The 111,739-nt window shown below is 57.8% G+C and carries 113 protein-coding genes and 7 pseudogenes (2 of these 120 only partly in view); 55 read left to right on the top strand and 65 right to left on the bottom strand.

Translation table 11 applies throughout. The annotated features are described in order from the left end of the window. The 3 genes and pseudogenes from AC1M2H_RS14125 to AC1M2H_RS14115 form a co-directional block, all read left to right on the top strand. Positions 1-12: the 3' end of a PTS sugar transporter subunit IIA gene (locus AC1M2H_RS14125; protein WP_480147782.1), read on the top strand. 459 nt of this gene lie to the left of the window's left edge; only the last 12 of its 471 coding nucleotides appear in the window; the start codon falls outside the window, past its left edge; it ends in the stop codon at positions 10-12. 55 nt (positions 13-67) lie between these two features. Next, positions 68-378 (top strand): annotated as a pseudogene (locus AC1M2H_RS14120) (PTS fructose transporter subunit IIB). A gap of 42 nt (positions 379-420) precedes the next feature. Then, positions 421-558 (top strand): annotated as a pseudogene (locus tag AC1M2H_RS14115) (PTS fructose transporter subunit IIC); the annotation flags it as partial. A 17-nt stretch (positions 559-575) separates the two neighbouring features. On the opposite strand, the gene AC1M2H_RS14110 reads toward AC1M2H_RS14115, so the two are convergent. Continuing rightward, positions 576-1,270, bottom strand: a protein-coding gene (locus tag AC1M2H_RS14110) for an IS1 family transposase (RefSeq protein WP_480147781.1) whose coding sequence is annotated in 2 segments (ribosomal slippage) — positions 576-1,024 and positions 1,024-1,270 — 696 coding nt in all. Because the reading frame shifts where the segments join, the coding sequence is not laid out codon by codon here. Positions 1,271-1,326: 56 nt separating this feature from the next. Between AC1M2H_RS14110 and AC1M2H_RS14105 the strand changes: the two are divergent. Next, a pseudogene (locus AC1M2H_RS14105) lies at positions 1,327-2,298 on the top strand (PTS fructose transporter subunit IIC); the annotation flags it as partial. Between the two features lie 290 nt (positions 2,299-2,588). Here the strand turns inward: AC1M2H_RS14105 and AC1M2H_RS14100 are convergent. From AC1M2H_RS14100 to epsC, 7 genes are all read right to left on the bottom strand, one after another. Next, complete coding sequence (locus AC1M2H_RS14100) at positions 2,589-4,076, bottom strand: SufS family cysteine desulfurase (RefSeq protein WP_480147780.1); 1,488 nt, start codon at positions 4,074-4,076, stop codon at positions 2,589-2,591. Further along, complete coding sequence (locus AC1M2H_RS14095) at positions 4,063-5,007, bottom strand: family 2A encapsulin nanocompartment shell protein (protein WP_480147779.1); 945 nt, start codon at positions 5,005-5,007, stop codon at positions 4,063-4,065. The genes AC1M2H_RS14100 and AC1M2H_RS14095 overlap by 14 nt, the downstream gene beginning before the upstream one ends. 37 nt (positions 5,008-5,044) lie before the next feature. Next, the gene (gene moeB / locus AC1M2H_RS14090; RefSeq protein WP_480151812.1) at positions 5,045-6,220 is read right to left on the bottom strand and encodes a molybdopterin-synthase adenylyltransferase MoeB; all 1,176 of its coding nucleotides are present in this window, start codon (positions 6,218-6,220) and stop codon (positions 5,045-5,047) included. After that, complete coding sequence (locus tag AC1M2H_RS14085; protein WP_095101285.1) at positions 6,217-6,507, bottom strand: MoaD/ThiS family protein; 291 nt, start codon at positions 6,505-6,507, stop codon at positions 6,217-6,219. Before AC1M2H_RS14085 ends, moeB begins: the two co-directional genes overlap by 4 nt. A 59-nt stretch (positions 6,508-6,566) precedes the next feature. Continuing rightward, the gene (locus AC1M2H_RS14080) at positions 6,567-6,995 is read right to left on the bottom strand and encodes a M67 family metallopeptidase (RefSeq protein WP_480151811.1); all 429 of its coding nucleotides are present in this window, start codon (positions 6,993-6,995) and stop codon (positions 6,567-6,569) included. Further along, positions 6,988-7,878, bottom strand: coding sequence for a PLP-dependent cysteine synthase family protein (locus AC1M2H_RS14075; RefSeq protein ID WP_480152322.1), 891 nt, complete (start codon positions 7,876-7,878; stop codon positions 6,988-6,990). The genes AC1M2H_RS14080 and AC1M2H_RS14075 overlap by 8 nt, the downstream gene beginning before the upstream one ends. Positions 7,879-7,961: 83 nt before the next feature. Continuing rightward, a complete protein-coding gene (gene epsC / locus AC1M2H_RS14070; protein WP_480152317.1) occupies positions 7,962-8,726 on the bottom strand; it encodes a serine O-acetyltransferase EpsC in 765 nt (254 codons plus the stop codon). 495 nt (positions 8,727-9,221) lie between these two features. Between epsC and AC1M2H_RS14065 the strand changes: the two genes are divergently transcribed. Genes AC1M2H_RS14065 through AC1M2H_RS14015 form a run of 11 tightly spaced genes read left to right on the top strand, consistent with a single transcriptional unit; the run spans position 9,222 to position 22,234 of the window. Then, positions 9,222-9,374: an ABC transporter permease subunit gene (locus AC1M2H_RS14065; RefSeq protein WP_480151939.1), complete on the top strand. Its 153-nt coding sequence runs from the start codon at positions 9,222-9,224 to the stop codon at positions 9,372-9,374. A 2-nt stretch (positions 9,375-9,376) separates the two neighbouring features. Further along, the gene (locus AC1M2H_RS14060) at positions 9,377-10,213 is read left to right on the top strand and encodes an ABC transporter permease (protein WP_480151808.1); all 837 of its coding nucleotides are present in this window, start codon (positions 9,377-9,379) and stop codon (positions 10,211-10,213) included. 12 nt (positions 10,214-10,225) lie between these two features. Then, positions 10,226-11,866 carry a dipeptide ABC transporter ATP-binding protein gene (locus AC1M2H_RS14055; protein ID WP_480151807.1) on the top strand — a complete coding sequence of 547 codons (1,641 nt, stop codon included), beginning with the start codon at positions 10,226-10,228 and terminating at the stop codon, positions 11,864-11,866. Positions 11,867-11,888: 22 nt separating this feature from the next. Then, on the top strand, positions 11,889-13,295 hold the full coding sequence (locus AC1M2H_RS14050) for an LLM class flavin-dependent oxidoreductase (RefSeq protein ID WP_480151806.1): 1,407 nt from the start codon (positions 11,889-11,891) through the stop codon (positions 13,293-13,295). Next, on the top strand, positions 13,292-14,443 hold the full coding sequence (locus tag AC1M2H_RS14045) for an LLM class flavin-dependent oxidoreductase (protein ID WP_480151805.1): 1,152 nt from the start codon (positions 13,292-13,294) through the stop codon (positions 14,441-14,443). The genes AC1M2H_RS14050 and AC1M2H_RS14045 overlap by 4 nt, the downstream gene beginning before the upstream one ends. A 27-nt stretch (positions 14,444-14,470) precedes the next feature. Next, entirely contained in the window at positions 14,471-15,691 is a 1,221-nt protein-coding gene (locus tag AC1M2H_RS14040) for an acyl-CoA dehydrogenase family protein (RefSeq protein ID WP_480151804.1), read from the top strand. Positions 15,692-15,701: 10 nt separating this feature from the next. After that, positions 15,702-16,910 carry a GNAT family N-acetyltransferase gene (locus AC1M2H_RS14035; RefSeq protein ID WP_480151803.1) on the top strand — a complete coding sequence of 403 codons (1,209 nt, stop codon included), beginning with the start codon at positions 15,702-15,704 and terminating at the stop codon, positions 16,908-16,910. A gap of 20 nt (positions 16,911-16,930) precedes the next feature. Continuing rightward, positions 16,931-18,685 carry an ABC transporter substrate-binding protein gene (locus AC1M2H_RS14030; RefSeq protein WP_480151802.1) on the top strand — a complete coding sequence of 585 codons (1,755 nt, stop codon included), beginning with the start codon at positions 16,931-16,933 and terminating at the stop codon, positions 18,683-18,685. A gap of 9 nt (positions 18,686-18,694) precedes the next feature. Beyond that, positions 18,695-20,335, top strand: a complete 1,641-nt coding sequence (locus AC1M2H_RS14025; protein ID WP_480151801.1) for a dipeptide ABC transporter ATP-binding protein — start codon at positions 18,695-18,697, stop codon at positions 20,333-20,335. After that, complete coding sequence (locus AC1M2H_RS14020; RefSeq protein WP_480151800.1) at positions 20,313-21,242, top strand: ABC transporter permease; 930 nt, start codon at positions 20,313-20,315, stop codon at positions 21,240-21,242. Before AC1M2H_RS14025 ends, AC1M2H_RS14020 begins: the two co-directional genes overlap by 23 nt. Positions 21,243-21,244: 2 nt before the next feature. Further along, the gene (locus tag AC1M2H_RS14015; protein WP_480151799.1) at positions 21,245-22,234 is read left to right on the top strand and encodes an ABC transporter permease; all 990 of its coding nucleotides are present in this window, start codon (positions 21,245-21,247) and stop codon (positions 22,232-22,234) included. Positions 22,235-22,417: 183 nt separating this feature from the next. Here AC1M2H_RS14015 and AC1M2H_RS14010 read toward each other — a convergent pair whose 3' ends face one another. From AC1M2H_RS14010 to AC1M2H_RS13970, 9 genes are all read right to left on the bottom strand, one after another. Beyond that, positions 22,418-23,173: a GntR family transcriptional regulator gene (locus AC1M2H_RS14010; protein WP_480151798.1), complete on the bottom strand. Its 756-nt coding sequence runs from the start codon at positions 23,171-23,173 to the stop codon at positions 22,418-22,420. Between the two features lie 13 nt (positions 23,174-23,186). After that, complete coding sequence (locus tag AC1M2H_RS14005; protein ID WP_480151797.1) at positions 23,187-23,927, bottom strand: sugar isomerase domain-containing protein; 741 nt, start codon at positions 23,925-23,927, stop codon at positions 23,187-23,189. Between the two features lie 16 nt (positions 23,928-23,943). Continuing rightward, positions 23,944-25,254, bottom strand: a complete 1,311-nt coding sequence (locus AC1M2H_RS14000) for a PTS ascorbate transporter subunit IIC (protein ID WP_128878179.1) — start codon at positions 25,252-25,254, stop codon at positions 23,944-23,946. Continuing rightward, positions 25,251-25,538, bottom strand: coding sequence for a PTS sugar transporter subunit IIB (locus AC1M2H_RS13995; protein WP_480151796.1), 288 nt, complete (start codon positions 25,536-25,538; stop codon positions 25,251-25,253). Before AC1M2H_RS13995 ends, AC1M2H_RS14000 begins: the two co-directional genes overlap by 4 nt. Positions 25,539-25,583: 45 nt before the next feature. Beyond that, on the bottom strand, positions 25,584-26,018 hold the full coding sequence (locus AC1M2H_RS13990) for a PTS sugar transporter subunit IIA (protein WP_480151795.1): 435 nt from the start codon (positions 26,016-26,018) through the stop codon (positions 25,584-25,586). Continuing rightward, complete coding sequence (locus AC1M2H_RS13985; protein ID WP_480151794.1) at positions 25,990-26,751, bottom strand: creatininase family protein; 762 nt, start codon at positions 26,749-26,751, stop codon at positions 25,990-25,992. Before AC1M2H_RS13985 ends, AC1M2H_RS13990 begins: the two co-directional genes overlap by 29 nt. 9 nt (positions 26,752-26,760) lie before the next feature. After that, positions 26,761-27,732, bottom strand: a complete 972-nt coding sequence (locus AC1M2H_RS13980) for a phosphotriesterase family protein (protein WP_480151793.1) — start codon at positions 27,730-27,732, stop codon at positions 26,761-26,763. A 425-nt stretch (positions 27,733-28,157) separates the two neighbouring features. Further along, complete coding sequence (locus tag AC1M2H_RS13975) at positions 28,158-29,180, bottom strand: IS110 family RNA-guided transposase (protein ID WP_480151266.1); 1,023 nt, start codon at positions 29,178-29,180, stop codon at positions 28,158-28,160. A gap of 438 nt (positions 29,181-29,618) precedes the next feature. Then, a complete protein-coding gene (locus AC1M2H_RS13970) occupies positions 29,619-30,980 on the bottom strand; it encodes a YncE family protein (RefSeq protein WP_480151792.1) in 1,362 nt (453 codons plus the stop codon). Positions 30,981-31,282: 302 nt separating this feature from the next. Between AC1M2H_RS13970 and AC1M2H_RS13965 the strand changes: the two genes are divergently transcribed. After that, complete coding sequence (locus tag AC1M2H_RS13965) at positions 31,283-32,038, top strand: SDR family oxidoreductase (RefSeq protein ID WP_480151791.1); 756 nt, start codon at positions 31,283-31,285, stop codon at positions 32,036-32,038. A 22-nt stretch (positions 32,039-32,060) separates the two neighbouring features. Here the strand turns inward: AC1M2H_RS13965 and AC1M2H_RS13960 are convergent, their stop codons facing one another. Continuing rightward, entirely contained in the window at positions 32,061-32,981 is a 921-nt protein-coding gene (locus AC1M2H_RS13960; protein ID WP_480151790.1) for an AraC family transcriptional regulator, read from the bottom strand. Positions 32,982-33,103: 122 nt separating this feature from the next. On the opposite strand from AC1M2H_RS13960, the gene AC1M2H_RS13955 reads away from it, so the two are divergent. Then, positions 33,104-33,991 (top strand): SDR family oxidoreductase, encoded by an 888-nt coding sequence (locus tag AC1M2H_RS13955; RefSeq protein ID WP_480151789.1) that lies wholly within the window; start codon positions 33,104-33,106, stop codon positions 33,989-33,991. 57 nt (positions 33,992-34,048) lie between these two features. Here the strand turns inward: AC1M2H_RS13955 and AC1M2H_RS13950 are convergent, their stop codons facing one another. The 3 genes from AC1M2H_RS13950 to AC1M2H_RS13940 are packed head-to-tail and all read right to left on the bottom strand — an operon-like array spanning position 34,049 to position 39,832. Next, complete coding sequence (locus AC1M2H_RS13950; protein WP_480151788.1) at positions 34,049-35,458, bottom strand: efflux transporter outer membrane subunit; 1,410 nt, start codon at positions 35,456-35,458, stop codon at positions 34,049-34,051. Further along, entirely contained in the window at positions 35,455-38,631 is a 3,177-nt protein-coding gene (locus tag AC1M2H_RS13945; protein ID WP_480151787.1) for an efflux RND transporter permease subunit, read from the bottom strand. The genes AC1M2H_RS13950 and AC1M2H_RS13945 overlap by 4 nt, the downstream gene beginning before the upstream one ends. Next, positions 38,624-39,832 carry an efflux RND transporter periplasmic adaptor subunit gene (locus AC1M2H_RS13940; RefSeq protein ID WP_480151786.1) on the bottom strand — a complete coding sequence of 403 codons (1,209 nt, stop codon included), beginning with the start codon at positions 39,830-39,832 and terminating at the stop codon, positions 38,624-38,626. The genes AC1M2H_RS13945 and AC1M2H_RS13940 overlap by 8 nt, the downstream gene beginning before the upstream one ends. Before the next feature lie 285 nt (positions 39,833-40,117). On the opposite strand from AC1M2H_RS13940, the gene AC1M2H_RS13935 reads away from it, so the two are divergent. Further along, the gene (locus tag AC1M2H_RS13935) at positions 40,118-40,816 is read left to right on the top strand and encodes a heavy metal response regulator transcription factor (RefSeq protein WP_480151785.1); all 699 of its coding nucleotides are present in this window, start codon (positions 40,118-40,120) and stop codon (positions 40,814-40,816) included. Continuing rightward, a complete protein-coding gene (locus tag AC1M2H_RS13930; RefSeq protein WP_480151784.1) occupies positions 40,813-42,195 on the top strand; it encodes a heavy metal sensor histidine kinase in 1,383 nt (460 codons plus the stop codon). Before AC1M2H_RS13935 ends, AC1M2H_RS13930 begins: the two co-directional genes overlap by 4 nt. 368 nt (positions 42,196-42,563) lie before the next feature. On the opposite strand, the gene AC1M2H_RS13925 is transcribed toward AC1M2H_RS13930, so the two are convergent. Next, positions 42,564-42,980 (bottom strand): VOC family protein, encoded by a 417-nt coding sequence (locus AC1M2H_RS13925; protein ID WP_480147914.1) that lies wholly within the window; start codon positions 42,978-42,980, stop codon positions 42,564-42,566. A gap of 26 nt (positions 42,981-43,006) precedes the next feature. Next, positions 43,007-44,038 carry an IS630 family transposase gene (locus AC1M2H_RS13920; protein WP_480151833.1) on the bottom strand — a complete coding sequence of 344 codons (1,032 nt, stop codon included), beginning with the start codon at positions 44,036-44,038 and terminating at the stop codon, positions 43,007-43,009. Between the two features lie 91 nt (positions 44,039-44,129). On the opposite strand from AC1M2H_RS13920, the gene AC1M2H_RS13915 reads away from it, so the two are divergent. Beyond that, positions 44,130-45,206 carry an SDR family NAD(P)-dependent oxidoreductase gene (locus tag AC1M2H_RS13915; RefSeq protein ID WP_480151783.1) on the top strand — a complete coding sequence of 359 codons (1,077 nt, stop codon included), beginning with the start codon at positions 44,130-44,132 and terminating at the stop codon, positions 45,204-45,206. A 186-nt stretch (positions 45,207-45,392) separates the two neighbouring features. Here AC1M2H_RS13915 and bhsA read toward each other — a convergent pair whose 3' ends face one another. Both bhsA and AC1M2H_RS13905 read right to left on the bottom strand, forming a co-directional pair. Next, positions 45,393-45,647 (bottom strand): multiple stress resistance protein BhsA, encoded by a 255-nt coding sequence (gene bhsA, locus AC1M2H_RS13910; RefSeq protein ID WP_480151938.1) that lies wholly within the window; start codon positions 45,645-45,647, stop codon positions 45,393-45,395. A gap of 368 nt (positions 45,648-46,015) precedes the next feature. Next, a pseudogene (locus AC1M2H_RS13905) lies at positions 46,016-46,888 on the bottom strand (MFS transporter); the annotation flags it as partial. A 109-nt stretch (positions 46,889-46,997) separates the two neighbouring features. Between AC1M2H_RS13905 and AC1M2H_RS13900 the strand changes: the two are divergent. Together AC1M2H_RS13900 and AC1M2H_RS13895 are read left to right on the top strand one after the other, a co-directional pair. After that, positions 46,998-47,954: an AraC family transcriptional regulator gene (locus tag AC1M2H_RS13900; RefSeq protein WP_480151782.1), complete on the top strand. Its 957-nt coding sequence runs from the start codon at positions 46,998-47,000 to the stop codon at positions 47,952-47,954. 134 nt (positions 47,955-48,088) lie between these two features. Further along, positions 48,089-48,514: a hypothetical protein gene (locus AC1M2H_RS13895; RefSeq protein ID WP_480151781.1), complete on the top strand. Its 426-nt coding sequence runs from the start codon at positions 48,089-48,091 to the stop codon at positions 48,512-48,514. Between the two features lie 7 nt (positions 48,515-48,521). On the opposite strand, the gene AC1M2H_RS13890 is transcribed toward AC1M2H_RS13895, so the two are convergent. After that, positions 48,522-48,797 (bottom strand): VF530 family protein, encoded by a 276-nt coding sequence (locus AC1M2H_RS13890; protein ID WP_480151780.1) that lies wholly within the window; start codon positions 48,795-48,797, stop codon positions 48,522-48,524. 289 nt (positions 48,798-49,086) lie between these two features. Here AC1M2H_RS13890 and AC1M2H_RS13885 point away from each other — a divergent pair, with 289 nt between their 5' ends. The 4 genes from AC1M2H_RS13885 to AC1M2H_RS13870 are packed head-to-tail and all read left to right on the top strand — an operon-like array spanning position 49,087 to position 52,389. Beyond that, the gene (locus AC1M2H_RS13885; protein WP_480151779.1) at positions 49,087-50,115 is read left to right on the top strand and encodes an isopenicillin N synthase family dioxygenase; all 1,029 of its coding nucleotides are present in this window, start codon (positions 49,087-49,089) and stop codon (positions 50,113-50,115) included. Between the two features lie 23 nt (positions 50,116-50,138). Continuing rightward, positions 50,139-50,945: a MetQ/NlpA family ABC transporter substrate-binding protein gene (locus AC1M2H_RS13880; RefSeq protein ID WP_480151778.1), complete on the top strand. Its 807-nt coding sequence runs from the start codon at positions 50,139-50,141 to the stop codon at positions 50,943-50,945. After that, positions 50,942-51,733, top strand: coding sequence for a methionine ABC transporter ATP-binding protein (locus AC1M2H_RS13875; protein ID WP_480151777.1), 792 nt, complete (start codon positions 50,942-50,944; stop codon positions 51,731-51,733). The genes AC1M2H_RS13880 and AC1M2H_RS13875 overlap by 4 nt, the downstream gene beginning before the upstream one ends. Further along, positions 51,730-52,389 carry a methionine ABC transporter permease gene (locus AC1M2H_RS13870; RefSeq protein ID WP_480151937.1) on the top strand — a complete coding sequence of 220 codons (660 nt, stop codon included), beginning with the start codon at positions 51,730-51,732 and terminating at the stop codon, positions 52,387-52,389. Before AC1M2H_RS13875 ends, AC1M2H_RS13870 begins: the two co-directional genes overlap by 4 nt. Positions 52,390-52,434: 45 nt before the next feature. On the opposite strand, the gene AC1M2H_RS13865 is transcribed toward AC1M2H_RS13870, so the two are convergent. Beyond that, positions 52,435-53,499 carry an NAD(P)H-dependent flavin oxidoreductase gene (locus tag AC1M2H_RS13865; RefSeq protein WP_480151776.1) on the bottom strand — a complete coding sequence of 355 codons (1,065 nt, stop codon included), beginning with the start codon at positions 53,497-53,499 and terminating at the stop codon, positions 52,435-52,437. A 92-nt stretch (positions 53,500-53,591) separates the two neighbouring features. On the opposite strand from AC1M2H_RS13865, the gene AC1M2H_RS13860 reads away from it, so the two are divergent. Beyond that, a complete protein-coding gene (locus tag AC1M2H_RS13860; protein WP_480151775.1) occupies positions 53,592-54,434 on the top strand; it encodes a LysR family transcriptional regulator in 843 nt (280 codons plus the stop codon). On the opposite strand, the gene AC1M2H_RS13855 is transcribed toward AC1M2H_RS13860, so the two are convergent. Further along, positions 54,431-55,540, bottom strand: coding sequence for a YbfB/YjiJ family MFS transporter (locus AC1M2H_RS13855; RefSeq protein ID WP_480151936.1), 1,110 nt, complete (start codon positions 55,538-55,540; stop codon positions 54,431-54,433). The genes AC1M2H_RS13860 and AC1M2H_RS13855 overlap by 4 nt on opposite strands. 380 nt (positions 55,541-55,920) lie before the next feature. On the opposite strand from AC1M2H_RS13855, the gene AC1M2H_RS13850 reads away from it, so the two are divergent. The 5 genes from AC1M2H_RS13850 (at position 55,921) to AC1M2H_RS13830 (ending at position 59,374) form a co-directional block, all read left to right on the top strand. Beyond that, entirely contained in the window at positions 55,921-57,111 is a 1,191-nt protein-coding gene (locus AC1M2H_RS13850; RefSeq protein ID WP_480151774.1) for an MFS transporter, read from the top strand. A 228-nt stretch (positions 57,112-57,339) separates the two neighbouring features. Further along, complete coding sequence (locus AC1M2H_RS13845) at positions 57,340-57,630, top strand: hypothetical protein (RefSeq protein ID WP_480151773.1); 291 nt, start codon at positions 57,340-57,342, stop codon at positions 57,628-57,630. A 142-nt stretch (positions 57,631-57,772) separates the two neighbouring features. Continuing rightward, positions 57,773-58,540, top strand: coding sequence for a trans-aconitate 2-methyltransferase (gene tam, locus AC1M2H_RS13840; RefSeq protein WP_480151772.1), 768 nt, complete (start codon positions 57,773-57,775; stop codon positions 58,538-58,540). Positions 58,541-58,688: 148 nt separating this feature from the next. Then, positions 58,689-59,003, top strand: a complete 315-nt coding sequence (locus AC1M2H_RS13835; RefSeq protein ID WP_480151771.1) for a carboxymuconolactone decarboxylase family protein — start codon at positions 58,689-58,691, stop codon at positions 59,001-59,003. After that, positions 58,994-59,374, top strand: coding sequence for a tautomerase family protein (locus tag AC1M2H_RS13830; protein WP_480151770.1), 381 nt, complete (start codon positions 58,994-58,996; stop codon positions 59,372-59,374). The genes AC1M2H_RS13835 and AC1M2H_RS13830 overlap by 10 nt, the downstream gene beginning before the upstream one ends. Positions 59,375-59,591: 217 nt before the next feature. Here AC1M2H_RS13830 and AC1M2H_RS13825 read toward each other — a convergent pair whose 3' ends face one another. Continuing rightward, complete coding sequence (locus tag AC1M2H_RS13825) at positions 59,592-60,032, bottom strand: N-acetyltransferase family protein (RefSeq protein WP_480151935.1); 441 nt, start codon at positions 60,030-60,032, stop codon at positions 59,592-59,594. 129 nt (positions 60,033-60,161) lie between these two features. Here AC1M2H_RS13825 and AC1M2H_RS13820 point away from each other — a divergent pair, with 129 nt between their 5' ends. Then, complete coding sequence (locus tag AC1M2H_RS13820) at positions 60,162-61,172, top strand: LacI family DNA-binding transcriptional regulator (RefSeq protein ID WP_480151769.1); 1,011 nt, start codon at positions 60,162-60,164, stop codon at positions 61,170-61,172. A gap of 253 nt (positions 61,173-61,425) precedes the next feature. On the opposite strand, the gene AC1M2H_RS13815 is transcribed toward AC1M2H_RS13820, so the two are convergent. The 6 genes from AC1M2H_RS13815 to sad form a co-directional block, all read right to left on the bottom strand. Next, a complete protein-coding gene (locus tag AC1M2H_RS13815) occupies positions 61,426-62,877 on the bottom strand; it encodes a tagaturonate reductase (RefSeq protein WP_480151768.1) in 1,452 nt (483 codons plus the stop codon). A gap of 103 nt (positions 62,878-62,980) precedes the next feature. After that, positions 62,981-63,511, bottom strand: coding sequence for a GNAT family N-acetyltransferase (locus tag AC1M2H_RS13810; RefSeq protein ID WP_480151767.1), 531 nt, complete (start codon positions 63,509-63,511; stop codon positions 62,981-62,983). Positions 63,512-63,601: 90 nt separating this feature from the next. Beyond that, a complete protein-coding gene (locus AC1M2H_RS13805) occupies positions 63,602-65,014 on the bottom strand; it encodes a GGDEF domain-containing protein (protein ID WP_480151766.1) in 1,413 nt (470 codons plus the stop codon). 115 nt (positions 65,015-65,129) lie between these two features. Then, the gene (locus AC1M2H_RS13800; protein WP_480151765.1) at positions 65,130-65,495 is read right to left on the bottom strand and encodes a DUF4186 domain-containing protein; all 366 of its coding nucleotides are present in this window, start codon (positions 65,493-65,495) and stop codon (positions 65,130-65,132) included. Continuing rightward, positions 65,495-66,421 (bottom strand): glutaminase B, encoded by a 927-nt coding sequence (gene glsB / locus AC1M2H_RS13795; protein WP_480151764.1) that lies wholly within the window; start codon positions 66,419-66,421, stop codon positions 65,495-65,497. Before glsB ends, AC1M2H_RS13800 begins: the two co-directional genes overlap by 1 nt. Positions 66,422-66,500: 79 nt before the next feature. Then, on the bottom strand, positions 66,501-67,886 hold the full coding sequence (gene sad, locus AC1M2H_RS13790) for a succinate-semialdehyde dehydrogenase (protein WP_480151763.1): 1,386 nt from the start codon (positions 67,884-67,886) through the stop codon (positions 66,501-66,503). Positions 67,887-68,004: 118 nt separating this feature from the next. Here sad and ptrR point away from each other — a divergent pair, with 118 nt between their 5' ends. Further along, positions 68,005-68,883: a putrescine utilization regulator PtrR gene (gene ptrR / locus AC1M2H_RS13785; protein ID WP_480151762.1), complete on the top strand. Its 879-nt coding sequence runs from the start codon at positions 68,005-68,007 to the stop codon at positions 68,881-68,883. On the opposite strand, the gene AC1M2H_RS13780 is transcribed toward ptrR, so the two are convergent. After that, positions 68,837-69,319 carry a GNAT family N-acetyltransferase gene (locus AC1M2H_RS13780; RefSeq protein ID WP_480151761.1) on the bottom strand — a complete coding sequence of 161 codons (483 nt, stop codon included), beginning with the start codon at positions 69,317-69,319 and terminating at the stop codon, positions 68,837-68,839. The two genes, ptrR and AC1M2H_RS13780, sit on opposite strands and share 47 nt — an antisense overlap. Before the next feature lie 145 nt (positions 69,320-69,464). On the opposite strand from AC1M2H_RS13780, the gene AC1M2H_RS13775 reads away from it, so the two are divergent. Next, positions 69,465-70,409, top strand: coding sequence for an L-lactate dehydrogenase (locus tag AC1M2H_RS13775; protein ID WP_480151760.1), 945 nt, complete (start codon positions 69,465-69,467; stop codon positions 70,407-70,409). Between the two features lie 77 nt (positions 70,410-70,486). Here the strand turns inward: AC1M2H_RS13775 and AC1M2H_RS13770 are convergent, their stop codons facing one another. Further along, positions 70,487-71,278 carry a PhzF family phenazine biosynthesis protein gene (locus tag AC1M2H_RS13770; RefSeq protein WP_480151759.1) on the bottom strand — a complete coding sequence of 264 codons (792 nt, stop codon included), beginning with the start codon at positions 71,276-71,278 and terminating at the stop codon, positions 70,487-70,489. A 203-nt stretch (positions 71,279-71,481) separates the two neighbouring features. On the opposite strand from AC1M2H_RS13770, the gene AC1M2H_RS13765 reads away from it, so the two are divergent. Continuing rightward, entirely contained in the window at positions 71,482-72,678 is a 1,197-nt protein-coding gene (locus AC1M2H_RS13765) for a sugar transporter (protein ID WP_480151758.1), read from the top strand. 63 nt (positions 72,679-72,741) lie between these two features. Here the strand turns inward: AC1M2H_RS13765 and AC1M2H_RS13760 are convergent, their stop codons facing one another. Next, positions 72,742-73,410, bottom strand: a complete 669-nt coding sequence (locus AC1M2H_RS13760) for a MarC family NAAT transporter (RefSeq protein ID WP_480151757.1) — start codon at positions 73,408-73,410, stop codon at positions 72,742-72,744. A gap of 215 nt (positions 73,411-73,625) precedes the next feature. On the opposite strand from AC1M2H_RS13760, the gene marR reads away from it, so the two are divergent. Genes marR through marB form a run of 3 tightly spaced genes read left to right on the top strand, consistent with a single transcriptional unit; the run spans position 73,626 to position 74,695 of the window. Beyond that, on the top strand, positions 73,626-74,060 hold the full coding sequence (gene marR / locus AC1M2H_RS13755) for a multiple antibiotic resistance transcriptional regulator MarR (protein ID WP_041145638.1): 435 nt from the start codon (positions 73,626-73,628) through the stop codon (positions 74,058-74,060). A gap of 17 nt (positions 74,061-74,077) precedes the next feature. Beyond that, positions 74,078-74,458, top strand: coding sequence for an MDR efflux pump AcrAB transcriptional activator MarA (gene marA, locus AC1M2H_RS13750; RefSeq protein ID WP_004862191.1), 381 nt, complete (start codon positions 74,078-74,080; stop codon positions 74,456-74,458). Positions 74,459-74,488: 30 nt separating this feature from the next. Further along, positions 74,489-74,695 (top strand): multiple antibiotic resistance protein MarB, encoded by a 207-nt coding sequence (gene marB, locus AC1M2H_RS13745; RefSeq protein ID WP_045858245.1) that lies wholly within the window; start codon positions 74,489-74,491, stop codon positions 74,693-74,695. A gap of 43 nt (positions 74,696-74,738) precedes the next feature. Here marB and eamA read toward each other — a convergent pair whose 3' ends face one another. After that, complete coding sequence (gene eamA / locus AC1M2H_RS13740; protein WP_480151756.1) at positions 74,739-75,638, bottom strand: O-acetylserine/cysteine exporter; 900 nt, start codon at positions 75,636-75,638, stop codon at positions 74,739-74,741. A 194-nt stretch (positions 75,639-75,832) separates the two neighbouring features. Between eamA and ydeE the strand changes: the two genes are divergently transcribed. Both ydeE and AC1M2H_RS13730 read left to right on the top strand, forming a co-directional pair. After that, positions 75,833-77,029, top strand: coding sequence for an efflux MFS transporter YdeE (gene ydeE, locus AC1M2H_RS13735; protein WP_480151755.1), 1,197 nt, complete (start codon positions 75,833-75,835; stop codon positions 77,027-77,029). A gap of 116 nt (positions 77,030-77,145) precedes the next feature. After that, positions 77,146-77,616, top strand: a complete 471-nt coding sequence (locus AC1M2H_RS13730) for a helix-turn-helix domain-containing protein (RefSeq protein WP_480151934.1) — start codon at positions 77,146-77,148, stop codon at positions 77,614-77,616. Positions 77,617-77,655: 39 nt separating this feature from the next. Here AC1M2H_RS13730 and urtE read toward each other — a convergent pair whose 3' ends face one another. The 7 genes from urtE to AC1M2H_RS13695 all read right to left on the bottom strand — a co-directional run bounded on the left by urtE (position 77,656) and on the right by AC1M2H_RS13695 (position 85,035). Next, the gene (gene urtE / locus AC1M2H_RS13725) at positions 77,656-78,354 is read right to left on the bottom strand and encodes an urea ABC transporter ATP-binding subunit UrtE (protein ID WP_480151754.1); all 699 of its coding nucleotides are present in this window, start codon (positions 78,352-78,354) and stop codon (positions 77,656-77,658) included. 9 nt (positions 78,355-78,363) lie between these two features. Further along, entirely contained in the window at positions 78,364-79,161 is a 798-nt protein-coding gene (gene urtD / locus AC1M2H_RS13720; RefSeq protein WP_480151753.1) for an urea ABC transporter ATP-binding protein UrtD, read from the bottom strand. Further along, positions 79,161-80,234 carry an urea ABC transporter permease subunit UrtC gene (gene urtC, locus AC1M2H_RS13715; RefSeq protein ID WP_480151752.1) on the bottom strand — a complete coding sequence of 358 codons (1,074 nt, stop codon included), beginning with the start codon at positions 80,232-80,234 and terminating at the stop codon, positions 79,161-79,163. The genes urtD and urtC overlap by 1 nt, the downstream gene beginning before the upstream one ends. Further along, positions 80,234-81,799, bottom strand: coding sequence for an urea ABC transporter permease subunit UrtB (gene urtB, locus AC1M2H_RS13710; protein ID WP_480151751.1), 1,566 nt, complete (start codon positions 81,797-81,799; stop codon positions 80,234-80,236). Before urtB ends, urtC begins: the two co-directional genes overlap by 1 nt. Before the next feature lie 98 nt (positions 81,800-81,897). After that, positions 81,898-83,169, bottom strand: a complete 1,272-nt coding sequence (gene urtA, locus AC1M2H_RS13705) for an urea ABC transporter substrate-binding protein (RefSeq protein ID WP_480151750.1) — start codon at positions 83,167-83,169, stop codon at positions 81,898-81,900. 174 nt (positions 83,170-83,343) lie between these two features. Next, positions 83,344-84,447, bottom strand: a complete 1,104-nt coding sequence (locus tag AC1M2H_RS13700; RefSeq protein WP_480151749.1) for a cobalamin-independent methionine synthase II family protein — start codon at positions 84,445-84,447, stop codon at positions 83,344-83,346. A gap of 195 nt (positions 84,448-84,642) precedes the next feature. Continuing rightward, entirely contained in the window at positions 84,643-85,035 is a 393-nt protein-coding gene (locus AC1M2H_RS13695) for a rhodanese-like domain-containing protein (RefSeq protein WP_480151748.1), read from the bottom strand. A 68-nt stretch (positions 85,036-85,103) separates the two neighbouring features. On the opposite strand from AC1M2H_RS13695, the gene ftrA reads away from it, so the two are divergent. Both ftrA and mgtS read left to right on the top strand, forming a co-directional pair. After that, positions 85,104-86,117: a transcriptional regulator FtrA gene (ftrA, locus tag AC1M2H_RS13690; protein WP_480151747.1), complete on the top strand. Its 1,014-nt coding sequence runs from the start codon at positions 85,104-85,106 to the stop codon at positions 86,115-86,117. Between the two features lie 164 nt (positions 86,118-86,281). Beyond that, positions 86,282-86,377, top strand: coding sequence for a protein MgtS (gene mgtS / locus AC1M2H_RS13685; protein ID WP_426814665.1), 96 nt, complete (start codon positions 86,282-86,284; stop codon positions 86,375-86,377). 305 nt (positions 86,378-86,682) lie between these two features. Here the strand turns inward: mgtS and AC1M2H_RS13680 are convergent, their stop codons facing one another. Together AC1M2H_RS13680 and AC1M2H_RS13675 are read right to left on the bottom strand one after the other, a co-directional pair. Further along, on the bottom strand, positions 86,683-87,255 hold the full coding sequence (locus AC1M2H_RS13680; protein WP_480151746.1) for a YceI family protein: 573 nt from the start codon (positions 87,253-87,255) through the stop codon (positions 86,683-86,685). After that, positions 87,252-87,824, bottom strand: coding sequence for a cytochrome b (locus tag AC1M2H_RS13675; protein WP_480151745.1), 573 nt, complete (start codon positions 87,822-87,824; stop codon positions 87,252-87,254). The genes AC1M2H_RS13680 and AC1M2H_RS13675 overlap by 4 nt, the downstream gene beginning before the upstream one ends. 637 nt (positions 87,825-88,461) lie before the next feature. Here AC1M2H_RS13675 and AC1M2H_RS13670 point away from each other — a divergent pair. The 3 genes from AC1M2H_RS13670 (at position 88,462) to AC1M2H_RS13660 (ending at position 91,573) form a co-directional block, all read left to right on the top strand. Then, positions 88,462-89,442 carry a GlxA family transcriptional regulator gene (locus AC1M2H_RS13670; RefSeq protein ID WP_480151744.1) on the top strand — a complete coding sequence of 327 codons (981 nt, stop codon included), beginning with the start codon at positions 88,462-88,464 and terminating at the stop codon, positions 89,440-89,442. Positions 89,443-89,520: 78 nt separating this feature from the next. Beyond that, entirely contained in the window at positions 89,521-90,531 is a 1,011-nt protein-coding gene (gene gap, locus AC1M2H_RS13665) for a type I glyceraldehyde-3-phosphate dehydrogenase (protein WP_480151743.1), read from the top strand. Positions 90,532-90,955: 424 nt separating this feature from the next. Continuing rightward, positions 90,956-91,573 carry a TetR/AcrR family transcriptional regulator gene (locus AC1M2H_RS13660; RefSeq protein ID WP_480151742.1) on the top strand — a complete coding sequence of 206 codons (618 nt, stop codon included), beginning with the start codon at positions 90,956-90,958 and terminating at the stop codon, positions 91,571-91,573. Between the two features lie 339 nt (positions 91,574-91,912). On the opposite strand, the gene AC1M2H_RS13655 is transcribed toward AC1M2H_RS13660, so the two are convergent. Further along, positions 91,913-92,194: a hypothetical protein gene (locus AC1M2H_RS13655; RefSeq protein ID WP_480151741.1), complete on the bottom strand. Its 282-nt coding sequence runs from the start codon at positions 92,192-92,194 to the stop codon at positions 91,913-91,915. An 82-nt stretch (positions 92,195-92,276) separates the two neighbouring features. Next, positions 92,277-92,762, bottom strand: coding sequence for a hypothetical protein (locus AC1M2H_RS13650; RefSeq protein WP_480151740.1), 486 nt, complete (start codon positions 92,760-92,762; stop codon positions 92,277-92,279). Positions 92,763-92,881: 119 nt separating this feature from the next. On the opposite strand from AC1M2H_RS13650, the gene AC1M2H_RS13645 reads away from it, so the two are divergent. Beyond that, positions 92,882-93,493: a DUF3313 domain-containing protein gene (locus AC1M2H_RS13645; protein WP_480151739.1), complete on the top strand. Its 612-nt coding sequence runs from the start codon at positions 92,882-92,884 to the stop codon at positions 93,491-93,493. On the opposite strand, the pseudogene AC1M2H_RS13640 reads toward AC1M2H_RS13645, so the two are convergent. Then, positions 93,490-94,697, bottom strand: a pseudogene (locus AC1M2H_RS13640) (IS3 family transposase). The gene AC1M2H_RS13645 and the pseudogene AC1M2H_RS13640 sit on opposite strands and share 4 nt — an antisense overlap. A 91-nt stretch (positions 94,698-94,788) precedes the next feature. Between AC1M2H_RS13640 and AC1M2H_RS13635 the strand changes: the two are divergent. Next, positions 94,789-94,902: pseudogene (locus tag AC1M2H_RS13635) on the top strand (DUF3313 domain-containing protein); the annotation flags it as partial. Between the two features lie 407 nt (positions 94,903-95,309). Next, positions 95,310-95,792 carry a glutathione peroxidase gene (locus AC1M2H_RS13630; RefSeq protein WP_480151738.1) on the top strand — a complete coding sequence of 161 codons (483 nt, stop codon included), beginning with the start codon at positions 95,310-95,312 and terminating at the stop codon, positions 95,790-95,792. A gap of 51 nt (positions 95,793-95,843) precedes the next feature. On the opposite strand, the pseudogene AC1M2H_RS13625 reads toward AC1M2H_RS13630, so the two are convergent. From AC1M2H_RS13625 to AC1M2H_RS13610, 4 genes and pseudogenes are all read right to left on the bottom strand, one after another. Continuing rightward, positions 95,844-95,948 (bottom strand): annotated as a pseudogene (locus tag AC1M2H_RS13625) (NAD-dependent epimerase); the annotation flags it as partial. 36 nt (positions 95,949-95,984) lie between these two features. Continuing rightward, positions 95,985-96,278 (bottom strand): hypothetical protein, encoded by a 294-nt coding sequence (locus tag AC1M2H_RS13620; RefSeq protein ID WP_480151737.1) that lies wholly within the window; start codon positions 96,276-96,278, stop codon positions 95,985-95,987. A 7-nt stretch (positions 96,279-96,285) separates the two neighbouring features. Further along, positions 96,286-96,510: a GNAT family N-acetyltransferase gene (locus AC1M2H_RS13615; protein WP_480151736.1), complete on the bottom strand. Its 225-nt coding sequence runs from the start codon at positions 96,508-96,510 to the stop codon at positions 96,286-96,288. Positions 96,511-96,532: 22 nt separating this feature from the next. Then, a complete protein-coding gene (locus AC1M2H_RS13610) occupies positions 96,533-97,447 on the bottom strand; it encodes a LysR family transcriptional regulator (RefSeq protein WP_480151933.1) in 915 nt (304 codons plus the stop codon). Positions 97,448-97,590: 143 nt separating this feature from the next. Here AC1M2H_RS13610 and AC1M2H_RS13605 point away from each other — a divergent pair, with 143 nt between their 5' ends. Both AC1M2H_RS13605 and AC1M2H_RS13600 read left to right on the top strand, forming a co-directional pair. Next, positions 97,591-98,520, top strand: coding sequence for an aromatic alcohol reductase (locus AC1M2H_RS13605; protein WP_480151735.1), 930 nt, complete (start codon positions 97,591-97,593; stop codon positions 98,518-98,520). A gap of 19 nt (positions 98,521-98,539) precedes the next feature. After that, complete coding sequence (locus AC1M2H_RS13600) at positions 98,540-98,746, top strand: DUF1471 domain-containing protein (protein ID WP_480151734.1); 207 nt, start codon at positions 98,540-98,542, stop codon at positions 98,744-98,746. Between the two features lie 73 nt (positions 98,747-98,819). Here the strand turns inward: AC1M2H_RS13600 and AC1M2H_RS13595 are convergent, their stop codons facing one another. The 3 genes from AC1M2H_RS13595 to AC1M2H_RS13585 form a co-directional block, all read right to left on the bottom strand. Next, positions 98,820-99,041 (bottom strand): NirD/YgiW/YdeI family stress tolerance protein, encoded by a 222-nt coding sequence (locus AC1M2H_RS13595; RefSeq protein WP_480151733.1) that lies wholly within the window; start codon positions 99,039-99,041, stop codon positions 98,820-98,822. A 132-nt stretch (positions 99,042-99,173) separates the two neighbouring features. Next, entirely contained in the window at positions 99,174-99,383 is a 210-nt protein-coding gene (locus tag AC1M2H_RS13590; protein ID WP_426814656.1) for a hypothetical protein, read from the bottom strand. Positions 99,384-99,440: 57 nt separating this feature from the next. Beyond that, the gene (locus tag AC1M2H_RS13585) at positions 99,441-100,040 is read right to left on the bottom strand and encodes a glutathione binding-like protein (protein WP_480152321.1); all 600 of its coding nucleotides are present in this window, start codon (positions 100,038-100,040) and stop codon (positions 99,441-99,443) included. Positions 100,041-100,196: 156 nt separating this feature from the next. On the opposite strand from AC1M2H_RS13585, the gene AC1M2H_RS13580 reads away from it, so the two are divergent. Continuing rightward, on the top strand, positions 100,197-100,529 hold the full coding sequence (locus AC1M2H_RS13580; protein ID WP_480151732.1) for a winged helix-turn-helix transcriptional regulator: 333 nt from the start codon (positions 100,197-100,199) through the stop codon (positions 100,527-100,529). 46 nt (positions 100,530-100,575) lie between these two features. Here the strand turns inward: AC1M2H_RS13580 and map are convergent, their stop codons facing one another. Together map and AC1M2H_RS13570 are read right to left on the bottom strand one after the other, a co-directional pair. After that, complete coding sequence (map, locus tag AC1M2H_RS13575; RefSeq protein WP_480151731.1) at positions 100,576-101,340, bottom strand: type I methionyl aminopeptidase; 765 nt, start codon at positions 101,338-101,340, stop codon at positions 100,576-100,578. Continuing rightward, positions 101,321-101,539, bottom strand: a complete 219-nt coding sequence (locus AC1M2H_RS13570; protein WP_480151730.1) for a ParD-like family protein — start codon at positions 101,537-101,539, stop codon at positions 101,321-101,323. Before AC1M2H_RS13570 ends, map begins: the two co-directional genes overlap by 20 nt. A 186-nt stretch (positions 101,540-101,725) precedes the next feature. Between AC1M2H_RS13570 and AC1M2H_RS13565 the strand changes: the two genes are divergently transcribed. Then, positions 101,726-101,968 carry a hypothetical protein gene (locus tag AC1M2H_RS13565; protein WP_480151729.1) on the top strand — a complete coding sequence of 81 codons (243 nt, stop codon included), beginning with the start codon at positions 101,726-101,728 and terminating at the stop codon, positions 101,966-101,968. A 317-nt stretch (positions 101,969-102,285) separates the two neighbouring features. Here AC1M2H_RS13565 and AC1M2H_RS13560 read toward each other — a convergent pair whose 3' ends face one another. Beyond that, complete coding sequence (locus tag AC1M2H_RS13560; protein WP_480151728.1) at positions 102,286-103,350, bottom strand: LacI family DNA-binding transcriptional regulator; 1,065 nt, start codon at positions 103,348-103,350, stop codon at positions 102,286-102,288. Between the two features lie 220 nt (positions 103,351-103,570). On the opposite strand from AC1M2H_RS13560, the gene AC1M2H_RS13555 reads away from it, so the two are divergent. Beyond that, entirely contained in the window at positions 103,571-106,678 is a 3,108-nt protein-coding gene (locus AC1M2H_RS13555; RefSeq protein WP_480151727.1) for a beta-galactosidase, read from the top strand. Positions 106,679-106,810: 132 nt separating this feature from the next. Next, complete coding sequence (locus tag AC1M2H_RS13550; RefSeq protein ID WP_480151726.1) at positions 106,811-108,076, top strand: oligosaccharide MFS transporter; 1,266 nt, start codon at positions 106,811-106,813, stop codon at positions 108,074-108,076. Between the two features lie 28 nt (positions 108,077-108,104). On the opposite strand, the gene AC1M2H_RS13545 is transcribed toward AC1M2H_RS13550, so the two are convergent. The 4 genes from AC1M2H_RS13545 to dcp all read right to left on the bottom strand — a co-directional run. Then, positions 108,105-109,193 carry an AAA family ATPase gene (locus tag AC1M2H_RS13545; RefSeq protein WP_480151725.1) on the bottom strand — a complete coding sequence of 363 codons (1,089 nt, stop codon included), beginning with the start codon at positions 109,191-109,193 and terminating at the stop codon, positions 108,105-108,107. Positions 109,194-109,277: 84 nt separating this feature from the next. After that, positions 109,278-109,538, bottom strand: a complete 261-nt coding sequence (locus AC1M2H_RS13540; protein WP_045859573.1) for a hypothetical protein — start codon at positions 109,536-109,538, stop codon at positions 109,278-109,280. Positions 109,539-109,893: 355 nt separating this feature from the next. Next, positions 109,894-110,118: a hypothetical protein gene (locus tag AC1M2H_RS13535; RefSeq protein ID WP_480151724.1), complete on the bottom strand. Its 225-nt coding sequence runs from the start codon at positions 110,116-110,118 to the stop codon at positions 109,894-109,896. A gap of 908 nt (positions 110,119-111,026) precedes the next feature. Further along, a protein-coding gene (gene dcp / locus AC1M2H_RS13530; RefSeq protein ID WP_480151723.1) for a peptidyl-dipeptidase Dcp crosses the window boundary here: on the bottom strand, positions 111,027-111,739 show its 3' end. The gene runs 1,342 nt beyond the window's last position; the window shows 713 of its 2,055 coding nt (coding positions 1,343-2,055); its start codon lies beyond the right edge, outside the window; it ends in the stop codon at positions 111,027-111,029.

Genomic DNA, 111,739 nt, shown 5'->3' with positions numbered 1-111,739 from the left:
GTTAACTTTTAATGCGATCATTATTATTGTTATCGCATGACAAATAAATGAATAATGGAGAATAGTTATGAATATTGTTGGGGTTACAGCCTGTACTGTAGGTATTGCACATACATATATTGCACAAAAGAAGATCGAAATAGCAGCAAAAAAAGCCGGGCATAATGTCAAAATTGAAACTCAAGGTACTATTGGTATCGAGAACGCTTTAACCGCTGATGAGATTTCACAAGCAGATATTGTCCTGCTAGCCGCTGATGTTAAAGTTTCTGGAGAGGAAAGATTTGCCGGAAAAAAATAGTTAAAGTACCAACAGAAGTGGCAGTTAAATCACCGAATAAACTTATTGAAAAGCTCAATGAATTAGTAAATTCATAACTTTTACATTAATTGTCCTATATGAAATGAAGGGCGTAATTTATGAATATAAAAGAAATATGGAAAGCAGCAAACCCTAAAGGTCATCTGCTAACAGCTATCTCGTACTTGATCCCAATTGTCTGTGGTGCTGGATTTATTATTGCCATCGGTATGGGCTTTGGTGGTACGGTTCAAGACGTTGGTAATGCCTCCAATCAGTAGAACATGTACTTTTCGATGAAGGCACCGATGACCTTTTCGTGCAATTCGATGGAACGTGAAAAACATATTGTTTTGCGTGCCAGCCGCTTGATACGGGTTCGCAGCGTCAGATTGTTTCGCTCAATGCGCTGTGTGAAAATTTTACCAGTCAGATGTATCTCCTTCGGCACCTCTCTGGCATAACTGCCCCAGTTATCGCTGGTAATCATGCCGATGCTAAAGGGCGTCAACAGGGCCAACAGTTCCCGACATGTCTCATCGGTACGTGGGCCGAAAGTATAAGCCAGTACGCCACCCGTTTTGGTATTGTAAGCATACCAGAGCCAGTGCTGCCGGGCTTTACTGCCAACAAAGCCCCACTGCTCATCAAGCTCGCAGATGAGTGCCACATCGGCATGAGCGACAGGAGAAGCGGTTATCCGGGACGGCGAGAGCTTTTTAATGTCCGTATGACGGTATTGATACCGACCTTAAGAACTCTGGCGGTATCGCGGACGCCGGCACCGTTGTGTGCCAGTTCAACTATCTGTTCTTTTACACCGGGTTTTCTGGCTTCATAGGTATAAGCCAGCTGAAAAACGCGGCGACATGACCGGCAACGAAAGCGCTCGTGCCCGGAACAGCTGTGCCCATGGCGATAAACAGAATCGGAATGGCAACGAGGACAATGAACAGTAACGGTAGCCATAGAAAGCCCTAAATACCAGTAGCATATCATGGTTTTCTATCGATTGAAGGCATTACCAAGACGTTTTAGTTCCGGGCCAGTTTGATCTGTGGCAGGCCTTAGCAACAATGGGGGCTAAGGCACTCGGACTTTTACCCGTTGTGATAGCTATCGGTATTTCCGGCTCGATCGTTGGCAAACCTGGTATTGCTCCAGGTTTCATCGTGGGCCTGGCGGCTAATGCTATTGGTGCGGGTTTCATCGGAGGCATGATCGGTGGCTACATTTCTGGGTATATCGCTTTTGCAATTATAAAAAATATCAGGGTCCCGAGCTGGGCTCGGGGTTTAATGCCAACATTAATTGTTCCATTTTTTGCATCAATTATCAGCGCACTGATTATGGTTTATATAATCGGGACGCCTATCGGTATTTTTACAGATGCTCTAACATTTTTCCTTAGAAGTATGGGAGCTTCATCTAATTTAGTTTTAGGTGCTGTTATTGGAGCATTGTGTATCGTAGATTTCGGAGGGCCGATCAATAAAACTTGCTTCGCGTTCGTCTTAACACTTCAGGCTCAGGGTGTAAATGAGCCAGTTACTGCACTTCAGTTAGTTAACACTGCAACACCTATCGGTTTTGGACTTGCTTTTTTTATTGCTAAACTTTTTCGCAAAAATATCTATAATAACGAGGAAGTCGAAATGTTAAAATCAGCGGTTCCTATGGGGGTGGTAAATATTGTTGAAGGATCTATACCTATAGTTATGAATGATATCGTTCGTGGTATTACTGCTGCAGCAATAGGTGGCGCCTGTGGCGGCGCGATTACCATGGTATATGGTGCTGATGCAACAGTGCCTTTTGGTGGCGTTTTGATGATTCCTACTATGTCTCATCCTATGGCAGGTATCATGGCATTGCTGGTAAATATATTTGTCACTGCAACAATTTATGCCGCCATCAAAAAAGATGTTCCTCGCGATATTATCGTGAATAATAATCATGAAGAAGATATCGATTTGAATGATATTAAAATAAGCTAAGCATATACGTAAGACATCCAAGGTGCAAATAATCAGCGAACTACATTCTGGGAATGTGTAAGGGGGGGGCGGAAAATTACCTACCCCCCTTAGGTTAAATATAATCATTTGATGAGAGCTTAGTGAAAACGATGAAGCGTGGCGACATAAGTATCATGCCGAAACCAGACGGGTTAACGGCAGCAAAAAATCTTGTGGAAGCGTTTGAACACTATATTTATTAGAAAAGCCCGCGCGGAAAACCGGCGAGCTTGTTACGTAGTTAACACCGCTGACCGGGTCGGAACTCGCTACCGCGAAGCAAACCGGGCGACATGCTCTGCGAGAAAATCAATTTCTTGTGGCGTATTATAGAAAGCCAGCGACGGCCGGACGGTACTTTCATAACCAAAATGGCGCAGAATCGGTTGCGCGCAGTGATGTCCGGACCGCACGGCAATACCGACCTGACTCAGATAGCGCCCCACTGCTTCATTTTCATGCCCCTCCAGCACGAAAGATAAGACGCTGGTTTTGTTCGCCGCTGTGCCGACCAGCGTCAGGCCCGGAATAGCCGACAGCTTTTCGATCCCATACTCCAGCAAGGCGTGCTCGTACTGCGCAATATTTTCAATCCCCAGCGAGGTGACATAATCGATAGCCGCCCCCAGCCCGACGGCATCGGCAATATTGCCCGTTCCCGCCTCAAACTTATTCGGCGAGGGTTGATAGCGGGTCAGTTCAAAAGTTACGTCGGCAATCATATTCCCGCCGCCCTGATACGGGCGCGCCTCTTCCAGCACCTCCTGCTTGCCATATACGACGCCGATCCCGGTCGGTCCAAAAATTTTATGCCCGGAGAAGACGAAGAAATCGGCATCCAGCGCCGTGACGTTGGTCGGAATATGTGAAATAGACTGCGCGCCGTCGATGGCGATGCGCACGCCAAAACGATGGGCGATTTGCACCAGCTCCTGAACCGGCGTAACGGTACCCAGCGCGTTGGAAACGTGGGTAGCGGACACAAAACGGGTCTTGTCATTGAACAAACGGACATATTCCTCAACGATCAGCTGCCCGTGCTCATCAACCGACGCGACGCGGATCACCGCTCCCGTCTCCTGCGCAATGAGCTGCCACGGCACAATGTTGGCGTGATGCTCGAGCAACGTGAGGATAATTTCATCCCCCGGCCGTAACAGCGGCTTCACGTAGCTGTGCGCTATCAGGTTGAGCCCTTCCGTGGTGCCACGCACGAAGATGATATTCTCCGGGCCGCGCGCGCCGATAAACTGCGCCACTTTGTCACGCGCGGCTTCATAAGCATCGGTGGAACGTGCGGCAAGGGTATGCGCCGCCCGATGAACGTTCGAGTTTTCGTGCAAATAATAGTGGCTAATGCGATCGATAACCTGCTTCGGGCGCTGGGTCGTCGCGGCATTGTCCAGCCAGACCAGAGGATGACCGGCCACCTGTTCGGCAAGGATCGGAAAATCAGCGCGGATCCGTTCAACCGGGATCTGCCCGACACGCGCTGGCGGCGCTGGCTTTGCGCCAATAGAAGGTCGCGCCGCGAATCCGCGAGGCGCGATATCCCCCCGGCTCTCCTGCCCCAGAGGCACCACCCGCGGCGCGTAGGCGGCCTCGGCGGCCCGCGGGCGTGCGGGCGTGTCGCCCAGCAACCCTTTCAGGTCCCGCGCGTCGGGCAGTCCGTAATCCCGCGCGGAGGGAACGTCACCCGCCTCGCCCGGCCATTCGCTGGGCGCGTGGGGAAGCGTGAATAAATTACTCGTAGTCATAATATTCACCCACTTCAACGTCTTCCAGCACGGCAATGGCGTCATCGGCCAGGATCGCAGCGGAGCAATAAAGTGAGAGTAAATAGGATGCCACGCCGTTATCGTCGATCCCCCGGAAGCGCACCGACAATCCGCGCGACTGTTCGTTTGGCAGCCCTTCCTGATAAAGCCCCAGCACTCCGCGTTTGCTTTCACCGGAGCGAATCAGCAGGATATTGGTTTTCCCGCCCTGGCCTTTTGGGTTTTTCAAACCATCAACAAACAGTTTATCGGAAGGGATCAGCGGAATACCGCGCCACAGGATAAAAGTGCCCCCATGCAAATTCACGGTGACCGGCGGCACGCCGCGTCGCGTGGCTTCACGCTGAAATGCGGCAATCGCACGCGGGTGGGCCAGGAAGAAGGATGGCTCCTTCCAGACTTTTGACAGCAGCTCATCCAGGTCATCCGGAGTCGGACGGCCATTGCGGGTCTGAATACGCTGCGAGTCATCGATATTTTTCAGCAATCCATATTCATCGTTATTGATCAGCTGACTCTCCTGGCGCTCGCGCAGGCTTTCAATCGCCAGCGCAATCTGCTCTGACGCCTGGTCGTACGGCGAGCTGTAGAGATCGGCGATTTTGGTATCCACGTTAATAATGGTCGTAATGGAATCGAGCTGGTATTCACGCGGCGTGGTCTGATACTCGATGTAGCCCTGCGGTATTTCAACGCGCGTCGGGTCCTGGCTGCATAATACGTCCAGCGGCGTATCACCCTCCACGACCTTGTTTACCCGATAAATCCCAGATTCCAGGCCTTTATAGTCGAGAAAACGGCTGACCCAGCGCGGGGTAATCGCCGCAAATTGCGGAGCCGTTTTGGTAACGTTCGCTAACTGATACGCGGCTTCACGCCCCAGAGCATTAATGCCTTTTTGTTCTGCCATGATGATTCCTTAGTGTTTGAAATAGTGGAGCTGAAGGTTAGTACTGCGGCAAACGGGTATCCACATCCCGCGCCCAGGCGTTTAAGCCATCTTTTAAGTTCATCACGCGGCCCTGGTAACCTGCGCGCTGTAGTGCCCGAATCGCGAAAATACTGCGCTGCCCGATCTTACAGAGAAACACCGCATCGACAGTCGGGTCGAATTCACCGATACGCCTGACTATCTGGCCCAGCGGCATCACTTTTGCCTGCGGAAATTTGGCAATCGCCCTTTCGTGTGGTTCACGAATGTCGATCAGCTGCAGGGGTTTACCCTCCTCTATCCAGGCGTGCAGCTCCTGGGCCGTGACACTTTCAACGGGAACCTCCGCCTCATCGGGTTTCAGTCCACAAAACTCCTGGTAGTCGATCAGCTCATGAATCGACGGGTGCTCACCGCATACCGGGCAGCCGGGATCTCTCGCCAGCCGCAGTTCACGCTGCTTCATCTGCCACACATCGAAGAGCAACAGGCGGCCAATCAGGCTCTCGCTGCCGCCGACGATCAGCTTGACCGCTTCCGCCGCCTGAATGGTGCCGATAATCCCCGGCAACACGCCGACAACGCCGCCTTCGGCACAGGAGGGCACCAGCCCGGGCGGCGGAGGCTCGGGATAAAGACAGCGGTAGCACGGCCCCTCTCCGGCATAAAAGACGCTGGCCTGCCCTTCGAACTGAAAAATGGATCCGTAGACCAGCGGCTTACCCAGCAAAACGCAGGCATCGTTGATCAGATATCGGGTTGGATAGTTGTCCGTACCGTCGACGACGAGGTCGTATTCGCGAATAATCTCCAGCGCGTTTTTACTGCTCAGGGTGGTGTTATAGGTCTCCACCTGCAGGTCGGGATTGATCGCTTTAATCTTGTCTTTCGCCGAGGCTACTTTGGGCCGGTTGATATCTTTGGTGCTATGAATGATCTGCCTTTGCAGGTTGGAGATTTCGACAAAATCAAAGTCGACAATCCCCAGCTTACCGATCCCGGCAGCGGCCAGGTACAGAGCCACCGGCGCCCCCAGCCCTCCTGTGCCGATAAGCAACACGCGGGCTGACTTCAGACGCTTTTGCCCTTCAAGCCCGACTTCCGGCAGCAGCAGATGGCGGCTGTAGCGGGCAATTTCCGCATGCGTCAGCTCCGTCAGGCGGTCGTCCGGGATAATGCTCGCTCTGCTCATACCGCCTTCCCGACGCCGCCTGCAATGGCGGGGACCAGCAGCACCTCAGCTCCATCGCTGACCGGGGTCTCCAGCCCTCCGGTGGTTTTAATATTGTTTTCCCCCACGTACAGATTGATGAAACTGCGCAACGCTCCGGTGTCGTCATACAAATGCTGCTGAATGTCAGGGAAACGCTCAGCCAGCGCCGCGACCAGCTGACCTACGGTGTGGCCTTCGAGGGTCACTTTCCCCTGGCCGTCGGTGAAGGCGCGTAGTGCGGTGGGAATCAGTAATGTCGATGCCATAGTGATAATCTCTCCGTGTTTTGCTCTGGTTTCAGGCAGCGCGCTGCCTGTTATTCACGTCATGGAACGGTGTGCACGTCCTCCTGCAGAAAGCGCTGGCGGTCCTGCGTCAGCCGCCAACTGGTGAGCGCGCCCGCCTGTCGCTGCGCGACCGCCACGATGATGTAGGCGTAAAACGGCAGCGCATGTTCGCGGTCAAACTCCGACGGAATAGCCGGATGATCGGGGTGCGAATGGTAATAGCCGACCACGTCCACTCCCTGAGCCAGCGCAGCGCGCTCCGCCCGCAGGGAGTCGTCGGCGGTGATGACAAAACGATGGTATTGCTCCTCCGATTCGTGGGCATTGACGATGGGGAAAATCGCCGTCACGCGGGCATCTCCCTGTGCAGAGAAATGGCCAAAAAGCGCGCCGCAGCATTCGTTGGGATAGACCTTTTCCCCTTCAGCGCCAATCTGCTTTGCAATTTTGTGGGTCAATTCAATCATCGGTTTCATTCCAGAAAGAGTCAGTCAGGTAACGCGAGCCGACATCACACAGCAGCGTGACCACCACAGCTCCTGCCGGCAGCGTGCGGGCCAGCCTGACGGCGGCGGCAACGTTTGCGCCGGATGAAATGCCGACAAAAATGCCATCGCGCCGGGCCAGCCGTCGCGTGATGGCGTAGGCCTCTTCGGTAGTGACAGAAATAATGTCGTCGAACAGGGTTTCGTCGAGAATGCCCGGTTTAATGCTGCTGCCCATATGCTTCGTCCCTTCAATGCCGTGGAAAGGTGAAGCGGGCTGCACGGCGAGCGTTTTGACCTGCGGATTCTCATATTTGAGCCGCCGCGCAGTGCCGACAAAACTGCCGGAGGTACCCATCCCCGCGACAAAATGAGTGATTTGTTGCCCGCTCTGATCCCAGATCTCTTTTCCGGTGGTCGCGAAATGCGTATCCGGATTAACGGGGTTGTTATACTGGTCGGGATAAAAATAGCGTTCCGGATGCGCAGCAACTTGTGCCTGAACTTCAATATATGCGCCGTCGGAACCTTCAAGCGGATCGGTTTCCACAATCGTGGCGCCATAATGGCGAATAATTCGTTTGCGCTCCGGGCTGGTATTCTGTGGCAGATATAGCCGGACGTGATATCCCAGCGCCGCGCCAATCATCGCGTAGGCAATTCCGGTATTGCCGCTGGTTGCATCAATAATCGTTTTACCCGGCGTTAATAAACCCCGCGCAATCCCGTCCAGTACCATGGCTTTCGCCGCGCGGTCTTTCACTGAGCCGCTGGGGTTCATATACTCTGCTTTTGCCAGCAGCGTTATGCCAGGCAACTCTGCGGCAAAAGACGGCAACGTTATTAAGGGTGTAGCGCCGATCATCTCAAGCAAATTCATAATCATTATCACGCCGTTATTTTTGTCTGTTTTGATGCACTGATCATTCCATTCCATTATTGGAATAATTAAATCCCATCACCGTCGCTGAAATGTTTTTGTTGCGCTCGGGCCTGCTGCACATTACTGTCTGGCGGAACATCGCGGGTTAGCCATATATTCCCGCCGATGCTGGAACGCGCGCCGATGGTAATTCGCCCTAATATTGTCGCGCCGGCATAAATAACTACGTCATCTTCTATTATGGGATGGCGAAGATAGTTTTTTTGCAACTGCCCGTCTTCACCGGCAATAAAGCGTTTGGCCCCCAGGGTGACGGCCTGATAAATACGCACCCGTTTACCAATGATGGCCGTTTCGCCAATCACCACGCCGGTCCCGTGATCGATAAAGAATCCATCATCGATCCGCGCGCCGGGATGAATATCTATTCCGGTCTGGCTGTGCGCCTTCTCGGAGATAATTCGCGCCAGCAGAGGCAGATCGAGCTGATGCAGCTCGTGGGCCAGACGATAATGGATCACGGCATGAATTCCCGGATAGCAGAGCAGCACTTCATCCATACTACGCGCGGAGGGATCGCCCTGATAAGCCGCGAGGATATCGCGATCCAGACACTGACGGATGACCGGCAAACGGTTGGCAAACTGCTGAACCCGCCTGACCGCCTCTTGCGACAGCACCTGACTCGCGCCCTCCTCGTCCTGCTCATCCGACTGATAATAGAGTTCCAGAAGCGCTTCTTCGGTGAGCCTGTCAAGCGCGGTGCCTAACAAATGGCCGACGTAATAATCTTCGCCCTCTTGGCGTAATTCGACGTCGCCTAACCGCATCGGATAAAGCACTTTTATCAACGTATCGGCGACTGAATTAACGCTTGCCCGGGAAGGTAAGCTACGTTTATTACGATAATTATTTTTCGCATGCTCATCGCGCCACGCCTGACGAACGTGACGCAGTTCATCGACAATATTATTTAAATACCAGTTATGTTCTCTTTTCGGTATGAGATACAACTCCCTCGCTTCCGGCATAATAATATCCTTCTTAAAATCACATCGATAAACCTGTTTTCTGTGTTAACTCACTTTTATGCATTACCCACATTAAAAACAAATAACCTTATTGACTTTGAATAGTTGAAAATAATAAATACACAAAGATCAACGCCATAAACTCAAAGCGGCCTCACGTAGTCAGTACCCATTGAGGCCGGGGACGCTTTCCCACTGGCGGCAAAACCGCTATGTGGACTGACCTCACATCTTTTCCATTATTTCTTCCCCGTATAAAGCGCCACACGCTCACCATCTTTCGCCTGGCCCGGCATTGGCACTCAGCTATACAACGCCGCGGCTGGCCAGGACTACCCCACTATTCAGACCGGGGTAATGCTGATTGCCGTTTGCTTCCTCGCCGTCAACCTGCTCAGCGACATCCTGCAGGATTGGCTCGACCCGCGCCACCAGGGAGCGCGCTAATTATGACCATGACCTTGTTCCTGCGCCGGCTCTCCCGACACGGGCTGGCACTGTTCGGCCTGTTTATTTTGTTCACCGCACTGCTGGTCTCTCTGTTGGCTCCGTGGCTTTCGCCTTACGATCCGCTTGCTGCGTTTGACGGCCTCCGTCTGGCGCCGCCGGGAACGCCGGGCCATTTACTCGGCCTGGATAATCAGGGGCGCGACGTGCTGAGCCGAATCATCTGGGGCGGGCGTAGCCTGCTTACGGCTTCGGTGCTGCCGATTATCTTCGCCGCGCTGGTTAGCCTCGCACTCGGCATGCTGGCAGGTTTTCGCGCCTCGGCCTTTTCCGAACTGATTATGCGCAGTATGGACATGCTGTTCGCCTTTCCGATGGTGCTGTTGGCCATTGGCCTTTCAGCGGTGCTGGGCAGCGGCTATCCGACGCTCATCATCACCCTGATTTGCAGCGTCATCCCCTACCTAACCCGCGTGGTCTATCGGGATACTCGCGCCGAGGCGGCGAAAGAGTACGTCGAGGCGCTACGCGCCCAGGGAGCGTCGACCATCGACATTCTGTTCCGTGAAATCCTGCCCAACGTGGCAACGCCGCTGATGGTTTACACCACCTCGCTGCTCGGCGGTATGGTGGTATTTCTGGCCGGTCTAAGCTTCCTCGGCCTCGGCGTACAGCCACCGCAGGCGGACTGGGGACGCATGGTTGGCGAAGGCGCACAGATGATGATCCTCGGTGCGCCGCACGTCGCTACTGCCCCGGCCCTGGCGATCGTGCTGCTATCGTTGGCTTTTAACTGGCTGGGGGACGGTTTGCGCGATCTCCTTGACCCTTACCAATAAGGAGCGGCAACCATGAGCCTGCTGCAGATTGCCCACCTTAACGTGCTTTTTCACCGCCAGAACGTGCAAGCGGTGGACGATGTCTCCCTGACCGTTGCTCCCGGCGAAGTGCTGGCGCTTGCGGGCGAATCTGGTTCTGGAAAAAGCGTCACTGCCGCCGCCATTCTCGGCCTGCTGCCTGCGGGCCAGGCGATGGTCAACGGCAGCATCACTTTTGACGGCCAGCCCTTGATGCACCAATCCACCGCGCGGCTTAATCGTCTGCGCGGACACGATATTGCGATGGTGTTTCAGAACTCGCTTTCCACACTCGACCCGTCATGGCGAGTGGGCAAGCAGCTGCAGCACAATCTGCGCCGCCTGCATCCGGCTCTGGGCCGTCGCGCTCTGCATGACGAGGCGCTGACGTGGCTTATCCGGATGAAAATTCGTCAGCCGGAACAGGTGATGGCGCTCTATCCGCACCAGCTTTCCGGCGGCATGCGCCAGCGTATCCTGATTGCCCTCGCCGCCATGTGCCGCCCGCGGCTGCTGATTGCCGATGAGCCTACCACCGCGCTGGATGCCACCGTGCAGCGCGAGGTGCTCCAGTTGCTCAAAGAGCTGTGCCAGCAGCAGCAGATGGCGCTGCTGATCATTACTCATGATTTCGGCGTGGTGGCCGCGTTAAGCGACCGCGTCGCAGTTATGCAGCACGGGCGCATCGTTGAGCAAGGGTCAACGGCTGACCTTATCGCCGCGCCGCAACACCCGTATACCCAATCGCTGCTGGCGGCGGTACCGTGGCCGAACACCACGCCGGCGGCCGAATACCGCGACGAAGACGCGCCGCTGCTGCAAACCCGCGGATTAGGAAAAGATTTCTGGCGTCGGGAGACGCGGGGCTGGTGGCCGAAAAAGGTGGCCGTTACGGCGGTTAATGACGTCAGCCTGACCGTTCAGCGCGGCGAAATTGTTGGCATTATCGGCGAGTCCGGGTCAGGAAAGTCCACCCTGGCGCGGCTGCTGGCGCAGCTGATCCCAGACGATCGTGGCGAAATGCGCTTTGCCGGCGCGCTGGTGAGCAACAAGGATAGGGACAGCATCACCGCTCTGCGTTGTCAGCTTCAGTGCGTCTTTCAGGACAGCCTGGCCTCATTCAACCCGCGTCTGACGCTGGAAGAGCAGCTGGTTCGCCCGCAGTTCCGTCTTGGCACCGTCGCACAGCGCCCGCAGGCGCTGGCGCGCGCCAGGTCCCTGTTTAGCGAAGTTGGGCTGGACGCCGCGCTGCTCCAGCGCTATCCGCACCAGCTCTCCGGCGGTCAGCGCCAGCGCGCCAATATTGCCCGCGCCCTGGCGGTGAATCCCCGCTTCCTGCTGCTCGACGAACCCACCTCCGCGCTGGATCTCACGGTACAGGCGCAGGTAATGACGCTGCTCACGCGTATGCACCGCCAGCACGCCCTGACCTGCCTGTTTATCAGCCACAATCTGGCCCTGGTCGCGCAGTTTTGCCAGCGCATTGTGGTGATGGCCCGCGGCCAGATAGTGGACGATTTCCCACGCCACGCGCTGTACGCCGCGGATCGTCACCCGATCACCCGGCAGCTGCTGGCCGCCAGCTACCTGCTGCCAACGGGCGCGACGGACGCGGCGTTAAAACGTTTTGCCTGACCCATTTTAATAAGGATGTACCATGACAACCGCAAAAAAACAGCTGTTATTCAACGGCTTTATGATGAACGTCGTCGGCCATGTCTCCGCCGGACTGTGGCGGCACCCCGATGACCGAGCCAGCGAATACACGACTCTCGACTACTGGCTGCACATTGCGCGCTTGCTCGATGAGGCCGGTTTTGACGCTATGTTTATCGCCGACGCGCTGGGACAGATAGACGTCTACCAGGGCAAACCCGATGCCGCGCTGCGTACCGCCGCGCAGTCGCCGGTCAACGATCCGCTGCTGCTGGTCTCGGCGATGGCCGCCGCCACCCGACAGTTGGGGTTTGGCATCACCGTTTCAACCACCTACGAGCATCCGTATTTGCTGGCGCGCAAGTTCACCACGCTCGACCACCTGACCAAGGGGCGAGTGGCGTGGAACATCGTGACGTCGGTGCTGGAGTCCGCCGCGCGTAACCTCGGGCTGGAAAAACAGATGGACCACGACGAACGCTACGAGCGTGCGCAGGAGTTCCTTCAGGTGACCTACAAGCTGTGGGAAGGCTCGTGGGAAGACGATGCGGTACGCCGTGACCGCGAGGCGGGCGTCTATACCGACCCTACCAAAGTCCACCCGATCCGCCATCAGGGGCGCTGGTTTACCGTGCCGGATGCGCACCTCTCTGAGCCCAGCCCGCAGCGGACGCCGGTGCTGTTCCAGGCAGGCACCTCGGACCGGGGTCGTCTGTTTGCCGCACAGAATGCCGAAGTCGTGTTCCTCGGCGGCACCACGCCGCAGTCAATCGCGCAGAATATCGACAAAATTCGCACGCTGGCGCATGAACAGGGGCGCGGCGCCGAGGCAATTCGCTTTATCACCGCCATCAGCGTGGTGGTCGATGAGGACGATACCCGGGCACACGCCAAATTCCAGGACTACCTCAACTACACCAGTCAGGAAGCGGCGCTGGCGCTGTTCTCTGCCTGGACGGGAGTGGACTGGTCCGGCTGGTCCCTGGACGAGCCGCTCAAATATATCGAAACCAACGCCAGCCGCTCGGCGCTGGCCGGGCTGACGCGCATTGACGCTGAGCGCCAGTGGACGGTGGGCGATATCAGTAACTACATCGGCATCGGCGGCATTCACCCGACGCTGGTGGGTAGTCCGCAGAGCGTCGCCGACCAGCTGGAAGCCTTTGCCGACGCCTCCGGGATTGATGGCTTCAACCTCGCCTACGCCATCAGCCCCGGCAGTTTCGAAGATTTTGTCCGCTGGGTGGTGCCGGAACTTCAGGCGCGGGGACGCATGCGTCAGGCGGACGGTACGTCGCTCACCCTACGCGAACGCCTGCAGGGTCGCGGGCAGCAGCGGCTGCGCGACGATCACCCCGGCACCCGCTTTCGTCAACTAACAGACGGCTATCCTCAGGAGGCGCAATGAGCATCCATCTGCACTGGTACCTGCCGACCAATGGCGACAGCCGGGGGATCGTCGGAGCAGGCGATGACTCTCAGCACATCAGCGGCATCAGCGGCCAGTTCCGCCCCGCCACTCTCGATTATCTGATCGATATTGCTCGCAGCGCAGAGCGCCTGGGCTTTGAAGGCGTACTGACACCGACCGGCAGCTGGTGTGAAGACGCATGGCTCAGCACCATGGCTATTAGCCAGCACACCGAGCGGCTGAAGTTTATCGTTGCCTTCCGTCCGGGTTTTATTTCGCCAACGCTGGCCGCTCATCAGGCGGCAAGCTTCCAGCGGCTGACCGAGGGACGGTTGATGATCAATATCGTCACCGGCGGCGATCCGGTTGAGCAGCGCCGCTACGGCGACCGGCTGGATCACGACCAGCGCTACGCCCGCAGCGGTGAGTTTATCGCCGCGTTTAAAGGCATTAGTCACGCCAGAAACAGCGGCCAGCCGTTCGATTTTCACGGCGAGCACTATCAGCTTGAGCAGGCCACCCTGCTACCCTCGCCGTGGTCAGTGCCGCCGGTGTTCTTCGGCGGTTCCAGCCAGGCTGCCCAGCAGGTTGCCGCCGCGCAGGCCGACACCTGGATTAGCTGGGGCGAACCTCCCGAACAGGTCGCACAGCTGTTGGCGACGGTGCGCGCGCTGGCCGCCGCCCAAGGGCGTACGCCGAGCTTTGGCATCCGCTTTCACGTCATCAGCCGCGACAGCGAAGAAGAGGCCTGGCGCGAGGCCGCCCGCCTGCTGCTCGGCATAACCCCGGAGCGCATTCAAAGCGCCCAGCTGCTTTTGGGGCGCACCGAATCCGTCGGGCAAAAGCGCATGAGCGCTCTGCTAGACGATATTCAGGCCGAGAAGGTGACGCCGGAAAACGTCCGTCAGCTGGAGATCGCCCCTAACATCTGGAGCGGCTACGCGCTGGTGCGCGGCGGCGTAGGTACCGCCATCGTCGGCAGCCACCAGCAGGTCGCGGAGAAGATCCAGGCCTTCCACGAGCTGGGCATTGAACACTTTATTTTATCCGGTCAGCCGCATCTTGAAGAAGCTTACTGGTTTGCCGAGGGCGCAGGTGCCCTGCTACGCCGCAGCGGACTGCTGCACTCACCACACCAACCATAAAAAAACATCGCCCTTAAGAGAGGAAATATGAGCCATGCTCAGGACATTTATGCAGGACTTAACCACCAGGAGTTCGTCCACTGGAAAGTAGTGGCTCAGGACGTCGCGGACCGTCTCTATGCCACTTTGCTGGAGCGCGATCGCGCCAATAAACATCCGTTTGAAGAGATAGACTGGCTGCGTCAGAGCGGCCTACTCAAGCTGGCGGTGCCGAAGTCGCTGGGCGGTGGAGGGGCTAATTTGGCGCAGGCGTTGGAGATTGGCCGCATTATCTCTGCTGCCGATGGTTCGATCGGTCAGTTGATCACCTACCACTACTCCAACGGTGTCTGGAGCTACATTCTCGGCAACCGCGAGCAGTGGGAGTTTATCGCCCGCGGCGTCGCCAACGAAGGCTGGTTCCAGTCGAGCATTAGCAACCCGCGCGACCCGCGCCTGAAGCTGGAATGGGACGGTAGCGATCTCTACGTCACCGGGCGTCGCACTTTCGCCACTGGTGCTGCCGTTTCGCAGGTAATGACCATCGCTGTATGGATAGAGGATCGGCTGGTGCAGTACCAGGTTACCGCCGATCGACCGGGGATCGTCTTTAACGATGACTGGGACAACCTTGGCCAGCGCCTGACTGCCAGCGGTACGCTGGAGTTCAACCGCGTGCGTCTTCAGGAGAAAGATCGCCTCACCGGGCTGGAGGAGAAGCCGGAGAGCGCGCTGCTGCGCAACGCCCTGCGCAACCAGTTCAGCCAGTTGATTTTTGTCCACTTCTACCTCGGCATTGCCGAAGGCGCGCTGAAGCAGGCCGCCGCCTATTTCCGTGACACTGTACGCCCGTGGCCGGAGTCCGGCGTGGAGAGCGCGCTGGAAGACCCGTATCACCGGCAGAAAGCGGGCGAGCTCTCCTCCGATCTCGCCGCCGGGATCGCGCTGGCGGAAAAAACCGCGCACGCCTTCCAGGATGCCTTCCATGCCGACGACGATCTCACCGAAACCCAGTGGGGCGAACTGGCGCTGCTAACCGACCAGGCCAAGGTTATTGCCAACAACGTGGCGCTAAAAATCAGCAACGAGATCTTTGAGCTGACCGGCGGTCGCTCCACCAGCAATCGGTACGGGCTGGACGTTTTCTGGCGTAACGTGCGTACCCACACGTTGCACGATCCGGTGACCTATCGTACGCGAGAAGTGGGCGACTACGTGCTGAGCGGCAGGCTACCGACGCCGCGCGTCTACTCGCCGCCGAAACGCTAAGGAAGCGAGGATGCCGGAGATTCGGATTATCTATGACCCCGCCGAGCTGCTCGCTGCTGCGACGCTGTTTCGCCAGGCGATGTTCGGCCTCCCCGGGGGCGTCACGCCGGTGGAGGCGTGGGCCGAACGCTACGTGGTGCCGGGGCGCGTTTATACCGCTTCGTTCGACGGCCAATTAGCGGGCACCAGCAACAGTTTCCTCGGCGAACTGACTCTGCCTGGCGGCCAGCGCGTGCCGCATGCCGCCGTCACCCACGTCGGCGTCCTGCCCCACTTCAGCCGTCGCGGCGTGCTGCGGGCGCTATTCAGCCAACAGCTGGCCGATCTTTACCAGCAGGGGGTAGCCGTCGCCACGCTGCGCGCTTCGCAGGGCACCATTTACGGGCGCTTCGGCTACGGTATCGCCACATCTATTCAGGATCTTAGGGTTGATAAACGCGAGCTGTCATCACTGCCCGCCGCCGAAGGTGATATTCGCCTGCTGCCTCACGCCGACGCCTGGGAGGCGCAACAAACCGTCGTTACGCGCTACCCGCAGCGCCACGCCGGCACGCTGACCCGCTGGCCGCAGTGGTGGGCGCTCCAGCAGCATCGTCTGGCGCACAGCAGCCTGAACCATTATGTGGCACTGGCGCTCAAGGATGGCGAACCTCAGGGCTTTGTGCGTTATCACGCCAGGCCCGACGACAACTGGTTGTACAGCACTGAGCGCACGCTGGTGGTTGACGATCTGCACGCCGCTGACCCGCAGATAGCCGCGCAGCTGTTCGGCTATCTGCTGCAGCTTGATATCGCGCGCTATATCGACCTGCCGCATCGCCCGGTGGATGACGCCCTGCCGCTGCTGCTGGCAAATCCCCGCGCGGTGCAACAAGTCAGGCGCATCGACGAAAGCTGGCTGCGAATCCTCAACGTCGAGCGGACGTTTAACGCCCGAGCCCTTGGCGACGGCGAGGCGCTCACGCTGGCGATTGATGACCCTCTGATTGAGGCAAACCGCGGCGTCTGGCGGCTATCGTCTAACGGCATTCAGCGCAGCGCCGGCCAGGCGGATATCTCGCTTGGTATCGATGCGCTTGCCATGCTGCTGCTCGGCGAATACACCGCTCACCAGCTCGTGGCCGCACGCCGTATTCAGCCTCACCATTCGCAGTCCACCGCGCGTTTGACGCGCTTGCTGGCCTGTCATGAACATCCCTGGTCGGGAATTTTCTTCTAACTTTTTCTGGAGATTTTTTGATGCACAGCATTCGTTGGCCCCTGATGGGCCAGGCCGTTTTTGTTGCCCTCCTCGCTGGCGCAATGGTTCCGGCGTTTGCCGAAGAGGCTGCGCCGCAGCCAGGCGGCACGCTGAAGATTGCTTCATTGCAGCCGGATCTTGACGCCTTCGACCCGCTGACCGGCTACTCGGTTGACTCATGGGAGATCCTGCGGGCGGTCACCCGCCAGCTGGTCACCTACCCCGGTTCCACCAGCAGCCTGAAGGATGACACCAAGCTGGTTGGCGATCTGGCAAAATCATGGGACGTCAGCGCCGATGGCAAAACTTACACCTTCCACCTGCGCGACGGTATTCGCTTTGCCGGGCCGACGACACGCCCCATTGTGGCAAAAGACTTCGTCTACGCTATCAAGCGTTTCTGCGATCCCAACAAGCAGGTGGCGGCGGTGAACTACTTTAACCTCGCTTTCTCCGGGTTTGCCGATTACTGCCAGGCGTTCAGTAAAGTCGCTACCGGCGATCTTGCCGCCAGCAAGGCGTTCATTGACGGCCACGAGATTGCAGGCGTCAGCGCGCCAGACGACAAAACGCTGGTTCTGCGCTCCGACAGCAAAAACTACGACTTCCTCAACATTCTGTCGATGAACTTCGTCACCCCGCTGCCGGAAGAGGTCGCTTCGCGCTACTTCCCGGACTCACAGGAGTTTCGCAAGAACTTTCCGTCCAGCGGGCCGTATGAAGTCGCCAGCTACGCCAGCGGCCAGAAGCTGGTATTAACCAAAGTGAAAGACTACAACCACGCGGAAGACCCGGCGCGGAAAGCTTGGGTTGACGCCATCGAAGTGAGTTTTACCGGCAACAACGAAGACAGCGTGATGCAGCGTATTCAGGCGGGCGATGCGGATCTGTCGCTGTACCTTGACGTACCGCCGCAGGCCGCGGTTCGGCAGTATCTGCTGAAAAAGAGCCCGTATCTGCACGCCGCCAACAGCGGTGCGGCGAACTTTATCGCCATTAACGCTCAGCCGCAGGCGAAAAGCGCCGGCGCGACGGCCCTGCGCGACCTGCGCGTGCGCCAGGCGTTAGCCTATGCGGTGAACAAGTCGCACCTGGTGCAGGCGCAGGGTGGAAAAATCGCCGCGCTGCCGCTGGGACAGATTATCACCAGCACCCTGCTCGGCCATGAGCCGTTCGATCCGTACGCCACCACGGACAGTAAAGGCGACCCGGAAAAAGCCAAAGCGCTGCTGAAAGAGGCCGGACTGGCGGATGGGCTGACGTTGGATCTGGTCTATCGTGCCAATAACCAGTTCAGCACCCTGGCGGTGATCCTCAAAGAAGATCTGGCCCGCTCGGGGATTCGCCTGAACCTGATCCCGGTGCCGCCGCCGCAGTTTATGCCGTATTTACAAAGTCCGGAGAACCGCTGGGATCTTGCACTCGGTCAGACCTCCCCTGACTGGCAAGGTCCGGCGACGCGCATGCTGCTCGGAGGCTGGCTGAATTCAGATGCTTCGCCATGCGGGCGCGGCAACGTCTACGCCATCTGCTACAGCAACGACAAGCTGAACCAGTTAGCGAAGCAGGCCTACAGCTCGGACAACCCTGGTCCTGTCTGGCAGGAAGCTGACCGCCTGGTCTCCGCTGACCTGCCGTGGATCCCGCTGTTTGAGAAACGCCGCATTGCGGTGACGTCTGAGCGCGTCACAAACTGGACGTGGTCTTCGCTGGCGACCCAGGCCGATATCACCAATATTGCGCTGAAGCCTTAAGGGGGCGTCATGCCATTACTCAATGTACGCGACTTAACGATTGGCCTTGACCCGCGTAGTACGCTGGTCAAAGGCGTCAGTTTTCACGTCGAGCCCGGAGAAACGCTGGCGGTAGTGGGCGAGTCAGGGTCCGGAAAAAGCCTGAGCCTGCTGGCGGTGCTTGGCCTGTTACCGACACAGATGCGCGTGCAGGGAGAGATTGTCTTTAACGACCAGCCGCTGCACGCCTTTACGGCGAATCAAAAGCGCCAACTGCGCGGCGCGCAGATAGGCTACGTGTCGCAGGATCCTCTAAGCAATCTGCACCCGCTGAAAAGCGTCGGGCGGCAAATCGAGGAGGCGATCCTCGCTCACCGCCGCGTGGGGCGTAAGGCCCTACGCACGCAGGTGCTATCACTACTGGCGGAGGTGGGCATTGCGGATGCCGCCCGCCGCTATCACGAGCGTCCGGCGAAGTTCTCCGGCGGCCAGCGCCAGCGGGTGATGATCGCCATCGCCATTGCGTTGAATCCGTCGCTGATTATCGCTGATGAGCCAACGACCGCGCTGGACGCCACCGTCCAGGCTTCAATTCTGCGCATGCTGAAGCGGCTCCAACGCCAGCATGGCTGCGCGCTGGTGTTTATCAGCCACAACCTGCGGGTGGTGGCTGACATTGCCGACAGGATCGTGGTAATGCAGCACGGTCAGGTTGTCGAACAGGGTGCCTCACGCGCCCTTTTCGACGCGCCGCAGCATGCCTATACCCGCTCGCTGCTGCTGGCGGGCTGGCATCCGCGCGCCCCGTCTCCCTTCCGTTACGACGAGGCGACGCCGCTGCTGGAGGTGAGTCAGGTTTCGCGCAGCTTTGTCAGCCCCTCCCGGCTCTGGCCGGGAAAAGCGGCTGCGCCGGTATTGAATGACATCAGTTTTAGTCTGCATGAGGGGGAGATTCTCGGCCTGGTCGGCGAGTCCGGCTCCGGGAAGAGCACGCTGGGGCGCATCGTCGTCGGACTGGACCACCCGGACGGCGGCACGCTGACGCTGGCGGGCCAGCCGTGGAGGGAGCCAGGTAGCCATCACCCGGAACGCCACGCGGTGCAGATGGTGTTTCAGGATCCCTACAGCAGCCTCAATCCACGGCGACGCGTTGACGACACGCTGGCTCAACCGCTGCAGCTAACCGCCCTGCGCGAACGCGGCCAGCAGCTGTCGCCGCTGGCGCTAAGGGCGGCTATCGACGATCTGCTGGCACAGGTGGAGCTGCCCGCTTTAGTGGCCTCGCGCTACCCGTCGCAGCTGTCCGGCGGTCAGCGCCAGCGGGTGGTTATTGCCCGTGCACTGGCGATGAAACCGAAGCTTATCGTCGCCGACGAGGCGATGTCGGCGCTGGATATCACTACCCAGCACCGCATCATTCAGCTGTTTACCCGACTGCGTAGCCGCTATGGCCTGTCACTTCTGTTTATTTCGCACGACCTCGATGCGGTGGCGGCGCTGTGCGACCGCGTATTGGTACTGCAGGCAGGGCACATTATCGAACAGGGCAGCACCGAGCAGATCTTCCAGCGGCCCCAGCACGCATGGACGCGCCTGTTGCTTGCAGCCATTCCCGGCGCCAGCCATCGTTTTAGCGAGGAGGTAGTCTATGAGTCAGCCGCTGCTCTCTGAGCCGTTCGCCCTCCCACCTTTGACGTTCTGGCAGAGGCTGTGGCGGGAACCGAGCGTCCGTCGCGGACTGGTGATTGTGGCGCTGATGGTACTTGCGGCGCTAGCTGCGCCAATGGTCGCAGCATGGCTAGGCCATAGCGAAACCGGGCAGTTCCGTGATAGCGCGCTGTCGGATATGGGCCTGCCCGTAGGGCCGAGTGCAGCGTTTCCGCTCGGCGCGGATGATAACGGTCGCGACGTGCTGGTGCGCACCCTGTACGGCACCCGCATTTCGCTGCTGATCGCCGTCCCCGCCACCACGCTGGCAATGCTGATTGGCCTGTTCGTCGGGCTGTTTGGCGGCTATCGCGGCGGTCGTATTGACGCGCTGTGTCAACAGCTGATCAATCTGGTACTTTCGTTTCCGTTCGTGGTCACGGCGCTCAGCCTGCTGGCGCTGAATCAAGGCGGCGAGAGCGGTCCTCGCGTCGACCCTGTGTGGGTCGTGATCTTTGTGATTACCTTCTTCTCATGGGGCTACTTTGCGCGCCTAAGCCGAGGGCTGGTGCTGGATCTGCGCCAGCAGGAGTTCGTGGCTGCCGCGGTGCTGATGGGTGAAAGCCAGTGGCGCATTTTGTGGCGCGATATCATTCCCGGCGTGTTGCCGACAATGGGCGTGTACTGGGCCATCCAGCTACCTACCAACATCATCGCTGAAGCCACCCTTTCCTTCCTTGGCGTAGGTATTCCCGCACCCGCCGCAAGCCTTGGCAATATGATTGCCGACGTGCAGCGTTCGGCGATGTATCAGGTACAGCCGTGGTTTCTGGCTGCACCCGCGCTGGCGCTGTTTTTCATCGTACTCGGTTTTAACTGCCTCAGTAGCGGCCTGCGTGACGTACTGGATCCTCATCTGGAGCGACGATAGTCATGACTTTTTCTACTCTGTTTAACACACTGATGCGTAGCGCCCTGACGCTGCTGCTGGTGCTGATCGTCGCCTTTTTACTCACCCGTATCGCCTATCAGGATCCGGCGGTGATGCTGGCGCCTCGAAACGCCACGCCAGAGGCCGTTGAGGCTATAGCCCGGGCTTTACACCTCAACGATCCCTGGTATCAGCAGTTGCGCTATTTCCTGCTGCGTGGCCCGGAGATCCAGGGCGCGCCGGTTGGCATGCTTCACTGGCCGCCAGCGCTGGGCTACTCGTTCCGTTTCCAGACGCCGGTCACCCAGCTGATTTTGGAGAAGGTGCCGGTTACGCTGTCGCTGGCGCTGGGCGCGCTGGTTATCTGGACGGTGGTGTCGCTGCTCACCGGCGTGCTGGCGGCGCGCTATCGCGACCGCTTTGTCGACCGCCTGCTGGCGTTCTTCGCCTACGTCGCGCTGTCGCTACCCACCTTCCTGAGCGGGATGCTGATTATCTTCTTCCTGTTTTATCAGCTGTCGCTGCATAACATAAACTGGTTTCCTGCTGGCGGCTATGTGGCCCTGCGCGATGACCCGTGGCAGTGGGCGCGGCATCTGGCGCTGCCGTGGCTGACGCTGACGCTGGCGGAAACAGCTATTTTTCAACGCGTGTTGCGCAGCAGTATGCTCGACGTGCTGCACAGGGACTATATCCGTACCGCGCGGGCAAAAGGGGTGCGCGAGTGGCGGGTATACTTCGATCATGCATTAAAGCCAGCGCTTAGCCCGGTATTGATGCTCACCGGGCTGGAGCTGGCGGCGATTATGGGCGGCGCAATTGTCACGGAGAAGATGTTCGGCCTCGACGGCGTCGGACGGCTGGCGATTGATGCGGCGCTGGACGGCGATTTCCCGGTAGTGATTGGCACCACCATTTTCGCCGCCTGCGTGTTTATTGTCTCTAACCTGCTGACCGATCTTTTTCACCGCCTGTTTTTACGGAGTCAATGAAGGTGTAAGCACTCCGCTATACTGACCGGTACGATGGCGCAGAAAACCAACGGAAAGAGATCTCAGCGAACTCTGAATGAGGGGCGATATGCTCGATGCAACACACTTATTGAACCGTTCTGCAGGTGATTCATAGTCTGGCTTACAGAACCTATCGCTGCTCAATCTCGCCTGGGGGGCGGATTAACGCCCCTTATCAATCGTACAGTTCCACTGTTGGCTCACGCTGCTCTGGCTGGTCGCTATCTGTAACGACAGACTGGCCTCCAGGGTATGCGTGATGCTGTATTCAAGCACCACGTCATCCAGATCGCGGGCGACACGTTCAATGCGAAACAGAGGGCGGCCGGGTTCAATATTTAATAATCCCGCCGTGCGGGTATCGCAGCAAACCGGCGTATAGCGTTCCGTGGCGTTAGCCGGCGAGTAGCCGAACGTTTCCCGTAGCTGCTTATACAGCGACCGACTACCGTCAACGTGGCTCAAATCATTATAAATACGGCCATTTAGCCAGGTAAGAACGTGGCCAACCGGTCGCTCCCCCTGCACTAATAGCCGTTCCAAACGCATCAGCTGGCTGCCTAAATCCAGCCTCATCTGCTCCGCCACCTGGCGGTCGGCCATCGTCGAAATTAGCGACAGCACTTCCACCTCAACCGTGCCGTCTCCATCAAAGGTTGTCAGTACGTCAGGGAGATCGGTGTAGTACTTTTGCAGCGCATCGCGGTTGATAAACGTCCCTTTCCCCTGCTCCCTATACACCATGCCAATGCTGGCCAGCGAATCAATCGCCTGCTTAATAGTGCCGCGCGCAACCTTGAACTCCCCGGCGAGCAGCAGCTCACCGGGAAGTTTATCGTCATAGGTAAAAGAGAGGATCCGCTGCAGGATAACGTCTTTTATCCTTAAATAGAGAGGGAGTCCATCCGACTCAAACATACTTGTGCTCCACTCAGAGGTAGTGTATCTGGCTCCTGTATGCGCTCAGTATATCCTGATTTATCTCCTGATTACCGTCTATGTTTGCGCTGGCGAGAATGGGCGGCGTGCGCTCATTTTCCAGCATGATTTCGCAAATAAGTAATACCAGACTGTTAGCAATGGCCGCGCCCATAATGGTGGAGAGCGGCGCGGCTTTTTGCGCCAGGCCCGGCAGGCTAACGGCTGCATCGCCATACTCGCAGTGGTTATCGATGGTGATGTCGGCAATATCGACCAGCAGCTTGCCGCTGGAGTGGCGCGACGTCACCCGTGCCGCCGTCGCGAGGCTGGTAATGGCGATAACATTCGCCCCACAGGCTTTCGCCGCCAGCGCGACATCAATCGTAATCGCGTTTCGCCCGGAGACAGAGTGAATCAGCAGCGTATCACCGGCGCGCAGCGGCGACTGCTCAACCAGCACCCGCCCGAGATTTTCCACATTTTCCACCGCGCTGGTGAGGGTTAACGGCCTGACGTTAAGCATCAACGCGGGGGTAAAAAGCGGATTGATAATGGCCAGCCCCCCTGCCCGATAACTCATCTCCTCCGCCAGGATCCCGGCGTGGCTGGCACCAAAAACGAAGATATTGCGCTGCGCCAGAATGCTTTGAGCCATGATTTCCGCCGCCTGGGTTAACGCCTCGGGGCGCTGTTCAAGAAAAGCCAGCTTCTGGCGGATCTGCCCGTAGTACTGTTTCAGTGCCTGACTCATAGACTTCCTCCTGATATCAGAACGTCAGCAAGCGGGTCAAAAGATGAATAAACGGCGCGATGACGAACATGTCGCTGTCGCCGGCCCACAATGCGGTATCGGGGATCGTGTTGTTGATAAAACCCGTGACGCAGAAATACTGCCCCCATGCGACCACGGTCGAGGTGATAAATCCCGCCAGAAGCGCACCTTTATAGCCACCGGTAATGTTGCCGAAAACGCCCGCCGTTCCGGCGTGGAAGAAAATCACAATCATGCTGGGAATAAACACATAGCCGGTGTAGCGGCCAATCAGGGTCAACCACAGCAGCGAACCAACAAACGCGCCGACAAAGCCCAGCACCACCGCGTTTGGCGCAAAGTTAAACAGAATCGGGCAGTCCAGCGCGGGTTTTGCGCCGGGGACCAGCCGCGAACCGATGCCGTTAAACGCCGGTACCATTTCGCCAATAAACATCCGCACGCCGAGGAGCACTACGGCAATGCCGCCGGTAAACATCAGCGATTGTTTCAGGGCGTAGATGTAGAAGCTCAGGTCGCCGGATTGGGCAAGAATTTCAGCGGCTTTTGGCGTGCCTTTTATCTGCAAAATAAAGGTGCCGATAAAGAACAGTAGCGCCATGGTTAACGCCGTCACTACGTTGGAGTCGCGGAGAAAACCGAGCTTTTTCGGGACTTTGATATCCTCGGAGCTGATTTTATTGCGGGCAAATATCTGCCCGAAAATCGCTCCCAACAGAGCGACGGAAGCCGAAGTATGCCCCAGCGCCACGTTGTCGTTGCCGGTAATTTTTCGCACCCACGGCTGGACCAGCGCGGGTTGCAAGGTCCAGTACAGACCCATAATGACCGTTAGCATCAGCGTCAGCTGCACCGCGGAGATGCCGGGTGCGGTATTCACCATCACCCCGGCAAAAATCATCGTTGTCCAGAACATCATGTGTCCAGTCAGATAGATGTATTTAAAACGCGTCAGCCGGGCCAGCAGCAGGTTGATGGCGAATCCCCCGGCAATCGCGATCGTCACGCTGCTTCCGTAACGTTCGCTAAAGCGCGCCTGACCGATAATATTAGTCAGGTTCATTGAGCTAAGGCCGAAGACTTCGGTCCAGATAGGCTGAAATATCAGCAGCGCGGAAACGATAATCCCCGCTCCCGCACCGATAATCAGAAAGCCCAGAATGCCTTTCAGGGTGCCGGAAACAATGTCTGCTAAGGATTTCTTTTGCAGCACCAGGCCCAGCAGGACAATCAGGCCAATTAAAATCGAGGCCTCACCAAATATATTGATGGTTATCCAGCGCAGCACGCCAAGAAATTCGCTCATGACGACTCTCCTGGGGGCAGAATCTTCGCCTGCGCAAGCGCCGTCGCAATTTCTGCGTTATCGATATAGTTGTTCACCACCACCACCGGGCAGGACAGATGTTTTAGATTATCGACCAGTTCCGCATTGGTGATCACCACATCGGCATTGGCCGAAGCGGCGGATGATACATCCATATGTTCAACGGAAGCCTGAATACCATGTTGCCTTAACACCGCTTCAACGTTCATTTTTAAAATCAGGCTGGAGCCCATACCTAAACCACAGACTGTCAGAATTTTCATCGCTATTCACTCCGTGTTAATCAAGCTACAAACGCTGAAAGCAGCCTACGATGCGCTGGCTAACAGCCGATAAAGTTGTTCAGGATCGTCAGAATGCATCAGGGTATGCAGGTTATTTTCATCGCTCAGTACGGTCACGATATGCTGGATAAGATGGATATGCGCATCGCTGCTGGTTGCCGAAAGCCCCAGCACCACCTGCACTGGGTCGTTTTCCGCGTGGCCAAACGCCAGCGGCTGACGCAGCCTGACAGCGCTGATTTGCGCCTTAATTGCCCCCTGTTCGGGGCGGGCATGCGGCAGCGCCAGCCCTGGTGCGATGACAAAATAAGGTCCAAGTTCATGGTAGCTATCGACCATTGCCTGAACGTACTGCGGGCTACAGGCTCCCGCGCGGCATAGCGCGTTCCCCGCTTCGCGGATTGCCTCCTCCGGGCTACGGGCCGGGCAATCAACGTTTATCGATTGACTTTCGATCATCGGCGTCTCCTTGCGTCAAGTGGTGACGGATTGAGGCCAGCGTGGTCTCCAGCGCCTGCTGAACGAAGGCGTTGCCTTTCTCTTCGCTGGCTTTGGTGGGGTCTCCCAGCACGGCATAATCAGAAAACTCGGTCCAGCGTATTGGTTGATAGCGGAAATTCTGCGGAAATACCGGATAGTGCGCACGGGCGTTCGCCATGGTGACGAACTCCGGGGCCAGCGCCAGCATCAGCGAGGTTTCGACCTCATCGGCATGCATATAGCCGGGATAAGCCACTGCCGAGTTTTGCCGTTTTTGCACCTCCTGCTCCATGCCCGCCCAGCTGTAGCTGAGCAGCGTGATGCCTTTCTCCTTAAGCTGGCGGGAAGCCGCTTTAATGGCGTCAAAATTGCCGTAATGCGCGTTGATCACTGCCGTGGTAGTAATGCCGTAGCTGGCCATATTCTCCGCCAACGCCACCAGCATCGAGGTCAGCCGTTCATTGCCGATATCAATGGCGCCCGCGTGCCCACGCAGCGACCACACCTGGCTATAAGAAATAACGGGCAGGCTCAGCGCGCACTCACCCAATTGCTCATCAAGCCGCGCGCAAAAGCGCTCGGCCAGCAGGTTGTCGGTATCCAGCGGCAGATGATCGCCGTGTGGCTCGACCGCACCAAGCGGAAGCAAAGCAATCTGCGCCTTTTGTAGCGCTCGCCTGGCCTCGTGTTCATTTAAATGGTGAAGTTTCATCACGACCCCTTAGCCAAAGGCGAAGTAACGCGCAGGATTTTCGACAAAGAAATCATGTAGTAGCGCTTCGCCGTCAAACCCGGCCTCCTGCGCCTCTTCAATGAACCTTGGTCGCCAGTCGCTAAGGATGAACTTCAGCCCCAGCCCCCCTTTGCCGTAATGCGCGCTCATCGATTTACGTGCAAAATCTCCGCCGATTAAGATTTGTTTTTGGTAACCCCGCTGGCATAACGCCAGAATGGCCTGGGTGCGGATGTGTTCAGGGTGATATTTGATGCGGCTGATACCGTCAAAAGAGAGAAACGCCCCGGTGTTGGCGATCTGACGGTGCAACCATGGATCGGGATTGCGATCCATATGGGCAAAACATAAGCGGGACAAATCAAGCCCCAATTTTTTAAAGATCTGCGCCTGTTCTAATCCCATCGTCCCCATCTCGGTATGGCTGTGCATCGGCGCTCCCGTACGCTGTTGGGCGCGAACGATAACTTCCATGGTTTTTTGTTCCAGGGGAGAAATAGTGTTGTAGCCAGTGCCACACTTCACGACGCCAGCCCGATGCGGAGTGCCTTCTATTCCCTCGCTTACCTCACGGCAAACGTGTTCAACCAGTTCATCAATCTCTGAATTTTCAATCCATTCGGCAAAAGTTTGCGTCAGGCCCGGACGCTGACTGCTCCACAGAAAGCCTTTGTTAAAACCGGCGGTGGCGATTATGTGCAACTGCTGACGCTGAGCCATCTCGGCGACGGTTGACGCATGCCGACCGTAATCTGGGGCGGTGGCGTCGTAGATGGCAGCGCCTCCCGCTTGACGGAAATCGCATAATTCACGCTCCGAGGCCTGCGGGTCGTCCAGTAAAAGATCGTCATCCTGACGCTCTGCCCAATATGGCGGAATACAGTAGATATGATCGTGGCTGTAGGTTACGCCCAGCTGATTAGCAGCAATATCGCCGTTTAAGGTACGAATGATCCCCATGTTTTTTGCTCCCCGTAATGGATAAGAAGGTGCTTTCAACATAGGTGAGCGCCACTTGACCAGTCAAGTGATCAAGTTCGCGTCAATCATATAAAATTATTATCTGTGAGGTTGGTCGAAATTCACACACTAAGGGCTCCGTTTGGGAAACGGAAGATATTGTACTATAAGGGCTTCCCCGGCATGTCAACGCCGGTGTTTACGGTTTCTGTCTGCACTACAGTTAAAAATAAAGGGGAGAGACTGCGGTACTATAAACGGTCATAATGAATCGTTATCGATTCGGACCATGATGAAAGACGCGCGTGAGGTTCTTGTTCGTTAAGCGGATACGTATATCCTGTACAATAGCCAGATAGGCCTCACGGGGTCTAACCCTTTATCATCAACGAATTGCAGAACAGATGGTTATTTTGTTTCGTGCTTTAGCTGGCTGAGTACAGCCTGAAATCATCACCGTAATGCAATGATGCCCAGCACAGCCTTGCGTTTTTGGCGGCGATCGCTACAACGGCACGCCAGTATCCTCTGCGCTCGATCAGTGAACAGACCCAACGACTGAATGAATCAGTCCTTTTCTCCGCCCCGATCAGTACCGAGCGGGCCCCCTGAACCAGAAGTGTTCTCAGATACGAATCGCCAGCTTTCGTTATCCTGCCAAGATTCGACTTTCCGCCGCTGCTGTACTGCGATGGCGTAAGGCCCAGCCAGGCTGCCAGCTGGCGCCCATTCTTAAAATCATGTGCGTTACCGATACTGGCGACCAGCGCACAGGCCGTTGTGGGGCCAACGCCCTTCAATTCCATCAGCCTTTGACTGCGATGATCTGTTTTGGCCATGCGGGACAAAATCCGATCATATTCAGCTATGTTGGCTTCGATGCGAGCAACGTGCTCCAGCAAATCATCAACACATTGCTGAACCTGAAGTGGTAAAGAATCTTTCTGTGCAGAAACCATGTGTCGCAGGGAATCTGTACTTTGTGGCGCGATGACGCCGAATTCAGATATCAATCCTCGCAGGCGATTATACGTTGCTGTTTTCTCTTCGATAAATCCCTGACGGGTGCGGTGTAGGCATTGCATCGCCTGCTGGCTCTCATCCTTCACGGGTACAAACCGCATATGCGGGCGACGAACTGCTTCACAGATAGCCTGTGCATCAGCTGCATCATTTTTGCCTGATTTACCGGCCATGCGGTAAGGAGATACAAATTTAGCAGCCATCAGACGTGGTTCATGACCATATTGCCGGAACAGTCTTGCCCAGTAGTGAGCCCCGGAGCATGCCTCCATCCCGATAACACAGGGAGGTAAACTGGCAATCAGCTCAGGAAGGGCAGCACGCGATACTTTGGGTTTAACCAGAACAGTTTTACCATGCTGGTCAACGCAGTGAACAGCGAACACATTTTTAGCAAGATCAATACCGACAGTCGTGATGGTCATAACGAATCCCTCCGGGGCTGTGTTTACCCCATGATTGCACAAGAGTTAATCAGGTGCATATCCAGGGGAAGTCCCTTCCATTCGTTAAGTCTAAAAATGAACCTGCGGAGAGAAAATGACCAAAAATGAATGAATTGGTTCGTCGGTAATTCAACATTTGCTTATTGAGTCCAACGGTGACGATGCCGCCCGGAATAATCAGACAATCAATTTCTGGGTGATTTGCCAATGAGAAGTCAGGATCAATTTTAAGCCCGGCCCTCGCATGGACAGGACTTAACAAAACTTTAAATAGTGGGATTTTACGTTTACTGCCGGATAAATTTGAAGGCTGCGTTTGTCACCGCGGACTAATCCCCAGCCCATGAACGGCTGGGGATTAATAATGCCAGATCTGGCGGCCAACCTGGCCGCCAATAGCCTGGCCGATTATTACCGTCATTTCCTCGGCGTGATTTTCGTCACCGAGCCCGTTTGGACCTTATCCCCGACGCTGCCGTACATCGACACCAGATAAACGGCGCCATCAGGCGCGACGGTCAGATTGTTTGGCGTATCGTCCATTGGAATATTGGCGACCAGTTTGCCGTCCCGATCGAGAACCGCAACCGTTCCACCGGCGCGCGTCGCGGCGAAAACCTGCGACGTCGCCGCATCCCAGACGACGGATACGCCGCCGGCGCCGATATAGGTATCAGCGAGCAGCTTACCGTTCGCATCAAGCACCACGACGTTGTTCGTCTCCTGGGAAGCGACATACAGACGGCCGGTCGCCGGGTCGCGAGCGATGTCGGTTGCGCCTTGCGCCTGAGGAACTTTCACTGTCGTACTCTTGCCCGTTTTGAGATCAATCCAGCCTACCCATGGCGTATCGCGGCTGACGCCGTAGAGCTTCCCTCCGGCGCTGTCGAGGGTGAGATCCGTACTGTAAAACTGGTCGCGACCACGGTCCGCTACAAATTCCAGCTGGCCGACGTGTTCAAGCGTTTTGGTGTCATACACCTCGATAAAACCGGTCAGCGCAGCGCTGACATAGGCCCGATTGTGGGCATCATCGATAATGACATCGCGTGGATGCGGGATCGAACCTTCCGGAAAGACCTTCACCACGGAAAGCGTTTTCGCATCATACACGGTCACCGTCCCGGCAAGGGTGTTCGTCGTCCAGACTTGCCCATGGGCATTGTCAACGCCGACGCCGAAGACGCCAATCTGCGCGCCCTTTTCATCTTTAGGCAGCACGGCCTCCGCTTCGACGGCCAGCGTTGCGGCGTTCAGCCTTAGCAGGCGGCTGCCATCCTTCGGTCCGCGCGCAGAGGTCACGAACAGCTTCCCATCGGCAGAAACTGCCGATTGGTAGGCCCGCTCGCCGACGGGAGCCGTTTGCAGCTTGAAAGCATCGGCGTTTTTCGGGGGAACGATTTTGGACAGCTTCAACATGACCTGCGAGACGCTGGCGGGATTTTGCGTGATAACGGTGAGCGGATGCAGGCCTGTCCCGGCAGTGGCCGGAACGGTCAGCGGAATATTGAGCGATCCCTTCCCGTCGGCGGTCAGGGGCTCAGGAGTCAGGGTTTCCGCGCCATTCAGCACGGTGACGGTGGCGCCCGCCGGAAGGTTCTTAATCGCTATCGCGGTTTTATCTCCGGGCTTAACAGGAACTTCCCGTGACCCGGCGCGGATGCTGCCCGGAAAGGTCGTCGTGGCGGCTTCCCACTGGCTGTCGGCGAAGGCGGCCGTGGCGGTTGACATCGCAACAGCGGAGGCCAAAAGTACTGAACGGACTGAAATTCTTATCATTTTATCCTCATAAATGTATTGATGCAGTACCTCGGAGCAAACGACGTCGGCGCCCTCAACGGCCTGCGGCTATCACCCACTCGTCTGGCCCTCTTTTCTGCCCTGAAGAAACGCTCCTCGTCATGGGCGAGTGCAATCATACTTTTAATAGAAATGATTATCATTATTCTTTCTGCGTGCGGAGGGTCAAATTCGCGTATTAACTGCATAGTATTGCGTACCCTGCGTCGAGTTCTTAACAAAAACACGCCCTATAATCTTGCTTAGCGCACACTTGTTAAAAGAAAGTTAAGGAATATTTTATGCAATTGACCGGCAATACTATTCTGATTACAGGCGGCGGTTCCGGCATTGGCCGCGCGCTGGCTGAAGCGTTCCATGCCGCAGGCAACGAGGTTATCATCGCCGGACGGCGGAAAGAGGCGCTGGATGAAACCGTCGCCGCAAACCCGGGAATGCATGCCATCGTTCTTGATATCGACAATCCCGCGTCAATTCTTGCCGGCGCCGCATCGCTAACCCGCGACTGGCCGGGGCTAAACGTTGTGGTACATAACGCGGGGATTATGCGTCCGGAGGACCTGACAAGCGGCGACGTCAGCGTGGCGGAAGCGGAAATCACCACCAATCTTCTGGGGCCGATTCGCTTAACGGCGGCGCTGATTGGGCATCTCCTGGCCCAGCCGCACGCCGCCATCCTGACGGTTTCCTCCGGCTTAGGATTTGTCCCTATCGCGCCGACGCCAACGTACTGCGCCACCAAGGCGGCGATCCACTCCTGGACCCAGAGCCTGCGCTATCAGCTGCGCGATACCGCCGTTCAGGTTACCGAGCTGGTCCCTCCGCTGGTGCAAACGGAGCTGATGGGCAAGCGGCACGCCGACAACCCCGCCGGGATCCCTCTGGCGGCGTTTATCGAGGAGACCATGAGCATCCTCACCGCCGAGCCCGATGTCGCGGAAGTGCTGGTAGAAAGAGTGAAGCCTCAGGGCTTTGCCGAACGCGGAGACTATGCCGCTTTTTATAAAGCGTTTAACGACCGCGTTGCGTCGCAATAAACGGACGGGCTCATCCTCTACCTCAGGTAGAGGATTTTTCCAGCATCGCTTGCCGATGCTCGCGCGGGGAGTAACCCCACTCTTTTTTAAACGCCCTGCCAAACGCGCTATCGCTGTCGTAGCCTGCGGAAAGCGAGATCTGGGTGATAGAGTCGCGCGAATTTCTGAGACGCTCTCCCGCGCACAGCATCCGCCATCGGGAGAGATATTTCATCGGCGTGGTGCCGACCCGGCTCTTAAACCGTTTGGTAAAAATGGTCCTCGACATGCCCACCCGATTCGCCAGCTCCTGCAGGGTCCACGGGAAGGCGGGCTCCTTATGCATATAGCCTAGCGCGGCGTTGAGCTGCGGATCGGCAAGGGCGAACAGCCAGCCGGTCTGCCCGTCCCTCTCCTGCTGCAGAAAGACTCTCAGCGCCTGAACCAGCATAATTTGCACCAGCTGCTGGGCGATCAAATCTCCCCCGGGCTGCGGAAAACGCAGCTCTTCGCGTAAGCACTCCATGGCGTTGCGCATGATCTTTTGGCCAATACCGTCGGTCACCGCAATCAGCGGAGGCAGAGAGTGAAGCAGAATATCGGCATACGCGCTGCTGAAGGTAAAACGCCCGCCAAGAATAAACGCCCCGTCCTGCGGCGCCTGCATTGTCAGCGTCGCCCCGCTCTCCTTGTCTGGCGGGATAAAGGGGCTCCGCGGGCTGTCGGGAGCGGTCGCCAGGCAGAAAGGCGCCCCTGAGGGAAGGAACACGCAGTCTCCCGATTTTAGCAGGGTCGCCTCCTGCCCTCCGGCGACGGAAACCCAGCAGCTGCCGTCGACCACCACGTAGCATTTGATGCCCGGATGGTGCCTGAACTCAAGCCCGGTTGCCGCCTGCAGGGGGAAACCGCCGGAAATAAAGCTCTCCAGCCTGAGCAGTGAAAGTACTTCTGAGAGAGGATCCATAAAATACCGTACGATCTGCATATAATTACGTTCTTATAGCATAGACCGTACCATTATTCCTCTTTTACACTGCCCCTCACGGGCGAAATCGTTAGCCTGAAGTCGTGCAACAGGAGGAAGTTATGAATATTTTTTTAACGGGAGCCAGCGGTTTTATCGGGCTCGCGGTTACCGCCGAACTGATCCGGGCTGGCCATCGGGTGACGGGCCTGGCCCGTTCAGATAACAGCGCGCAGCTTCTCGCCCATATGGGCGCCGAAGCCCACCGCGGAGCGCTGGAAGATCCACAGAGCCTGACGGACGGGGCGCAAAAAGCCGATGCCGTGATTCATTGCGCCTATGACCACTCTTTTAGTCGCCCGGATGAGACGGCGAAAACGGAGGCTCAGGCCATCGACGCCCTTGGCCGAGGCCTGCAGGGCTCCGCACGCCCCTTAATCATTACTTCCGTTGCCGCGATGGGCTGCCCGTCGCCGGGCCAGCCGGCGGTTGAAGACTTTTATGACCCGGCGACGCCGAATCCACGAAAATCGACCGAAATCGCCGGTGAACGCGTGGCCGATAAAGGCGTCAACGTTGCCATCGTCCGCCTCCCGCAGGTCCACAACGAACATAGGCAGGGCTTTGTCAGCGCGCTTATCGCCCTGGCCCGCGAAAAAGGCGTCTCCGCCTACGTCGGTGAAGGGCAAAATCAGTGGGCCGCGGCCCATCTGCTTGATGTCGCCCGCCTGTACCGGCTGGTCGCGGAACAGGCGCTTCCCGGTCTCCGTTACCATGCGGTGGCGGAAGACGGCATTGCCCTGCATGATATCGCGCAGGCGATTAGTACCGGCCTGAACGTCCCGCTGACCCGCCTCTCGCCTGCGGACGCGGACGCCCATTTCGGCTGGCTGGGGCTGTTTGCCCAAATGGATATGCGGGCATCAGGCGCGCTGACCCAGCGGCGCCTGGGCTGGCATCCCACCCATCCCGGGCTGTTGCAGGATATCGCGCGGCATTTTTCACTGTAATCCGGGCCATCGCCCGCGGTAAGCCGCTAAGCATATTTTAGCGGCTTAGCGGGAATATCACGCCTCCTCCTGCCAGCCGCCGCCCAGCGCGCGATATAAATCAACCAGGTTGAGCAACCGCGCCAGCCGGATATTCACCAGTTCTTGCTGCGCCGCATAGAGGGCCCTTTGGGAATCCAGCACGCTCAGATAGTTGTCAATTCCCTGCTGAAAACGCTGCAACGACAGGTCATAGGAGCGCTGCGTTGCCGCAACCAGCCTGGTTTGCATCAGGATCTGCGCATCCAGTGTATCCCGCCCGGCCAGGGCGTCGGCCGTTTCGCGAAAAGCCTGCTGGATGACCTGCTCATAGCGGGCCACTTCAATCCTCTTTTGCACCTGAGCAAGATCGAGCCCCGCGCGCAGCGCCCCGCCGGAAAAGATCGGCAAGCGTATCTGCGGGGTGAAGCTCCACGCGCCTGAGCCGCTGCTGAAGAGATTGTCTAAGCCGGCGCTGGCGCTGCCGCCAGAGCCCGTCAACACGATCCCCGGGAAAAACGCCGCCCGCGCGGCGCCAATATTGGCATTGGCCGCCTGCAGCTGGTGTTCCGCCGCGCGAATATCGGGCCGCCGCCGCAGCAGGTCGGCGGGCAATCCCGCCGGGATCTCCGCTGGCAGGATATCGTCCGGTAGCGCCGCCAGCTGCCTGAGACGAAGATCCATCGCCGGCGATGGCGGCTGTCCGAGGAGCAAAATAAGGGCATTGATGGACTGCCGCCGCTGGCGCTGATAGCGGGCGACGTCGCGCTGGGCCGTGCTTACCCCGACTTCTGCCTGACTACGATCTAACGCCGTCGCCACCCCCTGCTGATAGCTCTTGTCGACCAGCTGGAAAGCCGAGCGCTGCGCATCCAGCGTGCTTTCCGCCAGCTGCAGAAGTTCAGCATCAGCCTGCAGGGTCAGCCAGGCGCTGGCCGTTTCGCCAATCAGCGCCAGGCGAGCGGCCACGCGCGTTTCATCCTGCGCCAGATAGAGTTCCAGCGCCTGTTGATTGAGGCTACGCATTCTGCCGAACAGGTCGAGCTCCCACGACAGGGTTGCCCCCGCCGTATAGCTCCGGCTAACGACGGACTCGCCGCCGGCGGCGAGATCCGCCGGGGTACGCTGGACCGTGCCGCTTCCGTCGGCCGTCAGCGACGGGAATGCTTCCCCTCGCTGGATGCGATAGGTGGCGCGCGCGGCCTCCACGTTCAGCGCCGCAATCCGCAAATCACGGTTATTCGCCAGCGCCTGGCCGATGAGCTCCTGCAATAGCGGGTCGCGATAAAAATGGCGCCACTCTCTATCCGCGATTGTCCCGCTCCCGGAAGCCTGACCGTAATCAGGATACTGCGCCGCAACCGGCGCCGCCGGCCTCTGGTACTCGGGTGCCAGCGAACAGCCAGCGGCGAGAGCGGCAACGCTCAATATCAGGCTGAAACGCATCATAAGGCCGGCCCTCCCGGGGAGGTTTCACCGGCTGCAGCGAGCCGCTCTTCCTTCTCGCGTTCGCCGGGACGCTTCACCCGGAAAAGCTTCAGCATAATGACGAAGAACGCCGGGATGAAAAAGATGGCCAGGAACGTACTGGTCAGCATCCCGCCGACGATCCCGGTGCCAATCGCGTTCTGGCTTCCCGAGCCCGCCCCGCTGGCAACAACCAGGGGCGTTACGCCCAGCATAAATGCCAGGGAGGTCATCAGGATCGGCCGCAGGCGCTGTTTCGCGGCCTGCACCGCCGCCGCCATCGGCGTCGCTCCGGCGTCAAAATTGCTTTTGGCGAACTCGACAATCAGAATGGCATTTTTCGCGGCCAGGCCGACGGTGGTAAGCAGCCCGACCTGGAAATAGACGTCATTATCCAGCCCGCGCAGCAGCGTCGCGGCGATGGCGCCAATTAAGCCGAGCGGGACGACCAGCATGACCGCCGCCGGGACGCTCCAGCTCTCGTACAAGGCGGCAAGACACAAAAAGACGATAATCAGCGAAATCGCGTAAAGCGCCGGCGTCTGCGCTCCGGAGAGCCGCTCCTCAAACGACAGTCCCGTCCACTCGAAGCCGACGCCGGCGGGCATCGTGCCGGCAATGCGTTCCATTTCAGCCATGGCCTCACCGGAACTAAAGCCTGGCGCCGCCTGCCCCTGCAGGTTGAATGACGGCGCGCCGTTATAGCGATTAAGCTTTTGCGGCCCGTATTGCCATTGAACGCTGCTGAAGGCAGAAAATGGCACCATGTCGCCCCTATCGTTGCGCACGAACCACTGCTGCAGATCCTGCGGCAGCATCCGGGAGGCGGCCTCGCCCTGCACATAGACCCTTTTCACGCGTCCGCGGTCGACAAAATCATTGACGTAGCCGGAACCCAGCGCAATGGAGATCGTACGGTTAACCTCGCCGATCGACACGCTCAGCGCCCTGACCTTCTCGCGATCGATCAGCAGCGCGACCTGCGGCGCATCCTCGATACCGTTTGGCCGCACCTGGCTCAACAGCGGGCTCTGCTGCGCGGCGGCCAGAAACTGGTTGCGCGCCTGCAGGAGCCGTTCGTGGCCGATCCCGCCACGATCCATCAGCTGAAAGTTAAAGCCCGAGACGTTCCCCAGCTCGCGAACCGCCGGAGGCGAGACCACGACAATCCGGGTATCGCGGAACTCCCGCGCAAAGACCCCGTTTAAACGGGCGGCCAGCGCCTCGGCCTTCTGCTCCTTATTCTGCCGGTGCTCCCAGTCATGGAGGCGGATAAACAGCATCCCCGCGTTTTGCCCGCGGCCGCCGAAGTTAAAGCCGGAGATCGCGAACACCGAGCGGACATTCTCTTTCTCCACCTGCAGCAAATAATCGCTGGCGCCCTGCAGGGTCGTTCGGGTTCTTTCAGCGGTGGCCCCTTCGGGCGCAATAATCTGCGCGAACAGCATCCCCTGATCCTCCTGCGGCATGAACGAGGTGGGGATGCGGGTAAATAGCCAGCCGGTGGCAATGGCGATCGCCAGATAAATTAACATCAAGCGGTATGGGCGATTGAGCCCTCGCGTGACCGTACTGGCGTAGCGCTGGGTCGCATTTTCCATCCCGCGATTAAACCCGCGCCAGACCCTGCCTTGCGCCGCCGCCTTGCCTTTGCGCGGCGGTTTCAGCAGGGTTGCGCACAGCGCAGGCGTAAATATCAGCGCCACCAATACGGACAGCACCATCGACGAAACAATGGTGATGGAGAACTGACGGTAGATCACGCCGGTGGCGCCGCCGAAGAAAGCCATCGGCAGGAATACGGCGGAAAGCACCATCGCGATGCCGACCAGCGCGCCAGCGATCTGCCCCATAGATTTTTGCGTTGCCTGCCGGGCGTTGAGCCCCTCCTCATGCATGATACGTTCAACGTTTTCGACGACCACGATCGCACCGTCGACGAGGAGGCCTATCGCCAGCACCATGCCGAACATCGTCAGGGTGTTAATTGAATAGCCGAATGCCGCCAGCACGCCGAAGGTGCCCAGCAGGACCACCGGCACCGCCAGCGTCGGGATCAGCGTCGCGCGGAAGTTCTGCAGAAACACATACATGACCACAAAGACCAGCACCACGGCCTCGATGAGCGTATGGATCACGTTGCTGATTGACAGGCTGACGAAGGGAATCGTGTCATAGGCGTCCACGACCTCCATTCCCGGAGGGAAGAACGGCCTGAGTTCATCAAGCGTCGCGCGCACGGCCCGCGCGGTTTCCAGGGCGTTGGCGTTGGTGGCCAGGCGGATGCCCAGACCGACCGCGGGTGCGCCGTTGTACTCGCTATCGGTGGAGTAGTTTTGCGCTCCGAGCTCAATGCGCGCCACGTCGGAGAGGAGAACCCGCGAGCCATCCGGATTGGTTTTGAGCAGGATCTGGCCGAACTGCTCCGGCGTCTGCAGGCGCGAAGGCCCTACCACCGTCGCCGTCAGCTCCTGTCCGGGCAGCGCGGGCAGGCCCCCCAACTGGCCGGATGAGACCTCCACGTTCTGCTCCTGGATCGCATCGCTGACGTCGGTAGCCGTCAGGCTGTAGTTCACCAGGGCCGCGGGATTCAGCCAAATGCGCATGGCATAGGGCGCGCCAAAAAGCTGGAAGTCGCCGACGCCGCTGGTGCGGCTGAGCGGATCCTGAATATAAGAGGCCACGTAATCCGCGAGATCCTGCCGCTGCATGCTGCCGTCGGTCGATATAAAGGCCAGCACCATCAAAAAGTTGGTCGTCGCTTTGGTGACCCGAATCCCCTGCTGCTGGACCTCCAGCGGCAGCATCGGCTGGGCAAGCGCCAGCTTGTTCTGCACCTGGACCTGAGCCGTATCGGCATCGGTACCCTGTTCAAAGGTCAGCGCAATACTCATACTGCCGTCCGAATTGCTTTCGGAGGAGATATATTGCAGCCTGTCCAGCCCGTTCATCTGCTGCTCAATCACCTGAACCACCGTGTCCTGGACCGTTTTGGCCGAAGCGCCCGGATAGGTAACCTGAATGCTAATCGTCGGCGGCGCGATGGCCGGATACTGCGCCACCGGTAAGAGGACAAGCGACAGCAGGCCGCACAGCATCAGCATAATCGCCAGCACCCAGGCGAAAATCGGTCGGGCAATAAAGTAATTAACCATGATCGGGCTCCTTGCGCTGCGCGGTACGCTGGGCCGTGACCGCCGGTGGCTGCCACTCCTCGGCGATCGCCTGCGCGCCGGGCCGCGCCTGCTGTACCCCCTCGACAATGACCCTGTCTCCCGCAGACAGCCCGGTGGACACCAGCCACTGATTGCCTATGGCGCGTTCGGTTTTAATGGCCCGCAAGGCTACTTTGCCGCTCTCGTCCACGACCAGCGCCGTCGCGTCCCCCTGCGGGTTATGGGTCACCCCGCGCTGGGGGACCAGCAGCCCTCCGCTGGGGGCAACGCCGTCTACGATGCGGGCCCGGACAAACATCCCCGGCAGCAGCTGGCGCTGCGGATTAGGGAACATGGCTCTCAGCACGACGGAGCCCGTTGAGCGGTCAACCGAAATTTCTGAGAACTGCAGCTGGCCCTGATGGGCATAGCGGCTGCCATCCTCAAGGGTCAGCGTCACCGACGCCAGCAGCCGATCGTCGCCGGCGGTCAGGGCGCCACTTGCCAGGGCGCTTTTAAGACGCAACAGCTGGGCGCTGGATTGCGTCACATCGATATAGATAGGGTCAATCTGCTGTATCGTCGCGACGGCGGCGCTCTGCTGCGACGTCACCAGCGCGCCTTCGGTCACCGCCGAGCGCCCTATCACGCCGTCAATCGGCGACAGCACCAGGGTATATTCGAGATTAATTCGCGCGGTCTCGCGCGCGGCTTCGGCAGCCTGAACGTCCGCCTGCGCCTGCTGATGGGCGACAAGGGCATCATCATAGGCCTGGCGGCTGATGGCGCGACTGTCGGCCAGCGGACGATAGCGCTGCACCAGCAGCGCGGCAGAGCTTAGCTGCGCTCTGGCGCGGGCCAGCGCCGCGCTCGCGCGCTTCAGCTCCGCCTGATATAAGGCGGGATCGATCTGATACAGCGGCTGCTGCGCTTTGACCTCGTCGCCTTCAGTAAACAGACGCTTCTGAATAATGCCCGCAACCTGCGGCCTGACCTCCGCGTTACGCCAGGCGGCCGCGCGGCCGGGCAATTCGCTGGTCAGCGTTATCGGCTCGCTTTTGAGCGTCACCACCCCGACCCTCAGCGGCGGCGCTGAGGGAGGAATAGCGGATGTCTTTCTTGCGACCATCAGCAACCACAGGGACAGCGAAATTGAGATAATAACCACACCGATAGCAAGAGAGATAATTCTGACGTTCATGTACGGGTATCCTTTATTACGGATGAACGATTTGTCGACATGCGTGAGGCCTGCCGGAATTAACTCTACGGAGGATTAACTGACATCAACATGACCGCCGGATAACAATTATGTCAGCTACCTGCTATTTATCTCCCGCCAACATAAGCTGACAAAAATGTCAGCTGGCGGTCAGTTATATGACCAGATAACTGATATATACTCCGTCTATAAAACGCCCCGGCCTGCGGCGGGAGCGGTTTTTATAATTGAGTAACGCCTGATGTTATATTTGAGGAGCGCCCCATGCGGTTATTGCTGGTTGAGGACGAAGAGAAAACGTCATCATATGTTAGCCGGGCTTTAAGCGAGCTAGGTTTTACGGTTGATATTGCGGGTGATGGCATCGATGGTCTTCATCTGGCGGTACAGCAGGAATATGATGCCGTCATTCTCGACGTCATGCTGCCAGGTAAAGACGGCTACTCGGTGCTCGAGGGATTACGGGCGATTAAACAAACCCCGGTGCTGATGCTCTCCGCGCGCGGATCGGTCGATGAACGCGTCAGAGGGCTTCGCCAGGGGGCGGATGATTATCTGCCGAAACCCTTTTCGCTGATCGAGCTGGTTGCCCGCATTCAGGCGCTGTTGCGCCGCCGCAGCGTGGACGGTATCGACGTCTCCCAGCTGCAGATAGACGATTTACACGTTGATTTACTCTCGCGTAAGGTGAACCGCAACGGCGATCGCATTGATTTAACGGCGAAAGAGTTCGCGCTTCTCAGCCTGCTGGCCCGCCATCAGGGGGAGATTCTGTCAAAAATGATGATTGCGGAACAGGTCTGGGACATGAATTTTGACAGCGACGCCAACGTCGTGGAGGTCGCCATTAAGCGGCTGCGCAACAATATTGATGCGCCCTATCAGGTCAAATTGCTGCACACCGTGCGCGGTATGGGGTACGTGCTGGAAACGCGTCATTCGCACGATCGGGCTTCCCGATGAAAACGGCCATTGCGACCCGGATGTTTGTCATGTTTGGCCTGACGATGGCCCTGCTGACGCTCGCACTGGCGGTGGTGATGCGCTGCTCGCTGTACTCCTCCCTACAGAACCAGATGTCCAAAGAGCTGCACTTTCGCCACTCGATCATTGAGCCGTTTCTGGCAAGCAAAGGCACGGTGGAGAACTGGCCTGACGTCAAAGAAAAGCTTAACAATATGTCAGCCAGCGACAGCGGTATCGTGAAACATTGGGTTATCAGCGATAACCCTTACTACCGGATTGGCGATACGCCTCCGGCAGTCGCCACCCGACCTGACGGTTTTGCTACGGCGCCGAATCCGCACGGGGACGATCTGCTCTATTTGCTCATCTCAACTCTGCCGCCGCTGGGTAACCGTCCGGCCATACGTTATGTGGTCGCGGTGGATTCAACCCCCTATATGGCCACGCTGTACGAATTCACCCGCATGCTGGCGTTAATCTCTCTGCTGGCCATTAGCGCGGCGGCAATGCTCGGCTATTTAATCGCCCGTTCGGGGATGCGCCCCGTGCGCAGTCTGAGCCAGCAGGCCCACACGATGATGCCCGGCAACGAGGGACAGCGCCTCGACAGCGCCGCGCTCCCCGCGGAGCTGCAACACCTGGCCGACGCGTTCAACGGGATGCTATCCCGCCAGGAGGCGGCATGGTCGCAGCTGGAGAGCTTTAACGCCGACGTTGCCCACGAGCTGCGCACTCCCCTGACCAATTTGATTGGCCAGACCCAGCTTGGGCTCTCGCGCAAGCGCAGCGTGAACGAGCTGGAGGAACTGCTGCAGTCCAATCTGGAAGAGCTGGCGCGCATGACCTCCATCGTCAACGATATGCTGTTTCTGTCACATGCCCAGGCGGGCCACCATACTACCGAACTCAGCGAGGTCTCGCTGCGCGAGGAAAGTAGCAAAACCGCCGAATATGTCGAGCCCTCGTTCCTTGAGAACAACCTGACGCTGGAGATTCATGGCGAAGTCGAGGCCTGCATCGACAGGCGTTTATTCCACCGCGCGCTGGCTAACCTGCTGGAGAACAGCGCCCGTCACGCCCTGCCGGGAAGTACGGTGATTATCGAGCTGCAGGAGCTGAACGGCCAGGCCCATATCGCGGTGACCAATCGGGGAGAGACCATTCCCCCGGAACACCAGGCGCGGCTGTTTGAACGGTTTTATCGGGTGGACTCCTCCCGGGTGCGTAGCGATGTATATCATGGCCTCGGCCTGGCCATCGTGCGCGCTATTGCGCTGATGCATCGGGGCGATGTATTCGTTAAAAGCGAAAATGGCCGCAACACCTTCGGCTTTTCGCTTATACATCGTCCGCTGCCGCATAAAATAGACTTTTGATAATGAAAAGCAACGTCTGATATAAGCGCATTATTTATTATCCCTCCGGGCACTGAGGCCCGGAGGGAATATTCGCCGTGGCGTTCAGTGCCGATAATAACATCGTCCGCTTCTCGGCTAAATGACTGCGAGAAGATCTGCAGGCATTAATTTTATAGTGATATATTTTTATTCGCCGTTATTTCAGCGAAGTTATTCGCTGCTATTTAGTATTTTTATGCTTGTCAACAGCCCCGGAGCTTAATTGCTTTTCTGGTCCCGCATCATACAGGTAGATATACTCAATAAACTTCAAAGTGCAGATTGTTTCAGGGAGCCACATTAAGTCCTGCAGATGAAAATATTTATTTTTGACTTTATTGAGTATTTTAACCTTGGTCTTTATTATCAGCAGCCATTAACTCCAGCAGATTTCCATCAGGATCCCGAAAGAAAACAGATTGTGATGGCTGACCTGAACTCGTTTCACGGGGCACCGGGCCATGGATTATTTCGATATCGTTTTTCTCAAGTAGCTCTAACACGCTGAGAATTGTCCCTCCCCACCGGAAGCATAAATCAGCACTCCCTGGCATTGGCCTTTTAGCTACAAGTTCCACGCCATTCTCAACCTGATGTAAACTCAGGACAATATCACCCAGCGATACCTGCCTTACAAGCAGTTTCCCAAAGGGGGCGTACTCTGCATGAATTTTTGCACCAAACAATTTATCGTAAAAACAGTAAGATACTTCAAGGTCGGCAACAGTTATTGCAACATGATCAATGAGAGTTATTTTGTTCACAGGTGAACACCTTACGCTATACGTCGTTATGTCTCTGACACGGAACTGAGCACCTGAAAATTGTCGTTGATACGACAGCCCAGTTTCTGCCCCAGTTCCGGCAGGGTTCGTTCAAAAAATCCTCTTATCGCGTCCCTGAAGGCTTTCGCTGACGCAAAATACCGGTTATTCCGCACATGCTCATTCATCACCTTCCACAACCGTTCTGTCGGGTTCAGGTTCGGGCTGTACGGCGGCAGATAATGCAGTTCAATATTCATCACGAAGGCCCAGTCCTTAACCAGCGATGCCCGGTGATAAGGCGCACCGTCCAGTATCAGATGCACTTTCTGCGACACCGGATAAGTCTGGCGAACTGCAATAAAAAAACGGCAGATAGCATCCGCATTAATCTGCGGATAATCACGGGTCACCGTCCGGGCCAGGTCGTTCACGCTGAGGGCGCTGATGATGTTCAGGCGGGTCCGGCTCCCGGTGGTTTTCACCGCTTTCAGTTCCCCCTTTCTTATCCAGCCACAGCTCAGCTTCGTTGACTGCGTCGGATGTACCGCATCCATAAACAGAATGGGTTCGCTGTCACCGGCAGCCTGCTTCAGCGCTTCATAATGCGTCATGAACTGCTGCTGTTGTGCCGGGCAGAACTTATGGGGAATACCTGACGGTTTTTTCCAGGTGAACCCGTTGCGGTGAAGCCACTTATTCATACCCGGAATGCTGTAGCGCACACCGAAGCGGTCACGGACAAGCGACACGATACTGGCCGTCGTGATGTGAACAGTGTCAGTCAGAAGCTGACGAAGTTCGGCAGACTCCCCGGGAGTCAGATGCTCCTGCGAACCGCCGTTATCAGAGGTGAGCTTACCGTCGCTGAGATAATCCGATAGATGACGCAGAACCGTGGTCTCATGAATGAGCTGAGACTGCGCAATCATGGCAGGAGACCAGCCCTGAGCAGAAAGCAGCACGCAGCGTATCCGGTCGCAGACACGGCGGTCACGACTCTGCCGGTGCTGAGCCTCAAGGGCGGCAATCTGTGCGGAGGTCAGTTTTACGTTCATGGCCTGAGCATGATCCTCAGCACCGACGAAATCAAGCAGTTTCAATGATCACGGGTATAATATGAAAAATGAAAAACGTGCTTCGCATATTATGAACTCCCCTTTTTCAGCCGATCGTCGACGCTTTCTGGCTGTTTCAGCGGCGGCCTCGGTCGCGGCCATTTTTGCCACCCGCGCTATCGCCGCCGGGAAACTCGATGAACCCTCCGCTCCTGCGTGGAGGGCCGCGGATATCCCGCCGCAAACCGGCCGGACGATCGTCATCACCGGCGGCAACGGCGTTCCGCGAATCATCGCTTCCGGGGCCTTCCCACCGCCGGGAACGTACAGCGGTCTCGGCTATCAGGATGCGTTAGCCCTCGCTGGTAAAGGCGCAAACGTCATTATCGCCTCAAGAAACGCGCGCAAGGGGCAACAGGCGGTTGAGGCGATCGCGGCGCAGTATCCGGGGGCGAGCGTGCGGTTTGAAACGCTCGACCTCGCCGATCTCAGGTCGGTTCAGGCCTTTAGCGAACGGCTTCGCTCGCAGGTCAGCCGAATTGATGTCTTAATCAACAACGCCGCGACGGCGGGGACGCCGGAACGCAAGGTCAATGATGACGGCCTGGAACTCTGCTGGGCGACTAACGTGGTGGGTCACTATAGCTTAACCGCGCATCTGCTCCCCCTTTTGCAGCGCGGCGATAATCCCCGCGTCGTATTTTTAAGCAGCAGCGCCGCAAGACGCGCGACAATGCGCTTCGACGATCTGCAGACCCGGCAGAATTACACGCCATTAAATGCTTACAGCCACTCCAAGCTGGCGATCCTTATTCTGGCCAGGGAGCTCAACCGGCAGGCATTAGTTGATAAATGGGGGGTAAGCTTTATTGCCGCCCATCCGGGAGTGGCGAAAACCTTTTTAATCCCCGACGGCCCGGGGCCCGACAGTGATTTTGGCCGCAGCCTCATAAACGGCCCGGAGCGCTTCAAGCCCGCGGCGCAGGGCGCCCTCTCGACGCTCTATGCGGCAACGGATCCGGCGGCAAAAGGCGGTCTTTACTATGGCCCCCTAAATGACCGGGGCGACGTTGGCATAAGCGAGGATTACTCCGGAGCTTCCGGGCCGGATATCGCGTCGCGGCTCTACGATGAGCTGGTTAAGGTTACGGCCCAGCGCTTTAGCTAAAAAATGGCCGGACGCAGCGAGAAGGCGTTACGCCCTGCTGGTCCGGCTTTATCGCTTCCCACGCTCCGGCGGTTACGTTTTGCGCCAGGGAAAATAGAGTTGAAGGCGGATCGGGGGGAGCGCGGCCCGTGGCGGAAAGCAGCAAGGAGCGAATAAACGCTCCTTGTCGGAGTGCCCGTTCGTCAGTTATTGATAAATAACGGCCAGCCCATAGAGTTTATTTTCCCCGCCGGCGGAGACAATACGATAGGAGGTTGCCCCTGCGGCTTCCGCTTTGGCCGCTAATTTTTTCTCCAGGGCGGAGAGCGTGGTTACGCCGCTCGCTGAAACGGTGCCGATTTTCTTCAGGCCGTCAGCGGACTGCACCTCGGTGGCCGCGAATGCGCTAACCGAGAAAGCGCTCAGGAATAGTGCCAGGCACACAGCTTTATTTACATTCATCATCTCACCTCTTTTGCTTGACAATGACAGAGATGTCACCGTTATGCTTATTATAAAAAAAGCGATCTGACATCAGGCTGACCCTAGAATGACAATCCTGTCAGCTTGCAAAAGAATACATAACTTTGCCCTGAATAAAGAAAACAGGCTGACTTTATTCAGGGCGTTGTCTTTTTCAGAAAGAGATAACAATGGTTGGCATCGTCGTCTATCATATAGGGCTCTTCGGTGAGCCCTCTGATGGCCGGAGTGAATCGTTCAAATAGCGCAAACCCGGCAGATGATTCCAGCTTAAACGTCAGGCGCGAAGCCTGGTTATTGTAGCCAAGAATAAGAATGCCATCATGTCTGAGGACGCGATGAATTTGCGCTAACACAAACGGCACCAGAGCCAGCGTCAGGCGCAGGCTGCGGGCCAGTAAATGCCCGGCAATGGAGGTGCCGACAAAGTTCGCCAGGCCAAAGCCCAGCAGGATCAAAGATACCCCCTCCACGCTCGCCCGGGCGACGGTTTCCAGAAACGGCCGCAGGTAGGTAAAGAAGGCGAAATGGCCGCTGAAAATCAAAATCGTGGCCAGCATGCCGCCCAGCATTCCCGGCCGGCGCAGCACCTTAAACAGCGTCGCAAAGCTGCCCGCGCTTTCCGGACGCATGGAGGGCAGAACCCACAGCTGCCAGAACAGGGCTACCACGCTCGGCAGCGCGCAGATGATGAACACGTTGCGCCAGCCGATCAGCGCGCCTAAATAGCTGCCCAGCGGCGCGGCCACCACTGTCGCTACCGATACGGCGGAGAAAATGATGGCCAGCGCCTTTGGCACAAACGCGGCGGGTACCAGGCGCATGGCGGTTGCGGTGGACATCGACCAGAAACCGCCGATGGCAATGCCCAGCAGCAGGCGGCCGAGGAGCAAAAACGCCAGCGAAGGCGCAAAGGCGACCATCATGCTGGAGATAATTTGCAGTACGGAAAAAAACATCAGCACCCAGCGGCGATCGATATTCCTCGTCGCCGTGGTGATCAGCAGCCCGGTCACCAGCGCCACCAGGGCCGTGGCGGTCACCGCCTGCCCCGCCATGCCTTCACTCACGCCGAGGCTCGCCGCCATTGGCGTTAACAGACTGGCGGGAAGAAACTCTGCAACAATCAGGCCGAAAACGCCCAGCGCCAGCGCATAAACGGCCCGCCAGGCGGGTTTGGCGTTTAGCTGGCTCTCATCGGCTACAATGCAGGAACTCATATACATCTCTCCAGAACAGTTAACAATCCGACACAGCTTAGAAACTTCTCTTCGGACGATCTATGATGCATACTCTGCCATTATTGATTATTCGTCCTGGATTAGCGTTATGACCCATCAGGCCATCGATCTCACCAGCGAGCTGCTGCGCGGCATGCGCCTTTCCGGCGTCAACTACCGGCGCATTGAATCCGGCCGCCCGTTCGGAGTGGAGTTCAGCTATGTGCCGGGCAAGGCGCAGTTCCATTTCATCAGCCGCGGTCCGGTTCTGCTGCGCATGGCCAGCGGGCAGCAGCTCAGGCTGGAGAGCGGCGACGCGCTGTTTATTCCCAACGGCGACGGCCACGTGCTGATGTCCGACGCGCAGGCGCGGATCGTCAACGTGCAGCAGCTGCCGACCGAACCGGTGTGCAGTACGGTGTGCTGCATCAAAAACGATGGCCCGGAGCAGGAGCAGGACAACGCCATTATTTTCAGCGGCTGTATGGACTTTGAGCTCGGCGGCATGCAGCCGCTGGTCAAGGCGATGCCGGAGGTGATGATGGTCAGCAGCCTGCTGAATACCCGGCCTGAGATCCAGCCCCTGCTGGCGGCGATGGAGCGCGAAACCTTAACCCGCCAGGCGGGCTACGCGGGGATTCTCGCGCGGCTGGCGGACGTGGTGGCGGCGCTGATCGTGCGCGGCTGGGTTGAGTGCGGCTGCGGCAACGCTACCGGCTGGGTGCAGGTGCTGCGCGATCCGAAGCTGGCGCGGGCTATCTACGTGATGCATCAGCAGCCCGGGGTTAACTGGAAGGTTGAGGATTTGGCCCGCGAGGCCGGCACCTCGCGTTCGGTATTTGCCGAGCGCTTCTTGGCGGCGACCGGCACGACGCCCGCGCGCTATCTGACCGAGCTGCGCATGCGTCTGGCCGTTCAGTACATCTCCCATGAGGGCCAGGCGCTGGAAAAGGTGGCTTTCAAGCTGGGCTACAGCTCCCACGCCGCATTTAGCCGCGCGTTTAAGCGTATTACCGGCAAAGCGCCCGGCGCCCTGCGCGATATTTCGTCCGGCGAAGAGGTATAAACAGAAATAGGGCCTGACAGGCAGCACCCTATTTTTGGCAGGACGACGCAATTGAGTTTGATTCATGGGCCGGTAAATATCACTATGGGGCATGCGCCGTGCGCCCCGGATATATCAGGATAGCTAACAAAAACGTGAGCAGAAAAAACAGCCGCCGCCGATCGCGGAAAACGGGAAGCCGCAGGCCGCGGCAGAGTAAGGTCCGCATCGTGCATCCGGCGGTGCTTTTTATTAAGCGTCCGGATTTTATCGGCAAGCTGGCGTGTGGCGTTTTCCTCTTCGGCCCGCTTATTTATGAGCTCTATGATGACGTCGCCTGGCCGCTTATTGCGCTATGCTGGCTCTCTATTTTGCTGTTTCCCTTTGCGAAACGCGGGACCGATGACACGCTTCTCCGCCTGACGTCGGAGCGCGTATTTAACACTATTAACGGCGGCGGAATGGGCCGATTTGGCGCGCTGTATCTCTTCGCATTAATGCCGCTGACGCTGCCTTTAGCCGCCGGCTATTTTATTTTTCACACCGTGAAGTGGCGGCAGATGCGCAGGCAGGCGTCCTGACCGCTGGCTACTGCTGTGACTTCTTACTCTGCCAGTTTGCCCACGGGCCCTCCGCCGGAATATCGGCAATATCCTGCAAGCTGGCAATATAGAGTTCTTCCACTTCCTTGCGCGCCCAGGGCGTCCGGCGTAAAAACTTGAGGCTGGATTTGATGCTGGGGTCGCTCTTAAAGCAGTTAATATTGATGCGCTTTGCCAGCTCCGCCCAGCCATATTTCGCCACCAGAGCGTTGAGTAATGCTTCAAGCGTTACGCCGTGCAGGGGATCTTTTGAAGACTGCATAATGTCCTGTCCTGAAATACCTGAGAAATTGCGCACACCATACTGACTCCTCTCGCCCGGCGCAACTCGCCGCGCGGGCGTAGCGCATTATCGCCCTTATCTACTATTCGCAAAAGCACTGAACCCCCGACGGACATAAATTAGAAAAGAAGGTTATTGGTTGATTATTTTCGCTTAGGGCAAGCTGTGTTTGACCACCTGACTGAGGAAATAATTATGCGCTGTTGTTGTCCCCGAACCCTGAATCTGAATACACGAAAATATATGCACACCGCCTTCGGAGAACACAATGAACGCAACCACGCTGCCGATTCTCGATCTTGCCCGCTACGCGGATCCCGCTGAGAAGTCCGCTTTTCTCGCCGACCTGCGCCACGCCGCGCGCGATATCGGCTTCTTCTATCTGATCAATCACGGCGTGGATGACGAACTGCAGCGCAGCGTGCAGCAGCTCTCCCGCCGCTTCTTCGCGCTGGCCGATGAGCACAAGCAGCCGGTGGCCATGATCCACTCCCCGCACTTTCGCGGCTATAACCGCGCCGCCTCGGAGCTTACCCGCGGGCAGCCGGACTGGCGCGAGCAGTTCGATATTGGCGCCGAGCGCCCCGCTCTGACGCTGAGCGACGATGCGCCGCGCTGGCAGCGCCTGCAGGGTCCCAACCTGTGGCCGGAAGCATTACCTGACCTGAAACCGACGCTACTGAGCTGGCAAAGCGCGATGACGCAGGTCGGTATCACCGTGCTGCGCGCGTTTGCCGAAGCCCTGAATCTGCCCAATGACGCCTTTGATACCCTTTACGGCCAGCAGCCCAACGAGCATATCAAACTGATCCGCTACCCCGGCCAGCAGCAGACGCAAAGCAGCCAGGGCGTTGGCGCCCACAAGGATTCGGGGTTCCTCAGCTTTTTACTCCAGGATGAGCAAAAAGGGCTGCAGGTTGAGGTTTCACCCGGCCGCTGGATCGATGCCACCCCGCTGGCCGGCAGCTTCGTGGTCAATATTGGCGAACTGCTTGAGCTGGCGACCAACGGCTATCTGCGCGCGACGGTGCACCGCGTCGTTTCACCGCCGGCGGACCAGCAGCGCCTCTCTATCGCCTTCTTCCTCGGCGCGCAGCTGGACGCCGTGGTGCCGGTCTACACCCTGCCGCCGGAACTGGCGCAGGAGGCCCTCGGGCCGGACAGCGATCCGCAGAATCCGCTGCTGCGAGAAGTGGGCTGGAACTACCTGAAGGGGCGCCTGCGCTCGCATCCGGACGTTGCCGAACGCTACTACCAGGATGTGTTTCGCGAACGCGCTGAGCAACTGATCGTTTAACCATAACAATAAAGGGAAACACCATGAAAAATGCCGCTTTCAAACTGGCAGGGGTAGCACTGTCTCTTTCTCTGGCATGGACCTCGGCGCAGGCCGCCGCGCTGCGCGTCGCCGCTGACCCGGTGCCGCACGCGGAGATATTGAATTACATCAAGAAAATCGATCCAAGCCTCGATCTGAAGGTCGTGGAGCTGACCAGCGGGGTGAACGCCAACGAGCTGCTGGCCAACGGCGACGTTGACGCCAACTATTTCCAGCACGTTCCCTACCTGAAGGATCAGGAAAAAGCGCTGGGTAAAACCTTTGCCGTTGCGGCAACGGTGCATATTGAACCGCTGGGTATTTACTCGCGCAAACATAAAGATTTCAAATCCCTGCCGGAAAACGCCACCGTCGCGGTGCCGAACAACACCACCAACCTGAGCCGGGCGCTGTTCCTGCTGCAGAGCCAGGGGCTGATCAAGCTGGCGGCGAAATTTACCGACCCGGCCACCACCCTGGCAACGCCAAAGGATATTGTGGAGAATCCTAAACACCTCAAAATTCTTGAGATTGAATCGCCACAAATCCCCCGCTCCCTCGACGACGTCGACCTGGCGGTGATTAACGGTAACTATGCGCTGGAGGCGGGGCTGACGCCGGCGAAAGATGCGCTGGGCCTCGAGAGCGCGGCGCACAACCCTTACGCCAATATCCTCGTCACCAACCCGTCCCTGGCCAACGATCCGCGGATCAAGCAGCTGGCGAAGGATCTGACCTCGCCGCAGGTGGCGGAGTTTATCCGCAAACAGTATAACGGCTCGGTGATACCGGTCGCGCCGCAGTCATGATTGAGGTGCAGGGGCTGAGTAAAACGTATGCCGGAACGGGCCGACCGGCGCTCAACGATGTCTCGCTGCACGTCCCTAAGGGCGCCGTTTACGGCATACTCGGGCGCAGCGGCGCGGGCAAAAGTACGCTGATACGCTGTCTGAATCTGCTGGAGCGGCCCACTGCGGGCCGCATTATTGTGAACGGACATGATATTACGCAGATGGACAAATCGGCCCTGCGCGCCTATCGCCTGCGAACCGGGATGATCTTCCAGCATTTTAATCTGCTCCACGCGCGCAGCGTCGCCGACAACGTTGCGGTGCCGCTGGAAATCGCCGGGATGGCCAAGGCCGACCGCCGGGCCCGGGTAGAGGAGCTGCTCGACCTGGTAGGGCTCAGCGACAAGGCTGAGGCCTTTCCCTCCCAGCTTTCCGGCGGGCAAAAGCAGCGCGTAGGGATCGCCCGGGCGCTGGCCGCGCGGCCGGACGTACTGCTGTGCGATGAAGCGACCAGCGCGCTGGACCCGGAAACCACCGCCTCGGTGCTGGCGCTGCTGGCGGATATCAATCAGCGCCTGCATCTGACCATCGTGCTAATCACCCACGAACTGGAAGTGGTTAAAACCCTGTGCGATCACGCCGCGCTGCTGGAAAAAGGCGAAATTGTTGAAAGCGGAAAAATTGGCGATCTGCTGGTGGCGCCGTGGTCAAAGCTGCGTCAGTCGCTGCTACACGATCCGCAAACCGAGCGCGATTTTCTCGCCCGCCACGGCATTCACGGGAGGCCTTTATGCGGAGTAGCATGAGCTGGGAAGATCTCTGGCCGCTGCTGGTGGGCGGCACGCTGGATACCCTTTATATGGTCGGGCTGGCGGCATTTTTTACCGTTCTGCTCGGACTACCGACCGGGATTATCCTGTTTATCTCGCGCAAAAACGGCCTGCTGCCGCTGCCAAAACTCAATGCGCTGCTGGGGGCGGCGATCAATTTCGGCCGTTCGCTGCCGTTTATTGTGCTGCTGATTGCGCTGATCCCGTTTACCCGGCTGATTATCGGCACCACTCTGGGAAGCACCGCCGCGGTGGTTCCGGTAACTATCGGCGCCTTTCCCTTCTTCGCCCGGTTGACTGAAAATGCCCTGGACGAAGTGGACTACGGGCGGATTGAGGCGATTTTATCGATGGGCGGCAATATCTGGCACGTGATTTTTAAATCGCTGCTGCCGGAAGCGCTGCCGACCCTGCTGGCCGGCGTAACGCTGACGATCGTGATGCTGATTGGCTTCTCGTCAATGGCCGGAGTGATCGGCGGCGGCGGATTAGGCGACCTGGCGATCCGCTACGGCTACCAGCGCTTTAATAACGAGGTGATGGTGGGCACGGTGCTGATCCTGGTGGCGATGGTCCAGGGCGTGCAGATGACCGGAGACCGTCTGGTTCGCCGACTGGCGCACCGTCGTTAGTTCGCCCCTTCAAGGGCGATGTCCTGCCGGCATCGCCCCTCTTCCTCACCCCTGGCGCCAGCCGCACTCGTGAATTAAGGTCTGCATCAGATCCGTCGCCGACAGCTCGCGGATCAGGCCAACCCCCTGTCCCGCCCAGTGGGCGCCGTAACTCTCATCTCCCCGGGCTTTCGCCGCCGTCGCCAGCGCCTTACCGACATCATAGGCCAGCGGATAGGCCGGGATCGCCGAAGCGTCAACCTCTTGCGCCAGCGCGCGCCAGCCATTATGCAGACAGCGCGCCGGACGACCGGAAATCGCCGCGGTCAGCACGGTTTGCGGGTCAGGACCATTTTTAATCGCCCGCCGATAGCCGCTATCCGTTGCCGACTCCGGGCACAGCAGGAATGCGGTCCCCAGCTGCGCGGCCTCGGCGCCGAGGCTCAGGGCGCAGCAAATTCCCGCGCCGTCCATAATGCCGCCGGCGGCAACAATTGGCAGCCCCACCGCGCGCTTCAGTTTCTGGATCAGGGTAAAGGTGCTCAGCTGCTGGTCGTCGCGGCGATGGTCAAAGATCCCGCGATGGCCGCCCGCTTCGTAGCCCTGGGCAATAACGATATCAACTCCCTGCGCCTCAATCTGCCGGGCTTCCTCAACGCTGGTCGCGCTGGCCATGGCGACGATGCCTCTCTCCTGCAGGCGGAGAATGACGCTGCGCGGCGGAACACCGAAATGAAAACTGACCACCGGCGGCGCCAGCTCAAGCAGCAGCTCGAGCATCGGCTGGTGCCCGAGGAGAGTTTGGTAAATCTCGGTCAGCGCCCGCGGCGGCTGGCTTCCCGCACGGGCGAACGCCGGGCGCAGCCGCTCAATCCACTGCGCTTCGACCTGCTCGTCTCTGCGCGCCGGAAGGTGGCAAAAAAGGTTCACGTTAAACGGTCGGGCGGTGAGCCGGCGCGTTTTCTCGATCAGCGCCCGCGCCTGAGAAACCGAAGAGGCGCCTAGCCCCAGCGAGCCCAGGCCGCCGGCGTTGCTGACCGCCGCTGCCAGCTCAGGCGTCGACACGCCGGCCATTGGGGCCTGTATAATGGGGTAAACGATATCAAGCTGCTGCGTCAGGCGGTTCATCATGATTGATCCTGCGTAAATTTGTGATACTCAGTGCTTAACATCTCTTTTTGAGATGTTAAGATCAATATTATTTCCATATTTAGAAGAAAAACATGAACCATAGCACGCTGGAAATCTTTAACATCGTGGCGCAGGAGCAAAGCGTCACCCGGGCGGCCAAAAGGCTGGGCCGCGCGCAATCGAACATCACGACCCGCATCCAGCAGCTTGAGGAAGAGCTCGGCGTTGAGCTGTTCGTTCGCGGTAATAAAAAGATGCTGCTCTCCGCCGCCGGGGAGCGTTTTCTTAACTACACGCAGCGGATCCTCAGCCTGGCCGAAGAGGCGAAGCAGGCGCTGCATCCGACGCAGCCCGCCGGGAGCCTGCGGATGGGGGCAATGGAGGCCGCCGCCGCCAGCCGCCTGACCTCGGTTCTGCCGCGCTTTCATCAGCAGTGTCCGGCGGTCGCCCTCACCTTACAAACCATGCCTACCCAGCAGCTGGTCGAACGCGTGCTTAACGCCGCGCTCGACTGCGCGCTGGTGAGCCTGCCGCCGGATGCGAGCGGCGAGCCGGAGTGTCCGGCGGCGCTGGAGTACCTGCCGATCTTCGCCGAGGAGCTGATGTTGATAAGCCCTGCCGGGCGGGACGGGTTCAGGCTGGCGGCGTTTGCCCAGGGCTGCAGCTATCGCAGGCGGGCGGAGTCATTTTTATCCACTATGAAAAACGTTGAAATCCAGGAGATCGGCTCATATCACGCCGTCATGGCCTGTATTGCCTCCGGCGGCTACGCCGGCATCGTCCCGCAGAGCGTGCTGGCGCTAATGACGTTACCGGAAGGCTGCGATACGCAGCCGGTCGGCACGGCGATAACCCAACTTGTCTGGCGCAAAGGCTACGTTTCGCCGGCGCTGGATGCCATGCGCCAGCAGCTGCTGCTGGCGGCGGATATTTAGCTCCTCGACGTTTGCCCGGCGGGTTTGCCGAGCATCACCAGTACGGCGGCGACAAACAGCGCGCCCCCCGCGGCACCGAGGGCGGCATTAAAGGAGCCGGTCATGCCGTGCAGGACGCCGGCCGCCAGCGGGCCGATAATCTGCCCGATGCCGTAAGTAGCGGTCATGGCGGCGATCATATTGAATGTCACCAGATGATTCAGCCGCCGCCCTTCCGGCAGCGCAAGGGTGACGGTGCCCATAAAGGTGAAGCCAACCAGCAGCGCGCTCAGCATGCAAAACGCTAAGGAGTGGCTCCAGGCGGGCAGGATCACGCCAATTGCCTGCACGATCAGATTAAGGGTAAACGCCCGCCGGTAGCCGAGCCTGAGCGCCAGCCGGTGCCAGACGAAGCAGGACGGCACCGCCGCCAGGCCAAACAGCGCCCAGAGCTGCACCGGGTCGATGTCGGTAAGCGAGCCGGAGAGAAACAGCGGTAGATAGGTGGCGGTGATGATATAACCGAATCCGGCTAAGCCGTAGATAATCAACAACTTCCATGCATCTCCGCGCTGGCCATCTGCGGCCTGCGCGTGCGCCGCTACCGTCGGCTGCCAGGCAATAAGATAGTCAGGCGGACTAAGCAGCAGGCGCAGAACCAGCAGAAATAAGATCGCCGCGCTGACGGCGCAGATGAGCCAGATCTGCTGGCTGGTCAACGCGTGGCTTTTGGCGAGCGAAATAAACTCCGCCGAGAGGAAAATCCCCATCCCGACCCCTGAAAAGAGAACCGGCGCGCCGTTGTGATGCTTCATATGCTGCAGCAGCCACAGCGAGGCGGCGATCAGCGTCACCGCGCTCAGCACGCCGGCGATGCCCCTTAGCGCAATAATGGCCAGCGGCGAGCGTAGCCAGGCAATCGCCGCCAGGCATAGCAGGGTTAAGAACACCGAAGAGAGGTTCAGCCATTTCGCATCGCCCGGCCTGGCCTTCGCCAGCATCAGCGCCCCCAGCAGATAGCCCGCGTAGTTCGCCGATGCCGCGAGATTGCCTTCGCGCAGGGTTAGAATCTGCTCATCCAGCATCAGCGGCAGGATCCCGGTGAAGGCAAAGCGCCCGTACCCCATCCCTACGATCAGCACCACCGAGCCGGCCAGCGCCAGCAGGAAAGCCTTAAGTTCCGGCCTGTATTCAGTCACCTTACCCACTCCTCTCTCTTTTAATCTCAAAATAAGAACCATAAATAATTTAAGTTCTCATTTTAGTATGATTATGAATTAACGGACAGGCAAGCGGCTTTATGCCCGAGCCGGGTATCGTTAACAGAAGAAACCAGAAGGAAAGCGAGGGGCATACTTCGTTGCTCAACGAAGTATGCGGGGGGCGAAGAGGTGCCGCCCCTCTTGCGGCACAGCAAGTGAAACGTGCGGAAATCACATCCGGCGCTCGTGCTGGCCACAGGGTCTGCGCTATGCTAACCCCCCATTTGTTTTAAATACCTGACGTTATGACCTCTTTTGCCACCCAGACTCAGCTCAATCTGCGCATCATTTCGATCGTGGTGTTCACCTGCATTTGCTATCTGTCGATCGGCCTGCCGCTCGCCGTGCTGCCCGGCTATATCCACTATCAGCTGGGCTATAGCACCTTTGTTGCCGGCGTGGTGATCAGTCTGCAGTACGTTGCCACCCTGTTCAGCCGGCCGCACGCCGGGCGCTACGCCGATATCTGGGGGCCGAAAAAGGTCGTCAGCCTCGGTATCGTTTGCTGCCTGCTGAGCGGGGTCTTTACCCTGGCGGCGGTGCTGCTGCAATCCGCGCCGCTGCTGGCGGTAGCGGCTCTGCTGGTTGGCCGAGTTTTCCTTGGCGTGGGCGAGAGCTTTACCGCCACCGGGGCGACGCTGTGGGGTATTAAAACCGTCGGCGCGATCCATACCTCCAGGGTGATCTCCTGGAACGGGGTTGCCACCTACGTGGCGATGGCGGTCGGCGCCCCACTGGGGGTTCTGCTCAACGGCTATTTTGGCATTAGCGGTTTTGCCGCCGTGGTGGTTCTGGTGGCCTTTATCGGCCTGCTCTTTGCCCGCACGCGTAATGACGTCAGCGTCAGCGGCGGCGTTCGCGCCCCTTTCCATGTGGTGGTGCGCAAAATCTGGCCCTTCGGGCTGGGACTGGCGCTGGGGACCGTGGGCTTCGGGGTAATCGCCACCTTCATCACCCTCTACTTTTCCGCCCACGACTGGCAGGGCGCGGCGTTTACGCTGTCGCTGTTCAGCGTCGGTTTTATCTGCATTCGTCTGGTGCTGGGCAACACCATCACCCGCTACGGCGGCGTTCCGGTCTCGCTGGCGTGCTTTGTTATCGAATGCATCGGCCTGCTGATTATCTGGCAGGCCTCTTCCGCATGGGTTGCCGGGATCGGCGCGTTCCTGACCGGCTCCGGTTTCTCGCTGGTCTTCCCGGCGCTGGGCGTCGAGGCGGTGAAGCAGGTTGAGGAGCAGAACCAGGGCACCGCGCTGGGCACCTACTCGGCGTTCCTCGATCTGGCTCTCGGGCTGACCGGCCCCGTAGCCGGCTGGGTGGCCGGCTATTACAGTCTGGGAACTATTTATCTGCTGGCGGCGGCGGTGGTGGTCATGGCGTTTATCTTGATATTACGCGTATATCTGCAACAACGCGCCGGTTTGCGGCGGGCGTAAGGAATTGTGTTCGGCGCGCCGCCCCCGCTGAAAAAGGTAAAAAAGTAATCAAGAATTGACTGTTATTCGGCATCCGTGACACCATCCGCTCAGCGCCCGGCAACGGGCGTACTGGCGATACGGGTGATATATCAGAGATCGAATAATAACGATCCGTGCCCGTTATCATGCCCAATCCGAATCACTGACCTCGACGGTGAATTCCTGAGTCTGGCGGGAAATACATACATGCATCAAAGTTTTAATCAGCGGGTTCATTTCTATTACTGCATATTAATCGCGCTGAAAATACACGGAAAATCTAAGAAATCGGGCGGAATCAGAGGAAAAAATAACTTCCTGCTGAAATGGCTGCGCAACGCGCAGGACAATAATATTTTCCATCCGGATATCACCAGCGAAATTGAGTGGCTGCGGGGGAAAATAATCCAGGCCGGATACGATACCGATCTTGAGCCGATGCTGGATTTTGTCTATGCCACCGCCAGCCGCGCGGAGTCGTTAAAGGACGCTGATTAAGCCGATATTGCGACGCAGCGTATTCGCCCTTCTTCAGAAAGCGTGACACTGTCACGTAGAGAATAAAAATGGGTAAAGTCATTTTACCCGCGGCCAATGCCATCTATGCTGATCAACGAGTTTATCTAACCCGGAGTCACCGATGGCAGACTGGAATCCCTCGCTTTATCTACAGTTCGGCGCCGAGCGTACGCGCCCCGCCGCCGAACTGCTCGCTCGTATCGCTCACCATCCCGTTACCCTCGCCGTTGACCTTGGCTGCGGGCCGGGAAACAGCACCGCGCTGCTGCACCATGCCTGGCCCACAGCGACGGTGGTCGGCGTGGATAATTCGCCGGCGATGCTGGAAGAGGCGTCCCGGGCGCTGCCCGCCTGCCGCTTCGTCGCCGCCGATATTCGCGAGTATCGACCCGAGCGTCCGGCAGATGTAATCTACGCCAACGCCTCTCTACAGTGGCTTACCGACCACCAGACGCTGTTCCCGCAGCTCGTCGAACGACTGGCGGAGAGCGGTGTTCTGGCGGTGCAGATGCCGGATAACTGGCAGGAGCCTTCGCATACTCTGATGCGTCAGGTCGCTCAGGAGCTTGGGCATCCGGAGAGCGGACGCCACCCGCTTCCCACCCCCCGCCAGTATTATGACATCCTGGCGAACAGCGGCTGCGAGGTCGATATCTGGCGCACCACCTATTACCATCAGCTCGATTCCCATCAGGCCATTATTGACTGGCTGCAGTCGACGGGGCTGCGTCCGTACCTGCAGAACCTCGACGATTGCCAGCGCGACGCGTTTCTCAGCCGCTATCTGACGCTTCTACAGGAGCACTATCCGTTACAGTGTAACGGTAAGGTACTGTTGCTATTCCCGCGTCTGTTTATCGTCGCCCTTCGCCGGGCCGCTGCCTTATAGCACCTGCCGGGCGCACAGGACGTCGCCCGGTTTTTATCGCTAACCGTCCTGTTTTTCAGGATCGATTATCAAAAATGTTGCGACATTCAGAAACATTGCCCTGTGCCACTCTCCCTTCATCCTCTTATGGCAACCGGAGATATGCACGATGGCATCACCTAACCGCAACAACCTGGCCGGGATCGCGCCAAAGCTCGCCCTGCTCACCGAAGACGTGCTGTTCGGCGATATCTGGGCCCGTAGCGAGCTGTCGCCGCGGGACAGAAGCCTGATTACCCTCGCCACCCTGACGGCGCTGGGCAGAGAACGACAGCTGCCGTGGCATATTGATTTTGCCGCCGGCAACGGTCTGACCCGCGCGGAAATCATCGAGGTTTTCACTCATCTGGCCTTTTATGCCGGCTGGCCTGCGGCCGTCACCGCGCTCCCCTGCATACCGCCGGAGGAACCAGCATGCCCTTGACCCGAATAACGCTGCGCGCCGGCTATGACGATCAATGGATTGCCCGGCTGTCCGCGCTACTCCAGCAAACTCTGGTGGACGAGTTTGCGGTTCCGCCGGCGGATAAATTTCAGTTTATCGACGTTCTGCCCGACGCCCGGCGCATCGTCGATCCGCACTATCTCAGCGGCGGGCGCAGCGAGGACTATCTGCTGTTTCATATTTTTGCCGGCAAACCGCGCAGCGCGCAGCAGAAAAAGCGCTTCTATCGACGACTGTGCGATCGGCTGCAGGCGGAGCTCGGCATCGCTCCTGACGACGTGATGGTGGTCATTCAGTTTAACCATGCCGAGGACTGGAGCTTTAGCCGCGGTGAGATGCTAACCGGGTAGGTTGAAGAGCTAATTAACGGCGCCGCAGCGGGCGCCGTACTGCCGGATTTACCAGGGGAGATGGTGCACCAGGGAGAGATCCCAGGCGGTAGCCAGCAGCGAAAGAAAGATGATCAAATTAACGGTCGTCTCGATGCGTTTTTCCATTTTGGATTCTCCTGAGTCGTTTTCCGCTATTAGACAGGGAAAATCTTAATAACTTCTTATCGCTGACGGCTTATAGCGTCGCGCGATAGCGGACATAATCATCCGCAGGGGTGAATTCATCATACAGCTTACGGGCGGGATTATCAGCGCGCGTATGCCAGTAGAGCCGCGACCACCCCTGCGTTTTTCCTTCCAAATATAGCGCCTGCATCAGCGCTCTGGCGACTCCGCGCCCGCGCATCTGCGGATCGACGAACAGATCCTCCAGATAACAAACGGGCGTTTTCACCCAGGTGCCTTCGTGCAGCACGCAAATAGCGAACCCGACCACCCGACCATCGATGACCGCCGCCCGGCCAATAACCGGAGATGCGTCGTCCAGCAGGCGTTGCCAGGTGTACTCGGTCACGTCGTCAGGCTGCGGGCTGCCGTAAAAACGGGTATAGCCCTCCCACAGCTGAAGCCACTGCGGTTTGTCCTGCGGACGCAGCTCGCGTATATCAACGATCATCATGCCCTCCCACCTCATGCGAATAAGCCATTATTTTCCTGAAAGGAAATTACTTCAAGCGCGGCGAATCTAGTCTGCCTATGTCCGGGGTCGTTAAGGTATAATGCGCGACTCAAGGGGAGAGGGATAATGACGCGGAAAAACAAAGTAACGATGAACGATATCGCCCGTACGGCGGGCGTTTCACAGGCAACGGTATCGTTGGTCCTCAATCAATCCCGGAATATCAAGCTGAGCGAGGAGACCCGCCAACGGGTGATTGCCGTTGCGACTGAGCTCGGCTACGACCGCCTGCCGGCGATCCACGCCCCGCGCAATCAGGAAGAGGTGGCGCTGCTGGTCAGCACCCTGCAAAGCTATGACCCCTTTATCGATGCGATCAGCCAGGCGCGGGAAGCGGCCTGGCGCAATGAAGTGCTGCTGACCGTCTATGATTACGGCGACGACGTCGAGCTGGCTATTAATATTATCCGTCAGCTGGAGCAGCGTAACTGTATCGGCATTATTCTCGCCTCCCCGGTGACCACGCTTGTGGATATGACCGATTTTCAGGACTGTACCCGCCTGCCGCTGGTGTTGCTCAACCAGCGCGACCCGGACTCGCCGCTGCTGCCTTCATTTGTCCCCGACGACTACGCCAACGCGTTTCAGGTGACCCGCCATCTGATCTCCATGGGCGCACGACGCATCGCGCATATCACCGGTGAAAGCTGGATGGAGGCGAGCCGCCAGCGGCTGGCGGGATATCAGGCAGCGCTGGAGCAGGCCGGACAGACGTACGATGAGGGCCTGGTGCGCCAGACCAACTGGCAGTTCAGCGAGTCCTTTACCGCCACCTGCTCTCTGCTGGAGCAGCCGGATCGCCCGGACGCCATCTTCTGCGCCAGCGACTGGCTGGCGATCGGCTGCTATCAGGCGCTGGCTGTCAACGGCGTCAGGCTGCCGCAGGATATATTGCTGGCGGGATACGACGATCAGAAAATATCGGAGCAGCTCACCCCGCCGCTTACCAGTATTCAGCTGCCTTACAGCGAATTAGGGCGGCTGGCGGTGGAGTATCTGTGCAATCAGGAGGATGCGGCGACGCATGTCATGCTGGCCGGTCGGCTAAAAGTCAGATCCTCCAGCAGCCGGGAATAACGCCTCCCGACATCACGTCAGAGGCGACAGCGCGTCCCGAAACGCGATCGAGGTCGTGAATTTGCGCATTTGCAGCGATTTTCGTCATCCGCAGGATGCCGCGCCCCTCAGCAGAAAGCGCCTCCTTTCGTTCTGCCCGACGAAGCGGGTAAGGAGCAGCAGGTCAGGCAGGGTTATTTATCTGCCGTACAAAAGTATGTTGTAACTAATAAGGTGGGATAAATAACCCGGCAAGCGCCGGGTCAAATTTGAATTAGCAGAGCGGCTTAACCGCCTCGCGCATACCTTTGAGCAGAATGGCGTCAAGGTCGAGGGTCACCTGCTCCACGAGACCGGGAATCTGGCTCAAATCCTGCTGCCAGTGCGCCTCAACCGACAGCACCGCTTTAACCAGCTCGCTGGTACTCAGCTGCGCGTCACGATGCGCGGACCACAGCGCCCGATAGAGCGCCATCCATTCGGCATCGTCCTGCAGGGGATAATTTTCCTCACCGCGTTCGCCGCGATAGAACGCGATTAAGGCCGCCAGGGCAAAGGTAAGCCGGGGCGCCAGTTTACCGTTGTTCGCCTGCCCCGTCAGCAGCTGCGGCAGAATGCGGGTGCGGTATTTCGTCATGCCGTTAAGCGCAATCGACAGCAGCTGATGCTGAATATAGGGATTGCGGAAGCGCCCGGTCACCGCGCCGGCGAAAGCCTCCAGCTCTTCGCGCGGCAAATCCAGCTGCGGAATAATTTCCTCATAAATCGCCTTTTCGACGAAAGCACAGATCTGGCGATCGTTCATCGCTTCGCCGACGGTATCCAGCCCGGCGAGGAAGGCCACCGGCACCAGCGCGGTGTGCGCGCCGTTAAGAATCGCCACTTTACGCTCTTTGTAAGGCTTAATATCGTCGACAATCAGGACGTTAAGCTGCAGCTTATCGAGGCGCAGCTCCGCGGCCAGCGATTGAGGCCCCTGAATAACGAAGAGATAGAAATGTTCGGCGGTGTCCAGGAAGGCGTCTTTATAGCCGAGCTGCTGCTCGATCTGCAGCGCTTCATCGCGCGGATAGCCGGTAACGATGCGGTCCACCAGCGTCGAGCAGAAGGTATTCGCCTCATCCAGCCAGGCGATAAAGGCTTCAGGTAGCGCCCACTCTTTGGCGTAGCGCAGCACCAGCTCGCGCAGGGCCGCGCCGTTATAGTCGATAAGCTCGCAGGGAATGATGACCCAGCCCTTATCGCCGGCGCCGGAGAAGCAGCTGTAGCGCTCGAACAGCAGGCGAGTCAGCTTAGCCGGGTAGCTCGCCGCCGGGGCATCATCAAAACGGTCTCCCGCGTGGTAGCTAATTCCCGCTTCGGTGGTATTGGAAAACACAAAACGGATATCCGGATTATGCGCCAGGCGCAGGTATTCGGCGTAGTCCGCATAGACGCTGATTTCCCGGGTGACGCTGCGGATGATGCGCGCATCGCTAACCGCTTCGCCCTGCCCGTTGAGCCCGCGAATAATGGTGGTATAGAGGCCGTCCTGCACGCTCAGCGACGGCGGGAATTCGCTCGCAATCGGGCGCACGATGACGACGCCGGCATTCAGGTCGGTGTGCTCATTGAGCAGATCGATCTGCCAGTCGATAAAAGCGCGTAAGAAGTTGCCCTCACCGAACTGGATAATGCGTTCCGGATACTGCGCGCCGGGAAAATCGCGACGATTTAGTGTTTTCACAAGGAGTCCCCTCATAGAGTAGTCATACAACCTGCGTAATTGGTGTAATAACTTATCAGCTTTCTCTACGACTAAAACCCCGTTTTGATCAAACCATCGGCGGTTAATGCAGGAACTTATAGAACAGCGAGGTGGCGGTCATTGTACCGTCCGGCATCAGCGCATAGCGCGGAATTTCCCCGGCTTTTTCCCAGCCGCACTGCACGTAGAAGCGCTCAGCGCCGCTGCCCGTCGCGGTATCCAGCACCAGCACGGACTTGCCCTGGTCGCGGGCGACTTTCTCCAGATAGTTCATCAGCGCGTTGGCCAGCCCCTGGCGTCTGGCATTTTGGTGAACCAAAAGTTTGGCCACGTCGGCGCGATGGGGCTGGTTTTCCGGCTGGCTGACAATAAGCTGGACGGTACCGACAATCTGGTGACCTTCATTTTCCGCCACTATCACGATGCGCTCTCCGGCGGCAACGCTCTGTGCGGTACGACTCCAGAAGTCGCGGGCGGTTTGCGCTGAGAATGGCAGCATAAAGCTGACCGACGCTCCGCCGTTCACACAGCTGGTCAAAATGTCGCTTAACGGCTGAAGCTGGTCGAGGATTTCTTCACGCGAGAGCGTGCGCAGGGAGAAGGATGTGGCCATGATAAGTTCCTTAAAATTGACCACATCACTATGTTTTTAACCTAAATTTAACACAAGCAAAATCACTATCGTATTTTCTTATTACCGTCTTCAGGCCAGCCCGGGGGTACAAACGCGATTGCGCCCCGCCTTCTTAGCGCTCACCAGATAGTCGTCGGCGGCCATAAGCAGCTGATTAAAGAGCTCGGTTATCCGCTCGCTCCCTACCTGACGGGACTCCAGACCCATGCTCACAGTCAGGCGGATCTGATTCTGCCCCCAGACAAAGGTTTGCGCCTCAACGCCCTGACGGATTTTCTCCGCCAGCGCCTGACTCTCCTGCAGCGATGAGGTCAGGGTCGCCACGGCGAACTCCTCTCCGCCGATGCGCGCTACCATTCCCTGCTCGCCCGCCAGCTGACGCACCTGCTGCGCAAACTGCGTCAGGACGCAATCGCCGCACTCGTGCCCCCAGCTGTCGTTAACCCGCTTAAAGCCGTCAATATCCAGCACCATCACCGTCAGCAGCTGCCCTTCCGCCAGCGGCTGACGCTTCAGCGCCTCGCCGAGCCCGGAGCGCGAATAAACGCGGGTCTGGAAATCAAAATCGGCGCGCAGCGCCAGCTGCTTCACCAGATTATTAATCGCTTCCACACTCGAGGCGACAATCACCGGGCTAATCAGCATCGCGGCGATACCCAGACGGGTGGAGAAGAGCTGCCATGGCTGCATCCGCGCGTCAGGAGAGAGGTGGATCAGCGAGTTGGCCACCAGCAGAATTTCGCTGATGCCGGTGATAAACGTCAGCAGGCAGGTCAGCGGCAGCGGATAGCGAATGGCGCACCAGATCAGCGCCGGCAGCGGGAAGGTGATGCTCCCTGCTCCGCCGACGCTAACCCCGAGAATAATCGACAGTACCAGGACGATAACCGGCAGCAGCTGGCGGAAACGAAAGGCGCCGAGAGCGGAAGGCAGCGTCAACGTCAGAATAAACGGCAGGATCAGCACCGCGGTAGAGAACTGCTCGCTAAACCAGTCCGCCAGTTGGGGAATAAAGGTGGCGCGCTCGACGTCCACCGATCCCAGCGCGCCGACGGCCGCGCACAGCAGCGCCGCCAGCAGGCAGTAGCAAAACAGGCTTAGCGCATTAATCGGCCCCGGCATAGAATCCGCGCGGCGTTTATCCCACAGCACCAGCTGCGCCAGAGTGACAATAAAAACAATATTGGAGAAATTAATCAGCAGCGAGGCAAAGCCCATTCCCCAGCGCGAGGTTAAACCGTCATAAACCAGCATTGCGGCAAAACAAACCGCATAAAAATAGCTGCGATTTAGCCAGACGTAACGCGCGAAGATCCCCGCCATCACGGCATTCAGCGGCCAGAAAAACGAGAGTTCCTGCACCAGGCGCAGCATCGCGCCAAAGAAATGAAGCAGCAGCGTTAACGTGAATAACACCAGCGCATCGCGCACGGGCTGCTCCTCACGAAACAGCGTGAATGACCGAATCGACAGTGAAGACATTCAGTAATTATCCGTCTAATTGTTTCAGGCAATTATTATGTTAATAATTAGTTAGCGGATTATCATAGCATGAGAATATTTATCAGGCATACCTATGGCTGATTGTTGCTCACTATTAATGGCCGGCGGAATTCATCTGCAGCACCAGCCAATGGTGAATAACCTGCACGACGTAGCGCTGCTCGTCGGCGCTCAGCGCCCGGCCGCGGGGGATCGCGTGCCACTTTTCGAGGCAGCCGCGACAGCAGGTGGCCGTCGCGTGCTGGGCGATAAATACCGGATGACCGCGCATCGGGGTTTGCTTACCGTCATTGGGGATAGTCGCCGGCGCCAGACGGCGGGCAATAAAATCCGCCGCGTGCTGATCAATGGTCTCCGCCCCTTTATCGATACAGTATTGCCGCTCTTTCATCCCCAGCCGAAAACGGGAGCGAAACGCCGAGCGCTGCAGCCGGCTAAATAAACGGTTCATGGCATCCATCAGAATATCGACCTTCCCACCTTTTGCGTGAGTCTTTCCAGCAGCGCAATCCCGGCCAGTGAATTCCCGGCCTGGTCCAGCTCCGGGCTCCATACCGCAATGGCCATCTCCTGCGGGACGATCGCCACGATCCCCCCACCAACGCCCGATTTTGCCGGCAGCCCGACGCGCCAGGCAAACTCCCCGGCGTTTTGATACATGCCGCTGGTCATCATCAGGGCATTCACCTGACGCGACTGAATCGGCGCAATCACCGGCGTATTGAGATGCGGGGCGATACCGCGATCGGCGAGGAACAGAAAGGTTCGCGCCAGCTCAACGCAGCTCATCTCCAGCGAACAGTAGTGGAAATAGTTGTGCAGCACGGTAGCGACGTCGTTATGGAAATTGCCAAAGGACTTCATCAGCCAGGCAATCGCCGCATTGCGCGCCGAGTGCTCGAACTCGGAGCGCGCCACCAGCGGGTCGTAGGCAATGTCCGCCACGCCGCTCAGGCGCCGGACTATTTCCAGCATCCGCTGGCGCGGGGCGCTGAGGCGGCTTTGCAACATATCGCACACCACCAGCGCCCCGGCGTTAATAAAGGGATTGCGCGGCTTTCCCTGCTCGATTTCCAGCTGCAGGAGCGAGTTAAACGGCTGGCCGGAGGGATCTTTCCCCACCCGCTGCCAGATCTCGTCTTCCTGATAGTGGTTCATCGCCACCACCAGGCTGAGCACTTTAGAGATCGATTGAATGGAAAAACGTTCATAGGCGTCGCCGGCAAAATAGTGCTGCCCGTCAACCGTGCAGATCGCAATGCCAAGCTTATTGCCGCTCACGCGGGCCAGCGCCGGAATGTAGTCCGCCACCTTGCCGCGCCCAATCAGCGGCCTGATTTCCGCCAGAATCGCATCCAGCATTGCATTATTGATAACCGTCGCCACGCCCGGCTCCTTGCCCACATCCAAATTCGGGCTGCGAGTATAGCAGAGCGCGGCGACGGGCGTCAGGCGCTAACGTCGATTAGCGACGGTCTTTCCATACGGTCTGCACGTTACAGAACTCATGCAGCCCAAAGTGCGAGAGTTCCCGGCCGAAGCCGCTTTTTTTCACGCCGCCAAAAGCCACCCGCGCGTCGCTGGCGCTGTAGCCGTTAATAAAGACCCCGCCGCACTCCAGCCGGCGGGAGAAGCGGTCGGCCTCTTCGACGCTGGCGGTAAAGACGGTGGCCGACAGACCAAACTCGCTGTCGTTAGCCAGCTCCAGAGCGTGCGCGGCGTCGCGAGCCACGGTGATGGTGGCGACCGGGCCAAACAGCTCCTGGCGGAAACCGGTCATGTCCGCGGTGACGTTACCCAGCACCGTCGGCGCATAGTAGTTGCCGGCGCCGGCAATCTTTTCGCCGCCGAGCAGCAGGGTTGCCCCTTCCGCCAGCGTCGCCGCCACCTGCTGATGGAGCTCGTCGCGCAGATCGAAACGCGCCATTGGCCCCAAATAGTTGGCCTCATCGCGCGGGTCGCCCATTTTCAACGCCTCAACGGCGGCAACGAATTTTTCGCTGAACGCATCGGCAATGTCAGCTTCGACGATAAAGCGCTTCGCCGCCGCGCACACCTGTCCGGTGTTCTGATAGCGCCCGATGACCGCCGCCTTCACCGCTTCATCAAGATCGGCGTCGTTGAGGACGATAAACGGATCGGAGCCCCCCAGCTCAAGGACGCACTTCTTCAGCGCGGCGCCGGCCTGGGCACCAATCGCCTTCCCGGCGCGCACGCTGCCGGTTACGGTCACCGCCGCAATACGCGGATCGTTAATGGTCTGCGAGACGCCATCATTGGTGGCGTTAATCCAGCCAAACACGCCGGCCGGCAGCCCGGCCTGGGCGAAAATATCGCCGATCAGCGCCGCGCTGCCCATCACGTTTGGCGCGTGTTTGAGCAGATAGCTGTTGCCCGCCAGCAGGATCGGTACCGCGCCGCGCAGCACCTGCCACAGGGGGAAGTTCCACGGCATAATCGCCAGAATGGCGCCCAGCGGACGATATTCGATAACCGCTTTATTCTCTTCGACCTGGGTGGCTTCGGTTGCCAGCATGGCCGGACCGTGTTCGGCATACCAGTCGCAGAGATTGGCCGATTTGGCCACTTCGCCGCGGGCCTGGGCAATCGGCTTGCCCATCTCCAGGCTTATCATCTGCGCCATCTCCTCCGCCCGGCTGCGCAGAACGCTGCCGACCTGACGCAGCGCCTCGGCGCGCTGAGCTACGCTTGCGGCGCGCCACTGGCGATAGCCCTGCTCCGCGAGAGCAATCGCCGCATCGACTTCCCGTTCGGTAGCCCAGGGCAGAGACGACATAATTTCACCGGTGGTGGGGTTCACGGAAACCGCATGAGTGGCAGATAAATTCATCGTTATTCTCTCTGTGTTGATGGCGAATGTTGATTGCGAACTGACCTCATTCTGGCTTACGCTCCTATTCATTGAAAATGAATAATATTAAGCAACCTGTTCACAAAAGAAGAATACTATGGACCTGACCCAGCTTGAGATGTTTAACGCCGTCGCCGCCGCCGGCAGCATTACCCAGGCCGCGCAGAAGGTGCACCGCGTCCCTTCGAACCTCACCACCCGCATTCGCCAGCTGGAGGCCGACCTCGGCGTTGAGCTGTTTATTCGCGAGAACCAGCGCCTGCGCCTTTCCCCTGCCGGCCATAGCTTTCTGCGCTACAGCCAGCAGATCCTGGCGCTGGTCGACGAGGCGCGAATGGTGGTTGCCGGCGATGAGCCGCAGGGGCTATTTTCGCTGGGGTCGCTGGAGAGCACCGCCGCGGTAAGGATCCCCTCGGCGCTGGCGCTCTATAACCAGCGCTACCCGAAAATCCATCTCGCGCTCTCGACCGGCCCTTCCGGCACGATGATCGACGGCGTGCTGGAGGGCACCCTGAGCGCGGCGTTTATCGACGGCCCGCTGGTGCACCCGGGCCTCGAAGGCCTGCCGGTGTTCCCGGAGGAGATGATGATCGTCGCCCCCGTGGGCCATGCGCCGATTACGCGCGCCAGCGAGGTGAACGGCGTCAACGTTTACGCGTTTCGCGCCAACTGCTCCTATCGGCGCCATTTCGAAAGCTGGTTCCACGCCGATCGCGCCACCCCCGGGCGGATCCACGAGATGGAGTCCTATCATGGCATGCTGGCGTGCGTGATTGCCGGCGCCGGGCTGGCGCTGATCCCGCGTAGCATGCTCGAGAGCATGCCCGGCCATCAGCAGGTTTCCGCGTGGCCGCTGGCCGAAGAGTGGCGCTGGCTAACCACCTGGCTGGTGTGGCGGCGCGGGGCGAAAACCCGCCAGCTGGAGGCGTTTATAGCGCTGCTGAACGAAGATCGGCAACGAGCAGTTTCTCCATAAACAGGCTCAGCGGGTCTTCCTGATAGGGGGAAAAGGGGCTGCGCGTTTGATAGCCGCTGCGGGTATAGAGCCTGACGGCGGCCTGCTGGTAAATGCCGGTTTCGAGGCGCACGGTGTGGCAGTCGCGGCGGCGGGCCTCGCTTTCCAGCGCCTCCAGCAGCCGTTCACCCAGCATCTGCCCGCGATGGTTGGGGTCGATAAACACCCGCTTCATTTCGCCAAAGCCATCGTCGCTAAGGACAATCGCTCCGCAGCCCACCGCACGCTGGTTTTCATCCCTGATAAGCAGCGCGATAACCGACTCCGCATGCAGCTGGCTCAGGTCGACGAGGTGGTTGCTCTCCGCGGGATAGAGCGATGCCTGGAAAGCGTCCAGCTGGGCAATCAGGGCGGTGAGATCGGGATGGGATAGCGTGGTCGGGGCGATGGTGTACATGGGCTGGCTCCTTTTTTGGAGCCACTGTAGCGCAGCGCGTACGCCCGTTTCTCATAGCATTAACTTATACCTCCGGCATCCTCTTGCGCTAACCAATTGAGCCGCAGTAATTTTATGTCATGACGGTTGATATCAGGAACGAACCATGAACAGCAAAGCGCGTAAGGTGATGATCATTGGCGCAGGCAACGTCGGCACCTCGGCGGCCTATGCATTATTAAACCAGAACATCTGCGAAGAGCTGATCCTCGTCGATCTCGATAAAACGCGGGCCCAGGCGCACGCTCAGGACCTTAGCGACGCCGCCGCCTATATGCCGGGAATGATGGCCATTTCAGTACGCGACGCTAGCGACTGCGCCGATGTGGATATCGCGGTGATCACCGTCTCCGGCGGCGCGCTGAAAGAGGGAGAGAGTCGCCTGGACGAGCTGACCCGTACGGCGAAAATCGTCCGCAGCATTGTCCCGCGGATGATGGCTAACGGTTTCAACGGTATCTTCCTGATTGCCACCAACCCTTGCGATATCATTACCTGGCAGGTATGGCAGCTTTCCGGCCTGCCGCGCGGCCAGGTGATCGGTACCGGCGTCTGGCTGGATACCACCCGCCTGCGCCGGGTGCTGGCGCAGGCGCTGGATATTGGCGCCCAGAGTATCGACGCTTTTATTCTCGGCGAACATGGCGATACCCAGTTTCCGGTGTGGTCCCACTCGTCGGTGTACGGCTCGCCGATTGCCGAGGTGTACCAAAAACATACCGGTAAGGCGCTGGACCGTCAGCAAATCGCCGACCGGGTGCGCAAACTCGGGTTTGAGATCTACGCCGGTAAAGGCTGCACCGAATATGGCGTCGCCGGAACCATCGGCGAGATTTGTCGCAATATCTTTACCGGTAGCCACCGCGCGCTGGCCATCTCCTGCATTCTCGATGGCGAGTACGGCATTCGCGGCGCGGCGGTCGGCGTGCCGGCCGTGCTGGCGCAAAACGGCGTGCAGCAGATTATAGAATTGCAGCTGGCGCCGGAGGAAAGCGAGAAGTTCCTTCATTCGGTGGCGGTGATAAAAGCCAATATCGCCCGCCTCGAATAAGGTATGGCCTGGCGTCCGACGGGCGCGGAGCCGGGCCAGCCGCCACGCGAGGTGACAGCCTCTTTCTCGGGATTGCGCTAGCGCAGGCCAATTTTGCCAATCAGGTAGGTGACCGCCTGGCCGCCGATCAGCACCCTATCGCCCTGCCACTGGCAGCGCAGATCGCCGCCGCGGGCCGATACCTGACGCGCCAGCATCTGCGTTTTGCCAAGCCTCTCGCCCCAGAATGGGATCAGCATGCTGTGAGTCGAGCCGGTGACCGGATCTTCGGCAACGCCTTCGCCAGGGCAGAAGAAGCGGCTGACGAAGTCGTACTCCTCATCCGCCGCGCTGATGCAGACCATTTTGCCGAGCCCCTGGAGCTGATGCATATCCGGACGGACGGCTTCAACCTGCTGGCGGTTGGCCAGCACCACCAGGTAGTCGCGTCCGACCCGCACGTCCAGCGCGTCGCTAATTCCCAACCCGGCAAACAGCCCGGCAGGCGGCGCGGTGACCTCCTCCGTTGACCAGGCCGGGAAGTCGAGGGTCAGCCAGTCGCCGCTGCGCGTCACCCGCAGCTCGCCGACAAAGCGGGTGCTAAAAACGATAGTGGCGCTGGGATGATTGAGATATTCAAAAATTACGTGCGAGGCCGCCAGCGTGGCGTGGCCGCAGAGGTTTATCTCATATTGGGTGGTGAACCAGCGCAGCTCATAGCCCTCATCGGTGCGCACGAAGAAGGCGGTCTCCGACTGATTGTGCTGCTGCGCCATTTTCAGCAGCGTCTCGTCCGGCAGCCACTCGGTGAGCGGGCATACCGCCGCGGCGTTACCGCCAAAGTTACGATCGCTGAAAGCATCCACCAGATAAAAATCAATTTCCTGCATCGCTGTGTTCCTTTTTTTTACTTATCCTCAACATGACATAAAAGCGGGATGCGCACACGATCTATATACAAATTAATCTGTTAGCTCTTTTATCGCCTTGAGATAATAATGAGACACGGATCACAAAATGATTGTATTTTCACCAGCAATCGTTTTAAGATCGCCTTCTCTTCTTCCTCTAATCATCACTCAGTTCAAAACCTATGATTACAAACACGGTTTCACGCAAGGTCGCGTGGCTTCGGGTAGTCACGCTGGCGATCGCCGCTTTTATCTTTAATACCACCGAATTCGCGCCGGTCGGCCTGCTGTCGGATATCGCCGACAGCTTCGGCATGGAAACCGCCCAGGTCGGCATGATGCTGACTATTTACGCGTGGGTTGTGGCCCTGATGTCGCTGCCGTTTATGCTGCTCACCAGCCAGATGGAGCGCCGCCGCCTGCTGATCGGCCTGTTTATTCTGTTTATCGCCAGCCACGTGCTGTCGTTTTTTGCGTGGAGCTTTAACGTGCTGGTGATCAGCCGCATCGGTATCGCCTTTGCCCACGCGGTGTTCTGGTCCATTACCTCGGCGCTGGCGATCCGCATGGCGCCGCCGGGGAAACGCGCCCAGGCGCTGAGCCTGATCGCCACCGGCACCGCGCTGGCGATGGTCTTTGGTATCCCCATCGGCCGCATCGTTGGCCAGTACTTCGGCTGGCGCACCACCTTCCTGGTCATCGGTATTGGCGCGCTGGTGACGCTGGTGTGCCTCTATAAGCTGCTGCCGAAGCTGCCCAGCGAGCACTCCGGTTCGCTGAAAAGCCTGCCGCTGCTGTTTCGCCGCCCGGCGCTGCTCAGCATCTATCTGCTGACCGTTATCGTGGTGACCGCGCACTATACCGCCTACAGCTACATCGAGCCGTTTGTACAGACTGTGGCCGGTATGAGCGGTAATTTCGCTACCGTGCTGCTGCTGGTACTCGGCGGCGCTGGGATCATCGGCAGCGTGCTGTTCGGTAAGCTGGGCAATCAGCACGCTTCGCGCCTGATTAATGTCGCGATTGGCCTGCTGCTGGTCTGCCTGCTGCTGCTGCTGCCGGCATCGCAAAACGCCAACCACCTGATGCTGCTGAGCATCTTCTGGGGCGTGGCGATTATGATTATCGGCCTGGGGATGCAGGTTAAGGTGCTGGCGCTGGCGCCGGACGCGACCGACGTGGCGATGTCGCTGTTCTCGGGGATCTTTAACATCGGCATCGGCGCCGGCGCGCTGGTTGGCAGCCAGGTGAGCACCCATCTGTCAATGGCCTCCATCGGCTACGTCGGAGCCATTCCGGCGCTGGTGGCGCTGGTGTGGTCGGTGATGATTTTCCGCCGCTGGCCGGCGTCGCTGGAAGAGCAGCCGCACCACTCCTGATAGCCAGCATAAAAAAGCCGGACGGCGCAACGCTGTCCGGCTTTTTTTTTGCCCATTCACCCGTCAGGCATGATAGGTGGTAATAATTTCCAGCACCCCGTTAATAATAAACTGCACGCCCATACACACCAGCAGGAAGCCCATCAGGCGGGAGATCGCCTCGATACCGCCCTTGCCGACCAGGCGCATAATTGCCCCGGAGCTGCGCAGGCTGGCCCACAGAATCAGCGCCACCAGCGCGAAGGTAATCGGCGGCGCCGCCAGCACCACCCACTCCGGAAACTCAACGCCGTGCTTCACCGTCGACGCCGTACTGATGATCATCGCGATAGTACCCGGCCCGGCGGTGCTCGGCATGGCCAGCGGGACAAAGGCGATATTGGCCGTCGGCTCATCCTGCAGCTCTTCCGATTTCATCTTGGCTTCCACCGAGTCATGGGCCTTCTGCTGCGGAAACAGCATCCGGAAGCCGATAAAGGCGACGATCAGCCCGCCGGCAATACGCAGACCGGGTATCGAAATGCCGAAGGTGTTCATCACCACCTGGCCGGCATACCACGCCACCGCCAGAATGATAAAGACATATACCGAGGCCATCAGCGATTGTCGGTTACGCTCGGCGCTGTTCATGTTGCCCGCCAGCCCGAGGAACAGTGCGACGGTCGTGAGCGGGTTTGCCAGCGGCAAAATCACCACCAGCCCCAGACTTATCGCTTTAAAAAGCTCCATCATGATTAATTAAGCCCCTGTTAATATTAAACAATTAAAAGTTTTACTCGCTGAGTATAACGTTGGTCGTCGCTATCATACCAGCGCCGATATTTTCTCCGCGCCCCCTGTACAAAAGAGCTTTAGCAAATTGTGTCATCGCCTAATCCATCAGGTTGACTTATTGTTGCCTGGGCAATAATATCCACAGCAATTAAATAATTGCCTGGGCAACCATTGTGAAAAGCACGAGTGACCTGTTTAACGAAATGATCCCCCTCGGTCGCTTGATCCAGATGGTTAACCAGAAAAAAGATCGCCTGCTCAACGAGTACCTTTCGCCGATGGATATCACTTCCACCCAGTTCCGGGTGCTCTGTTCCATTCGTTGCGAAGTATGCATTACCCCCGTTGAGCTGAAAACCGTGCTCTCGGTCGACCCAGGCGCAATGACGCGCATGCTCGATCGCCTGGTCTGTAAAGGCTGGATTGAACGGTTACCCAACCCCACTGACAAACGCGGCGTGCTGGTGCAGCTAACGCCAGACGGCGCGGCGCTATGTGAGCAATGTCATCAGGTTGTGGGTCAGAAATTGCACCAGGAGTTAACAAAAAATCTGTCGGCGGACGAAGTGGTCACCCTTGAGTATTTACTCAAGAAAGTCCTGCCGTAATAAGAAGAGGTAAGATGATGTCCAGACGCAATAACGACGCCATCACTATCCATAGTATTTTGTCGTGGATCGAAGATAACCTGGAATCGCCGCTGTCGCTGGAGAAAGTGTCTGAGCGCTCAGGTTACTCTAAATGGCACCTGCAAAGAATGTTCAAGAAAGAGACCGGTCACTCCTTAGGCCAGTACATCCGCAGCCGCAAGCTGACCGAGATCGCGCAGAAGCTCAAGCAGAGCAACGAGCCGATCCTCTACCTGGCGGAGCGCTACGGTTTTGAATCCCAGCAAACGCTGACCCGAACCTTTAAAAACTATTTCGACGTTCCGCCGCATAAATATCGCATGACAAATATGCCGGGTGAATCCCGCTATCTGATGCCGCTAAACAACTGTTGTTAATCGCCTGCAAAAAGACGTATTGAGGAAATCATGAAACTATTCGCTTCCGCCGCCCTTGTGCTGGTCGCGCTGGCCTCTGGCCAGAGCTATGCGGAGCAAACCACTACTCCGGTTCGTCATAACCACCGCGATGCGATGATAATGCCTTCCGAACATAACGATTCGCCGTTTGATTTCAATCATATGGCTGCCGGTAGCGACAAGTCAGATGAGCTGGGCGTGCCCTACTACAACTGACCGCACAACGCTGCTTTCTTAGCCCCGATTTTCGGGGCTTTTTTTATCCTCGCGCCGCGCCGAGGCGAATGCGCCGCAGGCCGAAAATGTTAATATAGAGCCCGGCCATAATCAGCACCGCCCCGGTAAGCTGCAGCCCGCTCAGGGTTTCGCCAAGCAGCAGCGCGGCGCTGGCCATCCCGACCACCGGCACCAGCAGCGACAGCGGCGCCACCCGCCAGGTCTCATAGCGCCCGAGCAGCGAGCCCCAAATCCCATAGCCGACAATCGTGGCGATAAACGCCAGATAGAGCAGCGAAAGCACGGTCAGCAGATCGATCTGCAGCAGGCTGGCGGCCATTTTTTGCGGGCCATCGAGCAGGAAAGAGGCCAGCAAAAACGGCAGCACCGGGATCAGCGCGCTCCACACCACCAGCGACATGATCTGCGGCTTCTCCTCGCGGGACATGATTTTTTTATTGAAGATATTGCCGCAGGCCCAGCTCAGCGCCGCCGCGAGGGTCAGCATAAAGCCAACTATCGGCACGTGCTGTGGGCCGAGGCTCGCCTCAACCAGCACCAGCACGCCGAAAATCGCCAGCGCGATGCCGGCCAGCTGCTTGCCCTGCAGACGCTCGCCGAAGGTAAACGCGCCGAGGATAATAGTGAAAAACGCCTGGGCCTGCAGCACCAGCGAGGCCAGCCCGGCTGGCATGCCGAGACCGATGGCGCAGAACAGAAAGGCGAACTGCCCGAAGCTGATCGTCAGGCCGTAGCCCAGCAGCAGGCGCAGGGGAATTTTAGGCCGCGCCACGAACAGCAGCGCCGGGAAGGCGACCAGTAAAAAGCGCAGCCCCGCCAGCATCAGCGGCGGCATGTTGTGTAGCCCGAGCTTAATCACCACAAAATTAAGCCCCCAAACGACCACCACCAGCAGCGCCAGCAGTCCGTCTTTACGTGTCATACCCCATCCCGTGCATTGCGCGAATTTTTATTAATGAAATCAAAGTAACGAAAAAATCATCATCCGGATAGATCATTATTTTTAGCAGGGTCCAGATGTCCCTTTTGGCCATGTGGAATGCTATACAAGCCTGAAAGACCATGTTATTTGTGAATAGCACCACAAAAAAATAACATTTATCAGGCAAGGAAAAAATGATACCGACCCTCAGGCGCTCAACGATAGCGCTGCTGGCCTCATCGTTGCTGCTCACCATCGGCCGCGGCGCGACGCTTCCTTTTATGACCATCTTTCTTACTCGCCAGTATCAGCTGGAGGTCGATAAAATCGGCTATGCCATGTCTATCGCCCTGACGGTCGGGGTGGTGTTCAGCATGGGATTCGGCATTCTGGCCGATAAGTTCGATAAAAAGCGCTATATGCTGATTGCCGTGACGGCCTTTATCTGCGGCTTTATGGCGATCCCGCTGGTCAACAGCGTCTCTCTGGTGGTCTTTTTCTTCGCCCTGATCAACTGCGCCTATTCCGTCTTCTCCACCGTGCTCAAGGCGTGGTTTGCCGACGTTCTGTCGCCGGAAAAAAAGGCGCGGATCTTCTCGCTCAACTATACCTTTCTCAATATCGGCTGGACCGTCGGCCCCCCGCTTGGCACCCTGCTGGTGATGCACAGCATTAACCTGCCGTTCTGGCTGGCCGCGGCCTGTGCCGCCTTTCCGCTGGTGTTTATCCAGCTCTTCGTCCAGCGGACCTCGGCGGCTATCGCTGCGGATAGCATCAGTCAGTGGTCGCCCTCGGTACTACTGCGCGATCGGGCATTAATGTGGTTTACGCTCTCCGCGCTGCTGGCGTCGTTTGTCGGCGGCTCCTTCGCCTCCTGTATTTCCCAGTACGTGCTGGTGGTCGCCGACAGCGACTTTGCTGAAAAAGTAGTGGCGGTGGTTTTACCGGTTAACGCCGCGGTGGTGGTGGCGCTGCAGTATGCCGTCGGGCGCAGGCTGAACGCGCGCAATATCCGCCCGCTGATGACCTTCGGTACGCTATGCTTTGTTATCGGGCTGGGCGGGTTTCTTCTTTCTGGCGGCAGCCTGCTGCTGTGGGGGGCGTCGGCGGCGATTTTTACCCTTGGAGAGGTTATTTATGCGCCAGGGGAATATATGCTGATCGACAACATTGCGCCGGCGGGCATGAAGGCCAGCTATTTTTCCGCCCAGTCGCTCGGCTGGCTGGGGGCGGCGTTTAATCCGATGATCACCGGGGCGATTCTGACCCATATGCCGCACTGGTCGCTGTTTGTGGTCCTGATGGCGGCGATAATCGCCGCGTGGCTGATGATTTTCCGCGGTATGAACAATCCCCCGCGACAAAAAGGTTATCCGGTCGCCAGCGCCTGAAGCCCGCCGTCACGGGGCTGTCGGGTTGGTGTCGGGTTACTGTCGGGAGAGGATCGTGGCGGCCAACGGCGGAAACCATCACGCTGCATCTCAGGTTTCACCCGGAGATAGAGATGATGAACAGCATTAATCAGGTTAAACAGTTACGTCTGCAGCGCGCATGGTCTCAGGAGCAGCTGGCCGAGCTGGCCGGCGTCAGCGTGCGCACCATTCAGCGCATCGAAAACGGCGATCGCCCGGGGCTGGAAACGCTCAGCGCCCTCGCCGCCGTGTTTGAGGTCAACGTAGCCGATCTGAGCGGCGACGCCCCCGTCGGCCACGAAGAGTCGCTCGATTTACGCATTGAGGAGGCCAAAGCGCGGGTCCATCAGGAGAGCCGCTTCTTCCGCTCGCTGTCGGTGGCGGTGGTAGTTTGCGTTCTGCTGGCGGTACTCAACCGGGTCACCGGCCCCGAAAACTACTGGTCGGCGTGGGTCGCCGCGATCTGGGGCGCGCTGCTGCTGGTGAGAGCAGCCCGACTGTTTGTCTTCGGCGGATTGACCCGCAGCTGGCGCCAGGCGCGGCTGCAGCGATTGTTGCGTAAGTAGAACCCGGCAGGCGCGACGTCCAACGCCGCGCCCGGCAGCTTAGATAGCCACCATTGCGCGAATGCCCTCGGCTTCCATATCCGCCCCCTTGCCCTGCTGAATAATCGACCCGCGCGACATCACCAGATAGCGGTCGGCAAGGGCGGCGGCAAAATCATAGAACTGCTCGACCAGCAGAATCGCCATATCGCCGCGGTTCGCCAGCTGGCGGATAACTTCGCCGATCTCCTTAATCACCGAGGGCTGAATACCTTCCGTCGGCTCATCGAGGATCAGCAGCTGCGGCCGGCTCGCCAGCGCGCGGCCAATCGCCAGCTGCTGCTGCTGACCGCCGGAGAGATCGCCGCCGCGCCGCTGCTTCATGGTTTTCAGTACCGGAAATAGCTGGTAAATCTCCTCCGGTACCTGGCTGGCCTCTTTGGCCGGGAAACGCGACAGGCCCATCAGCAGGTTCTCTTCCACCGTCAAACGGGGAAAGATCTCACGTCCTTGCGGAACATAGGCGATCCCGGCCTGGACCCGCTGGTGGGGTTTACGCTGGGTGATCGGTTTATCCTGCCAGATGACCTCGCCGCTGCGCGCCGGGACCAGCCCCATCAGGCACTTCAGTAACGTGGTTTTACCGACGCCGTTGCGCCCGAGCAGGCAGGTAATCTCCCCCGGCCGGGCGGAAAAATCGACCCCGCGCAGAATATGGCTGCCGCCGTAGTATTGATGTAGCTGGTTAACCTGCAGCATCGGCGCTCCTTAGCGTCCAAGATAAACGTCAATCACCTGTTCGTTGGCCTGCACCTCGCGCAGCGAGCCTTCCGCCAGCACCTGCCCCTGATGCAGAACGGTCACCCGGTCGGCAATCGTTTCAACAAATCCCATATCATGCTCGACCACCATCAGCGAATGCGCCCCGGCCAGAGTGCGGAACAGCTCGGCGGTGTATTCGGTTTCGGCGTCGGTCATGCCGGCGGCGGGCTCATCCAGCAGCAGCAGATGCGGCTCCTGCACCAGCAGCATGCCGATCTCAAGGAACTGCTTCTGCCCATGCGACAACAGCCCAGCCTGCCGGCCGCGTTCAGCGTCCAGACGCAGCAGGCGCAGAGTATCGCTGATGCGATCCTCCTGCTCGGCGTTCAGCCGCCCGCGCAGGCTGGCCCACACCGATTTATCGCCTTTCAGCGCCAGCTCAAGATTTTCAGCCACCGTCAGCGCTTCAAACACCGTCGGCTTTTGAAACTTGCGTCCGATCCCCTGACGGGCGATGGCGATCGGGTCAAGGGACATCAGGTCGATGGACTGATCGTACAGCGCCCTGCCGCTCTGCGGCCGGGTTTTGCCGGTAATCACGTCCATCAGGGTGGTTTTCCCGGCGCCGTTGGGCCCGATAATACAGCACAGTTCGCCAACGCCAATATGCAGCGAGAGATCGGTCAGCGCCTGGAAGCCGTCAAAATTGACGTTAATCTTTTCCAGCTGCAGCACCGGATCGCTTTGCTCACGAAAGCGGTCCGTCGGCTGCTGGCGGGTAAACAGGCCTTCATCCGGTTGCATCAGCGATCTCCTTTACGCAGCAGGCCAATCACCCCACGCGGCAAAAAGAGCGTGACGATGATAAAAATCAGTCCGAGGAAGAGCTGCCAGTACTCCGGGATCGCCATCGTGAAGTAGCTTTTCGCGCCGTTGACCAGCCCCGCGCCCAGCACCGGGCCGACCAGGGTTCCGCGGCCGCCAAGCGCCACCCAGATAGCGGCCTCAATCGAGTTGGTCGGCGACATTTCGCCAGGGTTAATAATCCCCACCTGCGGGACGTACAGCGCCCCCGCCAGTCCGCACAGCACGGCGGAAAGCGTCCACACCAGCAGCTTAAAGCCGCGTGGGTCGTAGCCGCAGAACATCAGCCGGTTTTCGGCGTCGCGCACCGCCGTCAGAATGCGGCCGAATTTGCTGGTGGCCAGGCGAAAGCCAATCCACAGCGTTAACAGCAGCAGCAGTACCGTCGCCATAAACAGCGCCGCACGGGTACCGGTCGCGGTGACGGAAAAGCCAAGCAGCGTGGTGAAACCGGTAAAACCGTTGTTACCGCCGAAGCCGGTCTCGTTGCGGAAAAAGAGCAGCATGCCGGCGTAGGTCAGCGCCTGGGTCATTATCGAAAAGTAGACCCCTTTGATTTTGGAGCGAAAGGCAAACCAGCCGAACACCAGCGCCAGCAGCCCCGGGACCAGCACCACCAGCAGCATCGCCCAGGCAAAGTGCTGGGTTCCCCACCAGAACCACGGCAGCTCGGTCCACGACAGGAATGACATAAACGCCGGCAGACCGTCGCCGGCCGCCTGGCGCATCAGATACATGCCCATCGCATAGCCGCCCAGCGCAAAGAAGATGCCGTGGCCCAGCGACAGCATGCCGGCATAGCCCCACACCAGATCCAAGGCCACTGCGACAACGGCGTAGCAGAGGATCTTGCCGGTCAGGGTCAGCAGCCACTCGGGCACCGCCAGCGGATGCGACTGCGGCAGCAGCGCCAGAAACGGCATACTTAACAACCCCAGCACCAGGAGTACGCCAAGCCATTGCAGCGGTCGCGGCGCCTTACGCGCCAATGTTAAGGTAATTGGTTGGCTCATCAGTCAATAACCCTCCCTTTTAAGGCAAACAGGCCCTGCGGACGTTTCTGAATAAACAGGATGATCAGCACCAGGATCAGGATCTTGCCCAATACCGCCCCCAGCTGCGGTTCGAGGATTTTATTGAAGATACCGAGGCCAAAGGCCGCCACCACGCTGCCCGCCAGCTGGCCGACGCCGCCGAGCACCACCACCAGGAAGGAGTCGATAATATATCCCTGGCCAAGTTCCGGCCCGACGTTGCCAAGCTGCGACAGCGCCACGCCGCCTAAGCCCGCGATCCCGGAGCCGAGACCAAACGCCAGCATATCCACGCGCCCGGTCGGCACGCCGCAGCAGGCGGCCATAGCCCGGTTCTGAGTGACCGCCCGCACGTTCATGCCCAGCCGGGTTTTATTCAGAATCAGCCAGGTGAAGAACAGAATGAGGATTACAAAGCCGAGGACCGCCAGCCGGTTCCACGGCAGGATCAGGTTCGGCAGAACCTGCAGGCCGCCGGAGAGCCACGCCGGGTTCGCCACTTCGAGGTTCTGAGCGCCGAACAGCATACGCGTCAGCTGGATCAGCATCAGGCTGATGCCCCATGTCGCCAGCAAGGTCTCGAGCGGACGCCCATAAAGGTGGCGGATAATGGTGCGCTCCAGCGCCATGCCGATGCCGGCGGTAATCAAGAATGCCACCGGCAGCGCAATCAGCGGATAAAAAGCCAGCCACTGTGGCGCCAGCTGGGCGAGCGCCTGCTGCACCAGCCAGCAGCTGTAGGCGCCGATCATCAGCATTTCGCCGTGGGCCATATTGATGACCCCCAGCAGCCCGTAGGTGATCGCCAGCCCCAGCGCCGCCAGCAGCAGCACCGAACCGAGCGACAGCCCCATAAAGGCCTGGCCAAGGATTTCGCCGAGCAGCAGCCGCTGTTTAATCTGGCTCAGGCTTTCGGCCGCCGCGCTGCGAACGCCGGCATCAGGCTCATGCTGCGCATCGGTAAACGGCGTCAGCAGCGCCTGGGTTTCAGGATCGGAGGAACGCCCCAGCCGCTCAACCGCCGCCAGCCGCTGCTCGCCGTTTGGGCTGCTCAGCTGAAGGCGAGCAAGCGCCATCTCGAGCTGGGTTTTCACCCCATCATCCGTCTCCGCCGCCAGCCGCTGTTGCAGCAGCCCGCTCATTGCGGGCGTCGCTTCGCGCTGGAGGATTTTCACCGCCGCCGCCCTTTCGGTGACACTGTCACTCACCAGCAGATGGGTGGCCAGCGCGCCGGCGGCCAGATTGCGCAGGCGGTTAGTGAGGCGCACCGGTTTGGGGGTTCCCGAAGGTTCCGCCGCCGCGCCCAGCGCCTGCTGATTGCTGAAGGCATGGCCGCTGCTATCAACCTGCAGCGTTTCCGCCGTTAATGCGCGCAGCAGCGGCAGACGCTGCGCCTGCGGGGCCGCAGCCCACTGCTCAAGCAGCCGCGCCTGCTGGCTGCGATTGGCCGTCACGAAATCGTCCGCGTCCGCCGCCTGCGCGCGCCACGGCAAAATCATCACCAGCAGCGCGAAGTAGTAACCCATGATGCGCAGCGCGTTCATGATTGCTCTCCTTGTGGCGTTCCGGGTCTCCCGAACGCTCGTTAAAGCACGTCCCACCCGCCCGGGCCGAAGCCCGGGAAGGCGACGCTGAGTGACGCTTAGTTGCTGGCGGTTTTTACCGGATGATCGGGCTTCTTATCGTTACCGGCGATCCACGGGCTCCACGGCTGGGCGCGAACCGCATCGTCGGTCTGCCAGACGACGTTGAACTGACCGTTGCCTTCGATTTCGCCGATCATCACCGGCTTATGCAGGTGGTGGTTGGTGGCATCCATGGTCAAGGTAAAGCCGGACGGCGCTTTAAACGTCTGCCCGGCCATCGCCGCGCGAACCTTATCAACATCGGTCGTGCCGGCCTTGGTCACCGCCTGCGCCCACATATGCAGCCCGACCCAGGTGGCTTCCATCGGATCGTTGGTGACGACGGTATCAGCGTTCGGCAGCTTATGGGCCTTAGCATAGGCGCGGTAGTCGGCCACGAACTGCTTATTGACCGGGTTATCGACCGACTCAAAGTAGTTCCACGCCGCGAGGTTGCCGACCAGCGGTTTGGTATCGATGCCGCGCAGCTCCTCTTCCCCCACCGAGAACGCAACCACCGGAACGTCGGTGGCCTTCACTCCCTGGTTCGCCAGCTCTTTATAGAACGGAACGTTGGAGTCGCCGTTGATGGTTGAAACCACCGCGGTTTTTCCGCCCGCCGAGAATTTCTTAATATTGGCGACGATGGTCTGGTAATCGCTGTAGCCGAACGGGGTGTAGACCTCTTCGATGTCCTTATCCTGAATCCCTTTGGCGTGCAGGAAGGCGCGCAGGATCTTGTTGGTGGTGCGCGGATAGACGTAGTCCGTCCCGAGCAGGAAGAAACGCTTCGCGCCGCCGCCGTCCTCGCTTAACAGGTATTCCACCGCCGGGATAGCCTGCTGGTTTGGCGCCGCGCCGGTATAGAAGACGTTCGGCGACATCTCTTCGCCTTCGTACTGTACCGGGTAGAACAGCAGCCCGTTGAGCTCTTCGAATACCGGTAGCACCGATTTACGTGACACCGAGGTCCAGCAGCCAAAGACCGCCGCAACCTTGTCCTGAGTCAGCAGCTGGCGGGCTTTTTCCGCAAACAGCGGCCAGTTCGAGGCCGGGTCCACCACCACCGGTTCGAGCTTTTTACCCAGCACGCCGCCCCTGGCGTTAATATCGTCGATCGCCATCAGCGCGACGTCTTTTAGCGGCGTTTCGGAAATGGCCATCGTCCCGGAGAGCGAATGCATAATGCCGACCTTAATGGTGTCGGCGGCAAAAGCCGGAAACGTGTAGCCCATGCTGATGACAGAGGCGGAGAGTGCAAAAGCTTTTAATAGTGTTCGACGCTGCATGTTCACTCCTGAATATCGCAAAAACAAAAAATGAATTAACGACTAACCGGAAGTGATAAGGCAAAAAAGATGCCAGGTTGCTGAACAACCTGAAGGCGCGGCGCGCGGCGGGAGCGTAAAAAGAGAGACGCAGCGTTGCCTCAAAACGGTGCAACGCTGCGCTAAGAAGAGAGGTTACCAGACCTGAGCGGCAACCCCGGTGACGAGGCGGACTTTATCCCACTGCTGCGACTCGGTCAGGGAATTCCCCTCTTCGGTTGAGGCGAAGCCGCACTGCGGGCTGAGGCATATCTGCTGCAGCGAAACGTACTGCGCCGCCTCGGCCAGCCGCGCCTTAATCCCTTCAGGATTTTCCAGCTCGCCGTTTTTGGTGGTGATCAGCCCCAGCACCACCTGCTGATGGCCCGGGCGGATAAAGCGCAGCGGCGCAAAGTCGCCGGAGCGGTCGTTATCGTACTCAAGGAAGAACGCATCGACGTTGACGCTGCCAAATAGCACTTCCGCAACCGGCTCGTAGCCGCCTTCGGAGATCCAGGTGGAGCGGAAGTTGCCGCGGCAGACGTGCAGGCCGATGGTTAAATCATCCGGTTTACCTTCCAGGGCCTGATTCAGCACCCGGGCATAGATCCGCGCCAGCTCGTCCGGGTCCTCACCGCGATCGCGCACCTGCTGGCGCTGTTCGTCCGAGCACAGGTAGGCCCAGACGGTATCATCCAGCTGCAGATAGCGACAGCCGGCGTCATAAAACGCGCGAATCGCATCGCGCCAGGTGGTCGCAAGGTCGGCAAAATAGTCGGCGAGATCCGGATAGACGGTAGAATCAATATCTTTACGTCCGCCGCGGAAATGCAGCACGCTCGGGCTGGGAATGGTCATTTTGGGCTGCGCGCTGCCGCTGATGCTCTGCAGAAAGCGAAAATCTTCCAGCATCGGATGCTCGCCGAACGCCAGCTTACCGGTCACCCGGATACCGTGCGCCCGGGTCTGCACGCCGTTGAACTGGATACCGCGATCCGAATCGTAGCGCTCGACGCCCTGCAGGCCGTCAAAGAAATCAAAGTGCCACCACGCGCGGCGAAACTCTCCGTCGGTCACCACGTGCAGGCCGCAGTCGCACTGCTGCTGCACCAGCTGGCGAATCGCGTCATCCTCTACACGCCGCAGCTGAACGCTATCGATAGCGCCTTCGGCAAACTGCTGGCGCGCCAGCTTAATGGCGTTGGGACGCAGGAAGCTGCCGACGATGTCGGCGCGGAACGGGGCCTGTGAACGTTGCATGGTCTCTCCTTGACGGCGGGTCGGATTAGTTGCCCACCGTGATAGTTCATTATTTGAATTTATAGACTTCTGGATGGCTATATGTCCAAATACTGGCACGCGGCATGGCGTTCGGCAAACGAGAAAATTTCATGGCTGATGAAATAATTTCATCCAGCGCTCAGCTTACTTTCCAGAGGCTGACCGCCGCTCGCCTCAATCCGCAAAAGGCAGCCCTTCGTCCTGCCAGCCGGTCAGGCCGCCGATCATCACCTTCACCGGTCGTCCCAGCAGCGCCAGCCGCAGCGCCGCAACGTCCGCGCCGTTGCAGTGCGGGCCGGCGCAGTAAACCACAAACAGCGTCTCCATCGGCCATTCGCTCATTCTGGCGGCATCAATCTGCCGGTGCGGGATATGCCGCGCACCAGGGAGATGGCGGCGGGCAAAAGTTTGCCCGCTGCCGACGACGTGCAGCAGGACAAAATCGGCTTCGCCTTCGCTCATCGCCCGGTGGACGTCAGCACAATCGGTTTCAAAAGCCAGCTTTTTGCGAAACCAGGCGGCGGCTTCGGCGGGTGCGGCAGGGGTAAATTCGGTAACAACACTCATGGCGTATTCTCCTTGTCTGTGATACCACTAATTTAATGACACCTTCTCTCGCTTATCCGCTGGCAACCATGACAGAAAACGCTGAAATCATGACAACCTCTGGTGTGACACCGTCACGTAACCGGGTGGTTGCACTGGCCTACGACGGCCTCTGTACCTTTGAGTTTGGCGTGGCGGTGGAGATCTTCGGCCTGCCGCGCCCGGAAATGGGCGCCGGCTGGTATCAGTTTGCGGTCGCCGCCGTCGACGGCGGTGAGCTCCGCGCGACCGGCGGTATACGGCTGGTGGCCGATGGCGGTATGGATTTACTCAACACAGCGCAGACTATTGTGGTACCCGGCTGGCGCGGGATTGACGCCCCGGTTCCCGCAGCGCTCTGCGCGGCGCTGATTGCCGCCCGCGCCCGCGGCTGTCGTATCATCTCGATTTGCTCCGGAGTGTTCGTGCTCGCCGCCGCCGGCCTGCTTAATGGCCGCCGGGCGACAACCCACTGGCGCTATACCGAGCAGCTGCGCCAGCGCTACCCGCAGGTGGAGGTGATCGACGATGTGCTATACGTGGGCGACGAGAACGTCATGACATCGGCAGGCAGCGCCGCCGGGATTGATTTATGCCTGCATCTGGTGCGCGAAGACTACGGCATTGACGCGGCGAATACGGTTGCTCGCCGGCTGGTGGTCTCGCCGCACCGCGACGGCGCCCAGGCCCAGCAGGTTGTCCGCCCGGTGGCGCAAGCGCGGGAGAGTCAGCGCCTGGGGCTGCTGTTCGACTTCCTGCATCAGCAGCTGGCCGTCAGCCATAGCGTCGCCTCGCTGGCGCAGCGCGTCGGCATGAGCCCGCGCACCTTTTTACGCCGTTTTGAGGCGGCAACCGGCAAAACCCCGGCGCGCTGGCTGCTGGATGAACGTTTGCAGCGTGCCACGCAGCATCTCATCGATACCCGGCTTAGCGTGGAGAAGATCGCCGAACTTTGCGGTTTCGCCAACGCCGGCGCCCTGCGCCATCACTTTCGCCAGCAGTTTGCCCTCAGCCCGCTGCAGTATCGCAAAAAATTTGCTTCCCCGGCGGGTGTAAAGTCGTAGCGGCGGTCAGCGATGGCCGGCGCGGGCCTGCTGATTGAGATTGTGAATGAATACCTTTTGTTAACATCCGGTTGAGGTTGCGTTGGCTACTCTATGCTCAACAACCGTACACCCCTTTCAATAAGGACTACTTAGCGCAAATCAACACTTTATGGAGGTTAATCATGCCGGGAAATATGCATGTCTTTATGGCAGTTCTGGGAACGATTCTGTTCTTTGGTTTTCTTGCCGCGTACCTGAGCCACAAATGGGATGACTGATGAACGACGATAATCCCCACCCTTAAGCGCCCCTTGCTGCTTATGCATCAAGGGGCGTTCTGCTTTATCGCGCTGTAGCGGATAGCGCGCTGAACCAGGCGGCGTCGATGGTGCCGCATCGCGTCTTCAATCCGCATTTTAGATATATTTTAACTGCATTCCTATAGCTCCTTTCATCACTCAAATTGTCTTAAAATATCCGGCCGGAAAATACGAACAATAAATAGCGCCGCAGGTATTGCTGGGAAAAAGGTGCCTGTATAACGAAGTCAATCCCGGATCTGTTATATCCGGGATTTATTCAATTACTGCTGGACGCCTTCTACGGAAATAATCAGCTCGACATCCTGTGATGCCGGCCCCAGGTCGCTTTTAATATTGAAGTCTTTGAGGTGGATGCTGCCTGTAGCCTCAAATCCGGCACGTTTGCCACCCCACGGGTCATCGCCCTGACCAATAAGTTTCGCATCCAGAACAACGGGCCGGGTAACGCCATTCAGCGTTAAATCACCCGTAATTTCCAGCGTCTCCCCGCTCTTTTTGACCGCCGTCGATACAAACGTCGCCTCGGGGAACTTGCCCGTATTGAGGAAATCAGCCCCTCTCAGATGCTTGTCTCGTTCAGCATGATTGGTATCCAGGCTGCCGGTGGCAATTTTAACGTTAACCTTATCGGCTGATGGGTTACTTTCGTCATAGGTGAATGTGCCATCAAAATCTTTAAATGTCCCGTACAGCCAGCTATAGCCAAGATGTTTTATTTTGAAGTTTACAAATGCATGTTGACCCTCTTTATCAATCTTATAATCCGCCGCGAAAACAGAACCAGAAACGAACAGAGCGCTGAACAGCGAAAATCCCAGCAGGTGTTTTTTCATTTTTTTACTCCAGAGTGTATTGACGTTTTACCCAGCATTCTGAGCAGCGTTGCGTCTTTATCAATAAAATGGTGTTTAATTGCCATAAGGCCATGAAGAAGTGATACCACGACAACGCCCCATGCAACCCACAGGTGTAATACACCCGCAGTGTCAGCCTGTATCGCGGCATCCGATATGACCGCGGGTACAGAAAACCAGCCAAAAACGGTTATCGGTTTACCATCGGCTGTTGATATGAGGTACCCGCTAATGACAATAGTGAAAAGTGCCAGATAAAGTAACGCGTGAACGAAACCGGCAGCTATGCGAGTTATTTTTGAATAGCTTTTTAACGGCTGAGGCGCAGAAGATATAAACCGCCATAACACCCGGATGATTAGCCCCATCATCAAAAGAATGCCGATCCCTTTATGGATATCCGGAGCTTTATGGTACCAGGTATCATAATATCCTAACGTCACCATCCACAGCCCGAGTGCGAACATCCCATACACGACGGCAGCCGTTAGCCAGTGCAGGATTATGGATATAAAACCATAAGCTGATTGTGAGTTTATCAGACGCATTTACCCAGGCTCTTTTATGTAACAAAAAACACAAAATGACTTCATTCAATTAATAAATCAATCATTAAATTAACCTTAAAGTGAATTTTGATTCGCATTCAAATTTATTGTTCAAACCTGATTTTCTCTTACAAATATTCAGCATGCGTAATTAAAGAAAATGCTTTCTTTTTAAGCTTTTATTTATTTACGTAAATTGCATTTACATAAATTCAAGAAAACATTCATTTCTTTTTTTAAGCCCGGAGAGCGTTTCATAGCGAGAGTTAGCCGTGGTCAGATGGATAGCAGTGATGACATAACAACGGTGAGTGCACTAAAGTGCGCTCCCTGACAGTTCGTCAATAAAAAAGGGGTGATGCGAAACAATTAAGGTTAAAAGTGATTATCGGCTAAACAGCGGAGAAGTAGAAAAGCTAACCATCCGGCTAGTCTGATCCTCTTCATCGTCTACGACAACGATCCTGCTTTTCAAAGCGAACTTCCGCCTCCGCTCAGAACAGGCATTGCAGGCAATGCCGTGCAGTCAGCATCAAACCATTAGCCAGAGGCGTTACTGCCGCGGCAGCAGAGATAAGACTTTTCCGTCCGCGTATATTCTGTTGACTTATTCTGTAAAAAGAATACTTTTCAGGACATGAAGAAGATACTTATTATTGTCCCCGATGGCGGCATGCTGTTTGAATCCGCCGGTATTGCCGACATTCTGATGCAGGCCAATCGCCTGCACCCGGAAGGCGCGATGGGCACCTGTTACCAGGTTCAGTTAGCGACCCCCCAGCCGCATCAGGTGATTCATGGCCAGTCGGGTTTAAATCTCCTGGCGGATCATCGCCTGCATGAAATAGACCCTCGCGAGCCTCTCGATACCATCATTATCACCGGCAGAGGTCAAAACCCGCAGGAAGGGATTGCGGTGGTTGACTGGCTGCGCCTCGCCGCTCCCCATGCCCGCCGCATTGCATCCATTTGCGGCGGCGCGATGCTGCTGGCGCAAACCGGGCTGCTGGACGGCAGACGAGCCACCACCCACTGGAAGCTGCTGGAAACCATGCAGGCAGAATTTCCTCAGGTGCGCGTCGAAGGCGGTCCGCTCTACATTCAGGACGAACACATCTGGACATCAGGCGGGGTCAGTTCCGGCTTTGACCTGACACTGGCGCTGGTTGAAGAGGACTACGGCTTCAGCCTGGCGCGCGACATCGCCCAGGACTTCGTTATGTACCTGCGCCGTCCCGGAGGACAGCTGCAGTTTAGCCGCTATAACCTGCAGCAGAGCAGCACCCTGGGCCCGATTAGCGATCTGCAGGCCTGGCTGCTCGAGAACCTCACCGCCGACCTCAGCGTGGATAAGCTGGCGGAAAAAGTCGCCATGAGTCCGCGTAATTTCACCCGCGTGTTTACCCGGGAAACCGGCGCTTCGCCGGCACGCTACGTCGCCGAAGCTCGTCTGGCCGCCGCCAGACAGCGTCTGGAGCAGACCAACGAGAGCCTGGAACGTATCGCCGAACAAACCGGATTCGGCAGCAGCATTAACCTGCGACGGCTATTCGAAAAACAGCTTCATCTCACGCCTGGCGAATATCGCCAGCGCTTTCACTGTCGTAAAATGGCGTAAAGTGATCCTTTTTTGTCATTTACGCCAAATGGAGACCGACCTACATTAACTCCAGAGACAACAGATAAGGAGTTGAGCATGGTAAAGGTCGGTATTAACGGTTTTGGTCGTATCGGACGCAACGTACTGCGTGCTGCCCTGGGTAACCCGGATATTCAGATTGTGGCCATCAACGATCTGACGGACAGTAAGACCCTGGCGCATCTGCTGAAATACGACTCGCTGCTCGGAAAACTCGACGCCGACGTCACCGCCGGTGAAGGGCAACTTGTGGTTGACGGTAAATCGATTACCGTGTTCAGCGAACGCGACCCGGCCAACATCCCGTGGCGCCAGCGCGAAGTTGATATCGTCATTGAAGCAACCGGCTTCTTCACCGACCGGGACAAGGCGGCAGTACATATCCACAGCGGCGGCGCAAAGCGAGTGATTATCTCCGCCCCCGGCAAAAACGATGATTTAACCATCGTGATGGGGGTTAATGATGGCCTCTACTCTCCGGATAAACACTACGTGGTCAGCAACGGTAGCTGCACCACCAACGGTCTGGCCCCTGCCGCGCAGGTTCTGCACCAGCACTTCGGTATTAAGCATGGTCTGATGAACACCACCCACGCCTACACCAACAGCCAGGCGCTGCACGACCAGCCGGAAAAAGACCTGCGTGGCGCCCGCGCCGCTGCGCTGTCGATTGTGCCTTACTCCAGCGGTGCCGCGAAGGCGCTTGGCAAAGTCATCCCTGAGCTCGATGGCCGCTTAACCGGTTACTCGCTGCGCGTACCGGTGCCGGTAGTATCGATTGTCGACTTAACCGTAACCCTCGAGCGGGATGTGACGGCGGAAGAGGTTAATAATGCGTTTCGTGAAGCCGCCGCGACGGGACCACTGAAAGGGATCCTCGGCTACAGCGATGAACCGCTGGTATCAAGCGATTACCAGGGCGACCCGCGTTCTTCCATTATCGACGGTCTGTCAACGCTGGTGATTGGCGGCAATATGGTCAAAATTCTGGCGTGGTACGACAATGAATGGGGATTCTCCAGGCGCCTCGTCGACCTGGCGCTGTTGATGGCAAGGCGTGAACGCTAGCCCCCTGCTCTCATACTCCCTCTAAAATCCACGCCAGGCGTGGATTTTTTATATCCCTCGCTTGTCAGGCCTGGCGTTGTCGCGCCGTGCGCGAACTCGGGTTGCAGCAGCTTTCGATCGTAGCGTTTGGCAGCTTCGCTGCCAGCGATGCTAATCAATGATGAGACGGCCAGTTTCTTTTGCAGAATGATAGCGATAATTGGAACCCTGATGCGGTGATTGCCAACACTATTGCAGTTGTTGGCTCTTTATTCAGCCCGGCGTTAGCTGGCCTTAAATACTCCCGGAGCAGACTGATATGCAGCGTTGCCCGCTTATTATCCTGAGAGGCAAGACAGCGATCGGGATTTTGAAGCTAAAAATGCGCGCCTTTAATGAACCGAGTGGTTCTGTTAATATAAGCCTGTCTACAGGGAGAAATCACATGCGAACGCTGACTGAAAAAAAACGAACCGACATACTGAACGCTGCCACGACAGTCTTTCTCGAGCAGGGGTACGAACGCGCCTCCATGGATAGTGTAGCCAGAGCGGCAGAGTGCTCCAAAGCCACGCTCTATAACTATTTTTCCTCTAAGGAAAGCCTTCTTGACGCCGTCGTCAGGACCTATGGCACCAACTTTCTGACGCGCGCCGCGGAAGATATTTATAGCCAGGACAGCCTGCATCTACCCCTGCCCGACAGGCTGCAGCGCTTCGGCGAGGGCATGCTGGGTGCCATGACATCGGACTGGAAGGGGCTTCAGCTGTATCGCATGGTTATCGGCGAGGCAGGCCATTCCGGCATCGGTGATATTTTTTATGAATCCGGTGTCCGGGAAAGTATGAATGCTCTGGCGACGCTGATGGAGCAGTATATTGAGGCCGGCGATTTGCTTCCCGCTCGCCCCGATCTGAGGGCGAAACAGTTTTCTGCGCTGGTGAAGGCCGAGGCTGACGAGCTCTTTCTCCGGCACAATATGCCGGTTTATACGCGCGAAGATATCGTCGCAATGGTAAAAAGCGCCGTAGAGGTATTTATATCGGGCGCGTCACCACGCTGACAAAGCGAGCAGAGACGGATTATTCACCATATCGGTTGACTAATCTCCGATTATATATAAACTGATACGTACAGTTTATATTGGAGGTTACGTTCATGCTTAATCGTTTCATTCTGGTGGCGAGTTTGACCGTGAGTTCGCTTCTGCTGACCGGCTGCGTTTCTTTATTCTGAGGAGCTGACATGCGTCTTGTTTACAGTCTCGTTATCGGCATGACCGCACTGATGCTTACCGGGTGTCTTTCCATCGGCAGCCACATCTGAACCCTACCAGCCCGCTTTCCGGCGGGCTTTTTCCGACGCTGTCCAGGGTACTGATGGCCAGATGCTGCGGGTGCATTCACCAGAGGGTGACGTCGCGGAGCACCAGTACGCACAGCGCGTCCACAACGAGGCATTCCACCACCAGAATTATTCGCAGCGGTCCTGGTGATGCCCCCCACATCCTGACGGCATAATATCCGGCCCGGCGCTTCCCAAACCGGCGCAGACGGCGCAATTCCCTGAGGTTTCCGGCGGTTCTCAGCAAGGCGCATGCCACGGTTATCAGCATGGCTCCGTACACGAACCACTGCCGAGTCGGCGTAATTTCCAGCGCCTCGGCTACCAGCCAGCTATTCATCAGTCGACCTGGACGTCAAATGTGGTGAGGACGCCGCCGGCAATAAAAACACGCGCCAGAACAGCGCTGATAAGCAGCACTTTCATACTTCTGCCCCCGCTGCATACCGCCAAAGAAAATCGGCCGTTCTGCGCCTGACTTCCTTGCGGAGAAGCGCATTATCCTGCTGAACGCCAGCCATGAGACTCCGCAGTTCCTCCGCCTGCGTCAGGAAGGCGCGAGTCATTACGCAGGGGGGCCGGCAGCGCAACTCTCCGCGTAGCATCGCCGTATCAATAACGCTCCGCGCATAATCCGCTGCCGGCGTAAAGGTGTCTCGTCCCCGGCTGTCAAGGCGACACCTGGCTTCGCCGTATTTCTGCAGTGTCAGCATCATTCTTATCAGCCTCCGCCGTACCGGCAGGCCGGAATAGCGGAGCGGCATGCTCCAGATAAAACCGGCGCATTCAGCACTCTCTTCTCGTATGGCCTCGGATACTTCCTCTCTCAGTGCTGGCGAGGTGACCTGCCGGGAACGGGTCCAGTACGTGATGCCTGACGACGAAAACTTCGGGTTGATGTAAAGCATTCCGCACTCCTCATGTGAAAGTTACAGACAAGAACCGAAACATTTTCTTGACATGACCAGGATAAACTATATTAACTATACCGTACAGTTTATTTTAAAAAAGTAACCGGAGAATATTTATGGTTTGCCTGACAAAACAGCTGTCCCGTACGCTTATCCTGACCGCCATCATTGCCGCCGCAGGCTGTTCGTCCACCTCGCCGGTAAAATATTCCGGCATTGAGGCCACGTCCCGGATGACGCCCAATACGGCTGACGACAGCGACCGGATCCCATTCCGCTACGCTGCCCCGGTTGACTGGAGTAAATACCGCAGCATCACTATCGATCCTGTCGATATTTATAGCGGTAGCGACGCGCAGTTTAATGAGCTATCTCAGGAAGACCGACGCAATCTGGCAAACTACATGCAAAAGAAGTTTGCCGAAGTTCTGAGGGAGAAGTTTACCGTCAACGCCAGCGGCGGAAACGCCCCTTCTCTTCGGCTTAAGCTGACGCTGACCGGCGCAGACACGACGCCGCAGGTTGTGGGGACCTTTACGAAATTCGACCTGGCCGGCGGTCCGTATAACATCGTTCAGTCCGTGCGCGGCGGGCGCGGCCTGATGAGCGGGTACGTCAACTATGTCGTTGAAGTGAAAGATTCCGCGACCGGTGAACTTCTGCTGGCCTATGTGGCGGAGCAGTATCTGATCTTGACCCGCCATCTCCGGACAGCTTTTGTATCTTAAGTTAACGATGCCCGCTGCCGCCGGTACTCTCTCGGAGAGTGATATCCCAGCGCACTGTGCGGGTGATTTTCATTCTAGTGATTGAACGCCGCTGCAAGGTTCTGTAGCGCTGTTCCCACATCTGGTTTTGGCATGAACGCGATGTAATCTTCCTTCATCGTTTTCACGAACCGTTCGGCCATGCCGTTACTTTGTGCGCTGCTCACCGCTGTTGTACACGGCTCCAGATTCAGTTCTCGCGCGAACTTCTTCGTTTCATGCGCGGTGTACGCTGAACCGTTATCTGTCAGCCACTGCACTGGTTTACCCGGCAGCGTGCTACCGAAGCGCCTTTCCACTGACCTCAGCATCACATCCTGTACCGTTGAACTGTCGTAGCCTCCCGTGCTCGCTGCCCAGTCTATGGCCTCCCGGTCGCAACAGTCCAGTGCGAACGTCACCCGAAGCTTCTCGCCGTTGTCACAACCGAACTCGAAGCCGTCTGAACACCAGCGCATATCGCTTTCCGCTACCGCGATTTTGCCTTTATGCTCCCGCTTCGGACGCTCTGGTTTATCACGCAACAACAGCAGGTTATGCTCGCTCATTATCCTGTAAAGCCGTTTGGCGTTCACCGGTGGAAGTCCCTCTACACGGCGTTGCTTACGCAGGATACCCCACACCCGCCGGTAACCGTAGCTGGGCATGTCGCTGATGATGCCGAGGATCTCCGACAGTATCTCTGCATCAGCTTCGTCATTACGCCGGTTGCTGCGCCTGTCCTGCCAGTCGGCAGAGCGGCTCACCCGCAGTGATAACTGCGCACGCGACACGCTCATGGTGCGACTAACCAGAGCTATTCCCCGTCCTTTGGCAACAAGGGCGCGTGCGCTATCCATTTTCGCGACTGGCCGTACTCCACCGCTTCTTTGAGGATCTCAACTTCCATCGTCTTCTTACCCAGGAGACGCTGTAGTTCCCGGACCTGTTTGAGTGCAGTCGCCAGCTCCGAAGCCGGAACCACTTCCTCTCCGGCCGCAACGGCGGTGAGGCTACCTTCCTGATATTGCTTCTTCCATTTAAACAGCAGACTGGGCTGAATACCGTGCAGACGAGCAACGTGGGAGACATTCATACCCGGCTCCATTGTTTGCTGGATGATGGCAATTTTCTCTTGCGGAGTCTTACGCTTACGGGCTTCTTGCCCTAACAGGATCCCGGTCATCTCAAAATTAACATGGTTGTTAGACATATATTTAAGCCTATCTCTTATCTGGAGATACAGCTACTGTCCGGTGTTTCAGGGGGCTACATCAGTGGCGGAGCAGTATCCTAACGCTATGAACGTAGGCGCAACGTTTGGTTCAATGAGCGCGGCAGAGACAGGGGTGGACAAAGGCGCGGAGCAGCTGCTGGAAAAACTACGCTGAGGCAGCGTGGCAACCAGAACGCTCCGGCTACGAACATAGGAGTCTATCAGTGTAGCAATCGCTACACTGATGGCAGACGGCTTAAGGAGAAGTTCAATAACACTATCAGCTATTCAGAAATAGCTGGATATTGATTTAAAGCGTTTATGTTCGCCCGTACCCGCCTGGATGACTTATGCCATATTCCCGGAGCTATTGTTGTGCGCATGAACGAAAGCAGAAAGGTCCTCTTCCCGCTCAAAGCCGCCCCTGGTCGCAGCATCCGGTCGCGTTGTGTCAGAAGCGGATATTGCTCGTATAATGGCGTATTGATCAATGGGAAGCAGGATCGCTACACCACGACCCACGCCACGAGCTCCTGCGGCTGGCAATGTCGACGTCGAACGCGTTCTGCTATGAGGATTCCGATGACCACTTTTTATCAACTGACTGCCACCAGCCTGCGTGGCCAGCTCATCTCTATGGCCGACTACGCTGGCAAGCTGGTTCTGGTGGTGAATACCGCCAGCCATTGCGGCTTCACCCCGCAATACGCAGGTCTTGAAACGCTCTATAAGAAGTACGCCGCTCAGGGGCTGGTTGTGCTGGGTTTCCCCTGCAACCAGTTCGGTAAACAGGAACCCGGCGGCGCCGACGAAATCGCGCAGACCTGCCACATCAGCTACGGTGTGAGCTTCCCGATGTTCGAGAAGGTGGAGGTTAACGGCGCCGCAGCGCATCCGCTGTTTCGTTACCTGAAAGACGAATTACCCGGCATGCCGGGCCGGCGAATCAAGTGGAACTTTACTAAGTTCCTGATCGGACGTGACGGTAAACCGCTCAGGCGCTTTGCTCCGTTCACCACCCCGGAGAAAATGGAAGCCGCAATCCGTGCGGCACTTAAAGTCTAAGGTCAGGATAGAATAAAACAAGCGCTTATCCGACCCCTGGCATCAGATGAATATTGGCAAAATCAGCTGTTCCCCGTTTCGATAGCCGGGCGGATTAACGGCATGGACAATTACGCTACGCTCAGACGCGGCAGACGCGACCTGCTCTGCGTTCAGCACCGGGTTTTGTCATGGGATATTCCCGCCCGACTATTAATGCGATTTCAATCTGGCTATGGCATAGATTATACACAGGGGCAGGGTCAGAATCAGAATGATCCCCCCCAAAAGAAGCTCCCCGGGGAGTTGTAAAGAGTTAGCCCCTTCCCCCCAGGGTTTATCTGACACCTTGCGGAGAAACACGCTTTCGAACGTTATTCGCGCAAAGGGGAACAATGAAACATAAAAAGCCGCCGGGATAAGCAGAAGCGGATTAACACCATCCTGTTCAAACCAGTACAGGGTAAAAAGACCCAAAAATATCAGTCCCATATCAATATGGTTCATATAGTATCTACGCGACATTTTCAAAATGAACCCCCTTGCCTTTTTCCGAAGCCGGCAGCGCAATCTGGTTCACATAACGACTGGCGCCATCCGGCGGAAAAGGCCACGGGAAGCCTGCGGCAAGATAACGAACGATCTCCCACTGCGGGAAGATTTTCTGAATCTGGAGGGCATCTTCAGCCTGAAGCGGCTGCAGATAAAGACGTGAGGTTTCCAGCTTTGGCGTTTTCATAGGTTATCCATAAACGATTAAGTTACAGACTCAAAGAGCTATTGCCCGGGGCATTAAGAATCGATTTACTCCATTCATAGAACGAGCGAACCGCCGGGGGAAGGTATCTGTTCTGCGGGTAGACCAGCGACAGCGGTAAATCGAAGGAGAGCTCATCCAGGCAGGAAACCAGCGCCGCCTTTTTTAGAGCGGGGGCAACCAGGTAGCTAGCCACTCTAATCAACCCCATCCCGGCAATACCGGCCTGAATATAGGCATCAGTATCATCCACGACCAAAGTCTCCGTCATCCGAACCGCTCTCTCTTCGCCGTTCAGCGTAAACAGCCACTCCGCGGTGCGTCCGGTTCGGTGATTAAGGAAGCCAACCGCCCGGTGGTTCTCCAGATCGTCCAGCGATTCAGGCCTGCCATGCGCCGCAATATACTTCGGCGAGGCCATCACCGCCCATTTAAAGTTTGCCAGCGGGCGGGCGACCAGGGTCGTCGAGTCCTCAATCCTTCCCGCTCTGATCGTGCAGTCATACCCCTCCTGAACCAGGTCCTCAACGTTATCGCTTGAGCAAAGGATCATCTCCAGCTCGGGATACGGCTGCAAAAACTCCGGCAATCTGGGAATAAAGCGGTTTCTGGCGAGGGAATGCGGCATACCCACTTTAAAGCGCCCTCTCGGCTGGCCGGCCCTGCCGGGGAAAGAGGATTCAACGGACGCGATATCCGCGAGGATCCTTTTACACTCTTCGTAATATCTGCGCCCGTCGGCCGTGACGCTCAGCTTGCGCGTGGTGCGTTGTAGAAGCTGAAGTCCGAGGTAGGTCTCCATCTCCTTTATGACGCGAGAAACGGTCGAGCGCGGCAGGCCCAGCGCTTCCGCTGCCCTGGCGAAACTGTGCGTATCCACCACGTGGACGTATACCTGCATTGCATCCAGCTTATCCATCATGTCACCCGCAGTCTGAGTGGAGATTATCCCATTTCTACTAACAGTTTAACCCATGCTCGCAGACTTATCGAATGACTTTAGCCCCGGTAAACTTGCTCTCAGTGCAGTAAATTCGCTGCATTACACTCTGAGGTGTCAACATGCAAGATAGTAAACTCATTTCTCCAGAGAAGGTATTGGTGCTGGGTGCGGGACAGCTGGGTGATGCTCTGCTCAGCGCGTTGGTCCCCGCAGTGGTACAGCTTAAGGGTTCAGTCAGCGTAATTGTTTCCCCTGAATCACGGGATGCCCGGGGCCATCTTCGTGCTGAAAGTCATCAAAAGCACGCGGCGGCGGGGGCTCAATTCATTGCGCTGGATATGGCCGGCGCCACGGCGGAGTCGCTGCGGGAGACGTTCAGAGGGTATGACACCATCATCAACTGCATGGGCTTTGTCGCTGGCCCAGGCACGCAGCTGAAGATCTCGCAGGCCGTTCTCGACGCTAAGGTGAAGCGTTATTTCCCCTGGCAGTTCGGCGTCAACTACGACGTGGTGGGGAAAGGAAGCGGCCAGCCGGTATGGGATGAGCAGTACGACGTCAGAAGCCTGCTACGCGGGCAAAAGACAACGGAATGGGTCATTGTTTCAACCGGAATGTTTACCAGCTTTCTGTTTGAGCCTGCGTTTAATGTCGTTAATCTCGCAGAAAAAACAATTAACGCGCTCGGGAGCTGGGATACCCAGGTCACGGTCACCTCGCCGGCAGATATTGGCCGCCTGACGACCGCCGTTTATTTGCATCAGCCGCGTATCAAGAACGAGGTGGTGTTTGTTGCCGGTGAAACCCTCTCCTACGGTCAGCTAGCTTCGACGGTAGAACGCGTGACGGGACAAACGTTTATAAAAAATGTACTGACCCTACCTGCACTGCTTGATGAGCTTCGTGCTAACCCGAACGATCAAATGCTTCGCTATCGCAGCGCATTTGCGCGAGGAGCCGGCATGTGGTGGCCAATAGATGACACCTTTAATGCAAAAAATAATATCGGCACGCAGGATGTTGAAGCCTGGCTGAAGGCCTTTATTTGAATCTCAGGAGTAATAACCCATGATGAAAATTTTAGTTTCTGCTTTGTTTATCTTAATTCTGCCCTTTTCCGTATTCGCCAAAACGGTTACCGCCACCGGCGATACGCTGGAACACGCTGAAAATAAAATTCGCCAACTCACAAAACAACAAGGCAGGGAGACCTATAAAATAATCGAGGCGCGGATGGGAAATAAAGTGCATATAACGGCAAAAATAACCTCCTGAAAAATATGAGGGGCGTCACGCCCCTCGCCTCTCCGGGAATAAGGGCGATTGAGAGCCCCGCGCTATTCCAACTTTACTCTGGCGCCTGTTTTTGCAGCCTGTCGACCCGAACGACGGGCGATGTCATTTTGCTGTCGAGGCTACCGTTGATGCTAACCAGGTGGTCAGGCTTAACCTGGCGATCGGCAAAAACCGCGGCTGGGATTATCGCGGTAATTTCGCCTGTTTTATCCCGCAGAATATAACGGTCATTGCCCTGACCTTCGATAAGGACGCAATAACCGGCGCTGAGCATCCCCTCACCATTGAGTTCAGCCCAGCCTCCGCGGTGAAGGCTACGCTAACCGCGGTGAGATAGCGTGCTTTTCTGAATGCCCCCTGTTGTCGACACATCAAGGGGCTGACTGCCTGCAGGACTGTTCTGCGTTTACTCGCTCTCTTCGAGAGCATCCTGAATCGCGTCGGCTAATGACGCAACCTCCTGCGCCACGTTGCGCAGATCCATCTGGCTTCGGATCCCGGCATTCGCGGTTGATGAAGAGACGGCTGCTTTCGAGATTTCTAAGGCGGCCTGGACGGCAAGGAGTCGTTTCTTCTCCTCTGCCGTGGCAGCTGGACCAAAATATTCTTCTAACATCCTTTCATCCCTTTAAGCGTTGGTGGAGCGCCATAATAGCACAGGAAGCGGGCGGTATTATACGCGCGGCAGGAAGTCGATCCCCTCCTCCGTTAAAGATTGCCGGACCGCCGGTCTCGCCAGCACCCGCTGATACCAGGCGGCAATATGTTTATAATCAGTCAGGTCAATATCGAGGTTATAAACCGATCTCAGCCACTCCGCTTTCGCCCAACCGACCAGCGCAAACAGATAGCCATCGGCAATAGAGAACCGTGCGCCGGTGATATACGTTTTATTTTCCAGCTGCTGGTCGAGCCACGCAAAACGAGAAAATAATTTCTGCCGCGCAATATCGATATAGGCTCCGCCGCGTTCGGTATAAAAGAGTGGAATAAAAACTTTATGAATTTCACTGTTGAAGAATACCAGCCACTCCTCAAGGCGATAGCGCTCGATCGTCCCGCTGGCGGGAGCCAGTCCAGCCTCAGGGGCTAAATCAGCGATATATTGAATGAGTGTGACGCCCTCGCGAAATATATCACCCCGGGCGGTCTCTAATGCCGGAACGTAGCCCAGAGGATTAATATCATAATAGTTTTTCCCGCCACCGTAGGTATGCGTTTTGGTATCGACGCGGATAAGCTCAAAATCAAGACCGGCTTCCCGTAAGGCAATATGCGGAGAAAGAGAGCAGCTGCCCGGAGAATATTATAATTTCATGCAATAACATCCTCACCGTTTAAGTCTGTCGGGAGGTTAACAAAGTTAGTTGATAGTTTAAAGAAGGCACATTATTGTAGTGTAGGTACATAAATTATACCGGGTATTAAAATGAAGGACGTTATCTCCGGCTGTTCCGTCGAAGTTGCCATGAATCTCATTGGCGGCCGCTGGCGTTTGCTTATTGTCTCGTTCCTGCTGGAAAAGCCGAAAAGGTTCAGCGACCTGCGCCGGGATATTCCCGCCATCTCTCAGCGGATGCTCACTATGGATCTCAGGGCGTTAGAAGAAGCGGGCGTGGTGCAGCGTACCGTTTATCCCGAAGTGCCGGTGAAGGTGGTCTACAACCTGACGGAGGACGGTCTCAGGCTGGTAAAAGTAGTCGAGGTCGTTCAGGAACTGGGGCTGTGGCTGAAACAAAAGCCGGAGGCCGGGAGTCGCTGAGGGTTCGTGCGCCGGCTATTGCTCAATAGCCGGCGCAGAGGTTCTGTCAAAGCGGTGGCTCTTCCCCCTGACGCAGCGTCAGAACCTCAAAGCCGGTGGCGGTCACCGCGATGGTGTGCTCCCACTGCGCCGAGAGCTTTTTGTCGCGGGTTACCACCGTCCAGCCGTCTTTTTTGAGCTTGGTTTTGCTGCCGCCCTGATTGACCATCGGCTCGATGGTAAAGACCATTCCCTCGCGCAACGCAACCCCCTCGCCGGGTTTACCGTAGTGCAGCACCTGCGGATCTTCATGCATCTCTTTGCCCACGCCGTGGCCGCAGTACTCCCTGACGACGCTGTAGCCGTTTTTTTCAACATGGGTCTGGATCGCATAGCCAATATCGCCCAGCGTGGCGCCGGGCTTCACGGCCCTGATGCCCTGCCACATCGCTTCGTAGGTCGTTTTTACCAGCCGGCGGGCCAGCGGAGAAACGTCGCCGATCAGGTACATTTTGCTGGAGTCCGCGATCAGCCCGCCCTTCTCAAGAGTAATATCGACGTTAACAATCGACCCCGATTTTAGGTGCTCGGTCTCCTTCGGCATCCCGTGACACACGACCTCATTGATGGAGGTATTCAGCACGTGCCCCTTGCTGGCGGGCCGGGAGTGCAGCTGGTTGACGATGAACTCCTCGGCGCGATTATTGATCTCCATCGTGGTGACGCCCGGCTGGATAAACTCGTCCAGCATGTCGAAAACGGCGGCTAACAGCCGGCCGGCATGACGCTGCACAGCAAGCTCTTCGGCGGTTTTAATGGGAATTGATAGCATTAATCACCTCCAGCAGACGATCGGATCCTGACTTGAGCATCAACAGCTTAATCTGCTGATGGTTAAGCTCGGGATAGAGCTCGCTCATCATGCCCACGCGGATCCAGTATTCGGCCTGGGCGTTCACCGACCGTGACATGGCTCTGCTGGCGTCGCGAATATCTTCATGCAGCAGATCTGAAATTTTTACGATTCCCATATATACATATCGTTATAAAACATATACGAATCGTATCGTTTTCCGCACCTGAAGTCACGCGCTTCGATGTGCCCGTCTTCGTTACCGGCCGCTAACGAAGCGGTCATACAAAACATAAATGGGATAATTGTCACATTTTTAGTGTAGGGTACTGAAAATAGTATTGGCCGCCAGGACCATCATCAAGTGAAAACCTCGCTCACATTCCCGCTGCTCACCCTTTTTGCCGGGCTTCTCGTTAGCGCATTATTTAACGCGCCGTCATCCCATCGCGGGCGCAGCCAGTGCCAGTGGTCCGATAGCGTAATGCTGACCTGCCTGAGCAAACGGCACGGCGCGGTCGGGCACATAAATCCCCTGCTCAAGCGCAAACGCTTTACGATCGGCACGGCCAGCGCGCCCGCTGCGGGCATTGCGGCCCGTTATTAAGCGTTCCCGCTCTCCACAGCATTTTATGCTGGGTTAAAAACTATCGCCCGGGAAGGTCGGCGCACCGCCCCCTCCAGAAACAGCGCGTTTATTCCAGTAACAGGCTAATAACCGCTCAAATAGCAGAGTTAAATAAAATACGCCCCGGCGAAATGGGCAAAACGCAGGCAAAAAAAACCGCCAGTGAAATGGCGGTAAATAAATGCTTGCATGGATAGATTGTGTTTTGCATTGTACGCAAAAAAAGAGTGCATCTTTCTTTACGCCTGTCGCACACCCTAGCACCCCCTACTTCAATAAAGCTTAAACCAACCCGGTTAAAGCTTCTCCACCAGCGTTTTTAGCTGAGCAATGAGCGGATCGCGGGCCGGCCCGGCATCATATGTCCAGGTTGACTGGCGCACAATCAGCGCGGTCGGCAGGAGTTCACGAATGCGCAGCTGCGGCGTCGCCATTTGCTGAACCAGCAGTTCGACGGCCCTTTTACCCAGCAGATCGAAATTCTGCGCGACGGTGGTCAGCGGCGGCTGAAAATAGAGGCTATCGGCGGTATCGTCGTAGCCGGTCACCGAGATGGCGCTGCTGCCGGTGCGGTTAAGCTGCGCCAGCGCGCTGAGCACCCCCAGCGCCATCTGATCGTTGGCCACCACAATCGCGCTGAGTCGCGGCTGAAGATGCAGCAGTTCAAAGGTCTTTTGCCAGCCGCTGGCCGCGCTCCAGTCGCCGAAGACCGTTACCTCCCTGCTAACGCCGAGACGGTGCAGCGCCTCGCGCCAGCTGCCGAGGCGCATGCGCGCCGAAACGGAACTTTCCGGCCCCGCCAGCAGGCCAAACTGCCGATGCCCCGATTCCCACAGATGACGCACGCAGGCGCCGCAGCCGTCGCGATGATCGAAGCGCACGCAGGAAACCTCCGTTTCAGGAGAGACGTCGAGAAACAGGCAGGAGATATCGGGGTTCTCGGCGACCAGACGCTCGGCGGTGCTGCTCTCCAGCGGCAGGCTCACGATGGCTCCGCGGATATGCTGGGCGCGAAACTCGTCCAGCCGCGCCTGCAGCGACAAATAGTCGGTCTGCTCCGGCATGGCGATCGACACCTCCAGCCGCTGCAGGCCGGCATGACGCTTCACCGCCGCGGCAATTTGCGATGGCGCATGCAGCGTCAACGACGCGGTGATAAGCCCAATGGAGGGCGCCGCCTTGCCAGCCAGCAGCTGGGCGGAGCGGTTAGGCACATAGTGCAGCGCCTGCAGCGCGCGAATCACCTTATCGCGGGTGCGCTCAGAGACCAGGTGCGGATTATTCAGTACCCGGGAAACCGTCTGCTGAGAGACCCCAGCCTCTTTGGCCACATCATCTAAGGTTGCCGAACGCCGCTGCATGCTAATCTCCTGGTCGCCAAAATTGAGTCCAAATATGTTAAATGTCTTACGCTAACATTTTATGTCTAATTCACGACAAAAATCAGCGCTAATTCCGGCGTTTCGTGATCGTCAATAGGTTTAATTTCCAACAACATTGCGGCATAAGAAAAAATACCCGATAAAACATCCATTCTTGTCTAGCGAATGACATTTATTTCACTCTCCGTCAGGTATGCGTATGCAACAACATGATTCAACCGCCGCCCGCTCGCCGCAGTTCCACGAAGTGCTGGCGCGTGAAGATTGGCAAAACCAGACCATTACCCACCTTAACCGCTTAGCGGCCCACCCGACGTTTGCCAGCTGGCGAAGCATCGCCGAGGCGCGCGATAACCTGCCTGGGGATCGCCGTCGTCTGCTGGACGGGCAATGGCAGTTTTCCTACGCCCGCAGCCCGTTTGCCGTTGACGCCAGCTGGATCGACGGCGATCTGCCGGATAGCCGCAGCATCCCGGTGCCCGCAAACTGGCAAATGGAAGGCTACGACGCGCCGATCTATACCAACGTCCGCTATCCCATCGACACCACGCCGCCGCGGGTGCCGGAAGATAACCCGACGGGCTGCTATTCGCTGACCTTTAGCGTTGACCCGCAGTGGCTGGCGGAAGGCCAGACCCGGGCCATCTTCGACGGCGTTAACTCGGCATTCCATCTGTGGTGCAACGGAGAATGGGTCGGCTACTCCCAGGATAGCCGCCTTCCTGCCGCGTTTGACCTCTCGCCGTACCTGAAGCCGGGCGATAACCGCCTGTGCGTGATGGTAATGCGCTGGAGCGCCGGAAGCTGGCTGGAAGATCAGGATATGTGGCGCATGAGCGGTATTTTCCGTTCGGTGTGGCTGCTCAACAAACCCCATCAGCACCTCAGCGACGTCCAGCTGACGCCGCGGCTGGACGCGCTCTGCCGCGACGGCGAGCTGGCGGTCGATTTGGCCATTGCCGCGCCTGACGGGGAGCTCGAGGCGCTGATCGCCGAAGTCAGCCTGTGGCAAGGAGATAAACAGGTTGCCAGCATTCGCCAGCGTCCCGGCTCGCCGGCCATCGACGAACGCGGTAACTATGCCGAACGCGCCAGCCTAATCCTGGCGATCGAGCGCCCGGCGCAGTGGAGCGCCGAAACGCCGCACTGCTACCGGGCGGTGGTCTCGCTGTGGCGCGGCGATCGGCTGATTGAGGCTGAAGCCTGGGATATCGGTTTCCGCCGGGTCGAGATAAGCAACGGGCTTTTGCTGCTTAACGGCAAACCGCTGCTGATCCGCGGCGTTAACCGCCATGAGCACCATCATCAGCGCGGCCAGGTGGTGACCGAAGAGGATATGCTGCAGGATATCCTGCTGATGAAGCAGAACAACTTCAACGCCGTGCGCTGCTCGCACTATCCCAACGTCTCCCGCTGGTATGAACTCTGCAACCGCTACGGCCTGTACGTGGTCGATGAGGCCAATATCGAAACCCACGGCATGGTGCCGATGAACCGTCTGTCCGACGATCCGTCGTGGCTGCCGGCGTTTAGCGCCCGCGTGACGCGCATGGTGCAAAGCAACCGCAACCACCCGTCGATTATTATCTGGTCTTTGGGCAATGAATCCGGCGGCGGCGGCAACCACGAGGCCCTCTACCACTGGCTCAAGCGCAACGACCCTTCGCGGCCGGTGCAGTACGAGGGCGGCGGAGCGGATAGCAGCGCCACCGACATTATCTGCCCGATGTACGCCCGGGTTGAGCGCGACCAGCTCATTCCGGCGGTGCCGAAATGGGGCATCAAAAAGTGGATCGGCCTGCCGGGGGAGCAGCGTCCGCTGATCCTCTGCGAATACGCGCACGCGATGGGCAACAGCCTGGGCAACTTTGCCGACTACTGGCAGGCGTTCCGCGAGCATCCGCGCCTGCAGGGCGGTTTTATCTGGGACTGGGCGGATCAGGCAATTAGCAAAACCTTCGACGACGGCAGCACCGGCTGGGCCTACGGCGGCGATTTTGGCGATAAGCCCAACGACCGTCAGTTCTGCATGAACGGGCTGGTTTTCCCCGATCGCCGCCCGCACCCGTCGCTTATCGAAGCCAAACACGCCCAGCAGTTCTTCCAGTTCGCGCTGCTGGCGCAGTCGCCGCTGCGGGTCAGCGTCAATAGTGAATACCTGTTCCGCGCCACCAACAATGAAGAGCTGCGCTGGCAGGTCCAGTCAGCGGGCGAAACTATCGCCAGCGGCAGCATCGCCCTCGATCTCAGCCCGCAGGGCAAGGCGGAGCTTACGCTGCGCGATACCCTGACTCTGCCTCAGGGTGCTAAAGAGGTGTGGCTGCTGCTGGAGGTGGTTCAGCCGCAGGCTACCGCCTGGTCGCCGGCCGAACACCGCGTCGCCTGGCAGCAGTTTGCCTTCGCCGCCCCGCTGGCGCTCGCCAAACCTGAACCTGCCGGTTGCGCGCCGACGCTGGAGATCGATGCGTCGAACTATGTCGTCAGCCAGGGATCGCAGCAGTGGACCGTCGATCGTCATAGCGGGCTGCTCAGCCAGTGGCGCGCGGATGGCGTGGAACAGCTGCTGACCCCGCTGCGCGACCAGTTCGTGCGCGCCCCGCTGGATAACGATATCGGCGTCAGCGAAGTAGAACGCATCGATCCTAACGCCTGGGTTGAGCGCTGGAAAAGCGCCGGGCTGTACAACCTTGAAGCGCGCTGCGTTCACTGCGAAGCCCAGCGTCTGGCCCATGAGGTGGTCATCGACAGCCGCTGGCACTATCTGCGCGGCGATGAAGCGGTTATCGTCAGCCGCTGGCGTATGACCTTCGATAGCGCAGGCCGTTTACATCTGGCGGTTGACGGCGAGCGCGCCGGCACCCTGCCGCCGCTGCCGCGGGTGGGCCTCCATTTCCAGGTCGCCGATCAGCAGCAGCCGGTCTCGTGGCTCGGCTACGGCCCCCATGAAAACTACCCCGATCGGCGGAGCAGCGCGCAGTTCTCCCGCTGGCAGCTGCCCCTTGAGGAGATGAGCACGCCGTATATCTTCCCGACGGAAAACGGCCTGCGCTGCGACAGCACAGCGCTGGACTGGGGACGCTGGCACGTTACCGGCCATTTCCACTTCTCAGTGCAGCCATACGGCACCGCGCAGCTGATGGCGACGGATCACTGGCACCGGATGCGTCCGGAGCGCGGCGTCTGGATCACCCTCGACGGTCAGCATATGGGCGTCGGCGGCGATGACTCCTGGACCCCGAGCGTCCTGCCGCAGTGGCTGCTGCAGGAGACGCGCTGGCGCTATCAGATAAGTATGCATTTCCAATAATAAATCCTGAATAAGCGGGCCGCGCCGCGGGTGATTCAGCAGGTTAATCGCCCGTCGGCCGCCCGGAGCATGACCGGTATAACGGGGCGTCAGGCCCCCAACCCTACAGGCATAATAAAATGGAACCTCTCTATGAAATTTTCTGAGCTTGCGCCGCGAGAACGGCATAACTTTATCTATTTCATGCTGTTCTTTTTTTTCTATTACTTCATTATGTCGGCCTATTTTCCCTTTTTCCCGGTGTGGCTGGCGGACGTTAACCATTTAACTAAAACGGAAACCGGGATCGTCTTCTCCTCCATTTCACTGTTCGCCATTATCTGCCAACCGATATTTGGCCTGATTTCTGACAAGCTCGGGCTGCGCAAGCATCTGCTGTGGACGATCGTGGTGTTATTAATTCTGTTCGCCCCGTTCTTTATATTCGTCTTTTCCCCGCTGCTGCAGATGGATATTATCGTCGGCGCGCTGGCGGGCGGCATCTATCTGGGGATCGTCTTTTCCAGCGGCTCCGGGGCGGTCGAGGCCTATATCGAACGCGTCAGCCGCGCCAACCGCTTTGAGTACGGCAAGGTGCGCGTCGCCGGCTGCGTCGGCTGGGCGATCTGCGCGTCGATTACCGGGATCCTGTTTGGCATCGACCCGAATATTACCTTCTGGATTGCCTCCGGCTTCGCGCTGGTGCTAGGGGGTCTGCTGTGGTTTTCGCAGCCGGAAAGCAGCAATAGCGCCCAGGTGATGGACGCGCTGGGCGCCAACCGTCAGGCCTTCTCGCTGCGCGTTGCCGCCGAGCTGCTGCGCATGCCGCGATTCTGGGGATTCATCATCTACGTGGTCGGCGTTGCCAGCGTTTATGACGTTTTCGATCAGCAGTTTGCTAACTTCTTTAAAGGCTTTTTCTCCAGCCCGCAGCGCGGAACCGAAGTCTTTGGTTTTGTCACCACCGGCGGCGAGCTGCTGAATGCGCTGGTCATGTTCTGCGCCCCGGCCATTGTTAACCGTATCGGGGCAAAAAATGCGCTGCTGACCGCGGGGATAATTATGTCGGTGCGCATTCTCGGCTCTTCATTCGCCACCAGCGCGGTCGAAGTGGTGATATTAAAAATGCTGCATATGTTTGAAGTTCCGTTCCTGCTGGTCGGCACCTTCAAATATATCTCTTCCGCCTTTAACCCGAAGCTCTCCGCCACCCTGTTCCTGATCGGTTTTAACTTATCGAAACAGCTCTCCGGCGTGGTGCTGTCGGCGTGGGTGGGACGCATGTACGACACGGTGGGCTTCCATCAGGCCTATCTGATCCTCGGTTCGATTACGCTGTGCTTTACGCTTATTTCGCTGTTTACCCTCAAAGGCAGCAAAACCCTGCTGCCGGCCCCGGGATATAACAACGCCGCCTGAGGCATCAAGCCCGCCGCGCGGCGGGCTTTTACTCCCTGATGCGGGTCTCGCCGCCGCTGTTTTCCAGCTCGTAAATCCGGCTCTCCGCCAGCGACGAGATAAGCTCGGTCAGCTCCGCCGAGTGGCTGGTCAGCCAGATTTGGCTGTAGCGCGAGGCCTCAACGATCAGCCGCGCCAGCGCCGGAAACATCTGCCGGTGCAGGCTGTTTTCCGGTTCGTTGATCGCCAGAAACGCCGGCGGCCTTGGGCTCAGCAGCGCCACCGCCAGGCACAAAAAGCGCAGGGTGCCGTCCGACATTTCCGCCGCCAGCAGCGGTCGGGAGATGCCCTCGCGGCGCATCTTGATCGAAAAGCGCGAATTTTCATTTTCACAGAAGAAACGGCACTCCGGAAAGGCGCTGTCGAGGATTTCGTGCAGCAGCTCCACGGCGCCGATTTCAACAATGGTCTGAAACGCGGCGGCCAGGTTGTGCCCGTCGCTATCCAGCACCGGCGAGCGATAGCCCACCGCCGGATGGCGCAGCGCGGAATGGCGGCCGATATTGAATTCGTGATAAAAGCGCCACTGGCGCATGGTCTCCCGGACCCGGGATATTTCCGGGAAGCGGTGCGGTTCGCCAAGCTGGCCGAAGATCGATTCGTTCTCGTAGATGGTGTCGGTAAAGGTGTTCTTCTCGCCGTTAACGTCAATCAGAAACGCCGCCTGATTTTTACGCTGCAGCACCCTGGCCGAGGGGCGGCGGGAGAAACCGGCCAGCCAGATAGACTCCTCTTTGACAATCGGATCGAGCATAAACTGGGTGGGATACGGCAGCTTTTCCGGAAATCCAACCTGCAGCTCATAGTCGAACTGTTCCGTCAGGCAGGCGATCTGCAGCCGCTTCGGGTAGCGGGCGGTGGGCGCGCTCTTTCCGGACCACATGATATTTTCGAGGCCGCCTTCTTCGCTGATATAGCTGGAAAATTTACCGTCCGCGGAGGCGGTGAGCAGATGGATGGCCTTGTAGATATTGGACTTGCCGCAGCCGTTCGGCCCGAAGACGATATTCAGCGTCCCCAGCTCCAGCTCGATATCCCTTACCGATCTGAAATTTTGTATGCGGAGATGGTGGATCATGGTGCTCCCTAGGATCGCAAAATCATTTGCCGGCGCAGGGAAAACGCCGCCTGTGCGGACGGCGGTCTGCCGTCCGGTGCAGGTTCAGCACAGCGATTTCTTCATGCCTCGGGTCAGCGCAACGCGCGTTAGCTTATCCGTGTCGTCATGAGTATCGCTAAACACGCCAAAAAAGTAACGCTCATTATCGATAGTCTGCGACACGATCCGATAGCTCAGCGGCTGCCCGGATTTCGCGCCATATTGCGCGGCGGTAACGGAAAGCTCCGTCGCGGTATCGGCGACGCTGACCAGCAGGCCATCCGCCTTCCCCCCCACCAGCATGACCTTAATTAGCGGGTCCACCATGTTCCTCCCGGATTGGAGCCAATGATTACCGTTCGATAGCCGACGGCTGGTAGCCATAACGCTACCTTAAGTACATTCTTATAGTTCATCCCGGCCCGAAATAAAAAAACTCTTTCTTATACTGAGCTAAGCATTGATTATTACGACTAAAAGCTGACAAATGATGAAGGAAAAAAGGGTAATTGTGAATCTTCATCCCCTCTGATTCGCATTATTTGCCGCTGCGAGCGTCGGCGGCCCGCAGCGGGACCAGACTTCGCGCCTCGACCGCCGGAAGAGCGGGCTTAACGAGGCCCCGCCCGGCGATGTGCGTGATACCCCCAGCTCGCCGCCTTACCCTAATAAGCGTCGATTAATATCGCTTCATTGTTTTGATCGGCGCTCTTTCTGACCAGTCAGGCCGCTCGCCAGCCATAATCGCGCGCTGTTGCGATGGCGTCACCGACTGGGTTATTTCAGGCATTGGCTTATAAACAGGCTTTTTCGGCGGAGCGATCGCAATATCAGAACTACAACCAGATAGCAGGAAAATCGTCAGTGCAGATATATTAAACTTAATCATTTTCAACCCTTCCATTGGGATAAAATCTTACAGATGTACTGCGGTGCCGGGTGCCTCCCGGTGAGCCTTTGCCTGACCGACTAAGACCCGCGTTCTCATCAGCTGGCGATATCTTCTGCGGCATGACCTGGTCAGTACGCCCTTCCGCACAGGGGGATTCACCGCCGGATAAAATTATCCAGTAGATAATCATTTCGTCAATCTATTTCATGGGACTATGGCACAATAAACGTGCCGTAGCGGATTGAAATAATAGCGATTTTTAGCCGTTATACTCTGGAACCCCGGGCCACCGGCAGGTCAATCCACTCAGCCGGAAACGCAGAAAAAGGGGTGACATTGTTCAAAAACAAAATCATACCCTCATTCCTTAGTTCAACTGCGCGGTCATGACCAGTGCGTTACTCATTGTCGCCCTGTCGCGCCGCTCTGAATATGGCAAGTATTTTGCAAAATTACCGCTTACTTATATGCAAATGGTAGGAGGTGATGATGTTTCGGAAAATTTCCCCGTGCGAACAAGGGCTAATGACGTTGCTGAAACTGGGGCGACTATGTTGGTGCGACCCGCTTAGCCCCCCGCCGCCGGCATATGCGAACAACAGCAGCTACTTTCGGTATGTGGGACTACATCCTGAGCGAATAGATATCGATGAGCAGACGCTGCTCCGCTGGGCGGAAAACGCCGAGTTATACGAATATATGAAAGAAAAACTCAACGCCCCGCCCGCAGAGAAATGGGGCTAGGACAGTCCTGTTTTTCGCCCTCCAGAGAAGATTGTTCCGTACGTCCTTTAAACCAGAGTATGGCCCGGGGTTTGGCGTGATGAATTGACTTACTGCGTTCCCTTGACGAGCTGCGAACGGGTCGGGGTGCACATCATTGCACCTTAACAGTGCAATGATGGAAGGTTGAAGGATTTCTAACGGCCCTGGACACTCAACCCGCGATTCGCCAGCATCGGTTCAATCTTAGGGTCGTGCCCGCGCCACTGGCGATACAGTTCAGCTAAATCAGTGCTATTGCCGCGTGACAGAATAGCCTCGCGGAAGCGCTGGCCGTTTTCACGGGTCAGGCCGCCCTGCTCAACAAACCACTGATAGCCATCGTCCGCCAGCATCTGCGTCCACAGATAGGCGTAATAACCCGCGGCATAGCCGCCGCCGAAAATATGCGAAAAATAGCTGCTGCGATAGCGCGGCGGTACGGCGGCCAGATCGCACTTCTCCGCGCCCAGGGCCGCGGCTTCAAAGGCATCAACATCCTGCGGGACGTTCGCCGAAGGCAGGCTATGCCAGTGCATATCCAGCATCGCCGCCGCCAGCAGTTCGCTCATGTCGTAGCCTTTATTAAACTGCGCCGCCCGGTACATGCTCTCACGCAGCGCATCGGGCATCGCTTCTCCGCTTTGGTAATGGCGCGCGTAGTGGGCAAATACCTGCGGCTCGCTGGCCCAGTGTTCAAAGATTTGCGACGGGAACTCGACAAAATCACGCGGGGTATTGGTTCCCGACAGGCTGGCATAGCGCTGGCTGGCGAACAGCCCGTGCAGCGCGTGGCCGAATTCTTGGAATAAGGTGATGGTTTCATCCCACGACAGGAGCGCGCTGCGGCCCGTGCCTGGCTTTTGATAGT

It is taken from the genome of Klebsiella sp. F11 (genome assembly GCF_056712265.1).
Note: the sequence above shows the minus strand (reverse complement) of the source record. Positions and strands in the feature narration are given on the sequence as shown.

Coding starts and splice junctions, on each gene's coding strand:
- AC1M2H_RS13535 (WP_480151724.1), bottom strand. CDS start 110,118: ATGGAAGGGTTGAAAATGATTAAGTTTAATATATCTGCACTGACGATT.
- AC1M2H_RS13920 (WP_480151833.1), bottom strand. CDS start 44,038: ATGAACGTAAAACTGACCTCCGCACAGATTGCCGCCCTTGAGGCTCAG.
- AC1M2H_RS14015 (WP_480151799.1), top strand. CDS start 21,245: ATGACTTTTTCTACTCTGTTTAACACACTGATGCGTAGCGCCCTGACG.
- AC1M2H_RS13915 (WP_480151783.1), top strand. CDS start 44,130: ATGAACTCCCCTTTTTCAGCCGATCGTCGACGCTTTCTGGCTGTTTCA.
- eamA (WP_480151756.1), bottom strand. CDS start 75,638: ATGACACGTAAAGACGGACTGCTGGCGCTGCTGGTGGTGGTCGTTTGG.
- AC1M2H_RS14035 (WP_480151803.1), top strand. CDS start 15,702: ATGCCGGAGATTCGGATTATCTATGACCCCGCCGAGCTGCTCGCTGCT.
- ptrR (WP_480151762.1), top strand. CDS start 68,005: ATGGACCTGACCCAGCTTGAGATGTTTAACGCCGTCGCCGCCGCCGGC.
- AC1M2H_RS13730 (WP_480151934.1), top strand. CDS start 77,146: ATGAACAGCATTAATCAGGTTAAACAGTTACGTCTGCAGCGCGCATGG.
- moeB (WP_480151812.1), bottom strand. CDS start 6,220: ATGAGCAGAGCGAGCATTATCCCGGACGACCGCCTGACGGAGCTGACG.
- AC1M2H_RS13820 (WP_480151769.1), top strand. CDS start 60,162: ATGACGCGGAAAAACAAAGTAACGATGAACGATATCGCCCGTACGGCG.
- AC1M2H_RS14045 (WP_480151805.1), top strand. CDS start 13,292: ATGAGCATCCATCTGCACTGGTACCTGCCGACCAATGGCGACAGCCGG.
- AC1M2H_RS14010 (WP_480151798.1), bottom strand. CDS start 23,173: ATGTTTGAGTCGGATGGACTCCCTCTCTATTTAAGGATAAAAGACGTT.
- ydeE (WP_480151755.1), top strand. CDS start 75,833: ATGATACCGACCCTCAGGCGCTCAACGATAGCGCTGCTGGCCTCATCG.
- AC1M2H_RS13550 (WP_480151726.1), top strand. CDS start 106,811: ATGAAATTTTCTGAGCTTGCGCCGCGAGAACGGCATAACTTTATCTAT.
- AC1M2H_RS13990 (WP_480151795.1), bottom strand. CDS start 26,018: ATGATCGAAAGTCAATCGATAAACGTTGATTGCCCGGCCCGTAGCCCG.
- AC1M2H_RS13570 (WP_480151730.1), bottom strand. CDS start 101,539: ATGGGAATCGTAAAAATTTCAGATCTGCTGCATGAAGATATTCGCGAC.
- urtC (WP_480151752.1), bottom strand. CDS start 80,234: ATGAGCCAACCAATTACCTTAACATTGGCGCGTAAGGCGCCGCGACCG.
- AC1M2H_RS13940 (WP_480151786.1), bottom strand. CDS start 39,832: ATGAACGTCAGAATTATCTCTCTTGCTATCGGTGTGGTTATTATCTCA.
- AC1M2H_RS13655 (WP_480151741.1), bottom strand. CDS start 92,194: ATGAATAGCTGGCTGGTAGCCGAGGCGCTGGAAATTACGCCGACTCGG.
- AC1M2H_RS13590 (WP_426814656.1), bottom strand. CDS start 99,383: ATGTTAGAAGAATATTTTGGTCCAGCTGCCACGGCAGAGGAGAAGAAA.
- AC1M2H_RS13800 (WP_480151765.1), bottom strand. CDS start 65,495: ATGGATGCCATGAACCGTTTATTTAGCCGGCTGCAGCGCTCGGCGTTT.
- AC1M2H_RS13600 (WP_480151734.1), top strand. CDS start 98,540: ATGATGAAAATTTTAGTTTCTGCTTTGTTTATCTTAATTCTGCCCTTT.
- AC1M2H_RS13620 (WP_480151737.1), bottom strand. CDS start 96,278: ATGAACCATATTGATATGGGACTGATATTTTTGGGTCTTTTTACCCTG.
- AC1M2H_RS13985 (WP_480151794.1), bottom strand. CDS start 26,751: ATGAAACTTCACCATTTAAATGAACACGAGGCCAGGCGAGCGCTACAA.
- urtD (WP_480151753.1), bottom strand. CDS start 79,161: ATGCAACCGGATGAAGGCCTGTTTACCCGCCAGCAGCCGACGGACCGC.
- AC1M2H_RS13645 (WP_480151739.1), top strand. CDS start 92,882: ATGGTTTGCCTGACAAAACAGCTGTCCCGTACGCTTATCCTGACCGCC.
- AC1M2H_RS13595 (WP_480151733.1), bottom strand. CDS start 99,041: ATGCTCAGCGCCGGTTATTGCGTCCTTATCGAAGGTCAGGGCAATGAC.
- AC1M2H_RS13830 (WP_480151770.1), top strand. CDS start 58,994: ATGCCCTTGACCCGAATAACGCTGCGCGCCGGCTATGACGATCAATGG.
- AC1M2H_RS13995 (WP_480151796.1), bottom strand. CDS start 25,538: ATGAAAATTCTGACAGTCTGTGGTTTAGGTATGGGCTCCAGCCTGATT.
- AC1M2H_RS13825 (WP_480151935.1), bottom strand. CDS start 60,032: ATGATCGTTGATATACGCGAGCTGCGTCCGCAGGACAAACCGCAGTGG.
- AC1M2H_RS13615 (WP_480151736.1), bottom strand. CDS start 96,510: ATGAAAACGCCAAAGCTGGAAACCTCACGTCTTTATCTGCAGCCGCTT.
- AC1M2H_RS13955 (WP_480151789.1), top strand. CDS start 33,104: ATGAATATTTTTTTAACGGGAGCCAGCGGTTTTATCGGGCTCGCGGTT.
- AC1M2H_RS13700 (WP_480151749.1), bottom strand. CDS start 84,447: ATGCAACGTTCACAGGCCCCGTTCCGCGCCGACATCGTCGGCAGCTTC.
- AC1M2H_RS14025 (WP_480151801.1), top strand. CDS start 18,695: ATGCCATTACTCAATGTACGCGACTTAACGATTGGCCTTGACCCGCGT.
- gap (WP_480151743.1), top strand. CDS start 89,521: ATGGTAAAGGTCGGTATTAACGGTTTTGGTCGTATCGGACGCAACGTA.
- AC1M2H_RS13855 (WP_480151936.1), bottom strand. CDS start 55,540: ATGGGGTACGGGCGCTTTGCCTTCACCGGGATCCTGCCGCTGATGCTG.
- AC1M2H_RS14055 (WP_480151807.1), top strand. CDS start 10,226: ATGAGCCTGCTGCAGATTGCCCACCTTAACGTGCTTTTTCACCGCCAG.
- AC1M2H_RS13835 (WP_480151771.1), top strand. CDS start 58,689: ATGGCATCACCTAACCGCAACAACCTGGCCGGGATCGCGCCAAAGCTC.
- AC1M2H_RS13775 (WP_480151760.1), top strand. CDS start 69,465: ATGAACAGCAAAGCGCGTAAGGTGATGATCATTGGCGCAGGCAACGTC.
- AC1M2H_RS13850 (WP_480151774.1), top strand. CDS start 55,921: ATGACCTCTTTTGCCACCCAGACTCAGCTCAATCTGCGCATCATTTCG.
- AC1M2H_RS13875 (WP_480151777.1), top strand. CDS start 50,942: ATGATTGAGGTGCAGGGGCTGAGTAAAACGTATGCCGGAACGGGCCGA.
- AC1M2H_RS13610 (WP_480151933.1), bottom strand. CDS start 97,447: ATGGATAAGCTGGATGCAATGCAGGTATACGTCCACGTGGTGGATACG.
- AC1M2H_RS13680 (WP_480151746.1), bottom strand. CDS start 87,255: ATGAAAAAACACCTGCTGGGATTTTCGCTGTTCAGCGCTCTGTTCGTT.
- AC1M2H_RS13975 (WP_480151266.1), bottom strand. CDS start 29,180: ATGACCATCACGACTGTCGGTATTGATCTTGCTAAAAATGTGTTCGCT.
- marB (WP_045858245.1), top strand. CDS start 74,489: ATGAAACTATTCGCTTCCGCCGCCCTTGTGCTGGTCGCGCTGGCCTCT.
- AC1M2H_RS13890 (WP_480151780.1), bottom strand. CDS start 48,797: ATGCAGTCTTCAAAAGATCCCCTGCACGGCGTAACGCTTGAAGCATTA.
- AC1M2H_RS13970 (WP_480151792.1), bottom strand. CDS start 30,980: ATGATAAGAATTTCAGTCCGTTCAGTACTTTTGGCCTCCGCTGTTGCG.
- AC1M2H_RS13560 (WP_480151728.1), bottom strand. CDS start 103,350: ATGCAGCGGCGTTCGGCAACCTTAGATGATGTGGCCAAAGAGGCTGGG.
- AC1M2H_RS13900 (WP_480151782.1), top strand. CDS start 46,998: ATGACCCATCAGGCCATCGATCTCACCAGCGAGCTGCTGCGCGGCATG.
- AC1M2H_RS14075 (WP_480152322.1), bottom strand. CDS start 7,878: ATGATCGGCGCTACACCCTTAATAACGTTGCCGTCTTTTGCCGCAGAG.
- AC1M2H_RS14085 (WP_095101285.1), bottom strand. CDS start 6,507: ATGGCATCGACATTACTGATTCCCACCGCACTACGCGCCTTCACCGAC.
- AC1M2H_RS13555 (WP_480151727.1), top strand. CDS start 103,571: ATGCAACAACATGATTCAACCGCCGCCCGCTCGCCGCAGTTCCACGAA.
- AC1M2H_RS14030 (WP_480151802.1), top strand. CDS start 16,931: ATGCACAGCATTCGTTGGCCCCTGATGGGCCAGGCCGTTTTTGTTGCC.
- AC1M2H_RS14040 (WP_480151804.1), top strand. CDS start 14,471: ATGAGCCATGCTCAGGACATTTATGCAGGACTTAACCACCAGGAGTTC.
- AC1M2H_RS13980 (WP_480151793.1), bottom strand. CDS start 27,732: ATGGGGATCATTCGTACCTTAAACGGCGATATTGCTGCTAATCAGCTG.
- AC1M2H_RS13945 (WP_480151787.1), bottom strand. CDS start 38,631: ATGGTTAATTACTTTATTGCCCGACCGATTTTCGCCTGGGTGCTGGCG.
- AC1M2H_RS13930 (WP_480151784.1), top strand. CDS start 40,813: ATGAAAACGGCCATTGCGACCCGGATGTTTGTCATGTTTGGCCTGACG.
- AC1M2H_RS13805 (WP_480151766.1), bottom strand. CDS start 65,014: ATGTCTTCACTGTCGATTCGGTCATTCACGCTGTTTCGTGAGGAGCAG.
- urtE (WP_480151754.1), bottom strand. CDS start 78,354: ATGCTGCAGGTTAACCAGCTACATCAATACTACGGCGGCAGCCATATT.
- epsC (WP_480152317.1), bottom strand. CDS start 8,726: ATGCGGTTAGGCGACGTCGAATTACGCCAAGAGGGCGAAGATTATTAC.
- AC1M2H_RS13780 (WP_480151761.1), bottom strand. CDS start 69,319: ATGTACACCATCGCCCCGACCACGCTATCCCATCCCGATCTCACCGCC.
- AC1M2H_RS13950 (WP_480151788.1), bottom strand. CDS start 35,458: ATGATGCGTTTCAGCCTGATATTGAGCGTTGCCGCTCTCGCCGCTGGC.
- AC1M2H_RS14095 (WP_480147779.1), bottom strand. CDS start 5,007: ATGGCAGAACAAAAAGGCATTAATGCTCTGGGGCGTGAAGCCGCGTAT.
- AC1M2H_RS13675 (WP_480151745.1), bottom strand. CDS start 87,824: ATGCGTCTGATAAACTCACAATCAGCTTATGGTTTTATATCCATAATC.
- AC1M2H_RS14050 (WP_480151806.1), top strand. CDS start 11,889: ATGACAACCGCAAAAAAACAGCTGTTATTCAACGGCTTTATGATGAAC.
- AC1M2H_RS14005 (WP_480151797.1), bottom strand. CDS start 23,927: ATGAGTCAGGCACTGAAACAGTACTACGGGCAGATCCGCCAGAAGCTG.
- map (WP_480151731.1), bottom strand. CDS start 101,340: ATGCTATCAATTCCCATTAAAACCGCCGAAGAGCTTGCTGTGCAGCGT.
- AC1M2H_RS13860 (WP_480151775.1), top strand. CDS start 53,592: ATGAACCATAGCACGCTGGAAATCTTTAACATCGTGGCGCAGGAGCAA.
- sad (WP_480151763.1), bottom strand. CDS start 67,886: ATGAATTTATCTGCCACTCATGCGGTTTCCGTGAACCCCACCACCGGT.
- urtB (WP_480151751.1), bottom strand. CDS start 81,799: ATGAACGCGCTGCGCATCATGGGTTACTACTTCGCGCTGCTGGTGATG.
- AC1M2H_RS14080 (WP_480151811.1), bottom strand. CDS start 6,995: ATGATTGAATTGACCCACAAAATTGCAAAGCAGATTGGCGCTGAAGGG.
- AC1M2H_RS13870 (WP_480151937.1), top strand. CDS start 51,730: ATGAGCTGGGAAGATCTCTGGCCGCTGCTGGTGGGCGGCACGCTGGAT.
- AC1M2H_RS13880 (WP_480151778.1), top strand. CDS start 50,139: ATGAAAAATGCCGCTTTCAAACTGGCAGGGGTAGCACTGTCTCTTTCT.
- AC1M2H_RS13810 (WP_480151767.1), bottom strand. CDS start 63,511: ATGGCCACATCCTTCTCCCTGCGCACGCTCTCGCGTGAAGAAATCCTC.
- AC1M2H_RS13660 (WP_480151742.1), top strand. CDS start 90,956: ATGCGAACGCTGACTGAAAAAAAACGAACCGACATACTGAACGCTGCC.
- urtA (WP_480151750.1), bottom strand. CDS start 83,169: ATGCAGCGTCGAACACTATTAAAAGCTTTTGCACTCTCCGCCTCTGTC.
- AC1M2H_RS13650 (WP_480151740.1), bottom strand. CDS start 92,762: ATGCTTTACATCAACCCGAAGTTTTCGTCGTCAGGCATCACGTACTGG.
- AC1M2H_RS13760 (WP_480151757.1), bottom strand. CDS start 73,410: ATGATGGAGCTTTTTAAAGCGATAAGTCTGGGGCTGGTGGTGATTTTG.
- AC1M2H_RS13960 (WP_480151790.1), bottom strand. CDS start 32,981: ATGGATCCTCTCTCAGAAGTACTTTCACTGCTCAGGCTGGAGAGCTTT.
- AC1M2H_RS13630 (WP_480151738.1), top strand. CDS start 95,310: ATGACCACTTTTTATCAACTGACTGCCACCAGCCTGCGTGGCCAGCTC.
- bhsA (WP_480151938.1), bottom strand. CDS start 45,647: ATGAATGTAAATAAAGCTGTGTGCCTGGCACTATTCCTGAGCGCTTTC.
- AC1M2H_RS13670 (WP_480151744.1), top strand. CDS start 88,462: ATGAAGAAGATACTTATTATTGTCCCCGATGGCGGCATGCTGTTTGAA.
- AC1M2H_RS13695 (WP_480151748.1), bottom strand. CDS start 85,035: ATGAGTGTTGTTACCGAATTTACCCCTGCCGCACCCGCCGAAGCCGCC.
- marA (WP_004862191.1), top strand. CDS start 74,078: ATGTCCAGACGCAATAACGACGCCATCACTATCCATAGTATTTTGTCG.
- AC1M2H_RS14000 (WP_128878179.1), bottom strand. CDS start 25,254: ATGAGCGAATTTCTTGGCGTGCTGCGCTGGATAACCATCAATATATTT.
- AC1M2H_RS13885 (WP_480151779.1), top strand. CDS start 49,087: ATGAACGCAACCACGCTGCCGATTCTCGATCTTGCCCGCTACGCGGAT.
- AC1M2H_RS13580 (WP_480151732.1), top strand. CDS start 100,197: ATGAAGGACGTTATCTCCGGCTGTTCCGTCGAAGTTGCCATGAATCTC.
- ftrA (WP_480151747.1), top strand. CDS start 85,104: ATGACAGAAAACGCTGAAATCATGACAACCTCTGGTGTGACACCGTCA.
- AC1M2H_RS13545 (WP_480151725.1), bottom strand. CDS start 109,193: ATGATCCACCATCTCCGCATACAAAATTTCAGATCGGTAAGGGATATC.
- tam (WP_480151772.1), top strand. CDS start 57,773: ATGGCAGACTGGAATCCCTCGCTTTATCTACAGTTCGGCGCCGAGCGT.
- AC1M2H_RS14020 (WP_480151800.1), top strand. CDS start 20,313: ATGAGTCAGCCGCTGCTCTCTGAGCCGTTCGCCCTCCCACCTTTGACG.
- AC1M2H_RS13605 (WP_480151735.1), top strand. CDS start 97,591: ATGCAAGATAGTAAACTCATTTCTCCAGAGAAGGTATTGGTGCTGGGT.
- AC1M2H_RS13845 (WP_480151773.1), top strand. CDS start 57,340: ATGCATCAAAGTTTTAATCAGCGGGTTCATTTCTATTACTGCATATTA.
- AC1M2H_RS13865 (WP_480151776.1), bottom strand. CDS start 53,499: ATGATGAACCGCCTGACGCAGCAGCTTGATATCGTTTACCCCATTATA.
- AC1M2H_RS13935 (WP_480151785.1), top strand. CDS start 40,118: ATGCGGTTATTGCTGGTTGAGGACGAAGAGAAAACGTCATCATATGTT.
- AC1M2H_RS14100 (WP_480147780.1), bottom strand. CDS start 4,076: ATGACTACGAGTAATTTATTCACGCTTCCCCACGCGCCCAGCGAATGG.
- mgtS (WP_426814665.1), top strand. CDS start 86,282: ATGCCGGGAAATATGCATGTCTTTATGGCAGTTCTGGGAACGATTCTG.
- AC1M2H_RS14060 (WP_480151808.1), top strand. CDS start 9,377: ATGACCATGACCTTGTTCCTGCGCCGGCTCTCCCGACACGGGCTGGCA.
- AC1M2H_RS13765 (WP_480151758.1), top strand. CDS start 71,482: ATGATTACAAACACGGTTTCACGCAAGGTCGCGTGGCTTCGGGTAGTC.
- AC1M2H_RS13965 (WP_480151791.1), top strand. CDS start 31,283: ATGCAATTGACCGGCAATACTATTCTGATTACAGGCGGCGGTTCCGGC.
- AC1M2H_RS13770 (WP_480151759.1), bottom strand. CDS start 71,278: ATGCAGGAAATTGATTTTTATCTGGTGGATGCTTTCAGCGATCGTAAC.